The following is a 115343-nucleotide window of genomic DNA, read 5'->3' on the forward strand; positions in this document are numbered from 1 at the left end:
AAAGGGTAAAAACCCAACCCGTCATTACCTCTTTAAACCCTAAAACGAAAAAAGGGAGCCAAGCTCCCTTTTTACTTAAACATAACTAACTAGGTTTAAAACCTAATTGCTATTACTCTGCGTCGTCAGACTTAGGCGCAGGCTTTTCTAGAAGCTCTTTAATGCTTAAACGTACACGGTTTTGGCGATCGATTTCCATAACCTTAACGTCTACCATTTGGCCTTCTTCTAGGTAGTCAGTTACTTTGTTCACACGCTCGTGAGCGATTTGTGAAATGTGAACAAGACCTTCTTTACCTGGAAGTACTTCTACAAACGCACCGAAGTCTACAATACGTGTAATCTTACCGTTGTAAGTCTTACCAACTTCAATTTCAGCCGTTACTTGCTCAATCTTGCTAATAGCGATGTCTGCTTTCGCACGCTCTGTCGCGAAGATTTTGATAGTACCGTCGTCTTCAATTTCGATGTTAGTGTCAGACTCTTCAGTAATTTGACGGATCATTGCGCCGCCTTTACCGATAACGTCACGAATCTTGTCTTGGTCAATCTTCATTGTGTAAATGCGTGGAGCAAATTCACTTAGCTCTTCACGGTGACCGCCAATTGCTTCGTCCATTACGTTAAGAATGTGCAAACGTGCTTCTTTTGCTTGTTTAAGCGCAATTTGCATGATTTCTTTAGTAATACCTTCAATCTTAATGTCCATTTGAAGTGCAGTAATACCTTCGGTAGTACCCGCTACTTTAAAGTCCATGTCGCCAAGGTGATCTTCGTCACCAAGGATGTCTGAAAGTACAACAAAGTTGTCGTCGCTCTTAACTAGACCCATTGCAATACCCGCAACAGACGCTTTAATTGGTACACCTGCATCCATAAGCGCTAGTGAAGTACCACATACCGACGCCATTGAAGATGAACCGTTTGATTCTGTGATTTCAGAAACCACACGTACAACGTACGGGAATTCATCTTCACTTGGCATTACTGCTTGAATACCACGCTTCGCTAGACGACCGTGACCAATTTCACGACGCTTAGGCGAACCAATCATACCGGTTTCACCAACACAGTATGGAGGGAAGTTGTAGTGAAGCATGAAACGGCTGTCGCGCTTACCTTGAAGCTCGTCAATCATCTGTGCATCACGCTCTGTACCTAGCGTAGCAGCTACAAGTGCCTGCGTTTCACCACGAGTAAATAGTGCTGAACCGTGAGTACGTGGAAGAATACCTGTTGCTACGTCTAGTGCACGGATCATTGCTGGGTCACGACCGTCAATACGTGGCGCGCCAGATAGAATGCGTGAACGTACAACGTCAGACTCAAGGTCATGAAGAAGGTCTAGTACTTCTTTCTTGTCTTGTTCTTCGTCTTCAGCAAGGATAGCTTCTAGTGCTTTTTCAGTGGCTGCAGTTACCGCGTCTTTACGCTCTAACTTGTCAGAAATCTGATAAGCCGCTGTCATTTCAGCTTCAGCTAGTGCTTTAACTTTGTCTTTAAGCGCTGTGTTTTCTGCTTCTGGTGCCCAGTCCCACTTCTCAGTGCCAACTTCAGCAGCAAATTCGTTAACTGCGTTAACCACAGTTTGCATTTGCTCGTGACCGAACATAACCGCACCTAGCATGGTGTCTTCAGAAAGCACGCTTGCTTCTGATTCAACCATAAGTACTGCGCCTTCTGTACCCGCAACAACAAGGTCAAGCTCGCTTTCAGCTTGCTCTTCTGCGCGTGTATTTAGAATGTATTCACCGTTGCTAAAACCAACACGAGCCGCACCAATTGGGCCGTTGAAAGGAATACCTGAAATAGCAAGGGCAGCAGAAGTACCAATCATAGAGATGATGTCTGTAGGGATATCTGGGTTAGCAGACATTACAGTAACAACAACTTGTACTTCGTTTTTAAAACCTTCTGGGAATAGTGGACGGATTGGACGGTCGATAAGACGTGCAATCAGTGTTTCACCTTCAGATGGACGACCTTCACGCTTGAAGAAACCACCTGGAATTTTACCCGCAGCGTACGCTTTTTCTTGGTAGTTAACAGTAAGTGGGAAGAAGTCTTGATCTGCTTTGGCTTCTTTTTTACCAACTACTGTTACTAGTACAGACGTGTCGTCCATGCTTGCAAGAACCGCAGCTGTTGCCTGACGAGCAATTACACCCGTCTCTAGAGTTACAGTATGCTGTCCATACTGAAATGATTTAGTAATAGGAGTCACTATTTGTCCTTTAATTTCAATCTTTATTTTATCGCTTTTAAACGCGGCGCATAGTATAGCCATGAAGTGACGTTAATACCATGATCAAATGTAGCCCCGCGCGGAATTTGTCGTACAATTTTGTAATCAACTCGGTAATTTACCGCTACCACCTATAGCACCATGACTATATGAAATATCTGTGAAATTTCAATTATTGACTATATTTTCATCATAATGACATAAAACAGCGTATGCTAGAAGAAAATGCGGGCGAATTAAGAACATAACCAGGTAGTTCGAACGCAATAAAAAACGACAACGAATTATACAATAAGAACGTCTTATATTTGGGCCTGTTGAAATGCTATTTGTGTCAAAGAGCAGCAAGCCCCAGTGTGCTAAAGGAGATAACCATGTTGGTACTTCGACTTAACAAAGCAGGCATGCCGCAAGAGTGGATAGATGTTGAACAAGCCGCAAAGCTTTACAGTCAAGATAAGGTGCTTTTTGAATTGGGCAGCGATGCTATTACGCTTAGAGGAGGATGGAATCACGAGGGGCTACAAAGCGAACTTACCCTATCTAGCATTATTGCTTGCGATGGAAAAGTGACAGACTTATCTGGCAAGGTTGCACTAACTAATCGCTATTTGTTTCGGCGAGATAGTTACTTGTGTATGTATTGCGGCAACAAGTTTACGCCCAAACAATTGACCCGAGACCATATCATTCCCCGCTCTCGGGGCGGTAAAGACAGTTGGACAAACGTTGCTACTGCGTGCCAGCGCTGTAATCATGCAAAAGGCGCTAAAACGCCAGAAGAAGCAAATATGCCCCTACTTGCCGTACCCTTCAGACCAAACGTTTACGAGCGTTTTTATTTGATGAACAGGCGAATATTGGCCGATCAAATGGCTTTTCTGCAAAGCCATTTTACCAGCCATAGAGAATGGACATGCTTAGAGTAAAAGTTACATCGCGCCGTTGGACGTAGTTTGCGAATCACCTAGCGCTTTTGCTTGGTTTTGCGCTGAAGCCGATTCACTGTTTTGCACGTGAAGTTGACGTTGCTCCTCTTTTTGCGCCTTAAACCATAAGCTCAACCAATCTGAACACATTTTATGCTCTAATTCATGGGCTTCGGCTGTGGGGCAAAACAAGCTCACCTTTACTACTACTTTTGCAAGTTCATTGGTTTTAATTTCAACTTCCGGGTCTATGCGAATAAATTCTTGCTCTAAATGACGTTCAATTAACCCTTTGTAACGCTCTGCAACGTCACGAAAGTATTCACAATGTGCTTGCGCTCTGGCGTGAAAAGCAGATATCAGGCTGTAAGCGTTAACCGTCGGCTCGTTAACTATTTCAAAGGAATGTAAACGATAGCGGCGCATAAAGTTTAGATTACGTACAGTTTGGGTTACCAGTTGACTATTAGGTACGTAAACGTGTTTACCTGTGTAGTTGAAGCTTTCAGGGTCAACTTCTAGAAGCGCTGTTTTTGCCCAGTCCATTTCAACCACTTCACCTATAATGTTATTCATTTGGATCCAATCTCCTACCCTAAACGGCCTTGCGCCTAAGTAGTAGATAAAGCCCATAAAGCACTGAATAAACTCCCGTGTAGCAAGCACAATTGCAACCATAAAGGCGGCAATGGAAATGGCTAAGGTTTGAATTTCCGAGCTCCACACCATCATTAGCACAACGATAATAAAGGCGTTGCCTAGTTGCTCTAGAATATTTATCTGATTTCTTCTGTCCTCACCACGCTGAGAACTAATACGTCTTATAAGTAGCAACACACCTTTTTTAATGAAGTGCAATACAATTAAAAGTATTAGTGATGTAAGCAGTTTATACTCATTTGCAAAGGCAATAAGTTGATTCCATAACTGCGTTGGGTCTATCACAATCTCCATGTATGCTCCATCTATGCTGCTGGGGTAAATCTTTGAATAGTCATAAAAAAGCGCCGACGAATGTCAGCGCTTTTATTATGAAGCATGTAAACTTGTGGCACAATGCCGACCAGTTAAAACAGCCTTTTATTATTCACGAATTTGGCCTTCACCATTCACCAAGTATTTCTCTGAAGTCAATGACTCTAAGCCCATTGGCCCATAAGCATGTAACTTAGTCGTTGCAATACCAATTTCGGCACCTAGTCCAAGCTGACTACCGTCAGAAAAACGTGAAGACGCGTTTACCATTACCACACTTGCATCCACTGCACGTTGGAACAGCTTGCCTTTTTCTGCATCTTCTGTGCAGATTACTTCAGTGTGGTTACTACCAAACTGAGCGATATGATTTACCGCTGCCTCGAAGTCATCTACAACACGAATAGCAATTTCTAAGCCCAAGTACTCTTCACCGTATGCGTCTTCAGCGATAACGTCAGCGCCATCAAAATACTGGCTGCCTTTTTCGTTAACGTGAACTTTTACGCCTTTTTCTTTAAACGCGTCGGCCACTTTAGGTAAGAAATCACCCGCAACCGCTTGATGCACTACTAAGCCTTCTAAGGCATTACACACACCAGTACGCTGCGTTTTACCATTTAGAAGCAGCCCCATCGCTTTGTCTAAATCAGCGTCTTTATCTACGTAAAGATGACACACACCTTTGAAGTGCTGAATAACAGGCACCTTAGCGTTATCAGTCACGTAGTTGATAAGGCCCTCACCACCACGTGGAATAATTACGTCAATGTAGTCGCGCTGTTCCATTAGCTCTTGCATTAGAGCACGGTCTGGATTTGGTACTACTGTTACCAGCGCTTTCGGCAAGTTGTGCTTTTCAAGTACTTCTTGCATCAGCTCGGCAATGGCTAAACTTGTGTCTAGTGCTTCTTTACCACCACGTAATATTACTGCGTTGCCCGATTTGAAGCACAGCGCGCCTGCGTCGGCAGTAACATTAGGTCGTGCTTCGTATATCATGCACACAACACCAAGCGGTATACGCATTTTCTTAATTTCGATACCGTTTGGACGTGTACCGATAACGCGCTCTTTACCTACCGGATCATCAAGTTCAACAATAACTTCGATGCCCTCGGCCATGGATTCAATGCGCTCATCGTTAAGGATTAAGCGGTCAACCATTGCTGCGTCTAAGCTATTTTCTTTAGCGCGGGCTACTTCCTTTTCGTTTACTTCAATAATTTTGCTTTTGTTTGCACGAATTGCCGCGGCCATATCAGTTAACACCGCGTTTTTCTGGCTTTCACTTAAAATTGCCAGTGTACGTGCAGCTTTTTTTGCCTGTTGTGCTAACTCTGTAATAATGCTCATTCTTTCTCCAGATTTGCTATGTGCTGATCAGAAATAATTGGCCCCGTTTTTTCTTCAAACTCGGTGGCAAATTCTTCGTTTTCCTGATTCGCAATAAAATTCAATAAACAGCTACTGTAATTCGACTTCGCTTTGACCAATTTAGTGCCATCTTCTTTACGCACTAAAATTGTGTCGCCCACCGAGAACTCACCTTTCACGTCTACAATTTCGCTACTGGTTAGTTGCTCTGCGTCGCCGGCTAAAGAGGCATCAAAATCCCCTTCTACTATTACCTCGCCTTGCGCGTTTGACGTATGGCGCATCCAATGCACATTTTCTTGCATTGGCTTGGCGTGCGGTTTGAAATGCGTGCCCGGGTTTTCACCTGCTAGCAGCATATTAAACGACAATTCAGTAAAGCCATTAATAATATATGTATCTATACCATGCGAAACAGCTTTCTCGGCCGCTTCAATTTTGGTGCGCATTCCACCGGTGCCTACACCGCCTTTAACCGCACCACCAGCCATGTCATAAATGCTTTGATCAATGGTATTAACTGATTTAAGCAATTTTGCGTCGTCATGTTCATGCGGGTTTTTATCGTACAACCCATCAATGTCAGAGCAGATAATTAGTGCATCTGCTTCAGCTGCCGACGCTACCATGGCCGATAAATTATCGTTATCACCTACTTTCAATTTGTCGGTGGTAACCGTGTCGTTTTCGTTTACGATAGGCAGAACATTGTTGTCCAATAAACTGAATATCGTTTCACGGATACTTACGTAACGCTCTCTGTCTCGCAAGTCAGCATGCGTTAGCAGCATCTGGGCAGACGGAAAATCAAACAGTCTATCCCACGTGGCAATCATTTCGGTTTGACCCGCGGCTGCCATTGCTTTTTTAACCGCAATATCTGACTTTTCTTGCTCTGGAAACAGGTGCGCGCCCGCTGCGACAGAACCAGAAGACACTAGTACAACTTGTGTACCGTTGGCTCTGCATCGCACGATAAATTGCGCAATGCTCAAGAGATAGTGACTGCTACAACCTTGTTGGTTGGGCGATATCAATGCACTACCCACTTTAATGACTACGCGTTTCCAATTTGGATGACTCATAATAAACTTTTAAACCTTAAGATTGTTGATTCGCTAATTCTTCGCTGGCTTGCGCAAATGTTGCCTGTACGTTCGACGATGGGTTTTCGCTAAAGCGACTCACCATGTATAGCGTTAACGTACTTACCGCAAACCCTGGAATAATTTCATAAATAACGCTGCTTAACGTTTTACCGTCAGCTAAAACGGGCGCGTGAATCCAAAACAGTACGGTTACCGCACCGCTAATCATGCCCGCCATTGCCGCTTTCGCTGTGAGGTCCTTTTTATACAGACAAAACAGTACTAACGGACCAAATGCTGCACCAAAACCTGCCCAAGCATTACTTACTAAAGATAAAATTGTGTTCGACGCGTCCATGGCTAGTAGCAACGCAACAATTGCAACTCTTGCTACACCATAGCGACCTATTGTTACCGTTTGCTTCTCGCTTAACGATTTGTTTGAAGATTTCTTGTTTACCATTACACGGTAAATATCTTCTGTTAGCGAGCTTGCACTTACTAGTAATTGCGACGAAATTGTACTCATAATAGCGGCCAAAATGGCTGCCATTAAAAATCCACTTATTAGTGGGTGAAACAGCAACTGAGAGAAAATAATAAATATCGTCTCAGGGTCGTCGACAGCAAGACCAAACTGGTTAGCATAGGCAATGCCTACAAAACCTGTTGCTAATGCGCCAATAATAGTCACTGTCATCCAAGACATGCCAATGTTTCGAGCTGTGCCAATGGCTTTAACAGAACGAATTGCCATAAAGCGAACAATAATGTGAGGCTGTCCAAAATAGCCTAAGCCCCAACCTAAACTTGATAGCAACCCTACAATCGTTAGCGTTTCTAACGATTCAGAAAAACTAGGTACAGACTGATAAGCAGCGCTTGTCATTTGCCGCACGCTATCAAATTCAGTAAAGGCAACAATGGGCACTAATACCAGCGCTACAAACATAATGCAGCCTTGCACGAAATCTGTAAGGCTTACTGCTAAAAAACCGCCAAGTAGTGTATAAGACACCACAACGCCCAACGTAATAAATAAGCCTAACTGGTAATCTACTGAAAAGGCGCTTTCAAAAAGCTTCCCCCCTGCTACTAATCCAGCAGACGTATACAGTGTGAAAAACAACACAATAATTACTGCCGAAACAATTCGAATACTCGAATTCGGGGTATTAAAACGCTTTGCAAAAAACTCTGGCACTGTTAGCGAATCGTTCGCTACTTCAGTGTAAACGCGAAGTTTAGGTGCCACGAGCAGATAGTTAGCTAACGCGCCGGCAACTAGTCCAATTGCAATGTAAACTGCATCAAACCCAGTTAAATACATTGCGCCAGGCAAGCCCATTAGCATCCAGCCTGACATGTCAGACGCACCTGCAGAAAGAGCGGTAACTTGAGGACTTACTTGACGCCCTCCCAAAATGTAACCAGAAATATCACTAGTAGATTGTCGGTAAGCAAACAACCCTATCCCTAACATCGCTATAAAATAAACGGCTAATGATAGGTAACTTTCCATTGGCATAACTGTCGTTATTTCCTCTCTTGCTCATAAAAAATTTTGTAATGATTTTGCCCGCTTCTAAAACGTTTTTAGAAGCTTCAATATCTATTCGAACTTAAACATCTATAAGAACATCAGATTTGACTAATCGAACTCGCTAAAGCCGATATTTAGATCGAACAATAATCATTAGAGCTCTAACAATATAAAGATTTTTAAATTTATTTCAAGCTCGATTTTTAAACGACAAGATTTAATAGACACTTATAGCAACTTTTAAAACAACCACGTTCCACAAGAAGTTAACAAGAGGAAAAGATTTTTATAATTTAAATATCATGACCTTAACTATAATAAAAATTTCATGAAACATATTAACTTACCTACAAATAAGCGCTTTTAGACAAACTTTACTATCAACTAAAACATTTTGATGAAAAAAACATTACTAAGCACACTCAGGTGAAATAACATCCAAAAGAAGCCTTTCCACGGGCAGTAAATGCGTTAATTGGGTGAACTCTTCATTTTGAAGAGACCGAAGACGCTCAATCACTTTCAGACACGTATTGTCGTCGTTTTTGACACTGAATAGCTTCGGGTGAATATAATATTTCCTACAAACAGTTGGCGTATTCCCAAGTTGCGCCGAAACTACCTTACTTAACGTACTTTCCCATTTTTTTGTGCGTGAATTGGCTACTTGGTCGTACACATCAGGTAAGTTTGTGAGCGCGAAGCGGCTAGAAGCCCACGTTCTAAAATCTTTGCAGCTAAATTGTTTACCTAACTCTTTATGAATGAATTCATTTACGTCTTCGCTGGTTACATCGTGCCAGCGACCATTACTGTCTTGATATCTAAACAAGCAGTAACCTTGTTGTTGAGCGCAATCACAAATTAATGACGCCAGCTCGGGGTCATTTACTTTAAGCGACCGCGGTTTACCGTGCTTACCCACATAGGCTAGTTCAACACTGTCATCGCATTGAGCTTGAACATGTTTGCGACGCAATGTGGTTAAACCGTAAGTGTTATTTTCTTTACTGTATTGCGCGTTTCCCACCCTTGCGCCTGTGTAGTCAAGCAAGAGGCAAACTAATGCGCAGGCCCTTTGTAAGGTCCAAGTATCTTGTGATATTAACGACAAACAGCGCTCTCTAAAGTCTGGCAGCGCATTACCAAACGCTACTAACCGTTCAAACTTTTCAACTTGTTGCTGCTCATGCCATTTATCGTGATAAATGTATTGTTTACGACCTTTTTCATCATAGCCGATAGCCTGAATGCTGGCCTTGGTGTCTCGGCTTATGTAGGTATCTCGCCAGTTTGGTGGAATAACAAGCTTTTTGATTCGCTTAAGTACGCGCTCGCCTGTCACTTTATTTCCGCTCGCATAGCGATAATAAAAGCGGTTTTTTCCGCATGAGATACGTTTAATTGATAAGTGGCTATCGTCTGAATAAACATTGCAATAGCCCTTAATTCGTTTCACTTCCCTTTCTCCCTACGTTACTTGAAAGTTCAATTGCGAAGACACGTCCGTTTGTAAGAGGTTTCGACGACTAAAAAGAAGTTACAGAGTAAAGAGGAGAAATGATCACAACTTCTCATATTCTCACAACAGCATTAATAGCTTTAACAGTGAAAAAGCGCCTAGGCGTCAAGTAACTTGGGCTTGTAACGTTTTTTCACTCACTTTGTAAAAAAATCACAGTGTTATAAATTTCTCTCGACATTCCACTTGAAATCCACACAGTTTTTAAAAGAAACTTACAGCCGAAGTTACACCGCCCCTACGTTAAGCGATTTTTAGAGTCATCAATAAGTGTTTAACTATTAAACACTTACCGCTAGGAAGTAACGACAAAAGCCAACGTACAAAAAGCGTCGCTTGTTTATCGGAATACTATTTGAATACGCAATACATAACTTAAGTGAAATATGTCCGTTAGTAGAAGGAAACACGGCTTTTGCTGTAGAAAAATGGCCGGAACTGACGGACCGAAAAAGTCATTGAGGAATTAATAATGAGTATTCAAAACACTAAGAAGTCAGAAGTGTCGAGCGCCAAAGACAACGAGCATGAAAGTCTGAGAGCAAAAGTGATTACCAACGGTGAGCTTCAAGTAGCTGCAGTTTTTCCCTCTAAGCAAAAGCTTCAAGAGGCGGTGAACATCGTTCAAGAAGAAGCGTCTGTTGAGCCATCACAAATAGAAGTGATTGAAGCAGGCGATCCGAAAATGAGTGAAAAGTTAGAGCGAAATAGCGATTCTATCGGGAAAAGCATGTGGTCCTTTCACCTATTTCTTGGCTCATTTGGTTTAGGAGTAGGTCTGATTGCAGCGTTTTTGCTTACGCAATTTGGTCCAGCGCTCACGCAGCAAAACCCATTGTTTACGTATATCGCGCTAATTAGCCCGGGTTTATTCATTGGGCTGTTTGTCGCAGGTTTATTAGGCTTGCGCCCCGACAGAAATGAATTAATCCAAACAGTTAGGCACGCAGTTCGCTATGGGAAGGTCGCATTAGTGATTAACCTAGATAAATCTCAATCTTCTTCGAAGGTATCAAGATTACTAAAACAACATACCGACAACGTCGTTGAATCTATTCGCTAGCGTACTTAAGTGCACTTTTCGACACTGTGCATCGTAGGAGTATGTTATTGTATTTACAATTTCGCAGTTAACACAATTTGACATCTACAAAGGCGATACACCTAATTTTGCGTGTATTGCTTTCGTATTTTGTTAGCGGTAATCATTGAAAAGAAACTGAGCGTCAATTGTATGGATTTACTATTTTTTGATCTAGACGGGACTTTGCTAAACAAATCTTCCAAAATTTCTTCGTTCACCAGAGAAACGTTAGGTTTACTAAGCGAAAAAAATATCGCATTTACCGTGGCAACCGGGCGCACAATGCATTCAGCACAGTTTGTGTTACAGGACCAGTCGTTTGTATTGCCACACATCTATAACAATGGCGTTGCAATTTGGGATCCAACTGGTAATGCACTTACCTTGGAAAATTTGCTCGCCCCCACCGAAGTAAATCTCATCATTGAGCATGCTGTTAAAAACAACATTACGCCATTTGTTAATACAGTAGATATGGATAGCCCAAATCATGAGCACGTTATTTATCACTCAATGCCTAAGCACAAAGTAGAACACGATTTAATTGAAAAATATTTCTCTCGGACAAAAGCTAGACTTGCTCCAATCGAAAAGTTACCAGCAAATGCGCATATCACCAACATAAGCATGATTGGCGATTCTCCCGTTGTATATGACATGTACAAGCAATTGAACATGCACGACGAACTCATTGCTTACTCGGGCCCTGCCATTGAAGGCGATGAGTATCGTTGGATGGATGTTCATCATAATTTAGCGAACAAAGGTAGCGCTGTAGAACTATTGCGTAGTCAATTGGGCGCGAGCAACGTTATTTGCTTTGGAGATAGCGATAACGACTTAAGCATGTTTAAGCTCGCTGACGAAGCTTACGCGCCCGCAAATGCAAAGCCTTACATCAAAGATGTTGCCACCTCTGTTATAGGTCATCACGACGAAGATGGCATCGCCCATTTTTTGCGAGAGCGATTTTCTCTCTAAGGCTTAGTGCGACCTAAGGCTTGGTGTGACAAGATTTGAATACCAATATTTGATTACCAGTTAATGGGCTCTCTGTCTTCAAAGAATTGACCGTGTGGGCCCCCCTCTTCCATAGTCGCAAGCCAAATCGCCGTATCTGCACCTTCTTCTGGAGTCCTCGGCGCATTACTTCCTCCCATTCGGGTGTGCACCCAGCCCGGGTTCATACTGTTAACAGTAACATCAAGAGCCTCGCCATCTGAAGCTTCGTCAACTACAGCAGCCATTTTAACCGTCAGTGCATTCAATGCCGCTTTTGATATCGCATAACAAAGTGGGCCTTTAAGTTCTTGCGCAAAACTGCCGTAGCTCGAACTAACATTAACAACGCGACCAAAGCCTCGTTCAATCATTTGTGGCAGCGCTTGCTGTATTAACGTTAAAGGTGCGTTTACATTAACCTGCATAGACTTATTAAGGATCTCAGAATTCACTTCTTTCCACGGTGTATTGTCCAACACACCTGCATTGTTAATTAAAATATCGATAGGCCCGTAGACGGCTTCTGCACGCACAAAGGCATCAACAATTGCGGTCTCATTATCCAAGGGCATTTCTATAATGTGTAAATCGCCTCCCACAATGTCTTTTTTAGCTTCAAGGCCCGACTCTTCGTCTCTGCACCCCATAAGCACTTTATAGCCTTTAGACAGCATTCCTTTTACTATCTCAAGGCCAATGCCACGGTTACCACCGGTTACTAATACGTTCTTCGTCATTGCCAATACACTCCTTGCGTTTACGCTTGGGCCTGATTCGCCTCAAAACGATTGGATAGGTAGAAACAAAGTGGGAAAACAAAGCTCCACACTAATGCGATGAAAATATAAGAAAGCACAAAACTTGCCCCAAGCTCGACTGCCCCAAATTTAGCGCCTGCGATGTAGCTTAAAGGCGCAAATACTGCACCAGCGATTGATGCAAGTACCACACGCCCTTTGAATGCCGTTAAACTGTGATAAACGGTGCCCGCAAACGCAGCCCATAGCAGGCTTAACCAAATAGGTATTGGCCAGAAACCAAGCAATGCTTCTGATTTTTCAAATATAAATAATCCACTAATAGTCAGTACCGCATCTACGATTGTGCCTAAAAGAAAAACTGCACTCATTAGTTTAATGTCTTCAACACGCTTCGGCGAAAAAATAATCCACAAAATAATTAAGCTAACCACAGGGATAACGGCCTTGTTTTGAAACAAGATCACCAGCCACCAAATGGCCTGAAACCAGGCAAAGTTAACAACTTTCAGTACCACACTATTTTTCATTTAGCACTCTCGTATTGTCATTATGAGAGCATACGTTTACACCTTCGCGTTAGTTCAAATCGCTAGCGACAAAAGTAAACGAAAACGTACCAACGTAAGTATAGATGCATAGACTGAACGCTTTTTCTATTACAAAGGACGTGTTAATCGTGAAAATGGTCAAGTATTACGTGTTAGGTGCAATTGTCTCGTTACTGTTAACGCTGGTAGTACCGATTATACTATTGAAGGTGGTTTTTGGTTGGATAGCGTTTTCGCTAATAGCAGTAAGTAGCGCATATTTATTAAACTACCCTAGTCTTTTCAGAAAACGTGAAGATGGCTCAATTCCTTTCTATATTCGCTGGATTTTTGTTCCTTTCTTACTCGGCTCTTGGCTATATAACGAGTACGCACGAAGAACCGATAAGGTGCCGCCACTACAAAAGATTGAGCCGTATTTGTTTTTAGCCTGTCGAATGTCAGGCCAACACGTGAACTTGTTAAATGAAAACAACGTTGATGCAATTTTAGACGTAACCGCTGAATTTGACGGTTTAGACTGGACTGCATATCAAGAAGATTACCGTTATCTCAACGTTCCCGTGCTCGACCATACTAGCCCCACGCCTGAACAGTTGGTGTTAGCCATTAATTGGTTGAATCAACAAATATCTGAAAAGAAAAACGTTGTAGTGCACTGCGCACTCGGCCGTGGCCGTTCTGTACTTGTGGTTGCCGCTTACCTGCTTGCCAAAAACCCTTCTCTTAGTGTCGAGGACGCCCTTTCCTCAATTAATCAGATTCGCCAGACTGCTAGGCTGAATAAAAGACAATTAGCGTCGCTACAAAAAATAAAAGATGGTGGGCTGCTGTCTTTGCAAAGAAACCTAACGCTCATTGTTAACCCCGTAGCAGGTGGAGGAAAATGGGGTGAGTATAAAGATGATGTGTTATCGCGGTTGAATGAAAAATTTAAGGTTACGGTAAAAGAAACAACCCCGGATGTTGGCGGCAAAGCACTTGCAGAGGAAGCGAAGAAAAACGGCGCAGACATCATTGTCGCTTGTGGGGGAGATGGCACGCTAACGGAAGTTGCTTCTGCACTTGTTAATACCTCTGTGACAATGGGAGTTATTCCTTTTGGTACTGCTAATGCCCTTAGCCAAGTTTTACATGGGTATATCAGCAAAGTTATGCCAATAAGCACAGCATGCGACATCATCATTAACGGAAAAACATTGGCTATCGATACAGCTACGTGTAATGAACATGTGATGCTCTTGGTAGCTGCAGTGGGCTTTGAAGAACAAATGATTTCGGCCGCCGATAGAGAAGAGAAAGACATAGGCGGTCAATTTGCCTATTTGAAAGGGCTTTGGAACGCCATTTCTAACAATGAAAATATGAAATTTGACGTAACAATTGACAACAAAGAGTCAGAAACTCTGGAAACCCCAAGCTTCGTTATAGCCAATGCAGCGCCCATGACGACAGCTTTAGCGCAAGGTGCCGAACCACCAGACATTACCGATGGCAAATTGGATTTAACATGGCTAGTGCCTCAACCGTCTTCAGACAAGCAGTTTCTTTCTTTGGCCGAGTTGGTTTTAAGCCCAGCAGACGCAAAAAAGCAATCGCAGTCAATAAAGCACGAACGCGTTGCAAATATAACGTTAACGTTTGATAAACCTACGGCCTACGCGGTTGATGGAGAGATTTACAAAGACAATTCGTTAACGGTAAAAACTTGCCCTCAGAGTCTAACTGTACTTACCAATTTTGAAGATAAGGAATAAAAATTCTATGGCACAACAAAGTAATTTCGATGAAATTTATACATTTCTTACCGAGAGATTTAATGGCGAACCAGAATATCTTCAAGCGGTTCATGAAGTGCTTCAAGACATAGTTCCTATCTATAATGCTAACGAAGACTACAAATCATTCGATATCGTTAAACGAATTTGTTTTCCTGAACGCATTATTTACTTTACCGTCACGTGGATGAATGGCGATGGTGAGGTAGAAATCAACCAAGCTTGGCGAGTACAGCATAACTCTGCCATGGGACCGTACAAGGGCGGTTTGCGATTTCACCCTACTGTTAATCTGTCAGTTTTGAAATTTCTTGCTTTCGAGCAATGCTTTAAAAATGCGCTAACTGGATTACCTATGGGCGGAGGAAAAGGCGGCTCAGACTTTAATCCAAAAGGCCGAAACGATCGAGACATCATGTTATTTTGCCAGGCCTTTATGAGCGAATTACAGCGCCATATTGGCGCTAATACCGATGTACCCGCGGGAGATATCAATGTAGGCGCAAGGGAAATCGGTTACTTATATGGCGAATATCGTAGACTAAATAATAAATTTGAAGGTGTACTTACTGGAAAAGGCTTAGAGTTTGGGGGCAGTTACGTGCGAACCGAAGCTACAGGCTTTGGGCTTATCTATTTTCTAGAAGCAGTCTGCCAGCATAAAGGGACGCAAATAGAAGGAAAAACCATAGTCGTTTCTGGTGCAGGCAACGTAGCACTTCATGCTGCACTTAAAGCCGTAGAAAAAGGTGGAAAGGTTATTTCACTGTCTAATAGCCGTGGGCTGTTGCATAACGAGCAAGGTTTTGACGAAGGAACAATTAAGTGGGCAATTGATAATCATACAGCAAGCAATAATATACTTGCTGACATGGCCGAAAATGACATGGGAAAATGGCAGAAAAATAAGAAGCCTTGGCACCTAAAGTGTGACATTGCGTTGCCTTGTGCTACACAAAATGAATTAGAGGAAGCTGATGCTAAGTCGCTTCTAGAAAACGGTTGTGAAATGGTATTAGAAGGGGCCAACATGCCCTGCACTAACAAAGCTCAAAGCCGTTTTCTTGGCGCAAAAATTGCCTATGTGCCTGGAAAAGCCTCTAACGCTGGCGGCGTCGCGCTATCAGGGCTTGAAATGGGTCAAAACGCCATGTTCAATCAAAGAGAAGCTAGTTTACTCGACGAACAGCTTTACACAATAATGGAGAGCATCCATCAACGATGTGTGAACGAAGGGAAAGAGGAAAGCGGCTATGTTGACTATATGAGAGGCGCAAACATTGCTGCTTTCAGGCGACTTGCAGACGCTATGGTTGCTCAAGGCGTGTAATGGTCTAGTGTTGCCGATTCATTCTCTAGCGTGAATATATCGGCAACCCAAATGTAAAATTTGCTTTATTTATTAAAGCACCAATCAAACATCTTCTCTCAAAAAAGTAAAAAATGTTATAAAACAATAACTAATCACCCCATCATTCATGGAATAAAAATAGCATTAAGTAAGTTGGCATTACTATTTTATCGCTATTAAATGAGGGAACTCACATGAAAATTTTTGAAGCTTTACGCCAAGATCACGAAAAGCAGCGCTTACTTTTAAAGATACTTGCAGAAACTAGCGGCAACACTGCTGCTCGTCGCGAATATTATCAGGAGTTGAAAGCACAACTTGAAAGCCACGCCGTTGCCGAAGAACGCCATTTTTATACTCATCTTTTGGAAAAAGACGCTACGGTAGATTTGACGCGTCATGGTATCGCAGAACATCACGAGATTGATGAGCTAATAGAGAAGCTCGATGAAACAGATATGAGCTCTCCTGCTTGGCTACGTCATCTGAAAACACTGCAAGACAAAGTAGAGCATCATCTTGCGGATGAAGAACAAGAGTTCTTTCAAGTAGCTGGAAACGTACTTAATGATCGTCAAAAAACAAAGTTGGCAGACGAGTATAGAGAAGAAATGAAACGAGAGTTAAATGAAGAAAAGCTTTCTGCGTAGCTTTGAACACAACTCGTTGATTGAACGAGGCTGCGAATTCTGCAGCCATGATTAAAAAGCCAGCTTCAATAGCTGGCTTTTTTTGGTTTGATGTTAGTGTTCGGCGTAATTTCAAACGTCCTCACCAAGTAACATTCGCTTACTTTTTAGCAATAATATAAATCGCGTGAATGACGCCAGGAAAATAACCCAAGATCGTGAGAATGATATTAATCCAGAAGTGAGTTCCAAGACCCACTTGCAGAAATACGCCCAGAGGTGGAAGTAAAATTGATAATAGTATCCGAATGATATCCATAAAATATTCCTTATTTTTGAAGTAATTTCACAACTCAATGGGCAAAATACTCACACTTTTGCGAATTATTAAGGCCCGCAGAGCGGTATTAACGTTTCGACAATACTGTTTGCATTTACAATGCCATGTCACAGTCATCGCCAACATCTGAGTCGTGTTTACTCCGAAAACCTCAACTTTAATGGTTAAAAATAGCTTTTAATTGTAAGACGTATTTTGCAACCATTCCTCTAGGTCTTCCCTAACGAGCGGTCGACTAATGAAATAACCTTGCGCTATGTCACATCCCCAACTCTTCAATATTTCAAAAGACGCACCGTCCTCTACACCTTCCGCAACGACTTTCAGGTTGAACACGTTTGCCAAACTCAAAACCGTATGTACTATCTGTTGATCATTCTCGTCACTGGCGAGTGAAAGAATGAAACTCTTATCAATTTTTATTGTTTTGACAGGCAAGTTTTTTAAGTAAGCTAGGGAAGAATAGCCTGTCCCAAAATCGTCGATGGCAAAGTGAAAACCACGAGCTGTTAGTTCATTTAAGTTTTCTATTGCCAAATTGGCGTCAGCAACCAAGTCACTTTCTGTAATTTCAAGTTCAAGGGCCTCAGGCGACAACCCTTCTTGTGTAAGTAACGACACAAGCTTACTGAGCAACACCTTGTTCTGAATATCTTGTGTAGACAAATTCATTGCAATGGTAAAATCGTACCCCTTTTCTCGAAAGTACGCCAAATCTGAAATAGTTTGCTTCATTACCCAAGAGGTAACTTGCTCAATGAGACCAGCCTGTTCAGCGATGGTGATAAATTCATCGGGTGGTACAAAACCTAAAACACTGTTATTCCAACGAATCAATGCCTCCATGCTACATACTTTCATTGTTTGTAAATCAACTTTAGGTTGATATACCATCGAGAGCTCATCCTGATGTCCAGACAAAATTCGCTTCAACTCAGTGGTTATTGTTAGCCGCCTTGTATATTTGTCTTCTAGTTCAGCTCTGTAACGAACACACCAATTTTCGCCATGAATGGCTTCATCGGTTACGATGTTCATTTTTTTAAATAGATCTTCAGATGATGCGGCATCTTGTGGGCAATCGAGTACCGCCATCGCTACCTTTACCGGAATGGCTATTAAATTGCTCTCTACAGGTTGTTCTAATATATGCTTGAGCGTTTCTAATTGAGTGTCATTAAGCGATTGGTGTGTGATGTAAAGAATTTCCCCGCCAGCTAAACGTGCAGAGGTGCCCGGCCATCGCTGTAAACGCTCAGCCAGTGCTTTTAATGTATTATCTCCGTTTGAATAACCATAGAGATCATTAATTGTTCTAAAACCAATCACCGTGATAGCTACAACTTGAACTGCTCGGCCTTCTTGCAGCTCAGCCTCGAAATAGCCTTCTACGAAATTCCGATTGAACAGCCCAGTGAGTACGTCGTGCTCGGCTTGATACCGAATGTGCTTTTCACGACTTTTAATGCTTGCCTGCATACCATCAACAGCATTGGCGAGCTCTGTAATTTCTTTGAGTTTTGAGGGAGCCTCAAGCGTAGCGCCGTATTTACCTGATGCTACTTTATTTACCGCTTCAACTAGCATTGATACAGGCTTACTGACATTGCGAGCGAGCAACATCGATAGGCCAAGGGCTGTAAATATCGCGATTAAAGAAAACGCTAATATAGTTAGTTGAATTCGGGTAAATGCATTAAAAGATAGCGTTGTATCGACGGCCAGCGTTATGTTAACCGGCAACTCATTAGCCTCACCAATGCTTACGTCCCGCGCAAAGTACGTTAATTGATCTTTAAAGGTAACGTCAATCCATGAAGGGTCTCTATCTGACGCCAAAATACGATGAGCATTTTCTTCGCTAAGCGTGCTAATAAGTATGTCGTTGGAGTTCAATCTCGATATGATGATATCGGCGTCAACCAACTGCTTCAATTCTTCAAGCAGCATACTATCGAATTCGATACCAATTAGCATGTAATACCGCAGTGTAGGTATTTCCACGCGAATGACATTAAGCTGAACCAAGTTGTCATTAACCACAAAAAAGCCGCTGTCTCGGCCTTTAGCAACTAAGGCTAAGCTGCTATCGATATTCTGGCCAACTTGGAACAAGGGGGTATTCGATGCTACAACCTGATGATCTAAGCTTACCAATGCAATGATGTCGGTATTTAGCCTTTCTGCATAACTGGTAAACGCCGCTTCAATTGAGGGTATGTTTCCCGTGCCAACTGCTCGCCTAAAATCAAATGAACGAGAAAGAACTTTGGACACACTTCGAATAACGGCCTGCCGATCCGCAACGACTTTATCAAACACTTTCTCAGCGAGCAGGATATCGTGGTCAATATTCTCAACGACAAGCGTATTAGCAGAGCGCCATACTGACCCAACAATCAGAAGTGATGCTATAACAATACCTATAAAAAGGGTTTGAAATAAACTCTGACTTAGTGTTTTTTGCACTCTGGTGCCTCGTGAAATTTGAATTAACTGTGCAGCGAACCAGATTGGCCAGCAGCTAAAAGAATAGCTGAATAACGCGGCTAGGAACAGGGATAACACCCTGTTAATTTTGAATTTTAATGCTTTGTTACATTTAAGCGTTCAAACAAAACAGCCATTTTAAAATTGGCTTTTTGTTAAAAATAACCCTGTGTTTTTAAACAAAAAAGGCCAGCAAAATTGCTGACCTTTTTTAAATTGGTGCGGAAAGCGGGACTTGAACCCGCACGAGCTATGCTCACCACCCCCTCAAGATGGCGTGTCTACCAATTCCACCACTTCCGCGTAAACTTTATTAATTAGAGCCGTCAGACTCTTCAGATTTTGGTACGTCTGTAACATCACTTTCAATTACAGGTACGTCGTTCTGAGTTGCGTCTTCAATAACTGGTACGTCTTGGTCAGCTGGTAGCGCTGGCTCTGCTTCAATAGACGCTGGAACTTCTAAGTTGTTCCACTCGTCTTCTGCGCTCTCACGATTCGCTGTCATTGCACCTAATGAAAGGCTAATGAAGAAAAACAAACCTGCAAGAATTGCAGTTGTACGCGTCATGAAATTACCAGAACCTGATGAACCAAATACTGTGTTTGAACCACCAGAGCCAAATGAAGCGCCCATATCTGCACCTTTACCTTGTTGGATTAAAACAAACCCAATAAGCAATAGCGCTACAATAAGGTATGCTACTAAAAGCACTTCGTAAATCATAAATACCTCGTCAGTTTGCCGATTGGCAAATTGAAATAAAATCGTCAGCTTTCAAGCTGGCACCGCCAATTAAACCACCGTCTACATCATGTTGAGCAAACAGGGTTTCAGCATTTTCTGGCTTTACGCTACCGCCGTACAAAATACGTAGGCCTTCAGCCAACTGTGCGTCTATCTTATAAAAGTAGCCGCGAATAAATTCGTGTACTTCTTGTGCTTGTTCTGGGCTAGCTGTCTTACCAGTACCAATTGCCCAAATAGGCTCGTAAGCTATAACTGTTTTGCTAAGCTCATCTACAGACATTGCATCAACAAGTGCTTGCAACTGCTCGCCAACAAAGGCTCCAACGTTACCCGCTTCTCTCACTTCTAGTGGTTCACCTACACAAATAATAGGAACAACCCCTGAACCAACACAATGCTTAGCCTTTAATGCAACAAGAGCGCTCGATTCGCCTTGATCTTCTCGTCTCTCAGAGTGCCCAACAATAGCGTAGCCACAGCCCGCTTCTTTAAGCATTTCAACAGACAGCTCACCTGTATGAGCACCGTTGTCTAAATGACTTACGTTCTGAGCACCTTTGGCAAATGACGTGGTTTCGAACGCGTGCAAAAGAAGAGATGGGGCACAAATAACAATTTCTGCATTCGCTTTTACATCTGCTAACTTTTGATTAAATTCAGCAACTAATGCCAAATTTCCGTTCATTTTCCAGTTGCCAGCCACGAATGGCTTTCTAAGATTTTTAGTCACAACGCAGACCTTAGCCCTGTCTTCAAAGCGGGCGTGATATTAACTATTTAATTGAAAAGTTACAAGCACAAAAACTAAAATTTCTAGCTACGCCAACTAATTGGCGAGATTACGAACAGTTCCAGCAATGTACTCAGCCCATTTCTTCGACTGACTCTCATCATTCGACTCTACCATAACGCGAATCAGTGGCTCAGTACCACTTTTACGAAGCAATACCCTGCCCGTCTTACCTAGACCTGTTTCAGCTTCTTTCTTCGCATCTTGCACGTCGTTGTGCGCCAAGTAGTCCACATCTTGATTGGCATATCTTACATTGACTAGCGTTTGGGGGTACATTTCAAAGCCACTTGCCAAATCGTGTAAGTCCATGTGAGAACGAAGCATAGCCGCCAATACTTGAAGCCCTGCTACAATACCATCACCAGTAGAGCTCATGTTGAGATTGAGCACATGCCCTGAATTTTCGCCACCTATCGACCAGCCTTTTTGTTGAAGAAGTTCCATCACGTAGCGATCGCCCACATTACTTCTGGCGAATGGCACCCCTAACTTCGATAGCGCATTTTCAAGGCCAAGGTTACTCATCAGGGTACCGACAACACCTCCCTGCATTTTGCCATTTTTAAGTGCGTCACGGGCAATTATATAAACAATTTGATCGCCATCTAAAATATTACCTAGGTGATCAACCATCATAATACGGTCGCCATCGCCATCTAACGCGAAACCTAGGTCAGCCCCTGTCTCTTTTACTTTTTCAACAATGGCGTTCATCGACGTTGCACCAACACTATCATTGATGTTTAGGCCGTTTGGCGCTGTGCCCAATTCAATGACCGTCGCACCTAGTTCTCGTAGTACGTTAGGTGCAATGTGATACGTTGCGCCGTGTGCACAGTCTACAACAATCTTAAGGCCGGTAAGTGAAAGCTCAGACGGGAACGTGCCTTTACAAAATTCGATGTAACGGCCTGCAGCATCATTTATGCGCGTAGCTTTACCTAACTTATCAGACGCCACACATGTCATGGGTTGCTCAAGCATATCTTCGATAGCAAGCTCAATATCATCATCTAGCTTAAAACCTTGAGCAGAGAAGAATTTGATACCGTTGTCATAGAAAGGATTATGAGAAGCACTTATCACAATACCCGCTTCAGAACGAAACGTTTTGGTTAAGTATGCAATTGCAGGAGTAGGCATTGGGCCAAGCAAGCCAATGTCGATTCCTGCTGCAGACAAACCTGCTTCTAATGAAGATTCCAGCATGTAACCAGAAATACGCGTGTCTTTACCAATAAGCACCTTATTCGTGCCGCGACCCGCTAAAACTTTACCCGCTGCCCATCCCAACTTGGTCACGAATTCAGGGTTTATATTGCTCTCGCCTACTTTCCCGCGAATTCCATCGGTGCCGAAATATTTGCGCTGTGTCATTATTATTCCTTATTTGATTGTATTCAGCATTTTCACAATATTGACAGCATCGGCTGTTTCTTTCACATCGTGAACGCGAATAATCTGTGCGCCCATTTGGGCCACAATTGTAGCGAGGCTTATGCTTCCCGCCAAGCGCTCGTCTACATTTCTGTTAAGCAAATTGCCAATCATTGATTTTCGAGACATACCAACTAACACCGGATACCCTAAAGCCATAAGTGAGGGTAAGTGTTTAACTAACGCATAGTTGTGTTCCAGCGACTTACCGAAACCGTAGCCAGGGTCGAATAAAATCATTTCTTTAGGTATACCTGCCTCTTCGCATGCATTAGCGCGATCTAACAGAAAATGCCCCACCTCTTTCACAACATCGCTGTATTGAGGGTTTTGTTGCATGGTTCGGGGTTGCCCTTGCATGTGCATTAAGCAAACGGGTACTTTAGCGTCAGCAGCCGCTTGCAGCGCGCCTTGCTCTTGCAAAGCGCGTACATCATTGATTAGACCCGCTCCCGCTCTTGCAGCCTCGCGCATAACGTCAGCTTTGCTGGTATCAATAGAGATAACACATTCGGTGTTTTTTGCTATTGCCTCAATAACAGGTATTGTGCGGTCAAGCTCTTCTTGAAGCGATACATCGGGTGCGCCTGGCCTCGTCGATTCACCACCAACGTCAATAAAGGTTGCGCCTTCTTCAATCATGCGAAGCGCGTGTTCGACGGCTTGGGGAACGTTAGCGTGCTGGCCGCCGTCAGAGAATGAATCGGGTGTGACATTTAAAATGCCCATCACGTGTGGGTGTGATAGGCCAATAAAGTGGTTACCAAACTGCATGAGTTACCTGCATTATCATGTTTTAGAAGTGGAGCTATAGCGCACACTGATTTTTCCCTGAGATGTTAGCAACATTCATTACTTGAGAATGTACGTACATTACAGGCTGCTACTTAACTAATAACAAAATTTATATCGTCGTAAGTTTTGATTAAAACCGAGAGCAAAACCAATACGCGGTAATAAAAAACGCCAGATAAACTGGCGTTTTTGGCTATCATTTTGAAGACTTAGCTAGGAATGTCACCCGGCTTGCCTACCGACGGTTTGTCTACACCGTCATTCTTAATTTCACCTTCACGTACTGGCGCACCACCACTAGGCTTGTCACCACCTGATGGCTTGCTGTCGTCCCAATCTGCTGGCGGACGAACGTCAGTGCGGTTCATAAGATCATCAATTTGCTTAGCATCAATGGTTTCGTACTTCATCAGTGCGTCTTTCATTGTATGCAAGATATCAATATTTTCTTCAAGGATCTTCTGGGCACGGTCGTAGTTGCGGTCAATCAGTGATTTAATTTCCGCATCAATGGCACGTGCTGTGTCGTCAGACATGTTTGTTGCCTTAGACATAGACTTGCCCAGAAACACTTCGCCTTCGTCTTCAGCATAAAGCATTGGGCCCATTTTGTTCGACAAGCCCCACTGGGTCACCATCTTGCGTGCAATTTCAGTAGCGCGTTCGATGTCGTTAGATGCACCCGTGGTCACTTTGTCGTCACCATAAATAATGGCTTCAGCAATACGACCACCGAACAGACTAGAAATCATACTTTCTAAGTGCTGTTTAGAGTGGCTTACACGGTCTTGTTCAGGCAAGTACATAGTTACACCCAACGCTCGACCGCGTGGAATGATTGACACTTTGTATACCGGATCGTGCTCTGGTACCAATCGACCTACGATAGCGTGACCCGCTTCGTGATACGCTGTCATTTCCTTTTCAGGCTCTGACATCACCATAGACTTACGCTCAGAGCCCATCATGATTTTGTCTTTCGCTTTCTCAAACTCTTCCATTGAAACAAGGCGCTTGTTGCCGCGAGCAGCGAACAATGCAGCTTCGTTTACTAGGTTAGCAAGGTCAGCACCTGAGAAACCTGGTGTACCACGAGCAATAACCGACGGTTCTACGTTATCAGCCACTGGCACCTTGCGAATGTGAACTTTAAGAATTTGTTCACGACCGCGAATGTCTGGAAGACCAACTACTACCTGACGGTCGAAACGACCAGGACGAAGTAACGCAGGGTCTAGTACGTCAGGGCGGTTAGTTGCCGCGATAACGATGATACCTTCGTGACCTTCAAAGCCGTCCATTTCAACAAGCATCTGGTTAAGGGTTTGCTCACGCTCATCGTGACCACCACCTAGACCTGCGCCACGTTGACGACCTACCGCATCGATTTCATCGATAAAGATAATACAAGGCGCTGCTTTTTTCGCTTGTTCGAACATGTCACGCACACGAGATGCACCTACACCCACAAACATTTCAACGAAATCAGAACCCGAGATAGTGAAGAAAGGTACTTTCGCTTCGCCGGCAATCGCTTTAGCAAGCAACGTTTTACCTGTACCCGGAGGACCTACCATTAATACGCCCTTCGGAATTTTACCGCCTAGCTTTTGGAACTTAGATGGATCACGTAAGAAGTCTACCAGCTCAGATACATCTTCTTTCGCTTCATCGCAGCCCGCTACGTCAGCAAATGTAGTTTTAATTTGGTCTTCACCAAGCAAGCGCGCTTTGCTCTTACCGAACGACATAGCGCCACGGCCGCCGCCACCTTGCATTTGACGCATGAAGAAAATCCATACACCAATAAGCAATAACATGGGGAACCATGAGATGAAAATAGACGTTAGAAGAGACTGCTCTTCTGGTGGTTCACCGTATACTCTTACGTCGTTTTTAACTAAGTCAGATACCAACTTGTCGTCGAAGTAAGGGACGAATGTTTGGAAAGTTTCGCCTGAACGCTTAGTACCGCGAATTTCGCCATTATTATTGATGCGAACTTCACGAATATTTCCCTGTTCTGCTTCTCTCAAAAACGTTGTGTAGTCAGTTTGCGAACGAGACGATTCACTCGGTGAAAAGCTCTGGAAAACCGACATTAAAACAACGGCGATGACTAACCATAAGATTAAATTTTTTGCCATATCGCTCAATGCTACTAACCTCTATAAACCCGAATTGCTTGTATATTCAACAAGTTGATTATTGAATAAACGACACAACTCGCAACGAAAACCGCTTAACCCAAAGCGTACTACACTTTATACCCACAAGCCACCAAATACACCTCACGAGAACGTGATCTGGACGAGTCTGGCTTACGCGTCTTTATGGTGGTGAAAGATTGTTTAAGTGCGTTCATGAACTCAACAAAACCTTCACCTTGGAACACCTTTATGACAAATGAACCACCAGGCTTTAGAACTTGGTGACACATATCAAGCGCTAGTTCGCAAAGATACATAGAGCGAGATTGGTCAACCGAAGCATTACCTGCAAGGTTCGGTGCCATATCAGACAACACAATATCTACGGTGTTCCCACCGATTCTGTTCAATAGTGCGTCGAGAACAGCGTCCTCTCTGAAATCACCTTGTAAAAAGTCTACGCCTACTATTGGATCCATGGGCAAAATATCGCACGCGATAACTTGGCCATTGTCGCCAACAAGCTGTGCAGCTAGCTGTGACCAACCGCCTGGAGCCGCACCAAGGTCTACAAGTGTCATTCCTGGTTTAATGAGCTTATCTTTTTTCTGGATTTCTTCCAGTTTGTAGATAGCTCTCGAACGCCAACCTTCCTTATTTGCTTTTTGCACATAATGGTCGTTAACGTGTTCTTGTAACCAGCGTTTACTGCTGGCGGAGTGTTTCTTTTTTGTCATTCCAACACAATGTCATTAGGATTGTAGAGAAGATGGCGTTAGAATACGTTATTTCAAGCATAAACTAACAGATTAATTGTAAGAAATATTACTTCATGAAACTTTCAAATAAACAGAAACAATTTCTAAAGGGCCTTGCACACCCTCTTAAACCTGTTGTGCAACTAGGCGGAAACGGCCTCACAGAAGGCGTAGTTGCCGAAATCGATAATGCACTAAGTCATCACGAATTAATTAAAGTTAAGGTACCTACCGATGATCGCGAAGAAAAAGCGCTTATCATGGATGCCATCGTTCGTGAAACAAACTCAGTTAAGCTTCAGGTAATTGGTCACACGCTAATTATCTACCGCCAAAGCGAAGACTGTAAAATTCAGTTGCCAAAATAGCGGCAAAATAACTGAATGAAAGGTGCCGGTTCCTATCGGCACCATAGTTTTTCTTCTTACTTCCCGTTAACATCACGTTAATAATAGTGAATAACTAGGGTTTAAGGGAAAACTATGACGCTAAACAACCTCACCGCCATTGTTACTGGTGGCTGTTCAGGCCTAGGCCACGCTACTGCTATCGCCCTTCGCGATGCAGGTGCCAATGTAAGCATTTTCGATTTAAACGAAGAGATAGGCGCACTACGCGTAGAAGAGCTCGGTAAAGACAACACGCTTTTCACCAAAGTCGACGTTCGTGATGAAGCATCTGTTCAAGCGGCTATCGATGCCACAACTGATAAGTTTGGCGCTATTGCATTGGTGGTAAACTGCGCAGGTATTGCGCCCGCTAAACGATTACTTGATAGAGAAGGAAACCCAGCACCTCTTGGTGATTTCCAAAAAACTATCGACATTAACCTTGTAGGAAGCTTCAACGTATCGCGTTTAGTAGCGGCTACAATGGCAAAACAGTCGCCCATTAACGACGAGGGCGAGCGCGGTCTAATTGTAAATACCGCTTCAGTTGCCGGCTATGAAGGTCAGATAGGCCAAACTGCTTATGCCGCGAGTAAAGGCGGCATTATCGGCCTTACTTTACCCATGGCACGAGATTTAGCCCCATTGGGAATACGCGTAAACACCATCGCGCCTGGTGTAATGGGCACACCAATGCTTCTTGCTATGCCAGAAAAAGTGCAAGATGCCCTCTCTGCGAACGTACAGTTTCCAAAACGCCTTGGCCTACCAGAAGAATTTGCGAAGCTGGTTATTCATATGGCAAACAATAGCTATTTGAATGGAGAAACGATCCGTTTAGATGGCGGTTTGCGCATGCCGCCCAAATAACGGGTAAAAATGTGCCTACAGACTGCACGTTAATTAAAGTTACAAAAAACCCGCCTGTTGGCGGGTTTGTTTATTCAAGAAACAAGCCGTGACATTAACTTTTCATTTTCATTAACGTGTCTGCTTCAACGGTAAACCGATTGAAGAAATCATCTTCTAATTCGCCACTAATTCTAACGCGTTCACCTTTTACTAAAGTTAAATAACCATTTTCATCAACTGGGGCATCTTCTAGCTCGTCTAGCTCAACAGTTAATGTTGCTTCGCCTACCTCAATTTGCAATGCCTCTTTACCAATTGATCTAATCGTACCTACTACCACCATTCCTTCGTCATCAAAATCAATATTGTTTGCGGTGCTAAGGTAGAGGTCTGCTGACGCTTGATCAACCGAATCGGCCAAATAAACCGTGTCCATATCTTCTACGATGACACTTTGAGCTACCAGCCTTTCGTTCGAAAACATGCCTTCATCAAGATGCGCAGTTACCATAACTTCTTCACCGTCGATTTCCGCGTAAGCCTTGGTGTCTAAGTCAGTGTCTTTTAACTCTACAAAAATTTCACCATCACCGTAATCAAGTGTAAAGAACTGTGAATCGACAGCCGTTACTTCACCCGTTAATGTTATCCACGTATTATCCGATACTGAAGTTCGAGACATGGGTTGCATTGACGTCGTTGATGCTCTCATTTCTGCTTTTTTCTGCTCATCAACAGTAGTATGCGCCATGACTGATGAACTCATCATCGCCGCCGAAACAAGCGTTGCTGCAATCGTACGTTTGGTGTTAAACATAGTGACCTCCTTAAAGGCATATTTGTTATCCATTCAAATTCCTTAAAGCAAAGCAAATGCCACCCATATAAATCAATAACTTACACCAAATTAAAATTAGCTCGATATTGTTTAATATGGAAAATTATTCCGACTTTTGAAGACATTACACTGTATCTACCATGCGTATCTGTCTGGCCCTAACGCAACAGTCAAAAAAATTTTAAAAAAACATGCCTTGTTGTGTAAAGTAGCGTTATGGAATTGTATTAAGCACAGTGGACGTCGTATGTCGCACACACATCAACACGTTGAAGCCCAGCCTATTAGCCGTGAAGTCGAAAACAATACTGCAGATAAAGCAGATACCGTCGAAACGAAGGATATCGTCACGCCTTACGCGTTTGGTGTGGCTGAATCACTTTTAGGAAAGCGCTTGGCTACACCTTTTCAACGAGGTTTAGCTCAGTGTATCGACCTTTTATTCGTCGCCATTCTAAGCTCGCTTGACGCATTGTTTTTAGCAATCATTGCCACGGCGACCTTTTATAAAGCCAGTCACAATCTCGCCCACAATAGCGATAGAAAAACTACGCGCTCCTTTCTGCGAATAGGTGGTGCGTTCATGCTCTTTTGGACGGTATTGCTAACGTTAGACGTTGCGAACGAGGCTAATTATTTCCGTGACGATACTATCGCCAATAACTCAAGTGATACCGGTAACAGCTCAGGTAAAAAGAATGTAGCGATTGAAAGTGTGGGTGTAAGCGGCCCATTTCGAAATAAAAATTCGTCTGTAGAAGCCTCTCAGAAAATTGCAGATATTGATAAAGAAATCGCCGATTTCGATGAACCACCATCAGAGACTCTCACTGCTACTTATAGCATCGTCAAATGGATTAAAGGATTAATAACAGACCTTGGCTTGGGCTTTGGCTGGGCAGCACTTTATTACAGCGTGTTTACCGCTTGGTTCAGTGGAAAAACATCAGGCAAACGGTTGCTTAATATACAAGTACTCAAACTCGATGGCTCTGGTCTTTCGCTATGGGAAAGCTTCGGTCGTTACGGTGGTTATGGTGCGGGTTTAGCAACGGGGTTGCTTGGATTTATGCAAATTTATTGGGACCCTAACCGGCAAGCCATTCAAGATAAAATATCGGAAACTCTGGTCATCAGCTACCGTAATTAATTTGCTCCAATATCTACTTTTGACGTTGGGTTATTTCGAGCGCCCGCGCTTTTCTGAAAAACACGTTGTCCGATTGCGGCAGCAATAAATTAGTGCTTAGAGATATTTTGCATAAGCAATCAAAAAGCGCGAGTCGACATTACGAGTACGCGCTTCGGTTTCTATCTATTCGCCTTCTCCGCCGTTTACAATTAACGCTATATTGTATAAACGGTTCACCGCATGATAATTAATAGAATTTTTAGGGTAGCGACCTTTGCTGCTGATTTTACCCGCCTCCTGTTCCATTAAAATGGTTAACGCATCATCAACGGTCTCAACAGTGTAAATATGGAATAGCCCTTTCTTTACTGCATCTATTACCGTTGCATCCAATACCAAATTAATGGCATTTGATTTAGGAATAATGACGCCTTGCGTTCCCGTTAATCCGCGGTGCTGACACAAATCGAAGAAGCCTTCTATCTTCTCATTCACGCCCCCTACAGCTTGTACTTCACCATATTGGTTGATAGACCCAGTGATCGCCAAAGTTTGTAAACAAGGAATTTCAGTGAGTGCTGAAATAAGAGCCACTAATTCACCCAGCGATGCACTGTCGCCGTCAATGTGTCCGTATGACTGTTCCAACGCAATATTCGCAGAGAGTGTTAACGGAAAGTGTTGAGCATACTTATTACCTAAGTACCCGTTAAGCAACATTACGCCTTTCGAATGGATAGGCTGACCTAACTCTACTTCTCTTTCGATGTCGACAACGCCGCTCGCCCCAGCAAACACAGTAGAGGTAATACGCGCAGGGGTACCAAATGCTGTGTCGCCAATATCAAGAACAGTCAATCCATTCACTTTTCCCACGGCTTTACCTTCAGTGGCAATGAGTACATGCCCTTCTTTAATGTCGTTAAGCAGGGTTTGGCTAACGCGTCCGGTGCGACGTTTTTTCGCGCTAAGCGCTGTTTTTAAGTGGTCAAGCTCTAGCGTATCGGCATTGGTCTTTTTGCAAAAGTAGTAGGCTTCATTAACTAACTCTATCACTTCAGCGAAATGCGCAGAGAGTTTCTCTTTATGTTCAGCCATTCTTAACGAATATTCTACAAGTCGGCACATTGCATTGGCTGTGATACCGTTTAGCCCCAACTGGGATAAATGCGCCCTTACTTTGCCCACAAAGTCGAAAAGCGCTTGGCGTGTAACAGGGATTTCTAAATCGAAATCGACCAACACCCTAAACAATTCATCGAATTCATCGTCGTAATCTTGCAGCGTGTAATAAAGGTCGCGCGAGCCCAACAAAACAATTTTCACACTTAAGTCAATTGGCTGAGGGTTAAGCGTAATATTATTCACCATACCTACGTCTTGCTGCGGTAAGTCCATACGCAGGCGCTGAGACTTAATAGCAAGCTTAAGGGTATCCCACACGAAAGGTTGTTCTATAAGTTGGTCTACGTCTAATAGAAGGTAACCACCGTTCGCGCGGTGAAGTGCCCCTGGCTGAATCATTCTGTAATTGGTGAACACACTGCCGTGAATATTCGTGTACTCAATTTTACCAAACAAATTTTGATAAGTGGGGTTTGGCTCGTAAATAACAGGCGCAGCATCATCAAGCTTATTCGATACCAGCACATTAGGAAGAAATTGCTCTTCTAAAAATACCTTCTTGTCGAAGTCGTCGCTTTTTTCTTCTTTTTGTTCTTCACTGTGAATAACCAAGATGGCGTTGACCAAAGCAGTTTTAAGCTGCTTAAGATACTTCATTACTCCAAGTTCAGATGCGTACTTATGTTCAAGTACTTTTAGTAACGGCTTTATTCCCTGCTCTGCGGTTTTTTTATCAAGCTCACGAAGTCGCTCTGAATTTTCGCGCTTCCATGTAGGTAGGCTTAATAAATTTTCACTTAGTCGGTTTTCAAGTTCATCAATTAGCGAATAAAAGCTCTCTCTTTGAGCATCACTAAGCGATGCAAACTCTGTATCATTTAAGGGTTTACCATTCACAATGGGCGAGAACGTGATTGCCCCACCTTCTTCATACAGCGCAACATCGTTGGCTTGTGCATAGCGCTCAACCGCATCAATTGCTGCATCGTATTTTTGTTCAAATTCTCGTGAAATGGACGCGCGGCGACGCTGATAGCCTGGGTTATCAAACGCAATTGGCAAAGAGTCCAGCACATCGTCGATAAGTGCGGCCATGTCTTTATGAAAGGCTTTTCCACCGCCCGGTGAAAACTTAAGTGCGACCGGTTCGCGCTCTTCATCAAAATTGTTGATGTAACAACAATCGTCAGGCGCGGGAAGTTGAGCTACTTGGCGCTCAATGTAGTCCTTTACTAAGGTAAAGCGCCCGGTAGCAGGTTCACCCATAACATAAAGGTTGTACCCTTTTGTGTTAATTCCTAAACCAAACGTTAGCGCTTCGCGAGCGCGCTCTTGCCCGATAAAGGTTGCATTGAGTGCTTCATCATCTTTTAACGCGCTATTAATTGCACGGCGATTGATGGTGGGCGATAAGGCGTCTACATCTAACGCATATAATTTACTGTCTACAGACATGTCTGTTCTATGTTTGTTTCTTTAGTTAAGTGAAACCCTAATTAGCATTAGTGTCAAATGCTTATCGGTAATAAGGTGCCTTTGCGCTATTAACTGACCAACAAACAACCACCTCTTTCAAAATATGATGATTTAAGGTGCGATGAATAGGAGGAATGAGTCGGGTGTTAGTAAGAAGCAAATTAATATGAATGTTTGCCGTGCCCCTTCACTTGCAAACTAATGTGCAAGTAAATGCGGTCGTATAATAGAGGCTTCGCATGTGCACTTTGGCAGTGGCAACATTTTGGTTCATACTGCCAAAAGCGTTTAACAAACAACAACAAAAATGAAAACAGGCTAATAAATGATGACAGGTACAAACTCTCGAGCTGCATGTTTACTCTTAACATTATTGGGCGCAGCCTATTCCTCGGCTACTATGGCCAAAGTCAATTACGCTGACAATTCGGGGTTTTCCATATCGAACGTTAGCGAAAGTCAGATGCCAGTAGAAGTCGTTTATTCGAATTTTATTCAACATGTTGATATGTGGTGGCCAAAAGATCATACGTGGTGGAAGGGTACACTTAGAATCGATGAGCAGGCTGGCGGCTGCTTTTGCGAAACCACAGACGTCGCAAGTGCGGTACACATGCAAGTAAGTTTAATTGAACCAAACAAAAAAGTAGTGATGACCGGGGGGCTTGGACCACTTCAAGAAATGGGACTAACAGGCGCGCTCATTTGGGAGTTCAGTACCATTGAAGATAGCGCTGCAACTAAAACCGGCGATGACCGCGTAATGTCATCGAAAACACGAGTAACACTTACTTATAATGCATCGGGAAATATCCACTTTAATGGTAAAAAGGCATCTATTGATGACGCAACCAAATTGGTTAATGTGGTTGATAAAGTGCAAAGCCAACAACTTAAATCACTGACCGCGTTTAGCGATAAAAATTAAATCTGTTCTAAATGTAGAAATGTTAGGACTATAAATTGCCAAGATCACGTTATTTAGCTCCAGTTTACTTACTAAGCGCTCACTTTTCGCGCAAGCAACAATAAAATTCGACTTGTTCAGTATTAAGCTATTGAGGCATTGCTTAGCGCTGGGTTATTCTAGTGGGCTATATGTATGTTGGGTGGGGGAAAACCCGCGCGCGGCAAACACGCAAATATGCAAAAAAATGTGCGTCGTACCAACCCATAAACGTTTTAACTATTAATGCGGAAGCCTAAGTTTCATGGCCGATAATCAGTACAACCCGAAAGAAATTGAACAACGCGTTCAGCAATACTGGGAAGACAATCAATCTTTCAAAGCTAATGACGACGTAGAAAAAGAAAAATTCTACTGCCTGTCAATGTTCCCTTATCCGAGTGGCCGACTTCACATGGGTCATGTGCGCAACTACACAATTGGCGATGTAATCAGTCGCTTTCAGCGCATGCAGGGTAAAAACGTATTGCAGCCTATGGGTTGGGATGCTTTCGGCTTACCAGCAGAAAACGCAGCCATTAACAACAACACTGCGCCTGCGAAATGGACATATTCGAATATCGATTACATGAAAAACCAACTTCGCTCTTTAGGCTTCGGTTACGACTGGGACCGCGAAGTTACAACGTGTAAATCAGATTACTACCGTTGGGAACAATGGTTCTTCACTCGCCTTTATGAAAAAGGTTTAGTGTATAAGAAAAACTCTACCGTTAACTGGGATCCTGTCGACCAAACCGTTTTGGCTAATGAGCAGGTTATTGACGGTCGCGGTTGGCGCTCTGGTGCTCTAGTTGAGCAAAAAGAAATTCCTCAGTGGTTTATCAAGATTACCGACTATGCTGAAGAGCTATTGCAAGATCTTGAACAGCTTGAAGAATGGCCTGATCAAGTACGCGCCATGCAAGCAAACTGGATTGGCCGTTCAGAAGGTGTAGAAATTACCTTCGATTTAGCGTCAGCGGTTAACGACATTTCCGATTTAACCGTTTACACAACCCGTCCAGATACTTTTTACGGTGTAACTTACGTAGCAGTAGCGGCGCAGCATCCACTTGCGGAGTTTGCTGCACAGTCGAACCCTGATTTAGCGGCGTTTGTTGAAGAATGTAAAAATACCAAAGTAGCTGAAGCAGAATTGGCGACAATGGAGAAAAAAGGTTGTGCAACAGGCTTAGAAGTCATTCATCCACTTACTGGTGAAAAGCTTCCAATCTGGGTCGCCAACTTTGTACTAATGGACTACGGCTCAGGTGCGGTAATGGCAGTTCCGGGCCACGACCAGCGCGACTGGGAGTTTGCGACAAAGTACGATCTACCCATTAAGCAAGTGATTGCGCCAAATGCTGGTGATGAAGAGAACTGTGATTTGTCGGCTTCTGCTTATACAGAAAAAGGCAGCTTAATTAATTCTGACAAGTTCGACGGGCATGATTTTGATGCCGCTTTTAACGGTATTGCGGATGAACTAGAAAGCAAAGGCTGCGGTAAACGTAAAGTAAACTACCGCCTACGCGATTGGGGTGTTAGCCGTCAGCGTTACTGGGGCGCGCCTATTCCAATGTTGAATTTGGAAAACGGTGAGTCAGTTCCTGTTCCTGCTGACCAACTACCTGTAGTTCTGCCTGAAGACGTAGAAATGAATGGCGTAACATCGCCGATTAAAGCTGACCCTGAGTGGGCTAAAACCATGTTTAACGGCGAGCCTGCTTTACGAGAAACCGACACCTTCGATACGTTTATGGAGTCTTCGTGGTACTACGCCCGCTACTCAAGCGCTACAAACCAAGACGCCATGCTAGACCCTACTTCAGCAAACTACTGGCTGCCAGTAGACCAGTATATCGGTGGTATAGAGCACGCTATTTTGCACCTGCTTTATTCTCGTTTCTTCCACAAGCTGCTTCGCGACGAAGGCTTAGTGAATTCTGATGAGCCGTTTAAGCGCTTGCTATGTCAAGGTATGGTATTAGCAGACTCATACTACCGTGAAGACGCGTCTGGAAAGAAAACATGGTTCTCGCCAACCGAAGTTAGTACTGAAAAAGATGACAAAGGCCGTATTGTAAAGGCGTGGTTAACTGCCGATGGTGAAGAAGTGATTCACGGCGGTATGACGAAAATGTCCAAGTCGAAAAATAACGGTATCGACCCACAAGAAGTTATCGACCAATACGGCGCTGACACTGTGCGTCTATTTACCATGTTCGCAGCGCCACCAGAGCAAACGCTTGAGTGGGTAGATTCTGGCGTTGAGGGTGCAAACCGCTTCTTACGCCGAATTTGGAAGCTGGTAACCGAACACGTTGAAAAAGGTACACCTGAAGCGATTGACGTTAAGGCACTATCTAAAGATCAACAGGCTCTTCGCCGTGAAGTACACAAAACCATTGAAAAAGTGTCTGACGACTTAGGTCGTCGTCAAACCTTTAATACGGCTGTAGCTGCGGTGATGGAACTATTGAACCATCTGCAAAAAGCACCACAAGAAAACGCACAAGACATCGCCATTATGCGCGAAGCGTGCGAGTCTATCTTGTTGCTTCTTAACCCTATCACGCCGCACATTGCACATGAGCTTTGGAAGGTATTAGGTCACAGCGAAGATATCGATTTGGCGCCGTGGCCGCAGGCTGATAAAGACGCGTTAGTGGAAGATGAAAAGCTGATCATTGTTCAGGTTAATGGAAAAGTTCGCGCTAAAATGACGATTGCTGCAGATGCAAGCAAAGAGGCCATTGAAGCGTCAGCGAAAGAGCAACCCAACGTACAACAATTTACAGAAGGTAAAACCATTCGCAAAGTAATTGTTGTTCCTGGCAAGCTTGTAAACATTGTCGCTAACTAGGTCAGAACGTTATGAAAAAGCACTTACAATTTGCAGTTGCTGTGTTCGCAACCGTTTTGGTTACTGGCTGTGGTTTTCATTTAAGAAGCAGCCCTAGCCTGCCAGACAATATAAATACAGTTGCCATTGAAAGTGCTAGAGCCCACGCGCCTTTGGCGCGTGCACTCGATAAACGCCTAAATGTTTACGGCCTAAACAGTGTTAGCGCAGATAAAAGCAAGACATCAAAACAACACATAAACATTTACCTGCTTCCTGAGAAAATGGAACGTCAGCTATTGTCTGTTTATCCTTCAGGTCAGGTAGCAGAATATGAGCTTATTTATGTAGTGCGTTATCGTGTTCAGTTCCCCGATAAAGAAGCGCAAATGGTACAGTTTGAAGTAGTACGCGATTATCAGGACGACCCTGACCAAGTACTGGCAAAGTCTCGTGAGCTTGACCTTATGTTAAGCGAAATGCGAGATGAAGCTGCCGATATCATGGTTAGGCGTCTCTCTAGTCAGTCGGTTGCAGCGCAGAATGCGCCTGTTTCTACCGTACAATGACGAAAACAGTGCATGCAAATTTATCCTAACCAGTTTAACCAAGACATAGCAAAGGCGCTTCGTCCCTGCTATTTGGTATTTGGAGATGAACCTCAACAGAAGTTCGAGGTTATTGAGCAAATTCGCGCAAAAGCTAAAGCCAATGGGTTTGAAGAGCGCACTGTGTTGGTCGCTGAAACTGGGTTTAACTGGAACCAACTCATTGAAGCGACCCAAAGCATGTCGCTGTTTTCTAGCCAACAGTTTATTGAACTAGAATTACCTACCGGAAAGCCGGGTGCCGAAGGCAGCAAGATGCTTCAAGAAGTTGCCGCGTCACTTAATCCAGACATTCTATTGCTTGTGCATGGTCCTAAAATTGGCAAAGACGTTCAGCGTGGAAAGTGGTTTAAAGTGCTCGATGATATCGGCGCGTCGGTGCTGTGCTATCCACTAGAAGGCAAGCAGCTTAGCGCATGGTTAAACCAACAACTGAAAGCGCATCAACTTTCAGTTTCTACATCTGGTGCAAAAATGATTGCCGATTTTTGTGAAGGCAACATGCTCGCTGCAAAACAAGAAATTGATAAGCTTGCTTTGCTTTACCCTCAACAGTCGGTTTCAGATGAGCAAATAGAGCAAGCCATGGTCGATCAGTCGCGTTTTAACGTGTTTCAACTGGTTGATGTAATGCTAAGCGGAGATAGCACTCGCTGTATAAAGATGCTTTACCGTTTAGAAAGTGAAGGTCTAGAACCCAACATTATCATTTGGGCGCTAATCCGCGAGTGGGAACAGCTTTGGAAGCTTAAGCTTGCACAGCAAAGCGGTACGCCTATTCAATGGCAGAAGTTTGGTATATGGCGAAACAGACAAGGCTTTTATCAAAGTGCTTTGAACCGCCTTAGTCTTACTCAATTAGAAGATATTCAAAAGGCGCTAACCCAGTCAGACCATGCCTTTAAGCAAAATGTAATTGCTCGCCCCTATGTTGAAGTGTGTCATCTTTGCATGATGTTTATGGGGATAGATCTACGCGAAATTCCGTTGTTGCAAGCGTAAAGGGCTACATTCAATGGGCCAAACAACTCCTTCTCAATTCTCCTCTTCTTGTTCGCAGATTACTACGCAGGACAATAGGTCTAACGGGAAAATTCGAGCAATTTTAGGCGGCACATTCAACCCGCCTCATAATGGGCATATTGGTGCTGCCCTGCATGCTGCTGATGAGATTGGCGTACGGGAAGTGCATTTAATGCCTTGCAAACTGGCACCGCACAAATCCGTCGGCGTATCTGAGGTGCACCGCGTTAAAATGATTGAACTTTGCGCCCAATCGAATGACAGACTTATTCCAGAGTTGGTTGAATTAGCATTACCATCTCCTTCTTATACAGTGAAAACGTTGCGCGCACTGAAAGAAAAAAGTGATGACACAATCTGTTTTTTCATTGGGGCAGATTCGCTGTATAATCTAGATAAATGGTACGAGTGGGACAGACTACTCGATTATTGTCACTTAGTGGTTATGCGCAGAGACGATGAAAAATTTTCGCCGCCTCCCGCGATACAAGCTTGGCTAGATAGTCATATGGCTAACGATAAAAGCGTTATTCACAAAGAGCCTGCAGGGCATGTAGTGTTAACCAACACGCCACTCTATAGTGTTTCATCTACTGAAATTCGTAATGTAATTTCAAGTGAACAACCCGCTGGATGTAGCGGTAAACAAAACAGTTCAGGCACTCCCATCGCCAAAACGTGGTTGGATGAGAGTGTGCTGAGATACATAAACGAACATCAGTTATATAAAAGTTAAGTAAGTGAGGAAAACTCTTGGAGAGTCAACAGCTCAAACAGTTTGTTAAAGACAAAATAGACGATATGAAAGGCCGCGATGTAGTAGAACTAGACGTTCGCGGCAAATCAAGTATTACCGATACTATGATTATCTGCTCAGGTAACTCAAAACGTCACGTATCTTCTATTGCTGAAAATGTAATGGTTGAAGCAAAAAAAGCGGGACACGCACCTGGAAGTGTTGAAGGTAAGGAAACTGGCGAGTGGGTACTTGTAGATTTTGGCGATGTCATTTTGCACGTTATGCAAGATGAAACTCGTGATTTCTATCAATTAGAAAAACTGTGGTCGTAGTTTCTTCTAAAATAGGTAAGTGAGAAGCTGTATCACGGTCAATAAAGGCCATACCCTAGTGTGTATGGCCTTTATTGTAAGAATAAAATAAGAAATCCTGCGGTAAGGGAAAGAAAAGTGCGTATACAAATCGTCGCAGTTGGAACAAAAATGCCAAACTGGGTCAATACGGGTGTAGAAGAGTTTATTCGCCGATTTCCGAGCGACATGCCTGTCTCATTTACGGAAATTCCTGCTGGAAAACGTGGTAAGAATGCCGACATTAAACGCATTTTAGAGAAGGAAGGTGAGCAAATGCTTGCTGCTATTCCTAAAGGCAATCGAATTGTGACGCTAGAAGTTACTGGCAAACCTTGGGACACGCCCACGCTTGCAAAGCAACTAGATAATTGGAAAATGGACGGGCGTGACGTTAGCCTCCTTATTGGCGGTCCAGAAGGGCTAGCTCCTGAATGTATCGCAGCTTCAGAACAAAAATGGTCGCTATCAGCACTTACACTTCCCCACCCCCTAGTCAGAATTATTCTTACTGAAAGCCTTTACCGCGCTTGGTCTGTTACCCAAAACCACCCTTATCATCGTGAGTAAGGTGAAGCTAAGCTAATGCAAAGGACGTCAGTGCAACGAAAACGACAGGCAATACGCGATCATTCCGCAGAGGCAAATTTATTTGCCCGCCGCGCAACCATTGCTTTTATCATTGTTGTATTCATGCTAGGTATTGTGCTGAATAATCTTTACTCCTTGCAGGTCACACAGTTCGATGATTATCAAACGAGGTCTAACGGAAACCGCATCAAGGTGCTACCTATTGCGCCTAACCGAGGCCTCATCTACGACCGAAATGGAGTGTTGCTGGCCGAAAACCGCCCAGTTTTTAGCTTGGAAGTTATTCCAGAGCAAGTAGATGATATCTCTCAAACCCTAACAGATTTGACCGAGTTAATGGGGATCACCTCTGATGAGCTTGAGCGATTTCAGTCTACGTTAAAAGGTACGCGCCGATTCAAACCTGTGGCCCTTCGCACTCAATTAAGTGAAGAAGAAGTCGCGCTGTTTTCTGCAAGTAAGCACAAATTCCCTGGCGTTCAAATTGAAGCACGTCTTGCTCGGCACTACCCTTACAAAGACACCCTAACCCATGCACTTGGCTACGTAGCACGCATAAACAAACGGGATTTGCAGAAACTGGTAGAAGCGGGTCAAGAGGACAACTACGCAGCAACCCATGATATCGGTAAACTGGGTATTGAAAAATATCACGAAGAATTACTGCACGGAAAGGTGGGGTATCAGCAAGTAGAGGTAAACAACCAAGGACGCATCATTCGCGTGTTAAGTGTTGAGCCCCCTACGCCTGGCAAAGACATTGTGCTCAATTTAGATTTAGAACTTCAGTTAGAAGCACAACGCATCATTGAAGGTATGCGAGGGGCTATTGTCGTAACCGATGTTAAAACAGGCGGTGTACTAGCCTTGTACTCTAATCCTGGGTACGACCCTAATTTATTTGTTCATGGTATCAGCAGCAAAAACTATTCTGCACTGTTGAATTCTCCCGACCGCCCTCTCATTAACCGGGCTACACAAGGCCAATACCCGCCCGCCTCTACCGTTAAGCCGCATTTAGGCTTAGTTGGGTTAGAAGAAGGTATTATTACTGAAGACTACACGATTACCGACAATGGGCGCTACAAACTACCCAACGTTTCACACGTTTGGCGAGACTGGCGACGCTGGGGCCATGGCAAGGTTGACGTGTCAAAGGCCATAGAGGTTTCCTGCGATACTTACTATTACGATTTAGCTTACAAGCTTGGCATTGATAAAATTAGTGAGTCAATGTATGAGTTTGGGTTCGGTGATTTTACTGGTATCGATTTGTATGAAGAGTCAGACGCGAATATGCCCAGTAGAGGGTGGAAGCGCGCCCGATTTAATCAGCCTTGGTACATTGGCGACACTATTCCCGTTGGCATTGGCCAAAGCTATTGGACGACTACGCCAGTTCAGCTTAATACATCAGTAAATACGTTGATTAACGCAGGTGAGCGATATATCCCACAAATTATTCGCGGTTACATGAATACAGACAGCACAGTTGATCTCATTGCGCTTAAGTCACTTCGCCCCGTTGATATAAAGAATAAGAAAAATCTCGACGTCATTTTAAATGCTATGCGCGATGTGGTGAGTGGTGAAGAAGGTGGAGCACGACACGCTTTTGCCGACACCCCCTACGACTCAGCGGGTAAAACAGGAACAGCACAGCTGTTTACCGTTGGTCAGAATGAAAAGTACGATGCCGACAAAATTGATGAGCGCCTTCGTGACAACGCCATGTACGTGGGTTTCGCCCCTTTCAACAACCCTGAAATATCAGTAACAGTAGTGCTAGAAAACGTGGGAGGTGGCAGTAAAAACGCTGCGCCCGTTGCACGTCAAATAATGGACTTCTATTTCAGAGATCGCGTTTTCGAAACTGTAAACACAGAAACGTCACAAGATGATATTAAGTTAGGGGTCGCGCAGTGAAAAGAACCACCTTAAACCCTAATAAAATAAGCTTTTTACAGCGCATTCATATTGATGGTTGGTTGCTAATAGGTCTTCTTGCGCTTAGCTGCGTGGGATTATTCACACTTTATTCGGCGTCTGGTCAAGATATGGAACAAATGGAACGCCAGTTTATTCGACTGGGTTTCAGCTTTGTCGTAATGTTTGGGCTAGCGCAGTTGCCTCTTGGCATATTCAGGTTCTTCTCAACCTATGCTTACGTGGGAGGACTGCTTATGCTCATCGCCGTTCTGTTATTTGGTGACATGGGCAAAGGCGCACAGCGCTGGCTTGATTTGGGCTTTATCCGCTTCCAGCCGTCTGAGCTAATGAAGCTTGCGGTTCCAATGATGGTCGCCTGGTATATTAGCAAATTTACCATGCCCCCTCGCACCAACCATATTGTCTTCGGATTTGCGTTGGTGGTAGTACCGACCATTTTAATAGCCAAACAACCAGATTTGGGCACGTCTTTACTTATCGCCAGCTCAGGTATTTTCGCCATATTTCTTGCGGGCATGAGCTGGCGCTTGATTTCAATCGTGGGGGCGCTTGTGGGGGCATTTGCTCCTGTAATGTGGTTTTTCTTAATGAAAGATTACCAAAAGCAGCGTGTTCTTACTTTCTTAAACCCAGAGAGCGACCCGTTAGGCTCTGGTTATCATATTATTCAATCTAAAATTGCCATTGGCTCGGGCGGCGTAGAAGGCAAGGGCTGGCTACAAGGTACACAGTCTCAACTGGAGTTCTTGCCAGAACGTCACACCGACTTTATTTTCTCAGTTTTTAGTGAGGAATTCGGTCTTACTGGTGTCATTTGTTTAATGGCAATTTACATCTTCATTATTTTACGTGGCCTTATCATTTCAAGCCGCGCTCAAGATGCCTATGCGAAACTGCTCGGAGGCAGTATCACCCTAACCTTCTTTGTTTATGTATTTGTAAATATGGGCATGGTTTCCGGTTTACTGCCCGTAGTTGGAGTTCCGCTGCCCTTGGTAAGTTTTGGTGGAACTTCTATGGTGACTTTAATGGCAGGTTTTGGCATTCTTATGGCCATTGCCACTCAAAAACGTTTAATGTCTAGATAACTTGTATGTTGCAGCGCCTTCTTTCGGTACTTGGTTTACAAAACGCGAATTATTCAAATAGACAATGCTATCACTTAGGGTCTATCGCTTTTATTATATTGACAATAGCGGGTTGCCAAAGTGCACCATCGCCATCAGGCCGCTATACCCAACATAAAGACTCTGCTCCAAAACACATTGCGAAAAAGCCTGAGACATTAGACGCTGTGCCAAAGTACGAAGCGTACCGCATGTTTAATAGCCGCCCCTACACAGTATTGGGCAAACACTACACGCCAATCGACAGCGGCAAGGGATTTGAGGAAGTGGGTTACGCCAGCTGGTATGGTCAGAAGTTTCATGGTCATTTGACCTCCAACGGCGAAACTTACAATATGTTCGCTATGAGCGCCGCACATAAAACATTACCTCTGCCTTCTTATGTGCGAGTTACAAATTTGGAAAACAACAAGCAAGCAATTGTTCGTGTAAACGACCGTGGCCCTTTTCACGATGATCGGATTATAGACCTTTCTTATGCAGCAGCGGTAAAGCTAGGTTATCACAGCAAAGGCACGACAAAAGTAAAGCTAGAAGTCATTCATTTTGACGAACAAAACAACGTCACAGTAGGTAACGACCCTACTGTGACTTACGACGAATATTTAGGTATTGCAGTTGTGCCGCCTACCGAGATGACCGCTTCGACGCGAGCACCTCAGATAGAAAAAAGTGGCAACGCTACTGCGAGCAAAAATACAGCAAGCGATGCAATCTACATTCAAGTTGCAGCGCTTTCGAATGCAGAAAAAGCAAAATCTATTTCCAATGTTTTATCTGCGTTGTATCAAATCCCGGCTCACTTACCGGTTACTGATGATGTTTACAAGCTTCAGTTAGGTCCCATCCATGACGAGGCCGTAGTAACAGAAGTACTTGAACAACTTAAACAGAATGGTTATCCGAACGCGTACGCCATCACCCAAACCATGTAATCGTGCCTTAGTTTTCAATCTTGAAACATGCCGATTATCAACCTTTGTGCATAATCACGCCCCCAAAAACAAATTTAATCATTTGCATTAACTTACGTGTAAGTAAAAGCAAACGGCTGATACATTGTGTAGATTGATACGTTGCGCTTGCTCATAAAATCAACGGGATTGTGGCGGTAATGTGTCATTCAGCAGGCAATATCACGGTTTCTTCGCCTAATGCCTACTATCGCGTAAACTTTTTTGATAAAACCTAGTCATATACGCAGCCTTTCGTTAGGATCTCTGGTCAGCCATACGATAATATGGGTTGTTAAAAACAGGATTCGGTCAGAAACCGAACAGAAGCTAAAATTGGGTAGCCATGTTTTGCGGTATTCGCTTCGCGGTATTTGCAACAATAAGGTAAGCTTTAACTCACACGGAAAAACGGTCAAAGAAATTAGAACCATGCTCAGAATAATTCAACGCGCTAAACCGTCAATACTCTCATTTGCATTCTTAGTAATGGGTACGTTGCTAACTACAGCGAATGCTGCGGTAGTTACGCCACCTGCCCCAACTGTTGCTGCAGAAGGCTTTTTACTTACCGACTTTGAAACGGGTCACGTCATTGCATCAAAAAATGCAGATATGCAACTTGCACCTGCCAGCTTAACCAAAATCATGACTATTTATGTTATCGGTAAAGAACTGCAGGCGGGTAACATCAGCTTGGATGACGAAGTTACCATTTCTGAAAACGCGTGGGCGAAAAAATTCCCTGACTCTTCAAAAATGTTTATCGAAGTAGGCACACAGGTGTCAGTACGTGACTTACTACGTGGCATTGTTGTGCAATCTGGTAACGACGCTTGTGTAGCAATGGCTGAACATGTCGCAGGTTCAGAGTCAGCGTTTGCAAGTATGATGAATGCACATACGGCATCGCTTGGTATGACAGGCTCAAACTGGGTGAATGCACACGGTTTACACGACCCTGACCATTACACAACACCTCGTGATATGGCTATTCTATCGCGCGCGCTTATTTCACAAACGCCAGAGATGTATAAAATTTACAGCGAAAAAGAATTTACCTATAACGGCATAAAGCAATACAACCGCAACAGCCTACTGTGGGACAAAAGCTTAAACGTCGATGGCATCAAAACTGGCCACACCTCGGATGCAGGCTACAGCTTAATTACCTCGGCCGAACAAGGTGGCATGCGCTTAATCTCGGTTGTGATGGGAACTGACAGCGAGCGTGCACGTAAGGTAGAAAACAAAAAGCTACTTAAATACGGGTTCCGCTTCTATGAGACGTTAACGCCATACGAAGCAGGCCACAGTTTTGTTGCTCACCGCATTTATATGGGCGACAGAGAAACGGTAGACCTTGGAATTAATCAATCTACCCCCATTACTATCCCACGCGGTCAGGCAGCGAACTTAGAAGCGAATTTCGAGTTAGACGACAAGCTTGAGGCGCCACTAGCGAAAGGTCAGGTAGTTGGTAAACTTTATCTTCAGCTAGAAGGCGAAGATGTAGCTAGTTATCCGCTGGTAACGCTTCAAGAAGTGAAAGAAGGAAGCTTCTTTAATCGCATGAAAGACTACATTATGCTTCAGCTAGGATTTGACGACGAGTAAGACTTGATGACAAGTCGTCATGTATAAATGAATACGTGAAAATGCTAGTTGTGAAGCGGCCAGATTTGTTACAATCTGGCCGTTTTTTTATATGATATTTAAAGTACCAAGGATATCGCATGGATACCCGTTTCGACGAATTATTAGATTTTCCAACGAACCAAACGTTTAAAGTTATGGGCGTAGCACATGAAGACCTCCCTGAACAGGTTGTAAGCTGTCTTCAGCAGCACGCGCCAGGCGACTACTCCCCTAATGTAAAACCAAGTAGTAAAGGTACTTACCACTCGGTTTCTGTCAGTGTACGTGTGACAAGCAAAGAGCACATGGAAACAATTTACACTGAACTTGCTAAATTAGAGTTAGTCAGGGTTGTACTATAAGTGAAAGAGCAGTCTATGCCGCCTGAGGGAAACAGCGTTGTCGTGCGCCAATTGGGCCGTCAACCGTACGAGCCTATCTTCGAGGCAATGAAACGTTTCACTGATGAACGCGACCAAGATACTCAAGATGAGATTTGGCTTGTTGAGCATGATGCTGTCTTTACACAAGGGCAAGCGGGCAAAGCTGAGCACATTCTCATGCCAGGCGATATTCCCGTAGTACAAGTTGACCGTGGTGGCCAAGTTACCTACCACGGGCCCGGTCAACAAGTTATTTATCTAATGCTGAACATCAAGCGCAGAAAGCTGGGTGTACGGCATTTAGTCACCGCAATGGAAGAAGCGGTGGTCGGATTACTTGGAAAATACGGCGTAACCGCGTATCCAAAGCCCGACGCACCTGGCGTGTACGTCGATGAGAAGAAAGTATGCTCTCTAGGCTTAAGAATACGTAATGGCTGCTCGTTTCACGGTTTGGCTTTAAATGTTAATATGGACTTATCGCCTTTTCAGCGCATCAACCCATGTGGTTACGCCGGTATGGAAATGATTGATACCGCTCGTTTGCAAGGACCAAATACGCTTGAAATTGCTGGCCAAGAATTAACTCAATTGTTATTAGACGCGCTGTCCATTGCACAACCAACATACAAAGAAGGTTTTGATGAGTAACGCACGACCTCAAGCGGGGGTGAAACTCCGCGATGATGAAAAAGTAAAACACATACCAGTCACCATTATTCCTACAGAAAAGGAAGAAATGCTGCGCAAGCCTGAGTGGATAAAAATCAAGCTTCCTCGTACTACGGAGAAGATTGATCACATTAAACAAACGCTTCGCAAAAACAATCTTCACTCTGTTTGCGAAGAAGCCAGCTGCCCTAACCTAGCAGAATGCTTCAACCACGGCACTGCCACCTTTATGATTTTGGGTGATATTTGCACTCGTCGCTGTCCTTTTTGTGACGTTGCGCACGGTAAACCACTGCCTCCAAGTGCAGAAGAACCAGAGAAGCTTGCAAAAACCATCGCTGAAATGAATTTGCGTTACGTGGTAATTACATCGGTTGACCGTGACGATTTGCGCGATGGCGGTGCACAACACTTTGTAGATTGTATTAACGCCATACGCGAACATAGCCCAACCACAACAATTGAGGTGTTGGTGCCTGACTTCCGTGGTCGTATGGACCGTGCACTGGAAATCTTCAAAAACGGGGTACCAGACGTATTCAACCACAATCTTGAGACCATTCCTCGCCTATACCGTGAGTGCCGCCCAGGTGCGAACTATCAGTGGTCACTAGACTTGCTTAAAAAGTTCAAGGCTCAGCACCCAGATGTTATGACTAAATCAGGTCTTATGATGGGTATGGGTGAAGAAAACGAAGAGATTCAAGGCGTACTTGATGACCTGCGCGCTCACGACGTGGACATGCTAACGCTTGGCCAATATCTGCAGCCTAGCCGACACCACTACCCTGTTAAACGTTATGTTCACCCAAAGGAGTTTGATGCCCTAGGTGACTACGCTAAAGAAATTGGTTTTACTCACGCAGCGTGTGGCCCAATGGTACGTTCTAGCTATCATGCCGATCAGCAAGCGGCAGGTAAAGAAGTTAAGTAAGTACAATATTGTTTTTGCCGTTCACCGCCGCAATGGGGTCACAGCAAACAATGAAGACTTCGTGCAAAAAAAGCGGTGAATTTCACCGCTTTTTTGTATCTGGCATTTCAGGGTGACAAACCCGTGGGTATTGTTAGAATGCCCGTCACAAAAGATATCCCTTTTTAAAGGCATCTCCCACATAGGGTAAGGTCATTTCATGCGTAAACATATTTACATTGCTTATACAGGTGGAACCATCGGTATGAAGCCATCTAAACAAGGCTATGTACCCGCTGCAGGCTTCTTGGCTGACACTTTGAAAAAGATGCCTGAATTTCACCGTTCTGAAATGCCTCTTTTTACCTTGCATGAATATGACAACCTCATCGACTCGTCAGATATGGACCCGTCAGACTGGCAGCGTATCGCCGATGATATATCAGATAACTACGACAAATATGACGGGTTTATCATTTTACATGGTACCGACACTATGGCGTACACCGCGTCAGCGCTTAGTTTTATGTTAGAAGATTTGTCAAAGCCTGTCATTGTAACTGGCTCACAAATTCCTCTAGCCGAACTTCGTTCTGACGGTCAGGTTAACCTGTTAAATGCTTTGTATGTAGCTGCAAATTACCCCATTGCTGAGGTGGGACTTTTCTTTAATAATCGCCTTTTACGTGGCAACCGCAGTCGCAAAGTTGATGCTGATGGTTTTAGCGCTTTTGATTCGCCTAACTTCCCTCCTCTTTTAGAAGCAGGGATCAACATTCGCGTTAAAGCGGGGTCGCTTGCCAAAGCCCCCAATAACACAATAAAGGTATCAAACGTAAAGGCCCAGCCAATAGGCATGGTTAGCTTGTACCCTGGTATTGCGCCAGAGGTAATAAAAAATACGCTTCAGCAACCCGTCAATGCCCTTATTTTATTAAGCTACGGTGTGGGTAACGCCCCGCAAAACCCAGAGCTTATAGCGCAACTTAAATATGCCAAGTCTAGACAAATTCCTGTTCTTAACTGTACGCAATGTATGCGCGGCCGAGTTAATATGGGGGGATATGCTACAGGACACGGTTTACGAGAGGTAGGCGTTCTTTCAGGTAGCGACATGACGCCTGAAGCTGCCCTTGCCAAACTTCATTACTTACTTAGCAAAGACTTACCCTTCGAAGAAATAAGTCAATTACTTACTCAGAATTTACGCGGTGAGTTAAGTGACTAAAAGCAAAATGCTTAATGTTGAATAGCGAAGATTCTAAAGATTTAAGGTTATAAAAGTGACAACAACATATTCAGGTATGCTAAAAAAAATGCGTACCACAGCCGACGAAAACAACACCGTACACTATTCACTACCTATTGGTGATGAGTTAGTTGACGTGAACGGGCTAATTGGCAAAGAAGTGACGCTCACCTACACGGGTGAGATTAACTGTGTCCATTGTAATCGCAAGACTAAGAAAAGCTTTAACCAAGGCTATTGCTACCCTTGCCTTATTTCACTGGCGCAATGTGACAGCTGCATAATTAAGCCAGAAAAGTGTCATTATCACGAAGGGACTTGCCGAGAGCCAGAATGGGGAGAAGAACACTGCTTTAACGAGCATTTTGTATACCTCGCAAATACTGGCACAGTGAAGGTGGGTATCACGCGGCAAATTACCGATGGCGTATCTCCCCGCTGGATGGACCAAGGTGCTACGCAAGCCACCGTCATGTTGCGTGTGCCTGACAGACTAACCAGTGGATTGGTTGAAACATTGTGTAAAGATCATATTGCTGATAAAACGAATTGGCGAACCATGCTAAAAGGTAAGCCGGACGAGGTTGATTTAGACCAAGTCAAAGCGGAACTGATGAGTAAGATTGAGAGTGATTTAGAGGCGTTAAAACAAGAGAAAGGGCTTCAAGCGGTTTCAGAAGTCACTACACCTATTCACGATATTCATTACCCAGTTGAAGACTATCCAGTAAAAATTAAGTCACTTAATTTGGACAAGACACCCTCTTTTACCGGCGTACTACAGGGCGTTAAAGGGCAATACTGGATGCTAGATGGCGATCGCGTGATTAATATAAGAAAATTCGCGGGCTACAACGTCAATATCGAATTTTAAACACTGTTCTTTTCAAAGCGGTTAGTGAACCTTATAGCCCAGCTAACCGCTCTACACTTTATTTAGTTAGTGACGACACCGCTACTGCCAAAATTCAAAGTAATCGCTACTGTTTCTTTGTGGTTTCGGCGCGGGTTCAAATGTTGGTGTACCAAGGTATAAAAAGCCAACTAGCTCGTCCTCTTCACTAAGACCTAAGCCGTTTCTTACGGTTTCACAACTGGCATAACTGCCTGTGCGCCACATGCCGTTAAACCCTTGTGCAACAGCTGCCATTTGCATAGCCATTACTCCACAACTAGCAGAAGCAATTTGTTCAACCCTAGGTACTTTTTCATGCTCGATGTGTTTCGCAATGGCAACAATTACCATTGGCGCGCGATGCGGAAGCTGAACTGCCCTTTCAATTTCCTTTTGTGACTTTTCGTTCTCAATAGCAGATTGCTCGTAAAGCGCACCAAGTTTATCTAGCCCCTTACCTGTACAAACAATAAAGCGCCATGGCGTCAAACACGCGTGATCAGGCGCTCTCAGTGCTGCTTGCATAATGTTCTCTAACGCGTCACCACTTGGTGCTGGTGCTTCTAGTCTAGGTTGAGAGCTTCTGTTAAGTAACAAAGTTAATGCGTCCATTTACATCCCTACTTTATAAATTCACATAGCTGCCAGAGCACCTGTTATCTCTGACAAATGAAAAGTATGCTCACAGTAGCGGCACACCTGTATTTTGTGATAGATCCTACGACCCATAAACAAAAAAGACCAGAAAAATCCAGTCTTTTGGCTCCGTGAATAACGCTTAACGTTTATGACTGCACATTTTGTTTTGTGTTAAAAAATTTGGCAGAATAGTAATCCACGCTTACAAAGCGGCCACCGCCATAAATAAATAATACTAGCAACATAATAAAATACGTGGCGGCAAATTCTATCCCATTGTTGAGTATTACAAAATTACCGCTAGATGTTAGCCACTCGTAATGACCATGCTCCTGCAAAATCGATTTAGCTGCCGATAGTTTTTGCGGCGCATCCATTATGCTTTCATTATACAAAATAGTCCCGTCAGCCAGCCACGACGACGCATCAGCTATTGCTAACCAACCGTTTTTTGCATGAACACTTACCATCGCAACAATCATCGTTACCATTAAGGGTATTGTAACTAAACGGGTTAACGCACCAAACAATAATAAAATGCCACCAACGAGTTCTGCCGCTGTGGCGAGAAAAGCCATGACAAATGGTAGAGGCAGACCCAGACCATAATCTTCATTACCAAACCAATCTACAATACTGTCAAAACTTGATGCTTTATTCCACCCAGCCTGTATCATCACAGGTGCTAGGTATAAACGCATTAAGAATAATGGGATGCCGTCAGCCACTTGCAGTCGCGCTACGGCCTGTTGATAAAGGTTTATCATTGTTTTGCCTATTTTTTGTTGTTAAAACATTAGAACGGCGCACCATGAAAAAAATTTCATCTCTTGAAAATAAGTCTTCACCCTTTTTGCGAATAATGCAAAAAGGTCATAAGAAAACAGGCTTTAATACTCGTAAAGGAGAGCTTTTAATGGTGATGAGTGAAGAAGACCACAAAAGAATAGCTTCTCTAATCAAAACGTGGTTAGAAAAAGACGAGAAAGCTCGATAACCCTTTTAAAAAATCATTTACGTTTCAACAACTCCCCCTGTTCGTTGGTCCTTTGTACGATACACTCACAAAAAATTACAATTAAGTTAGCGATCTTACTCGATTTAGGTAACATAATAAGAATGCAGTACATTGAGCTAGATTCGCCTGACTTTTCTCGCTCTGGTTGGTTAATTCAAAAAAAGGTAGTGATATATGGCAGCCAAAGGAAATTGGACCAAATCCTTGTTTATTGGCTTGTGGACGGTGCTTAACTTCACCCGCAAACTTTTCTTTAATTTGATATTTATTGTTATTTTTGTTGGATTGATTATTGCTATCTCGGGTCAGGATGACGAACGTCTCACCGTAAACAAAGACAGTGCTTTATTTCTTACGTTAAATGGCAAGCTAGTTATTGAGAAAGAGAGCATCGACCCCTTTGAACAGTTCCTCCAAGACTCTTTGGGCGGTGAATCTGAAAACCCTGAAGTGCTTGTTCGCGACGTGGTAAAAGTGCTTGAAAACGCGCAAAAAGACCGCCGAATCAAAGCGCTGGTTCTTGACTTACAGGGTTTGACAGGTGGAGGTTTAGATAAGCTTCGCGCGGTCGCAAACGCAATTGATGCTTTCAAAGAATCAGAAAAGCCTGTTTACGCAATCGGCGACTACTATTCACAAGACCAATATTATCTTGCTGCTCATGCAGATAATATTTACCTAAACCCAATGGGAAGCCTGATGTTTGAAGGCTATGGTCGCTTCGGCATGTACTTTAAAGAATTGCTAGATAAGCTTAAGGTAACGACGCATATCTTTCGTGTCGGCACTTACAAGTCGGCGGTAGAACCTTTGATGCGCAACGATATGTCTGAAGAAGCTAAAGAAGCTGAGAAACAATGGCTAAATGGTTATTGGGCTCAGTATAAAGCTGATGTTGCAAACGCTCGTGGAATCGATGAAGCCAACTTTGATGAGACGTTAGATGGTTTGCTTGCTAAATTCGAAGCTTCTGGTGGAGACTTTGCACAGTATGCGTTAGAAAATAAATGGGTAGATGCACTTAAAACGCGAGAAGAGGTTAGACTTGAGCTGATTGAATTAGTTGGCGAAGGTGATAACAACCACGGCGTTAACTTAACCTCATTTAACTCTTACTTAAGAGTGGTTAATCCTCCGTTGCCCGCCATTGAAACAAACATAGATAAAGTTGCTATCGTCGTTGCAAAGGGCACCATTTTAAATGGTAATCAAAAAGCGGGAACCATTGGCGGCGACAGTACCGCCCTGTTGCTGAGAAAAGCTCGCTTGGACGATAATGTAAAAGCTGTAGTTTTACAAATTGACTCTCCAGGGGGCAGTACATTTGCGTCTGAAGTTATACGCCAAGAAGTTTTACAGCTTCAACAGGCTGGTAAGCCTGTCATTGCTTCAATGAGCACGTATGCAGCGTCGGGCGGTTATTGGATTGCTGCAAATGCAGATAGAATTATCGCTAGCCCTAGTACTATTACCGGGTCTATTGGTGTGTTCGGCATGTTTATGACATACGAAAATTCACTAGACTATTTAGGAATTCATAGCGACGGTGTAGGTTCAACAGAGCTTGCTGGCTTTTCTACCGTACGCCCGCTAGCTCCTGAATTTGGCCAAATTCTTCAGCGTAACGTTGAAACTACCTATAGCAACTTTTTATCGCTTATATCGAATGCGCGTGGCATGTCTATCGAAGAAGTAGACAGTGTTGCACAAGGTCGTGTTTGGATTGGTGCTGATGCTATTGAGCTGGGTCTCGTCGATCAGCTAGGTACAATAGACGATGCTGTCTTTGCTGCTGCTGAAATTGCGCAATTAGATGAATTCGATACGTTTTATGTACAACGTACACTCAGTGCTCAAGAACTGTTTTGGAAAGAATTTTTTGGACAGGCCATGGGATTTGTTGGCAAATGGCAATTTGCCAATGCAGATTCATCGTTAGTTAATGAATTTAAGAGAGTGCTTAACGAATTTAGCCTTATTAATAAACTTAACGATCCTAAGGGCACCTACATTTTGTGTCTGCCTTGCGACGTGAAATAAGCAATTTCTTAAACAGTTTACACAAATAGAGGCAGCAACATCGCTTCAAATGATTTAACCCAAGAGCAGCGTCGTGTTATTACCGACGCTGTTTTTTATTGCTTTGAACAGGCTGAGCAATACTTTTGCCGTACCTTTGAGCGACCTGTTGTTACTTTTAGGCGTTCGGGTAAAAATGCTGGAACTGCGTTTTTGCAGCAAAATCGTGTTAACTTCCACCCCATGCTTTTCAAAGAAAATGCCGATGCATTTCTTAGCGATGTAATACCACATGAAGTCAGCCACTTACTCGTGTGGACACTGTTTGGAATGGTACAGCCTCACGGCAAAGAGTGGCAATCAGTGATGCGCACTGTCTTTAATTGCTCCCCCGATACAACGCATCAATTTGATGTAAAACGAGTTACACGCACGTTTCGCTATGTATGCGAATGTGATTCTTACGAGTTGAGCACACGCAGGCATAACAATATTAAAAGGGGAGCAAAGTATAAATGTAAGAAGTGTAATGCCCTTCTACGCGTTTTTTAACCATAAATGGCCAAATGACATGGCAAGAAACAGTTTAGTGAGCATGCCTAGTAAGCATCGGTCTAGTTAAACCAATGCTTAGTAAAGACGTTGTCTAAGTCGTTAAATGCCGTTTTTAAGAGCTGAGCTAGTTCTTTATATTTAGGCTTAGATTTGGCGCTTGCAATAGTGACACCCTGAGAACGCATTTTTGAGTGAATTTCTTGATACCAGCTATTAAGTTGAGGAGGTAGATACTGGTCTGAACGATGTCCTAACCATAGCAAGCCTTGCATAGGTAGGCTTAAGAAAAAGGCACCAATTGCTATCGTTTGCGGCAAGTACTCAAGGCCTAAGTTTTGAACCAACAGTAAACAAGAAACCATTGCTAAAGGCGGCATAGTTTTAATGGCGAATTTAGTCGCAGCAACAACTCGGCATTCTGGGAAAAAGCTGTAAAGCTCTTTTCGCATGGGCCATGTCTTCATATACTGCTGACCGTTTTTCAACATTGTCATTACTGATTGCGACATGGTTCACCTCTCATTTAAACCTTTACTACTAGGCGACGCCTCTGTAGTCTCCACATCATCGCGGCAAATCTTTCAGCCCGCTTTTTAAATAAATTTCGCGCTGTTTGAAGTGGTTTATACTTAAATGCGCATCTTAAAAACCACATTAAACAACACCAAAGCGTTTGTTGTTGCTTATACCTAAATTGTAATCAGCTTTTTGTCTAATACAAACCCACTTTGTTATTAATTTTTGGAAACTATCCCGAATCGACGCTTATCGGTTGCAAGAAAATTCCGGTTATTCAGCGATTTTAAAGCACGCTATCTGGTTTAGAATTAGCGATAAACATCTTATATTCTCGCGTTTATTTTTTATACGTGTGGAAAGTCTTTTGGGCTCTACAACTAAATATTCTTTTTGTTTCCATTAGCGCACTGAATTTCGCAAATCTACTTTGTTTTTCATTTGAGCTTGTCTTTAACGCCAGCCTTTCTTGGCCTTATCTCATGTCAGCTTTAATCCGTATCAGTCTAATTTCATATCGCAAGCAGTGCTTAACAATGACCCAAAGGTACTTAAACTATATTTTACTCATTTTAATAATAATTAAATGGTATAAGGTTGGTGCAACTTTGAGTGACATTTTTATCGCTTAAAGGCATCATATACGTATTGAGCCTGTACGCTGTACACCACAGGTTGGTAGATATTTCCACGAGTATTTATGACACAACGGTGCGCAGTAATTATTGTAATGGCCGATTATTATAATAATAGTATCTAGGTGTTGTGCTTGATTTACTAATTTTCGCCCCTACCTAGCTTTCTAAGAGAAAATTTGTAAGTAACCCTAGTGGGTGAATTATTTGGAGAGGAAAATGGCAGAAAGCAGACACGTCCGTCTACTTATTTTGGGTTCAGGCCCTGCAGGTTACTCAGCAGCAGTATATGCTGCACGTGCAAACCTTAAGCCTGTACTGTTAACTGGTATTCAACAAGGCGGACAGCTTACTACCACGACAGAAGTTGAAAACTGGCCAGGCGATCCTGAAGGGCTTACTGGTCCAGATCTAATGGTACGTATGCAAAAGCATGCTGAAAAATTCGATACTGAAATCATTTTTGACCACATCAACAAAACTGATTTCTCAAAGCGTCCGTTCACGCTTTACGGCGATAGCGGCACATACACTTGCGACGCTCTCATCATTGCAACGGGGGCTTCTGCGAAATACTTGGGTCTTGAGTCTGAGCAAGCATTCATGGGTAAGGGTGTATCTGCCTGTGCTACCTGTGACGGTTTCTTCTATCGAAACCAAAAAGTCGCCGTTATCGGTGGTGGTAACACCGCTGTTGAAGAAGCGCTTTATTTGTCAAACATTGCGTCAGAAGTACATGTAATTCACAGAAGAGAGACCTTTAGAAGCGAGAAAATTCTTGAGCAACGCCTTCGTGACAAAGCAGAAAATGGCAACGTTGTATTGCATCTAAATCGCACTCTCGACGAAGTACTTGGCGACGAAATGGGCGTAACCAAGATTCGCATTAAAGACACAAACAGTGACGCAACAGAAGAGCTAGACGTTATGGGTCTGTTCGTGGCCATTGGTCACAAACCCAATACTGATATCTTCGACGGTCAGCTTGAAATGAAAGATGGCTACATTGTTGTGAACAGCGGAACCAAAGGCAACGCTACACAAACCAGTGTTGAAGGCGTATTTGCTGCTGGAGACGTGAGTGACCATGTTTACCGTCAGGCAATTACGTCTGCAGGCACTGGCTGTATGGCTGCGCTAGATGCAGAAAAATACCTTGACGGCACTATGCCTGAACAAGGTTAATAGTATGTGTTTAAGCCCTACTCAACTGTAGGGCTTTCTAATTATGATTGCGTTACATTACATCGAAGAAGGCGCCCCCTTCCCTCCCGTAGACTCGGCATTAGAAGACCCAAATGGCTTACTCGCATTTGGTGCCGATCTAAGTCCAGCACGATTGTTTTCTGCTTATTCTCAAGGCATCTTCCCTTGGTTTAGTGATGAAGAACCATTGTTATGGTGGTCTCCAGACCCAAGAGCTATCATAGAGCTCAATGACTTTGTTGCTTCCAAAAGCTTAAAAAAGCTTGCCCGAAAACAGAAATACACAGTGACGCTAAACCACGCATTTGACCGCGTAATTGATGCGTGTTCGTCAATTCCGCGTAAAAGTCAAAATACCGGCGAGCTTTGCAACGACACGTGGATTACCGATGACATGATTGACGCTTATCGTAGCCTTAACGGTCTAGGACTCGCTCATTCCGTTGAAGTGTGGAAAGGTGATTCTCTTGTTGGCGGTTTGTACGGTGTTGGTATTGGCAAAGTGTATTGCGGCGAATCAATGTTTCACCGCGAAAGTAATACGTCTAAGCTAGCCATGTTAGCGCTAGTGGAGCACATGAAGTCTCACGATATGGCGTTTATCGATTGCCAGTTACCCACTGAGCATTTGTCCTCGTTGGGTGCAACAGTCGTATCGCGTGAAGTTTTTATTGAAAAACTTGAAAACAACAACCAAACTTTAACTGAAGAAGGTAGGCTTTCAGAAGACTATCTTAATCGTTGGAAGCCAAGAGTGATTACACCGTGAAGTTTGGTATAACCCAATCGTTTTCATGTAGCTATTTGCCTGATGAGCAAGAGCAGCTGTTAGTTTACGCTGAAAATAATGATTTTCAGGCGTGGCGATACTCGCAGCTTATTCAAGTTGGTTTTCGACGTAGCGGTGAACAAATTTACCGCCCTCACTGCCCCGCATGCAAAGCGTGTAAGTCTGTCAGAATTCCTGTTGAAAGCTTTATTCCCTCGCGCAGTCAAAAACGTCTGTTAAAAGCTAATAAACATTTTAGTGTCGCGCTTGTTGATAAAACTAAAACGTCTTATTACCCGCTTTACGAACGCTATATTATTGAGCGTCACGCAGATGGGAGTATGTACCCTCCGTCTAAAACACAGTTCGACAATTTCGTTCAGTGTGAGTGGATGACCACTCACTATTTAGAAGCGTATGATGGTGACAGACTTATCGCTGTTGCTGTTACTGATATCGTGGATGCAAATGAACAGATGGGCGCGCTCTCTGCGCTTTATACGTTTTTTGACCCCGAATATAGCGTCGCATCATTAGGTACATGGATGATATTGATGCAAATCGAACAAGCAAGACTTTTAGGTCACCAATACGTTTACTTGGGGTATCACGTAGACGGTTGTCAGAAAATGTCTTACAAACATAAATTTATGCCATTTGAGCAGTTTAGTGATAATGAATGGCATCTATTCAGCAAAAATAGTAAAATAGACACTTAATTGCTTTACAGCTTACCCAAGATTGGTTAAGGTCTGCGCGGCAAAAATTTTGAATTACTGAGGTAACTGCTTTACATGGCAAAAGAAGATTGTATTGAAATGGAAGGTACTGTGCTAGACACACTACCTAATACTATGTTCCGCGTTGAACTAGAAAACGGTCACGTAGTGACTGCACACATCTCTGGTAAAATGCGTAAGAACTATATCCGAATTCTTACTGGCGATAAGGTCACCGTTGAGATGACGCCTTACGATTTGACGAAAGGTCGTATCGTATACCGCGCCAGATAATGTGCCATTGAAGCGGTAACGCATAAGTTAAAAGCCCGATTAATATCGGGCTTTTTTGTGTCTGTGTTTTTTGTGTTCAAAACGCAATATAAAAAGGGCCAGCAATCGCTGACCCCTTTTAAATTAACAGTCTTTCTAAGTTAAGCGTCTAACTTGGTTCAGCTTCTTCAGAAGTTGCATTTACACCGGTAAATGAGAACGTAAGCTTATCATCAACACAATCTACTTTTACGTTACCGCCTTTTGACAACTCGCCAAACAGCAACTCATTCGCCAGCTCTTTCTTAAGCTCATCTTTGATAAGGCGCGCCATTGGGCGTGCCCCCATCGCTTTGTCGTAACCTTTCTCAGCAAGATAAGCACGAGCATCGCTGGTAACCTCAAGCGACACACCTTTCTGGTCGAGTTGTGCTTGAAGTTCGATAATGAACTTATCAACCACTTGTAGGATAATTTCTGGGTCTAAGTGATTAAACCAAATGATTCCATCAAGGCGGTTTCTAAATTCAGGGGTAAACACCTTATTGATTTCAGACATCGCATCGTGGCTGTGATCTTGCTGCTTAAAGCCAATCGACTTACGCACAGTCTCCTGCACACCAGCATTAGTAGTCATAACTAACACCACGTTTCTAAAGTCAACTTTGCGGCCGTTATTATCGGTTAGCGTTCCGTGATCCATGACTTGAAGAAGAATATTGTAGATATCGCTATGCGCTTTCTCAATTTCATCTAAAAGCACCACAGAATATGGGTTTTTGATGACGGCATCGGTTAATAGACCACCCTGATCAAACCCGACATAGCCAGGAGGTGCACCAATCAAACGGCTCACCGCATGACGCTCCATGTACTCAGACATATCAAAGCGAACCAGTTCAACACCCATGATTTTTGCTAGCTGTTGAGTCACTTCTGTTTTACCAACCCCTGTTGGGCCAGCAAACAAGAAACTACCAATAGGCTTAGTTTCTGCGCCTAGGCCTGAACGAGAAAGCAAAATAGCGTCGTTAAGCGTCTCTATCGCTTTGTCCTGACCGAAAACAACCATTTTAAGGTTACGACCTAGGTTTTTAAGCACTTCTTTGTCAGAGGCCGATACAGACTTCTCAGGTATACGCGCCATTTTTGCAATAATCTGCTCGATGTCGCCAACGCCAATGGTTTTCTTACGTTTTGAAGGCGGCAACAAGCGCTGACTTGCTCCTGCTTCGTCCATTACGTCAATGGCTTTGTCTGGCAAATGACGTTCGTTAATATATTTCGCTGATAATTCTGCAGCAGCTTGAATCGCCTTCTGCGTAAAGCGCACGTTGTGATGCTCTTCGTATCGACTTTTCAAACCCAATAGAATTTTAGTCGTGTCGCTTACACTTGGTTCAGTCACGTCAACTTTTTGGAAACGACGTGCTAGCGCGCGATCCTTCTCAAAAATACCTTGGTACTCTTGGTATGTTGTCGAACCAATACAGCGAAGCTCACCGCTCGATAATTTCGGTTTAAGCAGGTTAGATGCATCCATGACACCACCTGATGCAGCACCTGCGCCAATAATGGTATGGATTTCATCAATAAACAAAATGGCATTTTTGTCTTTGCCAAGCTCTTTCAAAATAGCTTTTAAACGTTTTTCGAAGTCACCGCGGTATTTGGTGCCAGCAAGTAACCCGCCCAAGTCCAATGAATACACGGTACTTTCAGCAATCACATCCGGCACATCATCATTAACTATTCGGTACGCAAGCCCTTCCGCAATTGCAGTTTTACCAACACCGGCCTCGCCCACAAGCAGCGGGTTGTTTTTACGGCGGCGACATAAAATTTGAATAGTGCGTTCAACTTCCGAGTCACGGCCAATTAGCGGGTCAATCTTACCGTCTTTTGCGTGGCGGTTGAGGTCCGTAGCATATTTGCTTAACGCTGAACCGCCCTCTTCACCAGCGTCCGCCTCTTCAGCAGCTTCTGGATTTACGGGTTCGTCGTCATCCGCTTTACTCACACCGTGGCTAATAAAGTTCACCACATCTAAGCGCGTTACGTCGGCTTTTTTAAGAATGTACACTGCCTGTGACTCTTGCTCACTAAATATAGCGACAAGTACATTCGCGCCCGTTACTTCGTCTTTGCCTGACGATTGAACGTGGAAAACAGCGCGTTGAAGCACACGCTGAAACCCAAGTGTTGGCTGGGTTTCTCTTTCGTTTAATTGGTCATCGAGTATCAGAGGCGTAGTGTCTTTAACGAAAGCTAACAGTTCGCTTTTAATTGCCTCAATGTCGGCACCACATGCCTTAAGCGCGTCGCGAGCAGCTGAGTTATCAAGCAATGCCAACAACAAGTGCTCCACCGTCATAAATTCATGACGATGCTCTCTGGCAAATACAAACGCATTGTTTAACGTTTGTTCTAATTCTTTATTTAACATATTGCTCGCCCTCTACAAAAAACCTTATGCCTGCTCCATCGTGCACATCAACGGATGCTGATGTTTGCGTGCGTACTGATTAACTTGCATTACTTTTGTCTCTGCTATCTCAGCAGTAAAAATGCCACACACGGCTTTTCCTTGATAATGAACGGTTAGCATAAGTTGGTTGGCTTTCTCAGCGTCCATATTGAAAAACTGCATGAGTACCTCAATGACAAAATCCATGGGTGTATAGTCGTCATTGTTCAACAACACTTTATACATGGGAGGCGGCTGCGGCTTTTGTCGCTGCGCGTCTTTTTGTTTTTCCTTTTCGATACTAATAGCGTTGTCTTTACTCATAACTTAATAATAGTGGTTTACTGGCACATATGTGTACAAACTTTTAAATAAATTTATTCACATTTGCCCTTGACATAATATGGTTAAAAAATCTACATTTTGTATAGTGGCATTGGGTGTTGCACGTTATCAACTTTCTGTTGACTACATTCAATACTCTTTCCACTGCGTCTCCGGATCTATAATGGGGGCATATACTCGTGAGTTCAAGGATTAAGAGGAAGTCGAAGTATGGCGGTTGGCAAAGTTAAATGGTTTAACAACGCAAAGGGTTTTGGATTTATCGTACCTGAGGACGGCGGGGAAGATATCTTCGCGCATTACTCAACGATTCAAATGGAAGGCTACCGTTCGCTAAAAGCGGGTCAAGAAGTGACGTTCGAAGTTCAGCAAGGGCCTAAAGGTCTACACGCTGAGAACATTGGCTTCAAAGAAGAACCAGAGCGTTAAGAAAAGAATTTAAAAAGCCTGGCTCAACACGTCGGGCTTTTGCTTTTTTTCGCCTTTCAAAAAGCCCAAAGACGCGGTTAGCGTCTGTGCGGATCAGTGCGTGTTCCTGTTAGTGAATGAAAAGTCAGTCTACCGAGTAATGCCTTCCTTGATTAGGTGTTCCTTTAACGGCCAATCCACCTCCTACCCCATCAACACGTTCGTTTCTACGTCATCACTTCAGCGATAAAAAATTAGCGTTGTAAAAGTCGTGACATAAATTAACCACATAAGCAATTTAAGCCTCACTCACCAACCTATTTATAATAAATATGATTAAAGCCGTTTGAAAATAGTCGCGAAAAAGTAAAAAAAAGCCCGCTCATAGCGAGCGGGCTTTCGTGTATCGTTATCTTTGCGTAGGTAGCGTCAATTTCTTAAAACCACCTACAGCGTTGAGCTCTACGCCCAACGTATTTTGCTTGGGTTTAAGCACCAAGAATTGCTTTAAGTGTTTCGCTTGGAGACATAGTGGCGAAAAGCTTGTCTTCATCTGGGTAGTAGTAACCGCCAATTTCTTGCGCACTACCTTGTGTTGCATCAATCTCAGCCAAGATGTCGTCAATTTTAGCAGAAAGCTCTTCAAACACTGGCTTAAACTGTGCAGCAAGGTCTGCATCTTCAGTTTGGTTTGCAACTTCTTCAGCCCAGTACAAACCAAGGTAAACGTGGCTACCACGGTTGTCTAGCTGACCGGCCTTACGCAGCGGAGACTTACCGTTGTTAAGCAGCTTCTCTGTTGCCTTGTCTAGCGCAGTCGCAATGACTTTCGCTTTTGTATTGCTATGCTTAATGGCAACGTCTTCTAGCGATACCGCTAGTGCTAAGAATTCACCTAGTGAATCCCAACGTAAGTGCCCTTCTTCAACAAATTGTTGTACGTGCTTAGGTGCACTGCCGCCTGCGCCTGTCTCGTATAGACCACCGCCCGACATCAATGGAACAATTGATAGCATTTTAGCACTGGTGCCAAGCTCTAAAATTGGGAACAGGTCAGTTAGGTAGTCACGAAGTACGTTACCTGTTACTGAAATAGTGTCTAGGCCGCGAATTGCACGTTCCATGCTGTAGCGAATAGCGCGTACAGGAGACATAATTTGAATGTCTAGACCATTTGTGTCGTGATCTTGAAGGTACTTTTCAACTTTCTTGATAAGTTGTGCATCGTGAGCACGCTCGTCGTCTAGCCAGAATACCGCAGGCATACCAGATTGACGTGAACGTGTTACCGCTAGCTTAACCCAATCTTGAATAGGCGCATCTTTCACCTGACACATGCGCCAGATATCACCTTCTTCAACATCGTGAGAAATAAGTACATTGCCGTCTTGATCAACAATAGACACTGTACCGTCAGCTTCTAGCTCAAACGTTTTGTCATGTGAACCGTACTCTTCAGCTTTTTGTGCCATTAGACCAACGTTAGGCACTGTGCCCATTGTGGTCGGGTCGAACGCGCCGTGCGTTTTACAGAAGTTGATAACTTCTTGGTAAATGGTTGCATATGTACTTTCAGGGATAACCGCTTTCGTATCGTGCGCTTTACCATCTGGTCCCCACATTTGACCTGAGTTGCGGATCATGGCCGGCATAGATGCGTCAACAATTACGTCACTTGGTACGTGAAGGTTCGAGATACCTTTGTCAGAGTTAACCATCGCAATTGGCGGACGGTCTGCATAGCATGCGTTAATGTCTTTTTGGATTTCAGAACGCTGACTTTCAGGTAGGCTGGCAATTTTGTCGTAAACACTGCCAAGACCATTATTCGGGTTAACGCCTAGTTCTTCAAATAGGTCACCCCATTTGTTGAATAGGTCTTTATAGAATACTTTTACACAGTGACCGAATACGATTGGATGAGACACCTTCATCATGGTCGCTTTTACGTGCAGCGAGAAAAGAATGCCTGTGTTTTTCGCGTCTTCAATTTGCTCTTCAAAGAACTCACACAGCGCTTTTTTACTCATAAACATGCCGTCGATAACTTCGCCAGCAAGCAGGTCAACACGTGGCTTAAGCGTTTTCTTGCTACCATCTTTGCCAGTAAACTCGATACTTACGTAGCCATCTTTCTCAACTGTTAACGATTTTTCACCAGAGTAGAAATCGCCGCCACGCATATGCGCTACGTGTGAGCGAGACGCTTGAGACCACTCACCCATTGAATGTGGGTGTTTGCGCGCGTAGTTTTTAACAGCAGTAGGTGCACGACGGTCAGAGTTACCTTCACGCAGTACTGGGTTTACCGCACTACCTAATACTTTTCCATAGCGCTCGCGAATATCTTCTTCTTCCGCGGTCTTCGGTGAATCTGGAAATGCAGGAACGTTAAAGCCTTTAGCGTTAAGCTCTTTAATGGTTGCACGAAGCTGAGGAATTGAGGCACTGATGTTTGGAAGCTTGATAATGTTGGCGTTCGGGTCTTGAGTCATCTCACCCAGTTCAGCTAACGCGTCTGGCACTCTTTGTTCTTCAGAAAGATACTCTGGGAAATTTGCCAAAACGCGCGCAGCTAATGAAATATCGCTTAGTTCCACATCGATATCTGCAGCTGCAGCAAACTTCTGGATAATTGGAAGAAGTGAATATGTCGCCAGCATTGGCGCTTCATCAGTCTTCGTATAGATGATCTTAGACTTGGTCATTGTATACCTCAATTTTTTCGACAGGGTACTGCCGTCTTTAGTCCATTAGGTCGCAACGACCCGCAACATGTTTCATATTGCGCCCATGGTCATTGCGAAACGTATTTGATGTTTCCACCTTTTACTTAGAAAAGCACAAGGTCACTTGCTGTTTTCTTCCCCACACATTATTCCGTTCCTTATATTGGCAATTTGCACCTCGATGATATGGGAACTCTAAGTATGAGTTTCCCCAAGCAATAAGATACGGTGTGTAAGCAATTCCGCCTATCACTGCCAAAAATGTCTAATAATTATGCAGATGCACTCTCTTGTAAAAATGGGAGCGTCCATTAGTATAGGGTCGAAAGTGTGAGTTACAAGTCATACCATTGTCTTAACACTTAAGATCATTGAATTTATCGACAAACTTCGCCTAGTGTGTAGATATTTGTTGCCAATTTTCTCAAGCGAAACAGCGCCATTTGTCGTAGAATTTCTCTGCTAATCAAATTAAATATCAAGTGAACGTTTCATGTCCTCAAATTCTAAAGTAGTGCTTTTCAACAAGCCCTTTCAGGTTTTATCTCAATTCACCGATGCCGACGGTAGAGAAACGCTTAAAGACTACATAAACATTCCAGACGTATATGCCGCAGGACGATTGGATAGAGATTCAGAGGGGTTATTGGTTCTTACCAATGACGGTAAACTTCAGCACAAACTGTCTAACCCTAAAGCCAAAACAAGTAAAACTTATTGGGTTCAGGTTGAAGGTATTATGGACGAAAAGGCCATGCAGGCTTTACGTGAAGGGGTTGAACTTAAAGATGGTATGACACGTCCAGCTAAAGTTAAAGCAATGCAAGAGCCTGAGGTTTGGGATAGAAATCCACCTGTTCGTTTTAGGCAATCCATTCCCACTAGCTGGGTAGCAATTACCATAACAGAAGGTCGAAACCGACAAGTTCGCCGCATGACAGCACATGTAGGCTACCCCACTCTTCGCCTTATCAGATACCGAGTAGGCAACTGGACCATCGATGGCATTGAAAACGGAAAGTACGTGTGCTTTTGATAGCGAGTGCGCTTAATACACTTGAATTCACCTTGCTTGACCACACTAATGAGCCACATGCGAGTCGCACATATTTAATTACTTAATCGGATAAGGATTAAATGTGAATTAGCTATCGGAATCTGATAAAATCCGCGACCTCGAAAACGAGCCTATTTATTCGTGCCTGATTAGCGGTATCGCCTACTAAGTGGGTTACTGACTTAGCAGTTTTATCAACATGTTAATTGGCAACTAATTTAACAAATACGGCTTCTTTTTTATTAATCAAATGAGTGTGCAGTTTATAGTGAGTGATATCGAATCTAACGCCAGCAAAAAAGTAATCGTCGGTATGTCCGGCGGTGTCGACTCGTCTGTTTCAGCTTACCTTCTTCAACAGCAAGGTTATCAAGTTGAAGGTCTTTTCATGAAGAACTGGGAAGAAGACGACAACGATGAATACTGTGCAGCAGCAGAAGATTTAAAAGATGCACAGGCGGTTGCCGACAAGCTTGGCATTGAACTGCACACAATTAATTTTGCTGCCGAATACTGGGACAATGTATTTGAGTACTTTTTGGAAGAGTACAAAGCAGGCCGTACGCCAAACCCAGATATTATGTGCAACAAAGAAATTAAGTTTAAAGCGTTTCTAGAGTTTGCAGCAGAAGATCTTGGCGCAGACTACATTGCAACAGGTCACTATGTGCGCCGTCGTGAAGTAGACGGCAAATGGCAAATGCTTCGTGGTCTTGATAACAACAAAGACCAAAGCTACTTTCTTTACACATTAGGTGAAGAACACGTTGCTAAAACGCTGTTCCCCGTCGGTGACATCGAAAAGCCACTTGTTCGCAAAATTGCAGAAGAGCAAGGCCTAATTACTCACGACAAAAAAGATTCCACGGGAATCTGTTTTATTGGTGAGCGTAAGTTTAAAGACTTCCTAGCGCGTTATCTTCCAGCTCAACCTGGCGTTATCGAAACCGCTGAAGGCGAAGAAATTGGCCAACACGAGGGGTTGATGTATCACACCTTAGGTCAACGTAAAGGCTTACACATTGGCGGTTTGGCGAAATACGGTGACGACCCTTGGTATGTGGTAGACAAAGACGTTGCGCGCAATGTGTTAATTGTAGGTCAAGGTGCAGACCACCCTCGCCTTTACTCGAAGGGCTTGGTGGCAAAACAACTACACTGGGTAGATAGAAAAACAATCACCGAGCCAATGCGCGCTGTTGTGAAAACTCGCTATCGCCAAGCAGACATTCCTTGCACGATAACGCCAACGCAAAACGATACGATTGAAGTAGTATTCGATGAGCCGCAAAAAGCCGTTACGCCAGGTCAGTCAGCGGTTTTCTATAGCGATGAAGTTTGCCTAGGTGGCGGTATTATTGAGAGTTATATTCGCTGATGTTAGATACCGACATAGAAAACAACTTAGCGCTTGCTGGGGTTTGTCAGGCTGCTGCCCTAGTACAGCAGCTTGCAAGACGAGGAACGGCTGAAAACGAAGCAATAGAAGCCAGTCTATCGAGTATTCTTGTTACCGATCCAGAAACCCCTCAACAAGTTTTTGGTCAGCTTAACAATTTAAAAACAGGATATACCGCGCTGGCTGCTCAGTTGTCAGACAAGCAAGCCACCAAAGACACGGAGCTAACCCGCTACATAGCAAGTATCTTAGGTTTAGAAAGAAAGTTAGCGAGAAAACCAAAAGCAATGCAAGAGTTAGGTGAGCGGATTTCTCACGTACAGCGACAACTCGCCCACGTCGACTTTCAAAACCCACAAATTGTTGCCTCTCTCGCCAGTATTTACAGCGATATCATCAGCCCTCTTGCTCCGCGCATTCAAGTGGCTGGAAACCCAGATTATTTAAGCCAACCTGTTACGCAACACAAAGTTCGCGCACTGTTACTTGCTGGAGTGCGCGCTGCGGTTATGTGGCGTCAGATGGGTGGCAAAAGAAGAAACATTTTATTTAAACGCAAACACATTCTTAACAGTGCTGTTAAAGCACTACGATTAATAAACTAGTGAGGAGCTTAAGGTGGAACTGAGTCAGTTAACTGCAATTTCCCCTGTCGATGGTCGATATGCTGGCAAGAGCGTAGAATTACGCAGTATTTTCAGTGAGTACGGCCTATTAAAATACCGAGTTGAAGTAGAAGTACGTTGGTTGCAAATGCTATCTACCAACTCTGAAATAACAGAAGTTCCTGCCTTCACAGACACATCAAATGCACTACTAGACAAAATAGTAGCTGAATTTAGTGTTGAAGATGCGATGCGCATTAAAGAAATTGAGCGCACAACAAATCACGACGTTAAAGCGGTTGAATATTTCCTTAAAGAGAAAGTGGCTGATAACAGCGAGCTTTCTGCGGTAAATGAATTTATTCACTTCGCTTGCACCTCAGAAGATATTAACAACCTTTCTCACGGTTTAATGCTTCGCGAAGCACGCGAGACCGTTATCCTTCCTTACTGCGATAAGTTAATCGATGCTCTAGTTGAACTTGCTAAGCGCTACCAAAACGTACCTATGATGGCGCGTACTCACGGTCAGCCTGCTTCACCTACCACCATGGGTAAAGAAATGGCTAACGTAGCAATTCGCTTAAAGCGTCAGCGTAGCCAAATTGCGAACGTTGAGTTGCTTGGAAAAATTAACGGCGCAGTGGGCAACTACAACGCGCACTTGTCTGCGTACAAAGATGTAGATTGGCATGATGTTTCAGAGAAGTTTGTAACCTCACTAGGTCTTACCTGGAACCCGTTCACCACACAAATCGAGCCACACGACTACATTGCTGAAATGTTTGACGCCATTGCACGCTTTAACACTATCCTTATCGATTTCGATCGTGATGTTTGGGGTTACATTGCACTTGGTCACTTTAAGCAAAAAACCGTTGCTGGTGAAATTGGCTCTTCAACCATGCCGCACAAAGTTAATCCTATCGATTTCGAAAACTCGGAAGGTAACTTAGGCCTAGCCAATGCTATTTTTGATCATCTAGCAGCAAAGCTTCCAATTTCTCGTTGGCAGCGTGACCTTACCGACTCTACCGTACTGCGTAATCTTGGTGTTGGCGTTGGTTATGCGGTAATCGCTTATCAAGCTACCCTTAAAGGTATTAGCAAGCTAGAAGTTAACGAGCAAAGTTTGCTTAACGAACTAGACAACAACTGGGAATTGCTTGCAGAGCCTATTCAAACCGTTATGCGTCGTTACGGTATTGAAAAGCCATACGAAAAGCTTAAAGAGCTTACCCGTGGTAAGAAGGTCAATGCTGAAGTTATCGCTGAGTTCATTGATAACTTAGATATGCCAGAAGCAGCCAAAGCAGAGTTAAAAGCCCTTACACCTGCAACTTACATTGGTGATGCAATCAGGCTTGTAGATCAGTTATAAGCCCTCACGCTTTCTACTACACTAAAAACGCGGTCATAGCACCGCGTTTTTTGTTTGTAGGCGTGCCTGAGTGAAGCCAAAATCAGCGTGCAGGAACACGTAGGATAAGCTCACAATACCGCCGCTTACCACGATGGAGTAGATAAATGGATTTACACAACTCGCATGAAAAAAGTAATCGAGCGCTTGAGAAAAGTCACTTATCTGCCCTTAGTCTCGATTCACCTCTTTTAACTCTCCAGCGTAATAACAAAGGAATACTTTCAAAGCAATACATTGAAAATGCGGTTGTTATATTTACCGACTTAACAGGGTTTCAAAACCTCTCTGAACAGTACGGTGACACCATGTGTATCAGCATTATCGAAGCGCTATTCAGTCAATTCGATGCAATAGCCACTCGCTTGGACCTCATGCCGTTGAAGACCAATGGTGATCAATACATTGTTGTTTCCTTATGTGATGGGTCACATTTAGAAAATGGTACAATTTCACGCAGCGTGAGCAAAGCCGTCAACTTTTCAATTAATGCACGCAACCTAGTCAGTACCAATACACTATTAGTGTCATCCCAGTGTTATCTTCGGGTAGGCATAGCCACGGGTCCCGTTCTTGCGGGGTTTTCCTCTCGCCTTTGTTCAAGCTTTGATATTTGGGGCAGCACAGTAAATCGCGCAGCAATGCTTGAGCAATTCACAGCCCCTAATACAATTGCTATATGTAAAAACTCATTTCAACACGTGCGTTACGAACGTCTTCGTACGAATGAATGCACTGTAGAGAATGCTGAAACCTCGGGCTCCCCTCTTAACAATATGCATTGCCAAACCTTTCACTCCACAGAAATTAAAACAAAAGCGAAATTTATTAAAGCGTATATTTGCTAGGCAGTTGCCCGTATTCAATCAAGGTTTTGCCAGTGCATGGTGGTAATACGCTTTGCAATATTTGATAATATTGGAAATTGATTGCCATATAATTGGCTTTAGAAATAGAGATGCTATGCGCACAAACGACGATACTTATTTTATTGATGCACAGACTGGCAAAGGTTTTGATGCAGAGACGTTTTTAAAACACTACTGGCAGCAAAAACCTGTTGTTATTAAGTGTTTTTTTAAAGAATTCAACGATCCAATAGACGAAAATGATCTTGCAGGGCTTGCACAAGAGTCGGAAGTCGACGCTCGAATTATAAGTAATGTTCAAGGTAATTGGCATGTTGAACAAGGGCCAATTGAAGACTTTGAAAACGCGTGCCAAGGCAAGTGGACGCTGCTGGTACAAGGTGTAGACAAGTACATTGCCGACGTTTCACCAATTTTAAGCCCATTTTCATTTATTCCTCATTGGCGTTTAGATGATTTAATGGTGAGTTTCGCTACAAAAGGTGCAGGCGTAGGGGCGCACATCGATCAATACGATGTGTTTTTAGTTCAGGGCAAAGGCAAGCGTCGTTGGCGCGTGGGTCAGCCGGCACAGTACAAGGAAATTTTCCCCCACCCTAAATTAAGGCAAATTGAAGGTTTTGAACCTGTTATAGACGTTGTCGTTGAACCCGGTGACGTCGTTTACGTGCCACCGGGCTGGCCTCACGACGGCGAAACCGTTGAAGACAGTTTGACCTACTCAGTGGGCTATCGCGCGCCTGATAACTTGCAGCTAGCAGAAAGCCTAGCGATGATGCTTGATAAAGGCTCACATAACTATCGCTTTACCGATTCACAGCGTAGTCTACAAAACAACCCTGCTCTGGTTAATGCTAGCGATGTCGCTGCTTTAAAACAACAACTCATCGATGCGATTAACGGTGAGGACTTCACGCTTGCGCTATTAGAAGCCATGAGCGAACAAGGTATTCCAGAGTATCCTCTTGATAACGAAATTACCTTAGAACAAATTTCAAATGAATTTGCCGCTGGAATAAGCTTTATTCCAGCACCAGGTGTTCGCGCGTTAATTTGCGACGGAAAACGAGGACTACCTCGAGCGCTATATGTAAACGGCAGTCAGTTTGCGTTTGGTAAAAATGACCAAGAGTGGTTTGAAGTGCTAGCTTCAGGAGAAGTTTTAAATGCTACGTGCTGCCAAGACGCCCCCTCTTTTACATTTTTAGAAACCTTAACTACACTAATAAATAATGGGTACTGGGAATGGTTCGAGGGCTAATAGCTAGGTATGGCGTTTACTATACAGAACGTCGATTGGGAAAAGGATAAACATCGACTAAAAGCACTTAGGGAACATGTATTTGTTTTGGAATGGCGCGTGCCAGAAGCGAGCGAGTTCGATGAACACGATAGCACGGCGTGCCACGTGCTGATTATTAACGATGATAACGAACCCATTGCGACAGGGCGCTTAACCAAAAGAGGAGAATTAGGCCGAATAGCCGTTAAGCGCTGCCACCGAACGCTACCTGTATACCGAGCCTTGTTTGAAGCGTTAATTAATGCTGCTAAGCAAAACAACGTCCCAAGTGTTAAAGTAATCTGTAACCTAGAGAGCGTTTCTTACCACAAATCAATTGGTTTTATACCCGATGGCCAAGTCTTTATGGATGCAGGCGTACCCAGACAACGTCTTAAATGTCCGGCAGAGCGTTTCCCCTTGCCGGACGTAACACAACTTCACTAAAGTTTGATCAATCTTTCGACTATTTCCATAGCTCATAAGCACTTTGCATAGCAAAAAGGCTCTCTGCGCGCTCTATTAGCAGTTCAGCAAAGGCTTTTTGGCTTTCATCTGCGCCCTCGGCATTCATTAGATTTTCCACATTTATCTGCCAGTTCATTGAAAAATAAAGCAATACTTCAATCACATCTTTGTACCTTATTTCTGGGCCGTTATCCTTCGCAATGAGCGACTTACGAACCCATTGTGTATTAAGTGTTCACTTATTCAACAAATCACAGGTAGCTTTTGAGAAATAGACGGAAAACAAAACAACGTACAAAGATTTACAAATTTTTCGTTGGCAAACGCGTTTTGATAAACCAAACTAAATACCTTATATGTTACACAATAGGCTGAACGGTATGCGCGCACTGAGACTAACACTTGGAGCATTGTTGTTTGCAGGTGGCATTATTTTGACCCTGCTACCTGGTTCTATTTTACTGGTGATTGGTGGTTTAGTACTTCTGAGCTACGACTGGCCAAAAGCGAGAGGCTGGCTTAAATACAGTCAAAAAACCATGACTGTTAGTGCAAGAAAAGTTGACCGCTTTCTTCTGATGAGAAAGCTTCGTTAGCCTGTACTTTTAAAGTTCTTTTTTTAAACTCATCAAATACATGAGCTATTACTCAGTTCCTCATTTAATTATCTAGTGATTTATCGCAGTCTGCTAGCATTTAAGCTTATGTAAATGCGCGTCACAGTAATGCATGTTAACGTATTCAAAAGTAAAAATTGCGAAGCCTTTAATAATAACAATAGTGGCATTTACCTAGGTGCGTAAGGCACTTAGGCAATTCGTATCATCAGGCAATGTAACCGCATAAATATGATTGGTGCAACGTGCTAACGGCGTATTGCATCGCTTGGGTAGGTCATGTTCTATGAACGTGGTCCAGTTCATGTTTATCGCTTACCTATGGAGACAAGACCATGATCACGTTTACCGTTAATGGTAACAAACACGAATTTTCTGGTGACCCATCTACGCCAGTGTTGTGGTACCTTCGTGATGAATTAAATCTTACAGGACCTAAGTTTGGCTGTGGTATGGCGCAATGTGGCGCATGTACTATTCACATCGATGGTATGGCACAACGCTCTTGTGTATTGCCGGTATCCGCCGTTCAAGGCAAAAAAATCACCACGATTGAAGGTCTTAGTGAAAATGGCGATCACCCTGTTCAAAAAGCGTGGGTAGAGCATAAGGTGCCACAGTGTGGTTTTTGTCAGTGTGGTCAAATCATGCAGGCGGCCAGCTTACTATCGACAAACCCAAACCCAAGCGATGAAGAAATTGTTCAAGACATGTCTGGCAACATTTGCCGTTGTGGTACCTACCCTCGCATTCACAAGGCTATAAAATCAGCGTCAAAAACCATGAGCGGAAATGCTGGCGTTAGCTACTTCGACCCAACCACAGTGGGAGAAGAAGTATGAGCGAGAACACATACTTTGACATGAATCGTCGCAGCTTTTTGAAATCGACTGCAGCAGCAGGCGCCTTAGTTCTAGGCACATATTTCATGGGTAGCGCACCTCGCGCTATGGCTGGTGTGCTGGCAAAGCCCGCAGAGAACGCCAAGCGTGCCAATTTATTTATTGCCCTTCGCCCTGACGGAATGGTTGAAATTACATGCCACCGCAGTGAAATGGGTCAACAAATTCGAACTGCTATCGCTCAAATTGTTGCTGACGAAATGGAAGCGGCATGGGATAAAGTGATTGTTATTCAGGGCAAAGGCGACCCGAAATACGGCGACCAAAACACTGATGGCTCTCGCAGCATTCGCTTTAACATGCAACGCCTACGTGAAATGGGCGCAAGTGTGCGCTACATGATGCAGCACGCAGCCGCTAAACGTTGGGGTGTTGAGCCAGGTACCTGTATTGCTGAACAACATGTGGTAACCCATAGCTCGGGCAAAACCCTTGCCTATAAAGACTTAATTGACGACGCCTTAACGGTTACACCGCCTGAAACAGATAAGCTTAAGTTAAAAGACAGAAAAGAATGGCGCTATATCAATACAGGTATGGCACATATTGACCTGCAAGATATTGTAACGGGTAAAGCAACGTTTGCGGCCGACGTTCGTGAACCGAAAGCCCTAGTTGCTATCATTGAGCGCCCGCCAGTAGTGGGCGGTAAAGTGAAAAGCTTTAACGCTGACAAAGCCAAAGCAGTAAATGGCGTGGTAGATATTGTTGAAATTCCTGCTCCAAAAGGCGCACCACAATTTCAGCCTAAAGGTGGTATTGCCATTATTGCTAACAATACATGGGCAGCGTGGCAAGGGCGTAAAGCGCTGGAAGTAACGTGGGATGATGGCGCAAACGGTGACTACAATTCAGCATTGTTTAAAGAAGAACTTCTTAACACAGTGAACACACCACAAGCGCTTGTTCGAGAAAAAGGCGATGCCTTGAGCGTGCTCGACAAAACCAGTGACAAGCTTGTAGCTGACTATTATTTGCCGCATCTTTCGCAAGCACCTATGGAGCCGCCGTGTGCAACTGCGATGTACTATAAAGACCGCGTAGACGTATGGGCAGCAACTCAAAATCCACAGGCAGACATGGAAACTGTGGGTGCCATGGTTGGCATGGATAAAGAAAAAGTTAACGTGCACGTAACCATGCTAGGTGGAGCATTCGGCCGTAAGTCTAAACCTGACTTCTCTGCCGAAGCAGCATTCCTATCAATGAAAACTGGTAAGCCAATTCGCGTTCAATGGACCCGTGAAGATGATATACAACACGGTTTCTATCACGCAGTATCTGCTCAGCACGTTGAAGCTGCACTGGATGAGAACGGCAAAATTGACGCCTATCTTCACAGAACGGCGTTTTCACCCATTGCATCTACCTTCCAAGAAGGTGCTAACGCGCCATTTAGTTTTGAATTAGATTTGGGCTTTACTGATAACCCAATTCTAACGCCAAATATGAAGTTAGAGCGCGGTGAAGCGCCTGCTAAAGCACGTATTGGTTGGATGCGTTCAGTTACAAATATCTTCCACGCCTTTGCTGTGCAGTCGTTTATTAACGAAGCAGCGCACAAAGCCGGTAAAGATTCGAAAGACTATCTGTTAGACGTTATTGGCCCCGACAGAATTTTAGATGTTACCGAGCAGAACGCTAAATACAACAATTATTGGGGCGATAAATCTGTGTATCCATTAGACACAGGACGTTTACGTAATGTTATTGAAAAAGTGTCTGCTATGGCGAACTGGGGCCGTGAAATGCCAAAAGGCCGTGGATTAGGCATTGCGGCGCACCGCAGTTTCTTAACCTACGTGGCGACCGTTGTTGAAGTTGAAGTGTCTGATACTGGCGATTTAAACGTTATTAAATCGTGGGTAGCTATTGATGCTGGTACTGTGGTTAATACTGATACCGTTAAAAACCAGACCCAAGGCGGCTCGGTGTACGGTATAACAACAGCCATAAGCGACGGCATTACTTTTGACAAAGGCCGAGTTCAACAGAGTAACTTTCATAACTATCGCGTACCTCGCATGAGCGACTCACCGCTAGAGGTAGAAGTAGAGGTTATTGAAAGTGATGCGCCGCCAGCGGGTGTAGGTGAGCCAGCAACACCTGTTTACGCGCCTGCACTGTGCAATGCTATTTTCGCTGCATGCGGTAAACGCATACGCCAGTTGCCTATCGGCAATCAGTTGAAAGCGTAAGGCTTTAAACAAAACCAGTAAATTGGTTCACTAGCTCGGTCCACTTTAGTGGTCGAGCTATTTCATAAAAAAAGGGTAAACACATGGTGTTTACCCTTTTTTTTCGGCATCAACATTTCGCTGTATCGCCGCTGACGGCTATTGTAAACATGACCACCAAACGTTCGCACAACTGAAAGTACAAATGTAAACTTTCAATAATATAGTGGTAACCGAGACTTTTTAGAGTCGGTGTTTAACCTAATTTGTTTAGTTAAATTAGGAAGTACCTATTACTCGTAGTTACGTTCCATCCACATTAATTGCATTTTAAGCTCGTTAATTTCTTTTTGCGCTTCCGCCAACTGCTCTGCCACAGAGCGTGATTGGATTACATTTTCTTCTGAGGTATTTACTGAAACCGCGCTGTCATTATGTGCCATAAGAATTCAACCAAGTTAATTATTAATCAAAGAATTAATGTGTAAGCCACTTTGTAATATTACATTTTTAATTACAGAATGTCATGCGATCAGCGCGCAAAAGTACATAGTTTCGCGAAATAACCATGGTTTATTTGAGGAATATAACTCTGGAGCGAACTCGTCCCGTAAGAACAGACAAACACTACTTTATTTAGCTACAAAAAAGAGACCCGAAGGTCTCTTTCTTAAACGCAATTGCGTTAAAAATGCCACAACCGCAGTTGTTAAGTTAGACTGGAAAGAACCTTTCTAACCTACACATTTAACAGGCGCTATTAACCGTGTTTCTCGGCAAGGTACAGCCACGTTTCAACCACGGTATCTGGGTTAAGTGATACCGAGTCGATACCTTCCGCAACAAGCCAAGCGGCAAAATCTTCATGATCTGATGGACCCTGACCACAAATACCTACGTATTTGCCACGCTCTTTCGCTGCGCGAATAGCCATTGAAAGTAATGCTTTCACTGCTTCATCACGCTCATCAAACAAGTGTGCAATAAGGCCACTGTCGCGGTCTAAGCCCAACGTCAACTGCGTTAAGTCGTTAGAACCAATTGAGAAACCATCAAAGATGTCTAGGAACTTATCTGCAAGCAGTGCGTTTGACGGTAGTTCACACATCATAATAACGCGAAGGCCATTTTCACCTTTCTTAAGCCCTTGCTCTTCAAGAAGTTCGATAACCTGACGGCCTTCTTCCAACGTACGAACAAATGGGATCATGATCTCAACATTGGTTAAGCCCATCTTATTGCGAACGCGCTTAATGGCTTCACATTCAAGGGCAAAACAATCACGGAAATCTTCAGATATGTAACGGCTTGCACCACGGAAGCCCAACATTGGGTTTTCTTCGTCTGGCTCGTACTGATAACCGCCAACCAGGTTAAAGTATTCATTCGATTTAAAGTCTGACATACGAACAATTACTTTTTCTGGCGAGAACGCTGCGCCAATAGTTGAAATACCCTCTACCAATTTCTCGATGTAGTATTCCGTTGGCGACTCGTAGCCTGCAATCATATCGCTAATTTCTTCTTTCAACTCTTCAGGTTGGCTGTCGAAATTAAGTAGCGCTTTAGGATGCACACCAATCATGCGGTTAATAATAAACTCAAGGCGGGCAAGACCCACGCCAGCGTTTGGCAAGCGGGCAAAGTCAAATGCACGATCTGGATTACCTACGTTCATCATCACTTTAAGCGGTAGATCAGGCATGGCGTCAATGCGTGAGGTCACAACATCAAACTCAAGCTCATCACCGTAGATAAAACCAGTGTCACCTTCAGCACATGATACGGTAATTTTGTCACCGTTTTGAATGCTTTCAGTAGCGTTACCACAGCCAACCACCGCAGGAATACCTAGCTCGCGTGCAATGATTGCCGCGTGACAAGTACGCCCGCCTCGGTTAGTTACAATGGCAGAGGCTTTCTTCATGATAGGTTCCCAGTCAGGGTCTGTCATGTCAGTAACCAGCACATCACCCGCTTGGATTTTGTCCATCTCTTCGATTGAATCGAGTACTTTCGCTACGCCGGCACCAATTTTGTGACCAATTGCACGGCCTTCACAAACAATGTTGCTTTGACCTTTTAGCTGGAAGCGCTCAATGCTTTGCGAGTCTTCACGGCTGCGTACTGTTTCAGGGCGAGCTTGAACAATGTAAAGCTTGCCATCGGCACCGTCTTTCGCCCACTCAATGTCCATAGGACGCTTGTAGTGGTTTTCAATAATTTGCGCTTGCTTCGCCAACTCCATCACTTCTTCGTCGGTCAACGAGAAGGTTTTGCTGTCAGCAGCATCAATATCAACAATAGACACCTGCTTACCATGCGCTTCATCATCTGAATACACCATTTTAGTAAGCTTGCTGCCGAGGTTACGACGAACAATAGCAGGTAGACCCTTATCAAGCGTTGGCTTATGCACGTAGAATTCATCAGGGTTAACCGCGCCCTGCACCACCATTTCGCCCAAACCAAATGAACTGGTGATAAATACAACGTCTTCAAAACCAGACTCAGTATCGATGGTGAACATAACACCTGAAGAAGCGATATCACTGCGTACCATGCGCTGGATACCGGCAGACAGCGCTACGCCTTTATGGTCGTAACCTTGGTGTACACGATAAGAGATAGCTCGATCGTTAAAGAGTGATGCAAACACGTGCTTGATTGCCACGAGCACGGCATCGTAACCTTTAACGTTTAGGAACGTTTCTTGTTGCCCTGCGAATGACGCATCAGGCATATCTTCGGCAGTAGCTGAAGAGCGCACTGCGAACGACGCCTCTTCCCCTGCGTCGCCCTGTAGTGTGACGAATGCCTTTTTAATTTCTTCTTCTAGTTTTCCTTGAAAAGGCGTATCGATGATCCACTGACGAATGTTCTTGCCTGCTTCGGTAAGAGCATTTACATCATCAACGTCTAGTGAATCTAAGACTTCATGGATCTTTGCTTCTAGGCCGCTTTGCTCTAGAAATTCATTAAATGCTTCGGCGGTGGTAGCAAAACCACCCGGCACCTGCACACCGGCGTTCGCCAGGTTTGAAATCATCTCGCCTAATGATGCATTTTTGCCGCCTACGCGACCCACATCATGCATGCCCAGTTCTTGATACCAAAGTACGTATTCTTGCACAGCCCAAGCCTCCAGCTTTTTTATGTGTAGGGTATGAGGTCAGTTTCAGGTTTGTGCTTGTTATGACCTGAAACAAATCAAATTGTAGTCGATAAATGGTAAAAACCACTGTTAACGCTGTCCATCACGTTTGACAGCAAAGTTGTTGATATTTGCAGTCATTCACAAGAACCGTGTAGCTTTTCGACGAAATCATCTTAGAATGGGGAAATTCAAAATGTAAACCCTTTATTACTTTTGTAATAAAATTACAACAATGTTAAGGATATGTTGTGCGCACAGCTTTTTATATTTCAGATGGTACAGCCATTACCGCAGAAGTCTTTGGCCACGCCCTGCTTTCTCTGTTTCCCGTTTCTTTTAATCACAACACCATTCCTTTCGTTGAAACTGAGGAACAAGCTCACAAAGTTTTACAGCAAATTTCTGAAAGTTTTCAAGACACCGGAGAAAGGCCGCTCGTTTTTTATACAATTGTGAATGTAGATATCCGCAAGATAATCTCTAAATCTGTGGGGATTAATTATAATTTTCTTGACCAATTCGTTGCACCGCTGGAAAAAGTATTAGGCGTACCCTCAAAACCAGAAAAACATCGCACACATAGCATTCATGAAACCACCTACGACATAAGAATTGAAGCCGTTAACTACGCCTTGGCCAACGACGATGGTTCTAATTTAAAAGACTACGACGAAGCAGATATTATTCTTACCGGCGTTTCACGCTCAGGCAAAACACCAACCAGCCTTTACTTAGCGCTTCAATACGGAATAAAAGCAGCGAACTACCCATTCACTGAAGAAGACATGGGCGACATGCTAAAGCTTCCCCCTGCTCTGCGCCGCTTCAAACATAAATTGTTTGGTTTAACCATTGCTGCCGACAGATTACATCAGATACGTTCAGAGCGCCGCGCAAACAGTAAGTACGCGTCGTTACCACAATGTAGGATGGAGCTTCGTGAAGTTGAGAACCTGTACAGAAAGGAAAAAATCCCTTTCCTTAACAGTACTAAGTACTCGATAGAAGAAATTTCAGCAAAGATTTTGGCCGAAACAGGGCTAAAACGTCGTAAGTACTAGGTAACTAGTAAAGTGAATACGCTGCTCTAACTTTCGTGGCGTATTCACGTAACGTAATAGAAAACTGCTATCACGGATAATCAGTTACATTTCATTTATTTAGCGATATTGTTAACCCACAAAAGTTACAGTATAACATTGCACTAAATAGCTAATAGGAGTAACAGTTATGTTTACAGAAGAAATGGTACACGAAGCATTGCAGACTTGGTGCGACAATGTAGTTGCAGTAGGTAAAGTTCATGCTGAAGGTGGCGACGTAAAAGCGTTTGCAACTGAGGTGTTAACGAACAACTACGACTACGATAACGGTAAAGTTCTGTTTAAGCCGACGTTGACGTTTGGCTCACAAACATTTCGTCCTACCAAAGAAGGTGCGTTGGCTTATTTTGTTGGCGGAAACAGCGACTACCCTAACGACAATGGTTTTAAGCTTAAGCCTTGGGTTAAGGTATGGTACAGCAAAGAAGACTTTATTTTAAACGGCGAATTGGCCATTGTGCAGTGCAACGTTCATTTCATTGGTGAAGACGATAGCCATATTTTCGTAAATAAAAGCTTCGTATTTAAGCAATGCGACGACGGAAAGATTAGAATTATCCTACATCAATCATCTCTGCCGTATCAGCCATAAACTGAATGACGCTAGCTAGTAGCCTTATACTGCTAGTCCTAGCGTAACTTTAAAACGCTACGTTATGCTGGTCACGACTTATAAAGTCGTGACCAGCACTTCAAAACATGCAAGCTTTATCGCTTCACCAATTCACTACGTGATGTTAAGCACGTCCTTCAGTTCTGTTAGATTCGATTCAAATGGCTTCCACTGTCCCATTCCCGTTTTGTATATTGGCTGGCGAACTTGTTCAGAGCTAGGTGTTTTAATAACACGTTTTGTTTTGTGAAAACTCAAACATGCCTCTTCGAACTCTAGGCCGCAAAACGCTAAGATGCGCTTAACTTCTCCTTCTAAATCGTCTAACACATCTTCGTGTTGCACAGTTAGAATTTCTCCTGGCAACACCGAGTGCCAATGAGACATAAGCTTTTCGTAAGCATTGTAGTATCGCCCAATATCGGAAAGTGAATAGCTGAATTCCTGACCATCACCGAAAAGCTGTTTAAACCCACTAAAACAACAGTCCAAAGGGTTTCGTCGCGCATCAATAATCTTTGCATTGGGTAGTATTTTTTTAATTAATCCAATGTGAATGAAATTGTTTGGCATTTTATCAATGAAAAACGGTGCACCTTGTCGGTACGCTTGAGTTTGTTCAATGTACTGCTTACCTAATTTCTCAAGTGTTTCATTTTGAAGCGCTGATACGTTTAGTGGGTACGGCGTCTTTTGATGGCTTAATGACGATGCTATGCCCAAAACGTTATGCAATTCCATTGTTCCATCTACTTTAGAGTGAGACGCCAGAATTTGCTCTAACAAGGTAGAACCCGCACGGGGCAAACCGACAATGAAGATTGGGTCTGGTGCTTGGCAGCCTTTGTTCTTTTCGAAGCTTTCTGAAGAAAATGATTTTTGCTGCGCTTTAAGCGCTTTTTCGGTTTTTGTAATGTCATATTGAAGCGTTCGTTTTTTAAGCGCGTTGCCCCGCGCGTAAAATTGGAAAGCCTCTTCAGCGTTGCCGCTATCTTCAAACGCTTTTCCTAATGCGAAACAAATGTGAATCTCATCATCAAGCTTAGTGGCATCAAGATTAACCACACTTTCCATTTGCGCTATCAATTCATCGCTAAATTTATAGGTTTTTGTATTGGCTAAACTCCAATATGCATCACCAAAGTCCTCGGCGAAGTGAATAGCTTTTTTGTAAGCATTCACAGCTTCTTCGGTGTCACCTTTAGCCTTTAACGCGTGGCCCAGCGCAACCCATACCGCAGGCCTGTCTTCTTTGTGGGCAAGTAGCGTACGATAAATATCAATCGCCCTGGCTAAATCGCCAATACCAACGAGCGCATGAGCCAATCCTATTTTTACATTGGTATTATCTGGTAATGCTAACAAACGTTTTTCAGCTACGGTGACAGCTTCTGGAAATTTGCCTAATTTCGCCAGTAAGCTCTGGTAGGCAGCAGCGGCTCTGTCGTTATCAGGGTAAAGCGTGACGCAACTTTCTAATAAAAACTCGGCGTCACTGTAAACTTTTAGCTGTATTCCAATTTCCGCTAAAAGCATCATGGCTTCAGGATGATGCTCATTACTAATTAAAAACTGCCTGCAAACCTGTTCGGCCTTATGTAACTGACCTTCGTACATTAAATCTGTTGCACCCAATATAGGCTTTGGCAAGGCCTTTAAAAAAGCAATATGCTGCTGACAAAGCGCAAGCGCCTGTAGTTGATTATCTTCTTTGTAAACCTTTTCAAGCTGTGCCCAAGCGGCAAGTAATGCAGGGTTGAAACACGTTGCTTGATAAAAACAGTGCGCTGCCTTTGGTCTATCAGAGCCTATGTAGCAATACCCGAGCTCTTGAAACGCTCGACCGTAATCAGGAAATATGGATAAAAGCTCATTCAGCGTCGCAATTGCATTGTCGAAGTCATTCGATAAGCGAAAGGAAACCGCTTTTAAATAAAATACTTCCTTCAACGTATTTTGGCTTACGCCTTCCCGCTCGGTCGCGCTGCGTAATATTTCATTACAACCTGAAATCACAGCTTGATGCTGCGATTGCATAAGCCACTGCTTTAACTGTTGTACTTTTTTTTGTTCTTCTAATGTCATTAACCACGCCTATTTCGTACCAGCGTAAACACAAAAACGGCGAGCCCGAAGAGCTTGCCGTTTTCTAAGAGAGCGCAACTAATCTCTCATATGCTTAAATCAAATTAAAGACAGCTACGCTTACAACGTTTTATTAAGCCTATAAGCTGTTAGCTTTACTTTAATAGTAATCGTAAGAGAAACGAAGCCCGATAGTGCGCGGTCTATTTGTCACCACTTTTGGCGTAAATTGCTGCGTATCTATATTCAAAATCGCTCTCTCGTCGAATACGTTGTCTATGTAAAGCTCAGCTTTCCACACGTCATTTGTAACACCGATAGCAAAATTAGTCAGTACGTAAGACTCTTGCACATATCGACCACCGCGGAAGGTTTCACCATTCGCATCAGCATAGGTTACACCTTCAAAAACGTCGGCTTCTTGTTGAATTTTAAGGCCAGATCCGGTGCCATAGATAAGTGACGTGGCATCTTCCATGACGTAAGCATCCATCACCATGCCCGCTAAACGGTCGCCAGTATAGCTTACTGAGCCATTAATATAACCGCGCTTGTCGCCCTCTAATTCAAAGAAGTAGCGCGCGTTTATGTTTCCTGAAAACTCAGCCGAATAAGGTAATTCCGAGCCAACACCTGCAGCAATGCCCTCTAACTCTGAATTCACTCGCGTTAGTTCAGTGTCAAGTAAGCTAAACGCAGCGTTTATAACAAGGTCGTCGGTAGCAAGCCACGTCATATCTGCGTCAAGGCCTTTAATTTCGGCGTCGCCCACGTTATCGGTGAACACTAAGAACGAGATATTTGTGGGGTCAAAGCGAGAGGTTTGAAGCTCTTCAATTTCAGAATAATAAGCCGTAGCGTTAACACGAACCAAGCCATCAAAGAAATCGCCCTTCATGCCAAGTTCGTAGTTATCCAGTGTATCTGTAGTTGAATAAACAGGAATACGGAAGTTTTCGAACTTTCCACTTTGATTATCAGCCAGTCCACCACCCACACGGTTAGTCACCGGTGGCCTAAAGCCTTCTGAATAGTTTGCAAAAAGCAACACGTCTTCATTCACTTTCCAGTCTAACGAGAACTTATAGATAGTGTCGTCGACGGTAAGTACACCGTTGTCGTCAAGTAAGTCTACTTCTAACTGTCCACTTGCAATGGCTGCATCAACAAGTTGCGGGTTAAGACCTACAGCGGCCAGTTCATCAGGGTCTTGCGTACCGAATGCGCGGATTCGACGAGTAACGTCTACCGTTGTGGTTGACCCCACGTATTTATCATCAATTTGATACCAACGGGCACCAATACTTGCCGTCAAGGCATCGGTAATGTCGTATTCAAATTGGCCGAATACCGCAATTTGCTCAATGGTGTGCGTAATGTCGTTAACGAAGCTCACTTCTGCAGGGAATGGCCCACCGTCACTATTTATGCCTTCGTTACCAAGAAGGGTTCTTTGCAAATTATCGAATAATTCCGTGTTCGCAATTTTAAACTGGCCAACGGTTGCTACTTCTTGATCATCGTAAAACAAACCTGCTGTAATTCGCCAAGGCGTATCCATCGTGGTATTGAAGCGAAGCTCGTGTGTTGTGCGTGTGCTTGTTGTATCTTCACTATAATATTTGGTTGGATCTAAACAGCGCTGGTCTTCTGCAACCGGGTTTGAGTAGTCACACACATAATAAGAAGAGAACAAACCACCGTTAGTGTAGCCAGTGTAATCTGCCAGTGTGTCTATTTCTCTGTCTAAATAGCCACCAGTATAAACAACATCAAGCTTTTCTAAACGGCCTTCCAATGTCCACGTTGTTAAGCCAAATTCATCTTTATTCTCTTCGGGTTGGAAACGTATTGCAGAACTCTCTCCCTCGAGCGTTGGGTCGTACGCAAACACACCTTCGGTATCCAACGTTTGTTGAGTGTGCTGAACAAGAACATCCCAGTTGTCGTTGAAGTGATAAGACAAGCCAAACCGCGCGCCGCTGTACGTAGCATCATTGAAGTCTTCCTCAACCAGCGCATCGTTTTGTGGCGACACCACTCTAGCTTCAGAATTTGAGTTTATACCTGGGCTGGTTACGCGATTCATATCCATTACTTCGGGCTCTGCCAACTTGCCGAAACCCGCTGAGATACGATCGATAACTACGGCGCTACCAATATAACCGCCTTCACCTGGCACATTTCGGACGTTATCAATCCATCCGCCCTGCTTGTCGTTGTAAGCCGCTACGCGTATAGCTAGATCGTCAGTAAGCGGCATATTAAAATACGCTTCTACCGCATTACTCATTTCACCGTCTTTGGTGAAACTGATGTTGGTATCGAAACCTGCGGCAAAGCTGGTGTGGTCAGGTTTATTGGTGATTAGGCGAATAGTACCAGCTTGCGAACTCGCGCCGAAAAGTGTGCCTTGTGGCCCTGGTAACACTTCTACGCGTTGAACGTCTGTTGCGTAAACGTCTAAATTACGCCCTGCCATTGAAACAGGCATTTCATCAAGATAAAACGCAACTGATGGTTGCAGCGCCTGAACAGATGAAAGCATGATGTTTGATTGAGTGGTGGCGGCACCTCGAATGTAAATTTCATTCTGGCCAGGACCCGTTCCTTGGAATACTACATTTGGCAAAAATTCAACGTAGTCTTGGAAGTTGTCTATACCAAGGTTTTCTAACGCTTTTCCGTTTAACGCAGTAACTGCAACAGGTACGTCCTGAATGGACTCACTTCGTTTTGTGGCGGTAACTTCAATGGTTTCTAGTTTAGCGGGCGCATCTGAATCTTGCGCAGCCAATGAGGTAGATGCCAGTGCAGCGACAATTGCACAGCTAAGCTGAGTTTTTCGCATTTGTGTGTGTTTCCTTTGATTGTTTTTTATTCTTCGGACAGTGTTTACTTCAAACACGTATCAAAAAGATCACATATAACGATACACAATCTATTAATTATTTCTACTCAAATGATTAATATTTATACAAAAGAATAAAAGCATTTATTAACTCACTATTTTATTGACACAAATCAACCATGAATTTCAACTACCAGCTTGTAGAATAGAAAAAAATACATACATATCTAATTATTTCATCTGATGTTTATAAAAATTGCTCCATGCGGTATATTTTTGCGTATAAAGTCAAATTTATAAAAAGTGAAAGGAATTTACTGCGTGATTGAAAACGAAAACAAATCTCCGCTAAATAAGCCGGTGTTTTTAACATCGTCGGCTTTAATTCTTTGTTTACTCATTTTTGCTGCTGGCACGCCCGAAACGGCCGACGCAATTTTTCAGAAATTACAAGGCGCAATTGTCGCCAACGGGAGTTGGTTCTACGTATTCACAGTTGCTGCCATTGTTGTTTTTGTAGTATTTCTTGGTATGTCGCGATATGGCGAAATAAAGCTAGGTCCGGACCATGCTACGCCGCAATTTAGTTTTGGAACGTGGCTAAGTATGTTGTTTGCGGCGGGTATGGGCATCGGCCTTATGTTTTTCGGCGTTGCCGAGCCGTTAATGCATTTTTTATCACCGCCCTCTGCACAAGCAGAAAGCATTGACGCTGTTCGCGAAGCAATGAAAACCACCTTTTTCCACTGGGGTATACACGCGTGGGCTATCTATGCTGTTGTTGCACTTATTCTTGGTTACTTTGCTTATCGTCAAAACTTACCACTTACGCTACGCTCCGCGCTTTATCCTTTAATTGGTGACCGTATCTACGGTTGGCCAGGCCATGTGGTTGATATTTTTGCCGTTACTTCAACCGTTTTTGGTGTGTCAACTTCACTTGGCTTTGGAGCTTCGCAGGTCAACGCTGGTTTCAATTATTTGTTTGGCTTGCCCTCGAATACCGGGGTTCAAATAGCGATTATGGCAGGTGTTGTGGGTTTAGCGGTTATTTCTGTAACAACCGGCCTTGAAAAAGGCATTCGCCGCCTTTCTGAAACCAATATGATCTTAGCCGTACTATTACTTCTTATCGTTTTAGTATTGGGCCCTACTGTTTTCTTACTCCAGGCGTTTATGCAAAATACTGGCGCCTATTTGTCTGATTTAGTTCGCAATACCTTCAATCTATTTGCCTATGAAAAAACTGACTGGATTGGCGGTTGGACTATTTTCTACTGGGGATGGTGGCTAGCGTGGGCCCCTTTTGTTGGTTTATTTATTGCGCGTATTTCTTACGGTAGGTCTATCCGCGAATTCGTTATGGGCGTACTTCTTATTCCATCAGCGTTTACCCTTTTTTGGATGACAGTATTTGGAAATGCTGCTATTGACCAAGTTTTAGTTCAGGGTAAAGACGTACTTGCTCAAATGGTAAATGAAGACACCTCGGTTGCACTTTTTGTTTTCTTGGAGCAGTTTCCATTTTCATCAGTACTTAGTTTCATTGCAGTACTAATGGTAATTGTATTCTTCGTTACTTCTTGCGATTCGGGCGCAATGGTAGTCGACATGCTGTGTTCGCATGGCGAAAACAATACGCCTTTATGGCAACGCATCTATTGGGCAGTAGGTGTTGGGGTGGTAAGTTCAATTCTACTTTATGCAGGAGGGTTGGGCGCACTTCAAACCATGACCATAGCTGCGGCTTTACCGTTTGCCATAGTGCTACTAATTGCAATTTTTGGTTTGCTAAAAGCGCTTCGAATTGAAGCTTACAAGCGTGAAAGCTTGCAAGTATTGGCTGGTACTCCACAGCATAGCGATGCAGACAAAAACTGGAAAGAGCGCCTTGAGAACATTGTGACCTTTCCCGACGAAACTGCGGTTCGTCGCTACATTAACAGAGTTGTTAAACCAGCCCTTACCGAAGTGAGCAACGAGTTTAAAGCGCAGCAGTTCGACATCAACATTGAAGACACCGAGGAAGCATTGGTATTAACTGTTGACATGGGAAATGACCCAGCCTTTATCTACGCGGTGAACCCTGTGCCAACACGGCAGCCTGAATTTGGCCCAAGTGATACACCAACACTGGACGAAAACAAAAAGGCCACGTACTATCGCGCCGAAGTGCACCTTAGTGAGGGTGGACAAAACTACGATATTATGGGGTGGTCAAAAATCTCAGTTATTAATGACGTGATTGACCACTATCATAAACACCAACATTTTATTCATTTACTAAAGTAACGACTACGTTGCGCATTTGTTGGAAATAACATGCGAAAAGAAGAAGAACTACTAGTGGCACTACGGCGCGTCATTCGCGCTGTAGACCTACGCAGCAAGCAGCTAAGTAAACACGTGGGGCTGACAGGCCCACAGCTTTTGGTGATGCAAAATATTGAAGAGCGCCCAGGCATAATGGTGCGTGAAATTGCAGAGAATATTAATTTAAGCCCTGCAACCATCACTAACATACTAGACCGGTTGGAGTCGCGAGACCTAGCCACGCGTATTAGAAGTACGCAAGATAAACGCAAAGTTGGCGTATTTCTCACTGAACGCGGGAAAGAAGCCGTGGTTGACGCGCCCCGCCCGCTTCAAGAGCACTTTGTTGAACGTTTTTCACAGCTAAAAGAGTGGGAACAAAGCCAAATGGTGGCTACCGTTCAACGCATTGCAAGTATGATGGACGCTGAAGATATTGATGCCTCTCCATTCTTGGAGCTGGGAAGCATTTCAGACAAAAGCTGATGGCTGTTGGCGCTTAAAAAAATGGCCTTCTATTGAAGGCCATTTTTATATGAATTAAACCGTTGATAAATAACCAGAGTTTATCGCTTCGCTTTAAGCGGGTTTACTTTTCCACCCGTTATTTTATCTGCCCTACCTTCCTCTTTTGCTTTTTCAGCACGGCGTTTACGAATCTCTTTAGGGTCGGCAATAAGTGGGCGGTAAATTTCAATGCGATCGCCATCAATAAGTGTATCGCACAATTTTACTACTCGGCTCCAAATGCCAACTTTCGTCGCTTTTAAATCAATTTCGGGAAACTGTTCAGTAATGTTAGATGCATTTATAGCTTCTTCTACCGTTGCATTTTCGTGAATAGCGATATCAACAATAGTTTGCTTAGTTGGCAATGCGTAAGCAACTTCAACATTGATAAGCTTATTACTCATGCGTAAACACTCCGCGCTCTGTCAGTAAACGCCGCCACCATACTGCTAGCAAGGCTATTAAATACTTTACCAAAGGCCATTTCAGCTAATTTATTGCTAAATTCAAACTCTAAATTTAACTCAATTTTGCACGCCTCTTCAGACAGTGCTGAAAATGTCCAGCCACCGGTAAGTGTGCGAAATGGCCCATCGACCAACTGCATCTGAATACTTTTTCCTGGCTCTAGTACATTATGCGTTGTAAACCACTGTTTAATACCCGCTTTTGCAACCAGTAGAGACGCTTTCATGCTTTGAGCTGATGTGTCGAGTATTTTGCTGTCAGTACAACCTGGCAAAAATTCAGGATAGGAGGCTACATCGTTGACTAAGTTAAACATGGCTTCTGCGCTATGAGCTACCAGCGCGCTTCTATGAATACTTGGCATTGATTCCACTACAATTAAAACTCTTGGCGACATTGTATCACAGAAAAATTGTATCGCTTGTATTCGGTTTTGAACCAAATGCCCCAATATAAGATAACAATGACAACTAAAGACATTCCTTCGAACAATCAGTATAATAGCCAGCATGAAAAAGAATAAAGCCAACAAAAACACCACAGGGAATATTGCGCTTAATAAAAAAGCGCGTCACGACTATTTCCTAGAAGACAAGTTCGAAGCTGGGCTTGAGCTTCAAGGGTGGGAAATTAAAAGTATTCGTGCCGGTAAAGTTAACATTACCGACGCGTACATTATTATCCAAAATGCCGAAGCATATTTAGTAGGTTGCAGAATTAGCCCGTTAAACCAAGCATCTACCCACGTCATTGCTGCACCAGAGCGTGCTAGAAAGCTGTTGTTGAATAAACGTGAAATAGACCGCTTAATGGGTGCTCGAGATCGCCAAGGCTACTCCATCGTTGCAACGTCTATGTACTGGAAAAAATGTTGGGTGAAACTAGAAATTCACCTAGCGAAAGGTAAACACGCTCACGATAAGCGTGATACGTTGAAAGACAAAGACTGGCAGCGCCAAAAAGAAAGAATGATGAAACACAGCGTTTAACGCTGTGTTTTTTTATCTGCCAGAGTAAAAAACACGCTTCAAGTTGATATTGTTGCAGGCTGCTCGGTCATATTAAAAACGATTTAACGTTGGTGACTTACTAACCTACATCGCGTTTAGTCATTTTTTTGCGGTGCATCATGTCCAATATAAGACTCCACAGCGGCGAAGGGTTTCGCAGTGTAGTTAAGTTATTTCCCAAGCGTCTTAGCTGTCTTCGCACCATAGCCATATTTGCAAGACTCGCTAACGATTTATCTTTCCACGTACAGTGCGGGATCATGCCCGAGTAAGTCCACTCTTGCTGCCATTTTTTGGCTAAGTCTGGCGTAATTGCAAGTGCACTTGCCAAACCAACTAATGCACAGCCCTGCTCAATTACCTTTTCTGCAACTTCAGCCCTTTTAATTCCGCCAGTAGTCATTAACGGGATATCTGTTTTGCTTTCTAGTACTTTTGCAAACTCAAGAAAATAAGCTTCTCTTGCAAGCGTTGTGTCGTCGCGAGTTTGCCCTTGCATGGCAGGCGCTTCATAACTACCACCCGATAGCTCAACCACGTCTACACCTAGCGCTTCTAGTCGGTTGACCACTTCACAGGAATCGTCGAACGAAAAACCGTTTTTCTGAAAATCAGCAGAATTTAGCTTAACCATTACAATGAAATCATTTGCGCAAACAGCCCTGATCTGACTAACGATATTAATAAGTAAGCGTGCTCTGTTAATGATAGAACCGCCCCACTCGTCTTGGCGTTGATTAGTTAAAGGGGATAAAAACTGAGTAAGCAAATAGCCGTGAGCAGCATGTATCTCCACACCATCAAACCCAGCTTTCTCTGCCTGTTTCGCCGTTTGAACAAAACGCTTGCACACATCGTGAATGTCTTGACAGGTCATTTCACGAGGCTGAGCAAACAGCTTGGAGTGTTTACCCATATCAAGTGGTACCGCAGAAGGCGCAATCGCTTTGCCCTGCATCGCTTTAAACACTTGTCGCCCAGGGTGATTAATTTGCATTACCGCTAAAGCGCCATTCGACTTTATAATTTTTGCCCACTTTTGAAAGGGTGCAAGGTCGGTGTCTTTTTGCAGTGCAACGCCACCTGGCCCTGTCATAGCGCCTTTATCCACCATGACATTACCAGTAATCACCATGCCTAAATTGCCGTGCGCCCAATATCTGTACAAAGAATAAAGAGACTCTCCGGGCACATTTCCCATACTCGACATATTTTCTTCCATTGCAGCTTTAACAAGACGGTTTCTCGCCGTTACGCCACATGGCAAAGTATACGGAGTATATAATATGGAATCTGAAGACATTTACACTACAAGCCTCTAATTAATGCAGTCGTACTTTAATGGTTCTTGGCACTAATTGCATCATTACTGGGCCGTTTTTCCCTTAAAATTAGCTAAATTCATTAAATTAAGAACTGGTAGCGACACTCGTTTTTTCTTTAGTTTGCAAACACTTTCGCTTCAAGCACTTGAATTTTCCGCTTACAGCCATATATCTTTATTAATTCAGTAATACACCTAACTAATCAGTTAGACGCTTTGATTAGACGAATTATTGTAAGCTTTTGAAAAGCTGAATTTTATTTTTGCTTGTTTTCTCGGCAAACCCTTAAAATTAATAGCGTTTTTTCAAAAGAATGTATTTAACAAGGTAGTATTTGTGCTATTATTGAAAATCACACTCGGGGCTGATTAGGATTCGACAGGATCTAGGAAGCCGGAGGTGCATGCAGAGGTGCGGTTTGCCTCTTTAAAAAGCCGCATTTAAATAGTCGCAAACGACGAAACTTACGCACTAGCCGCTTAATAACCGGTATAGGCCCTTCCACCCTAGTCTTTTCCTGCTAGCGGGGATTCGGAAGGTCATCCAAGTAGGATAGCGAGGGAACCTTGTCTGAGGGTGAACCGCGAAACAGTATCAGGCCAGCTGCAAGGAAATCCTGTTTGTCGGAGTTTCAAGCAGTTAAATAAATGACAAACTAAGCATGTAGTACCAAAGGTAGACATTTTCTGGACGCGGGTTCAAATCCCGCCAGCTCCACCAATTCAATAAATTAAGACGTCCTAAGACGTCTTTTTTTATGTCTAAAGTTTACTAATTTCATAAAGTTAGGATATTTCAGATAAACAAAAGGTTAATCAGCAAGCTTTAGCCTAGTTGCCTGTAAAAATGTTATTGGTGATCTGATTCAGTCAATACATTCATTTTTCATCTACCTCAAACTATTCACTCTAAAACCAAAATTCAGTGTTCACTGTTATCTTTCCTATTTTTCGCTGGTTGATTATCAATATTTTCAAGAAAGTCTTTTCGGTTCTTAGCCGTTTATTATCAATTCTTTAATGAATACACTCTAAAGCACATTTAAGAGCAACACCTCAATAGTTACTAGGGAGGTAACGATGACACGTAAATCAAACGCCAAAGTAGCGTTCACTACTCTCATGCTGGCATGCTCAAGCTGTTCAATGCATGCCAGTGCAGAAACCAAAGTCGTTGCTGTAGAGCAGGTGGATTGGGGCTATTTAAACCCAGCGCGTGGCGACAAAAGCCCGGGCGCAGCCGATTTATGGGGCGACAGAACCAAAAACACCGCTACGGGCATGCTGGTTCGCTTTAACAAAGGGTTTGAATCGCCTCCGCATATTCACAACATTACCTATCGAGGTATTGTGATAAAGGGAGAAATGCATAATGACGACCCACAGGCAACAAAAATGTGGATGCCTACAGGGTCTTTCTGGACTCAGCCAGCTGGCGAAGATCACATCACTGCAGCAAACGACAAGACTAACCTCATCTACTTAGAAATTGATGAAGGGCCGTACCTTGTAAAGCCATCAAGAGAGCAATTTGACAATGGCCAGCGTCCAATCAATTTGCACGTCGATAATATGGTGTGGCTTCAAAAAAGTGACCTTGTAAATATAACGGCGAAAAACGTTTCTACCACTTACCTTTGGGGCAATACCAACGGTGTTTACGGCACACTGATCAAGCTTCCCAAAGGGTTTAATGGTTCAATTAAATCTAGTGGCAACGAATTTAAGGCGGTGGTTATAAAAGGAGGTCTGCATTACACGCAAGACGCACACTCCCAGCCGTTTCAACTAAACGCCGGAAGCTATATTGAATCATCAGCTGCAGCGCACCACATAATTCGTAATGTAGATGAAAGTGAAGCCATTTTGTACATTAGAGCTTCATCAAAATATAGCGTGCAAAACTAACCAAGTCGTTCTCCGTCATAGCTACGCGAAGCGCTTAATTCAGTGCTGCGTTAAAAGAAGATTTCGTTACCTTTGTGTAAGCACAATTGGGTTTGGTGTTGTTACATGAGGCCAAACAGAAAGGTTAAGTATTCATAGATATAGCTATTTCAAAGGAAAGGCTAGATTAAAAAGGGAATCATTCTAGAGAATGTAAACGCACCGCACTTATACCCGCAAAATGTGTGCCCTCCTACTGCTATTTCGCTTTAGTCCTTAAAAACAACCTTAATTGTAATATTGAAGCGAAGGGAAGCAACACGCCTATTGAATTTGTGAAGCGCAATGGTTAGTGATAATTGAGGAAATTGTTGAGTTCCGACCCACGATATAATTGAGCCACTTGCCCAAAGTAAATGAAATACACTTGTAGAGTTTGCTTTTCTTATTAGGCACCGCGAGATTAATAGTTTTATTTAGCATGTTGTGATGACTTTTTTAAAAATTTGCACAGCCGAGCTTTCACGTTATATTTCCCTAAGATATCAATAGCTTTCATTGCTACCTCACGCTATGATGGTTATTCACTTTTATAGTATAACGAGATAGTTGAATGGACATGCCCGTGGCTGAACAGTCTTTTTTCTGGGTTGGCGTTGGTGCGTCTGCTGGTGGCCTTGATGCAATTCAGGCATTGTGTAAAGAGCTGCCCACCGACGCGAATATGGTTTACATAATAGCGTTACACCTGTCGCCAAAGCATGAAAGTAAACTAACAGAGTTGATTCAGCGCGTAACGCCCCTACGAGTGCAAACCATTGTAGATGGGGTAGAAGCACAACCCAATGTGGTCTATATCACACCGCCCAAATACGACGTCTTCGTTGTCAATAATACCATTCACCTTGCGAAACCTGACGCTAAAGCCTTAGCCAAACCTTCTGTAAATACATTATTTAAATCGTTGGCTGAACAAAAAGGTGAACGGAGCATTGGCGTTGTGCTGTCAGGTACTGGCTCAGACGGAGCGCATGGCGTGAAAGTTATTCGAGCATCTGGTGGCTGCACTTATGCTCAAGAGCCTAAATCGGCGGGTTACGATGGAATGCCAAATGCTTCAATTGACAGCGAATGCGTTGATTTTATTCTGGACCCAGATGACATAGGTAAGCATTTAAGCGATTTAAGCTCTAAATTACCAAAGGCTATACGTGCAAAACTAGACGCGAGTGAATCAAAGGATAGATTTGCTGAGCTGATCCAAATTGTTCGTAAACAATGTGGCGTTTCCTTTAAGCAATATAAGAAAGCCACGCTGCAACGTCGAATTGAAAGGCGTATGCTGGCTAAACGCCTCAACGATTTTAATTCATATGTTGACTTACTGCGTCGAGAACCAGATGAAGTCGAGCTTTTATATAAAGACATATTGATATCTGTAACAAATTTCTTCAGAGACCCAGCCACATTCAAGCAACTTTCTCCCATACTTAGCGATATAGTTTCTCAAAAAAGCGAGGGGGAGCCACTGCGATTGTGGGTGGTAGGTTGCGCAACTGGTGAGGAAGCATATAGCCTCGCGATAATGTTGACAGAGGCCTTGGGAGGATTAGATGAACTCGCCACTGGCGATCATCAAATATTCGCCACTGACGTTGATACTAACGCACTCGCAGTGGCGCGACGCGGCGTGTACAGCGAAGCATCTATGGCAGATGTACCACCTATTTTTAGAGAAAAGTATTTCAAGAAAAAAAATAATGGTTTTGAAGTTATTGACGAACTAAAACGCGTTATTTTGTTTTCTGGCCACAATATTGTCGACGATCCACCTTTCTTACGCATTGATCTCGTTACATGTCGTAATCTGCTTATTTACTTTGAACAGGAATTGCAGAAAAAAGTCTATCGCATTTTCCATTATTCGCTACGAGATCGTGGTTACATGTTTTTGGGAAAATCAGAGAGTACATCTCAAGTCACAGATATCTTTAGAACTATACACTCTCAAGAGCGTATTTTTCAGAAACGTAGCGTGACTTCTTTTAACCCACAGAGGTTCTATTTAAGCGGTAAAACATCAGGAAGTTTTACCACTAATAACCGCTCGACAGTAGAAGATTCTTCGGCTCCAAATTTGCCCGAGACGCTTATTGAACAGCTCGGCGATGCTTGTATATTAATAAATGATAATCTTGATATAGAGCATAGTTACGGAAGAAGTTCGAGCTATTTGAAATTTTCAAAAGGCAAGCCTTCACTCAATTTAAGTGAGATTATAATTGAAATCTTCAAGCATGAAATTCGACCGCTTGTTTACAAGGCAGTGAGAACCAAAGCAGCTTCCGAAGGGCAACCACGCAGGCTTTCGATTGAAGGTAAAGCTTATCAAGTTAAGATGTCGGTACTTCCTGTTTCTCTGGATGAGTCTTCAGAAACATACTTGTTAGTTTGCTTTAGTCGCGTGGGTGAGCTTAAAGAGCCAGGTGAGCAAACCCTTGCAGATAACAATTCCCAACGTGTCAAGGAGCTGGAAGATGAATTATCAATGGCAAGGGAACATATTCAAACGGTTATAGAAGAGCTCGAAACGTCTAATGAAGAGCTTCAATCTATGAACGAGGAGCTTCAGTCTTCTAATGAAGAGTTACAGTCGTCTAACGAAGAGCTAGAAACCACTAACGAAGAATTGCAGTCGACAAACGAAGAGTTGGTCACGATGAACGATCAGCTTAACGAAAAAACGACAGCACTCGAGCATGTTTCAAACCAGCTGGTCAATCTTAAAAATTCACTTCAATTTCCATTGGTGTATGTCGACAAAAACCTTAACGCTTTAAGAGCCAATGTTGCGGCGAAAAACTTTTTTTCCTTACAAGAGAACTTGTCGAATTTTAGCACTCGATTAGAGAGTATTTTTAAGTCAGACGAAATCGTACAGTTAGTTAACAATGTTATAAGGGCGGAACAAGAGGAAGTCGCTCAAGTTATTAGTGATGGTAGGCATTTTGATGTTCACGTTATGCCTTTCGTTTCCACTAATAATAACGTTGATGGTGCAATTTTAAGTTTTATAGATAATACATCAAATAAGCTTCAACAGAACGAGCTTGAAGAAAAACGCCTAATAGCCCACCGCGCAAGCCAAGCGAAGACTGAGTTTTTAGCAAACGTGAGTCATGAAATTAGAACGCCACTTAACGCTATTGTGGGTGTTAACGAAGTTTTTCGATTAAATGTATCAGATGAAAACAAGCGAGAGCGCTTGCTCAACATTTTGAATAACGCCACAGGCAAGTTAAAAGCGTTATTAAACGACCTTTTAGATTTTGCAAAACTTGAAACCGGTCAACTCGTTCTTGAATACACAGAGTTTTCAATTCAAGAGATTATTCGAGACTTAATCGACCTTTATTCTGTTGACAAGAAAAAGAAGGACGTGGCAATTTCTGCAACGCTTGATAAAAACTTGCCAGAGCAATTCGTCGGCGATCCTCTACGTATTCAACAGATTATTACGAACCTTTTGTCTAATGCGATAAAATTTACTAACGCTGGTTCAGTCAAAGTCAAAGCATACGGTAGTTGGAAGCAGACTATATATTTCCTAGTGATTGAAGTGGTAGACACTGGAATCGGGATGTCTGAAGAAAGCGTTAAACAAATATTCGATAAATTTACCCAAGCAAACTCCAGTATCGCGAGAAGATTCGGTGGTTCAGGCCTAGGCTTGTCAATTATTAAAGAGCTTATTAACCTTATCGGTGGAACAATAGAAGTAAGCAGCGAGGAAGGTAAAGGTTCATCGTTTAAAGTTACACTGCCACTTCGCACTCCCTCTTACATAAGAGGGCCTTTAAAAAGCGAAAGTAACGAGTCGTATCAACTTGAAAGGCTTGATAACGAAAAAGTTCTCATCATAGAAGATAATGAAACGAACGTATTCATACTATCTTCATATTTAGATGAATTTGGTGTGCCGTATGATGTGTCGGAAAACGGAAGATACGCATTAGAGCGCCTTAAAGACACAACCTATTCTGTGATTCTTTTAGACCTTCAAATGGATGACATCGACGGATTCGAGTTTTATGAAAGGTTCAAGTTACTTCAATCAAATGGTAAGCATAGCGGTACAAAAGTTATTGCCGTGTCTGCTCACGTTCACAACGATATCATTCAACGATGCCAAGATGTTGGAATAATCGAATTTGTTCCCAAGCCCGTAGAAATTAAGTCATTGTTTAGTCTTTTAAAAAAATATTTAGGAAAATAAAGTGGCTTCAAAGCTCATACGCTACCCTGCAGTAAACCCCGTTTTTTTCGTAGGTGCATCAGCAGGTGGTGTAAGGGCTTTTATTTCCTTAGCTTCTAAATTGCCCGAAGATTTTCCTGCTCCCGTTTTTTTTCTACTTCACAGATTAAGGGAAAGCACCGTTAAGCCAATTGGTTTACTTACTGCGCTACAATCGAAGTCGAATTTACCTGTCAAGATAGCAAAAGACGGTGAGTTGGTTCGTTCCGGCTGTATTTACCTACCTGCTGATAATTTGAATATTGGAGTAGACGATAACCATATCTTCCATTCTGAACTACCTAATAACGAAACGTGGCGCCCGTCAATTAATTTCCTTTTCAAATCAGGTGCGCGCGAGTACAAGGACCGCGCAATCTCTATTCTTCTTACCGGAAAATTAGATGATGGTATAGAGGGTATGATTGAAACCAGCATTCAGGGCGGAATTACCGTTGCTCAATCTCCAGACGATGCGTATGAGCCCCATTTACCTTTAATGGCACTGATGAAAGATCACCCCTGCTATGTATTGCCTTTAGATGATATTCCAAAGCTAATGTGTGAGTTAACGCATTTCTCTCACTTTCATGATCAACAAGCAGTACTTACTGAATCGGCTTCTGCAGCAAAGAAGTTAAAGAAAGCGGTTAAGTAGCAATTTAGTTATTTTGAACTAGCAGCCCAATTAGGGCTCTTTTTCTTGTTAGATGTATATCGCAACTTCGCGCTTTGCGACATACGATACAACAGTAGTTTTTAACTAAACACGTTCTTTTACCAGCAAGGACTAGAACATAGCTCTGCAAGCCAAACCTATTGTGATAGTGATGGTTACGCTGGTAAACGTACCCAACAAGACATATTCCGTTAATTTTCTGTCCTGGTGCTTGGTTAAATCGCCAAAGCGAAAAATAGATTTCGCTGCGATAAGAAATCCGATGGCAGAAAACTGATTAAGCAGCACAAATGTCAGTATAAGCACACGCTCTAAATAACCAATGCGTTGCCCCGCTAGCGATAAGGTTTGCTGTGCTTCTGTGCTAATTGTTGGAGGGTCGTTAGGATGTTTAGGCTGCGCGCTTGAAGTCAGCACTTCGCCGCTCCACGGCGACAACAATTGTTTAATAACAATCGAGCTAGGCTTTAATACAGCCAAGTAAGCAAGAACTACTGCTAGGTGTTTTAAATCTATCTGTTGCAACACTTGCTGTGCGCTTTGCCATTGATTAGTTGCATATAGGAATACGCCCAGAATCATAATAATATGTGCTATTTGGTCAGCCATAAATGTAGTGGTATTTTGGGCACAGTAAGACTTTATAACATCAATTTTAAAATGAGAAACCGCTATTATGGCTGTGCTGATAACTAATGTGGTTTTGCTGACATTGCCAGAAAAGAGTAAAAGCACAATGAATGCAAACAAACCATGTAGTAACGCGTGCAAGTACAAAGGTAAAGCCAGTGCGTGACGCTCGTTTCTTTGTTTCACCCATGAGTAAGGTTGAAAGTAAAAGTCAGCAAGTAAATGCGCTAGCAGCAAACCCACCAGCAACTCTGGGTTCACTATATTTAAAGCCATATCCACATTTGGTGTTTCAGCTGGCATAGTGCGCCCCTGCCGTGAACGGAGCGTTTTTTGTTTCGCTTAATAACACGTTACCCTTCCTTGTTAAATTTATCTGTGCCAACTTGCTCGTATTCTTGCTGCCATAAAACGAGTTCTTGTTCCATGTAACGAAGATATTCGGCCACCAGCTTATAGTTGCTGGCGTTTAAAATTCGACTCACATTGCTTCTATTTTTATCGAGAATATCCGCTACACTTTCGTGGCTTTTATCTTCTGCCTCAATATACGCAAGTAAAGTCTGCGATTGCGTTTGTGTTAATCCGCTTATATGAGCATCGGCAAAACGAGTAAGCAATTGCGTTTGGTTTTCTAGCGTCTTATCACTGCTATAAAAAGCGATGTAATGAGGTTTTATAGAATCGAGCCCTCGCCCAGACAATACAAAAGCTTCACCTGTGCCAGTTTTAACTTCTGATGGGCGAAACTGCGCTTCTCCTACCGCAACACTTATTCGCACATCTACGCTTGGGGAATAAGCCTTTAATGCTAGTCGTAGCCGTATCGCAATTTGCATGCAGTGCTGTGGCTGTCTAACAACTAGCTGAAATGCATCGCCTCGATAAACATCAAAATCGCCACTGTAGCGTGTAGCATAGTTTGATAGCTGCTCTCTTAATGCAGCGAGAATATTATCGAAGTCACCATTACCAAACGATTGAGAATTGGTGATGTCGCCTGTCAGCACGCCGACTAAGCTTTTTGACTCACTTTTTAAAGTACTATTTTTTTTCATTTCACTTTGCGCCGATTTTGCGTTCGTGCACGTAAAATACGCTTCTTTCAGTTTTCAACATCACTATGACATGTCAACACTTCAAATACAAAAACAATCACACTCCCATTTGTGATTATTTTCAATCACAAATTAAAATGTGATTAATTTGAGTAACATTAACGTATAGGTAGGGGATAAAAGAATGGTAAAAACCAGAAGAATATGAAGTAAATTAGGGTAAATCAGCGATTGAATATTGGAGCAAGTATTGCTACTTGAGCTGGACTAGCTCAGCCTTTACTTTGCACGCTGGTGAATCTAGATACCTTTAGAACATATTGAAAAATCAAACAAAGTCTCGCTTAAGAATATTATCTGTAGCTAGAATTTAGCGCAATTTCTTCCCGAATTTTTTGCACGATAAAGTGCTTCATCGGCTTGCTCTACAAGCCAAGATGCACTTTGCTTTCCATGTTTCAAATGCTCACTTTCCAACTCAGTATCATTGAAGTTGACCATTCCAATACTCACGGTTAGCGAACAATCGTGATCAGACGCTTCGTGATAAATGTCTAAGAACAAGACATTGCGTAAAATACGCGCTGCAATCGCTTTTAATGTGTCGCGGTCTGTGTCAGGCAAAATTACAACGAATTCTTCGCCACCATAGCGGGCTACCAAATCATCACTACCCACACAGCTATTAGTCAGCGTTTCAGCAATTTTCTGAAGTACTGCATCTCCAGCAACATGACCGTAAGTGTCGTTATATTGTTTGAAGTAATCCACATCAATAAGCAACAGGCTCAAAGAGAGTCGTTGTTCAATACATCTCGCCACGTCCAGCTCTAATGTAATATCAAATAACCTTCTATTGGCAATGCCTGTTAAACCATCAATATTGGCTAAACGCTCTAATTGCTTGTTGGCTTCTAACAGTTCAGCTTGCGCTTTTTGAAGCGCCTTTTTGTTGTGCAGATTTTGTAATGTGTTCCCCAGCATTTCTCCTATTCGGCGCAAATACTCAATATCATGAGGCTTCCACGAATAGGGGCTCCCAATAATGTCACAACCAATAAATCCGTACACCTTTCCACCAACCATTATACCTACGCAGAGTATTGAGAAAATACGCTGTTCTTGAAACATCTCTCTTTCAGATGCAGCAGAGTCAGGAATTGATGAAACATCTTCTACTTTAAATATACCGTTTGAGATATGGCTCATAAAAAATGGCATTGTGTCGGTTGGGATATTCTGTAACTCATCGATAAACGGCGTTACACCTGCTGCTACCCATTCGTGCGTATTCGACATACACTCTTCTTGTTCGTCAAATTCAAATAAATAACACCTGTCGACATCGCAAAACTCCCCAAAAGCGGCAAGCGCCTGGTCAATAATGCTATCGAGTTCATGTGCACCCGCCGTTATAAGCTTCGACGAAAAATCTGTGAGAAGTTGATTGAAAACAATATGTTTGCTCACTGCTGAATGTTTACTATTGTCGGCAAAAAGCTCCGTTGAATTCGGCTTTACTCGCAATACCACCCAATCGCCAAGTGGCGTATTAAGAATGTCGCTTTTTACAAAGCAGTTCATTGTTCGTGAATCAGTTTGAAGCCTAAGCTGTTGAGATACCGATTTGCCGGAATTTACCATAGAAAAAGGGTTGGCATTTTCGGGAATTTGCGTTTTGGTTTGAGGATCGAAGAACACGATAGACTGCCCTTGCGAAGCACCCATTTCACTTATCCCGAAATCTCTTTCAAAGCCCTTGCTAGCATATACGTGGCCTCTTTCTGGGCATTTAAATAATATGCTAGACGGCATTTGACGAAGAATTAAAAGTATATCTTGCGTATTCAATGTAGTTCTCACCAACAACTATCCATTAAATGTAGCAGTACATTTTCGACAGTTGAAAAAACTTTTTCCCATTCAATAAGCAGCTTATTACGTGATTAAACTTAATTGAGGTCAATTCGTACTGATTGAAGGAACAACTGTAAAATGGAATTATATTTTTATAATGAACAACTCAATTGTAGAACTGTTGGATGAAATGCAAGATGAGCAAGAACAAGATAACAAAACTTGTTTGGGTGACATTATCGAGCGTTTTGAGGACAGAGGGTTCGGCCCTTTACTATTAGTACCAGCGCTAATTGCCCTGCTCCCCACCGGCGCTATTCCGGGTGTACCTACATTGTGCGGAATAATGTTGTTTTTTATCTGTATTCAAGTTGCCATAGGTAATTCAAGCCCATGGATTCCTAAATGGATAAGTGAAAAAGAAATCACTACTGACAAACTTGATAGTGCAATTCAACGTGCCAAGCCTTACGCTCGAAAGACAGAGAAACTCCTTAAGCCTCGACTCACTTTTTTATCAAAAACACCAGGGAAAAACTTCATTGCGGGTTACTGTGCCATTGCATCCCTTTGCATGATTCCTTTAGAGGTGATTCCTTTCGCAGTAGCGCTCCCTGCACTAGCACTTTGCATTACCGCCCTTGGCATGACCAACCGCGATGGCGTGTTTCTTATTGTCGGAATGCTACTTCAATTAGGTACGGGTTATCTTGTACTAAAAGCGTTAGGGGTTCTCGGCATTATTTAGATTTAAACGGCTGAAGAAGCAAAGCAAGTATTGATGCATTTTCTTTTACTGCTGGCACATCTTTTTGACCGATCGGCAGCGTTTCATCGCTGTGTTCGGCCCGTGGCGTAAAACTATTAAACAGCCTATCCCACCACGACACGCTAAACCCATAATTAGAATTAGACTCTTTTTTCGCTTGGCTATGATGAATACGATGCAAACGCTGGGTGATAAGCACCAGCCCTACTCTGTCGTCCCACTTTTGCGGCAAACGAATATTGGCGTGATTAAAAAGCGAAAAGCCATTAAGCGCCACTTCAAAAATAACAACGGCCACAGCCGGAACACCTAATAAGACTACCGCTACTGCTTTCACACCTAAGCTTATCGCTATTTCAATAGGATGAAAGCGCAGGCCCGTGGTGGTGTCGACATGGCTGTCGGCATGATGCATTTTGTGAACCCGCCACAACAAAGGCACAGTGTGAAAAAGTCGGTGCTGCCAATAAATAATCATATCAAGCAGTAAAATGCTTATTGCCACAATAGAAATGAAAATGATGTTTGAAGAAAGTGCGCCATCGTTAGGCGTGATGGAATCTGGCTTAGCAGCCATAACAGCGTTAAAAAGCCCTACACCCTCTTGTTGCGCCCATAAAGACACACCCACTAACGTCGCTGGCAGAATTATTCGCGACACTACCGCGCCCAAAACCACCATGGATAAATTGCCAACCCAGCGGGATTTTCTATCAAGTACGGCTTTTCTTGCTGGCTTAACTGTTTCAAGTAAAGCCATAACAGCAAATACGCCTAAAAATATGCTTAGGCGAATAACAGACGCGTTATCCAACGTGTATCACCTTTAATATGTTTGTTTTGGCCCTTGTTCTTAAAATACGGTTGTTTATTTACCGTCATATATACCGTTTTATCACTGCCTTACTTTTTACGCTCTATCTTTTGCGCCCATGTCCCGCGCTCTACTTTTTGCGTTCTATCTTTTGCGTTCTACATTATCAAGCGTGGTGAAACCACCAGCTATACGCGTAATAACCGTAACGGCACACGCTGCAGCAAACACATAGGCAATTGGCGCGAAATAGTCAGGCCATATACAAAACGCCAAAAACACTAATATGGTTTCAGTGCCTTCAGTTAATCCCTGCATGTAGTAAAAGCTTTTATTAGCAAACTGAGGCCTGTCTATTTGAAATTTCTCTGCCGCAATAGCGAACGCCAAAAAGCTGCTGCCCGTTCCAATAAAGGTGGCTAACAACACCATGGCTGGTATGCCCCACTCCTCAGGGTTTGCAATACCAAACGCCAACGGAATAGAAGCATAAAAAAGGAAATCTAAACAAATATCTAAATAGCCCCCGGCACTACTGCTACTTTTTTGGTAGCGCGCTAGCTCACCGTCTATGCCATCAAACACTCTATTTAATATGATGCAACCAAGCGCCACATTCCACCAGTTAAGAATTATAAAGGGTGCCGCCAATATACCGGTAAAAAAGCCAGCAAGAGTAACCTGATTAGGAGAGATACCTCTGCTATCCAGCGCTTTAATAAGCGGTTTTAGTAGCGGTTTAATGAAAGGAGTCACTTTTGCATCTAACATGGTGATAACTCGATAATGTCGCCGCCTGCCGCCATCGCGTCGTCTTTGTCGTGGGTCACTAATACGGCGGGTATATTTCGCGTTTGAAGCTGCTTAAATGTCCAGCTTCGAATTTGTCCGCGCAAGGTAAGATCTAACTTACTAAAAGGCTCGTCTAACAGCACAACGTCGGGTTGTGAAGCTAAGGTTCGCAATAAACTTATTCGCGCCTGTTGACCACCAGAAAGTGTGTTTACCGCGCGATGCGCAATACCCTCTAACTCTACAGCCCCTAACAGTTCTTCAATAGCATTGTTTCTAGCTTGTTTGCCTTTCGGCGCATCTTCAGGCATTGCAAAGGCAATGTTTTCTCCCACCGTCATGTGTTCAAACAACAGTGCGTCTTGAAACATCATGCCTACTTTGCGCAAATGCGCGTCTTTGTCGTTAATCACAACATTGTTTATCTTAATGCTTCCACTACAACGAAACGGCGCATGAAGCTGACCCGCTATGGCTTGAAGTAAGGTAGATTTACCCGAGCCGCTTGGGCCCATTACCGTTAACACTTGTCCATTTTCCACGCAGGCATTAACGTTAAGTAGCTCCACATTGTCGCGATAAATAACAATATTCTCTAAACTAAGCACTGTGCAGTACGCCCTTTTTCTTTTCGTTTTTCACTATTGGTACTGAGTTACCGCGTTTTTCACCCAAAAAAGCATCAGAAGACCACGCTAGAGCAAACCCAACAAGCGGCATAACAGCTTGAACAATCACAAACACCGCCGTTAACCTTGTGCTACTTCCCGATACTGATGCTACGGCCTCGGTGGTAACGGTGGGTATAGTACCGCCAGACGCAAGTAATGTAGGTAAATACTGGCTAAAACTGATCGCAAGCCCCAGTGCCCAGGCCACTAAAATGGCGCCAATCATAGAGGGAAGTTTGACGTAATAAAACACCTGCCACGGCGTTTTGCCTAAGCTTTGGGCTACCCAAGCATAGCGATTGTCGAACTTCCGGTACGCCACCGCCATAGATAAAAACACATACGGCAACACATACACCATGTGCGCAATAAACGTGTGAAACCATACTGCATTTTGTAAAACAATTTGCTGGAACCAAACCAAACCATACAAAAATGCGACGCCAGGCACCAAAAGCGGCAGAAATATCGAGATAGAAAAAGCGTTGGCCGTAAATGCATTGGCAGGTTTGAGTTGCTCGCTTTCAAGGGCAAACAACACAAGAATAAGAGACGTTGTGCTTACTAACATACCAAGTATCAATGAATTAATTAGCGGCGCAGCTATTGCGCTTAATGCTGTAGACCAGTGAAGTAAGGTAACCCCTTCTGGCAGCAGCGTGGGATAATGCCAGTGCTTAGCAAAAGAATACGTAACTACGGTATACACCACCGCACAAATCAATACGACATAAAGTACCAATATGCCAAAGCCTAACCCTTGAATGAGGGAGTCAGCCATGGGGCGTTTACCTTTTACAATGCTGTACTTTCCAATGCGCTTAACCATAAGCTCAATACCAAAGAACATGAGCAATGCAATGGCAGATATCGCCACTTGTACCACTGCTGCGCTGCTTGCTAATAATCGCATAGACAAATCAATATGGTTGAACCAGTGCATAATTGCTACGGCCAACGTACTGGGGTTGTTAGGCCCTAAAATAAGCGGTATTTCTACATTTGAAGTAGCAAACACCAATACTGCCAATATGGGCAGCCTTATTTGGGCAAAAATGGGGGGAATGACCAGTTTAAAGAAGCTCGCGATGTGAGAATAGCCAAGCGTATTACCTACTTGCACGTAACCGTTTAACTTTTTTTGTACCAACGGCTGAGACATCACGCTAAGTGTCATTAAAATAATAAAGGGTAACTCTTTTAAGCTAAGCGCGAAGAGTACGCTTAAGCCAAACTCATCATAAGGGAAAATGCTGCTACTTGATGCCGGTAAGGCAACGTCATTACCGAAGGTGGTAAGGCGTGCAAATAACCCCGAGGGGCTTAATGCAAACAATAACGCAATAGCTGCTGCCGCATGGGGAAAAACCAAAAACGGGCTAAGTAGCCCCTGAATTTTACCAAGCAGGGCTGTACGGTAAAACGCCGCGAGCAGCAAAAATGCGCCTGCAATCGCCAATAGCGTTGAGCCAAGGCCCGTAAACAGCGACAGCCACATCATTTGCCACACACCATCTAAAGCAAAGAACCGTGTAAAAACCTCAAATGAAATAGCGTTGGCGCCAATAGCAGGAAAGTAACCTAGTGCAGGAAACACTACACCAACAAGTCCTGCCAACACTGGAATGCACAGTATGAGCAGCAGGCACCAACGTGTAAATAGCGTGAAATGAACGAACATTAGTATCGCGCTCCGTAGCGCTGGTACCAGGCTTCGCGCAGCGCGTCAGTCCAACTTGCATGAGGCTCAGCAAAAAGTACCGTTGACTTAGATTTATCAAGAGCAGAAGGATGCGTATTTTCATCGTCAAATAACGCCTGCTGAGCTTTAGAAAGCTGCGTCAGATCTAAAACCGTATCGTCGCCCCACACCGCCAATGCCTGTTTCTTCGCCTGCGCTTCAGGTGAGAGTAAAAAGTTAACCACCGTTTTTGCTGCGGCCTTATTACTTGAATTATAAGTCAGCCCAACAAAATGCACATTGGCTAAACTTCCATCTTGCATTGCATAAGTGCGCACATCTTCAGGTAGATCAAAGCGCGTCACGGCAGAGGGAATTTCAGATGCAGTGAAAGAAAACGCCAGCGTTAGCTCACCTGTACCGACTAAACGCTGTAGTTGCGAGGCTTGGCGCAGCATGTAACCTCCCTCTTGCCACATGGTAGGGTGCAGCGCATCTAAAAACGCCCACAGCGCAGGCAGCACAGTTTTAAGCGCTTTATCCGTAACGGGCTGATAAAACAATGTTTGTTTGTCGCCGTTAAGTGCAATAGCAGCGTATTTTATAAAGCTAATTCCTAAATAGTCGTTAGGTACAGGATAAGTAAATCGGCCTGATGCTTTTTCGCTAAACCGAAGAAGTTCGTGAATATTTTTTGGGGCTGTGATGCCAAGCGATGCCATGTGCACACTACGATAGTAAAATACCATCGACGCTTTACCCCAAGGAGCTTCCATTCCTTGGGTAGGTTCACCAAAATCCGTTGTCATTGCAGGGTTAGCAGCCGGATTAGTGAGTGCAAAGTTTTCAAGTTCGGCAACCCAATCACTACTGAGAAGCTGGTGTTTTTTCATGGCAGCAAAGTTTTCGCCATTAATCCAAATTAAATCTACACTGCCATTGTCATGATTACCCGCTGCCTTTTCAGCAAGCACGCGAGACACGGCATCGCTGGTGTCGGCAAGCTTTACGTGTTGCAGCTCAATGTTAAAGCGCTGGCGTACTTGAGTGGCTACCCACTGCAGGTATCCATTAACCTGAGCGCTACCTCCCCATGCATGAAATCGCACAATGCCATTTTTTTGTGGTTCATTTTTTTGTGGTTGGGAGAACGTTTTTGAACTGGGCTGCTTTTGCAAATTGCTCTGTTTTGGGGAAGAAGTCGCTAGAGCCATACTCACCGAAGTCGATAGCACCAAAACTGTAAGCAACGCCATTTGTAAGATTAACACGCATAACACTGAAAGCGATTTAGCCCTAAACCGCCCGTACACCGCACTACTGGGCATCATTAAGAGCCCAGTCGTAATCAAGAAATTCGATATCAGCATTACCTTGTTTCAACAAAGAAACTTGCTCGGATGAGAGTGCAAGCGCATCTTTATACAGCAAAATAAATTGGGAAAGGTTTGATGTGCCGCGCCAGTTCTTTTCGTTTTTGCCCGCGCTTTCAAAATCTTCGCGATACCAATCGAAAATTTTGGAGATTTTTAATGTATTGCCGTCCATCCTATTTCGCGATGTATCTGCTAAAAAGCGCATAGTTTGCGCTTCTAGCTGAGTATCTAACGTTGCACCTTCGTAGGCCTCTTCGCGAAGTGCGGGGCAGCCTATACTCGCGCAATTGACTGCAAAATGTATACGAGGCTCATCATACCTTTGGTTGCTTTCATTCGGGCCCCGAATCAGTTCATGTTCAATTTCGTCTAAGGTGCGGGTTTTACCCAGCAAAGGCGCGATGTTCTTTTTCCAAGGCGAAGAGAAAAAGCTTCCTAAGTCGCGAATAGATTCTAAATCCGGATACTCGGTAAGGATCAAATCAATGGTGTAGGCATTGTAAGCGTTAATAAGAAACGCCAGCTGTACGTCTTTATCCCAGCTATCGAAAGCGGTTTTCTTTACGCTTGCCAAGCTATTCAAATACTGAGTTAATTGGGCGCTGTCTTGCTTAAACCCAGCATAATCAACTTGCGTGCTTGCACCATTGGCAATTGGCCTTACATGCTTACCCAATAACTTATTGAACGGGCTATGTAAGTCGCCTTCAGACTGTGCCTGAACTGAAAAGCTCAGGCAAAGGGTAAGCAGAATAAGTCTACTTAGTGCTAAACACCCTGTATTGAGTACTCGCGTTTTCGTTGAACACCATACTGCTGGGTTAAAAGACGCTGAGTTATAGGACGCCGCTTTAGCGAAACGCCCCATCATTTCTATCACGCCCATCAAACTAGCCATTACACTTAGCCTCTGCGCCATGTGTGGAACTTTTCTACATAGCTAAGCAGCTTTTCTGGTGCGTTAGCGCGCTTCCAATTACCTGCCGTATACTTTGCGCCTTCAGCCCAAGTGGGATAGGCGTGAATGGTCCCCAGAATCTTGTTTAGTCCTAAATCGTGCTTCATAGCGATGACGAACTCGGCTAATAAATCTCCCGCGTGCTCTGACACTATCGTCACACCCAGTATTTTATCTTTCCCTGGTGGTGTAAGCACTTTGATAAAGCCTTTTCGTGCACTCTCGGCAACAGCGCGATCTAACTCTGCAAATTCATAGCGTGTTACTTCCACGTCTATGTCTTGCTCTGCAGCGTCACGTTCGTTAATGCCTACTCTTGCAACTTCAGGGTCGATAAAGGTTGTCCACGGAATAACGCTATAGTCCACTTTGAATTTTTTAAATGTACCAAATAACGCGTTTACCGCGGCATACCAGGCTTGATGTGCTGCCACATGAGTGAACTGATAAGGGCCAACAACATCGCCCGCTGCAAAGATATTAGGCATGAGGGTTTGCAGGTATTCGTCAGTCTCAATTGTTCTATCAAATTGAATACCTAAGTCTTCAAGCCCAAACCCTTTTAAGCGTGCTTTACGCCCTACCGCCACAATCACCTCATCAAAGGCAACGGTAGATTCTACGCCCTCTTTAGACACTACTAACACTTTCTCACCGTCTTGCTGTTCAAAACGAAGTGCATCGTGAGACGTTAATACATTTACACCGCTTTCTCTTAGTACCGATTCAGCGTACTCGGCGACATCGGCATCCTCTCGCCCCATCAAGCGAGATTCGCGCTCTACTTGCGTCACCTCGCTTCCGAGTCTGGAGAATGCTTGCGCTAGCTCACAGCCGATGGGGCCGCCACCTAAAACAATCAGGCGCTTGGGCGCGTCGTCAAGTTCAGCAAACTTCGCCCACATAGTGTCAGAAGTGACATAGCCACTTTCCTTAATACCCGGCAAGTCAGGCACAAATGGTGCTGCACCTGTCGCTACCACAATGTTTTTGGTGGTTAAAGTTTGCGTACCACCGTCGTTCATTTTAATTTCAACGGTCCATGGACTGATAATTTTCGCGTAGCCTTTAACAACATCAACACCCAGATTGGTGTAACGCTCAACACTATCGTTCGGTGCAATGGCTGCTATAACCTCATGCACTCGGCTCATTACTTTTTTAAAGGGCACAGTAGGCGTAACAGGCTCAATACCGTAATTTTCGGCATGACGCATTTGATTAGCCACTTTTGCCGATTTGATAATGGCTTTACTCGGCACACATCCATAATTCAAGCAGTCGCCGCCCATTTCCCCGGCTTCCACCAAGGTTACTTTGGCTTTTACCGCTGCTGCGATATAACTTGTTACCAAGCCACCAGCGCCCGCGCCAATAACCACTAAGTTGCGGTCGAATTTTTTTGGTTTACTGTAGCCTTTGTACACGCGACGACGATTTACAACGGCAACGATGCCTTTGGCAATCCAAGGGAATATGCCAAGCAATACAAACGAAAAAATAAGGCCAGGTGAAACAATGCCAGATAAACTTTCTATCTGTGCAAGCTGGGTACCTGCATTCACGTATACCGCTGTGCCCGCCAACATGCCAACTTGGCTAACCCAATAAAACGTCCACGTTTTAAGTGAAGTAAGGCCCATTAACAAATTAATGAGAAAGAACGGAAAAACAGGCACTAATCGCAGGGTAAACAAGTAAAACGCGCCTTGCTTCTCTACGCCTTCATCAATTTTCTTAAGCTTTTCCTTGAATTTATTACGCACTGTGTCGCGCAAAATAAATCGAGAAACAAGAAACGCCAGCGTGGCACCAACGCTTGAAGCAAAGGAAACAATGATTAAGCCTTGCAACAGGCCGAACAACGCCCCCGCAGCTAAGGTCAGAATTGCAGCGCCAGGCAAAGACAATGCGGTCACAGCAACATAAACAGCGAAAAAGACGCCTATGCTCAACACCGGGTTTTCTGCTATTTGCGCTTGAAAAGTATCAAGGGAGTCTTTCATCCCCTGAAGCGTTAAGTAACTATTTAAATCGAAATAAAAGAAGCTAAATATAGCGGCAGCAATAACCCCTAGTAGCGCTATTTTCTTAAACATATTCATCCTTAGCGCTTAAAACGCATATTGCACGGTAACTTGAGCATGACGTGGCATATTCGGCATAACAAGGGTTGCGCCAAAGAAACCGCCTTCAAACAACGGCTGCCAGTTCTCTTCATCGGTCACGTTAATGACATCTAATCGCACGCGTAAGTCGTCGCTCACTTGATAGTCGGCATTCAAATCAAGCGTATATTGGTCACGTATGTGCACGGTCTGCAAAAAATCTAATGGAAATGACTTGGTGTAAAGCGCGCTTGCACCTAGTTGAACATCATCAGTAATCTGCCAGCCAGCATTAATGGACGCAATTTGCGGCGGAATCCCCTGAACACGGCTATCGGACGCAGGAAAGGCAGCGAAAGACGGCGAACCCACGCCAGTGCCCTGAATAATGTCAGGACGACTATTATCGAATGCATCAATCACTTGTGCCGTTTCTTGGAAAGCCGCTGAATTATCAAAGCGTGCATCTAGGTAGCTGTATGCAGCGTTTATCCAGATATCATCTGCTTGATAAAACATTTGCAGTTCAAAACCTTGGGTTTTAACACCGCTGTTGCTTCCATCGCGATTACGCAGGCTTCGGGTTTGATCAAACACCGCCGCTTCTGCATACCAGCGGCTATTTGGCGCGTATTTTACGCCTACTTCATACAAGGTATTTTCGGTGGCAAAGTTAAGCGGGTTAATCTCATTATTGCCTCCTAAAACTGTACCGCCCGCCATACTATTTGAAGTGGCATCGTTTTCTGAAAACGCAGCATATAAATTAACATCGCTGGTTAACTTATATACGGCGCTTAACTGATAACTGGTAAGCGTATCGCTATGGGTATCAGACGCGGCTTCTACTGAGGTTGGCGCAAGCGGGTCTCGCGCTTCAACATCATAGTAGTCAACACGCACACCTGCGATAGTTGAAAGCTTATCTGTCCAGGTTGAACGCTGCTGTAAAGCAAGCCCAGTCTGCCAAGTGGTAGAGTCTGTGGTGTCAGACAAATTAAAGTCGCCGCTTCCATCGCCATTCAAATCGTATTGTGCCCCGGGAGAAACAAATACACCCGGGCGAAGCTCAACCAAACGCGCTTTTTGTGCATCGGTAAGTGGAATAACGCGATTTGAAATAGGCCCGGTTAAATCAATGGGGTTATCTGCCTCAGTGGTAAATTGGCTATACCCCAATACATCGTTGTAACGAATCGCTAACCCAACAGTAGTAAGTTGGTTGTCGTTCCATTGATAGTCTAATTCGGTGCGGTTTTCAAACGTGTCAGCACCGTCAATAATCTCTACAAAGCTGTTTTGCGCAATTTCTTCACGCTCTAGATATTGATAGTAGGTAATATTGCGAAGTGCTGCGTTATCCGCCAGTTTATATTCAATATTACTACGAATGACGGTAGTTTCTGCGCCGTTGACATCATCAGGGTTAGTGAACACTCGGTTTCGCGGAATCACCACTTCACCCGTGGGCGAAATAATAGCGCCTGCGCCAGGCACCGTGCTACCATTTGGTTGTACGCCCTGCCCTGTTATGTAAATCCCGTTGTCGATAAGGTCTTGGGTTGGACGGTTAATACCTGCATTATCTGGATAGTCGGTATCGTAATATTCTGCGCTAACGTCCCACGTAAGTATGTCGCTTGGTGTATAGCGATAGGCAACGAATAAGTTCGTGCTGTCGCGCTCTGCAAAATCATAAAAACTATCGTGATCTAAATATTCGGCGCTCACGCGAATACCGCTTTTACCCTCTTCAATTGCCGTACCGTAGTCAACTTGCGCGGAATACTGGTCCCAGCGACCCGCTCGAAGGGTAACTTTACCCTTACTTTGCGTGGTTGGCGCAACTTTCGTTTGCAGGTTTACAAAACCGCCGTTGCGCTGCGTGCTACCGAAAAGTACTGGCGACGGGCCTTTTACCACGTCAATTTGCTCAACACTGTTAAACGATAACGGCAAACCAAAACCGTTATTACCGGCCTGTCTGCGTACTCCGTCTTGAAACAGTTCACCTAGTTGGCCACGAATGCTCGGCAAGCTTGGTGTACCAAAGCCACTTGAGGCATAAGCATTGGGTGCGGCTTTAACAATATCGTGCAAATCATCAATGTTAAGGGCTTCTATGGCTTCTGCTGAGAGTGAGGTTACAGCTCGTGGGGTCTCGGCCGCGGTTAATCCACTTCCAAATATTCCTTTTAGCGTGTTGTCACCTGGGTTTAGGGTATCAACGCTTTGTTGATTGCCTTTTACTTCAACCACTTCGATGTCAGCCAATTGCTGAGCTGACAGTGATTGGCTTATGGCAAGTGCAAGTGTGCTAACGGCAAGGCCGATTGTTTTTTTCATTAACGAGTCCGTATTTTTATTTCTTGTTCGACAAGACCGATACGCATCACAAAAAATTTCAGTACATTTAATTTTTAAAATTTATTAAAAATTACAGAATTAATTGAAATTTTTATTTTGAACAGTCGTTCTAGTATATTCACAACATTATACTTTTGGAGCATTTATGCAAAATACCAATGATATTCAAAAACGTCTGGAATGGTCTCTGTTATCTCTTCGCGTAACCATCTTTATTGTTATGTTCGTATGGACCTTAGATAAATTTGTTAACCCTGCTCACGGCATGGCTATCTTCGAAAAGTTCTATGGTATTGGCGGTGTGCCAGAAACAGCCGTTTACATTATGGGCGCGTTTCAGCTAGCGCTAGTGCTGGCGTTCCTAGCAGGCCTTGTTAAAAAATACACGTACGGCCTTATTTTTTTGCTTCACGGTGGCTCTACGCTTTCGTCTTTCCCACAATATTTAGACGCATTTAATCACTTACTGTTCTTTGCTGCATGGCCAATGTGGGGCGCGTGTTTTGCTCTATTCCTTCTACGTGATGCTGATACCAAATTTACGCTAGGCAACTAGCATTTTTTTACTTCCGCATTTTCCACATTTTGCGATTTAAACGCTTTTGGCAGCTGCGTAAAGTTGCTGCCATTCACTCTCTTCAACAGGCATTATTGATAATCTTCCGCCTTTTTTTACAAGAGGTAGTTCACGAATACTTTCCATCCCTTTTATCACCGATAGCGGAAGGACCTGTGGAAACTTTTCAACAAACTTTACGTCGACTCTATACCAACGCGGGTTATCTTCACTCGATTTGGGGTCGAAATAGCGTGATTCAGGATTAAATTGCGTGGTGTCGGGATACCCAGCTTTTACTACTTCAGCAACACCTGCGATACCCACTATTTTGCAGCTAGAGTGGTAGATAAACACCTTGTCTCCCAACTTAACGCCATCTCGCAGAAAGTTTCGTGCTTGATAGTTGCGCACGCCATCCCACGGTTCGGTCTGATCGGGACGATTTGAAAGATCATCAATAGAAAATGCATCAGGTTCTGTTTTAAAAAGCCAATATGCCATAGTGTCGAGTGTTTTCCGTTATTCAGTGTAAAAGGCTTACTTATATTCTGCCCTGCTACCATCGCATTTATACGTTAACTAATAAATGTGTACATGCAGTGCCAAGCCACGTTAAGTAAACTCGTATCTTATCTGCATTGAGCTATCTAGCGTGTAGAAGATATCATGAGTATACAAAGCACCGTTATTTAATGACAGTGCTATACCTAACCATGACCAAGACTGTTATAATTACATCATAATTCTGAACTTTGTCTTATATAAAGTTTAGCAACTCCCTGATTTATCTAGATGTGATTACTATGCAAGCCACCATTAAGGCCGATCGCGGCCTGTTTTCTTATCCTAAATACTGGCCACACTGTTTAGGCACAGCGCCGTTTCTACCTATGTCGAAAGAAGAAATGGATGCCCTTGGCTGGGACAGTTGTGACGTTATTTTGGTTACTGGCGATGCTTATGTAGATCATCCTAGCTTTGGAATGGCGGTAATTGGCCGCGTGCTTGAAGCGCATGGCTTTCGTGTAGGTATTATTTCTCAGCCAGACTGGACCAGTAAAGACGACTTCATGAAGCTGGGCAAGCCCAACCTGTATTTCGGCGTCACAGCCGGTAATATGGACTCGATGATTAATCGTTATACGTCTGATAAAAAGCTACGTCACGACGATGCTTATACGCCTGGCAACGTGGGCGGCAAGCGCCCAGACCGCGCGGTTACCGTATACTCGCAACGTTGCCGTGAAGCCTTTAAAGGTGTACCTGTTATTGTTGGCGGCATTGAAGCCAGTTTACGACGCATTGCGCATTACGATTACTGGAGTGAAAAAGTACGTCGTTCGGTATTGTTCGACTCGAAAGCCGACATGCTGTTTTTTGGTAACGCCGAACGTCCTCTTGTCGAAGTAACTCATCGCTTAGCGGCAGGTGAAGATATTGCTGATTTGCGAGACATTCGCGGTACCGCGATTATCGTAAAAGAAGCCTTACCAGAATGGCAAGGCGTAGACTCTACCTCTCTAGACAGACCAGGCAAAATTGACGCTATTCCGAGCCCATACCAAATGGAGCCCGAGTGCGATTCGCAAGATAAAGACACGAAAAGCAGCGAAGCGCCCGAAGCCGCGCCTATTGTTATTCAGCCGCCTCAAAAAGAAAAAGAAAAGCGTAAACCATGGGAAAATGTTTACGTTAAGCTGCCAGCCTATGAAACGGTAAAAGACAACAAAGTGCTTTATGCACACACGTCGCGTATTTTGCACCAAGAAACCAATCCAGGTTGTGCTCGCGCGCTCATGCAGCGCCATGGTGATAGGCACATATGGATAAACCCACCGGCTATGCCTCTTGAAACCGAAGAAATGGATGCGGTATTTGATTTGCCTTATCAGCGTGTGCCCCACCCTGTATATGGCGATGCAAAAATACCGGCGTACGATATGATTCGTTTCAGCATTAATATTATGCGTGGCTGTTACGGTGGCTGTACCTTCTGTTCTATTACCGAACACGAAGGTCGTATTATTCAAAGTCGTTCTGAAGACTCAATTATTCGAGAAATTGAGCAAATTCGCGACACAGTACCAGGCTTCACTGGCGTTATTTCAGACCTTGGTGGCCCAACGGCCAACATGTATCGTTTGCGCTGTAAAAGTCCAAAAGCTGAAGCAACCTGTCGTCGCCCTTCTTGTGTGTACCCTAGTATTTGTGCGCACATGGACACCGACCACAAGCCAACTATCGACTTATACCGTCGCGCTCGTAATTTACCGGGTATTAAGAAAATCTTAATAGCGTCGGGTGTGCGTTACGATTTAGCAGTGGAAGACCCAGAGTATGTAAAAGAGCTTGCACTTCATCACGTGGGCGGATATTTGAAAATAGCGCCTGAACATACTGAAGATGGTCCGTTGTCTAAAATGATGAAACCGGGCATGGGCAGCTACTACCGCTTTAAAGAACTGTTCGATAAGTACTCTCAAGAGGCAGGTAAAAAGCAGTATCTCATTCCGTATTTCATTGCGTCGCACCCGGGTACGACAGATGAAGATATGTTAAGCCTAGCAATTTGGCTTAAAGAGAATAAATTCAAGCTGGATCAGGTACAAAACTTCTATCCGTCGCCTATGGCAACGGCTACAACCATGTACCATACCGAGGTAAATTCCCTTCGCAAAGTCACTAAAGACAGTGAAGAGGTACCTTCTGCAAAAGGCGAAATTCACCGCAGGCTTCACAAGGCGATGCTGCGCTATCACGATCCGAAGAACTTTGCGCAAATTCGTGAAGCACTTAAACGTATGGGTCGCGAAGACTTAATTGGCCGAGGGCCGCAGCACTTGGTTCCGCCAGAAACCGCTGATGAGAAGCGCCAGAAAGCACAAAAAGGTCGTCGTGGAGAGCGCGCATTAACTAAACACACCGGCCTACCACCTTCGTTCCAAGGCAAAAACGGGAAAGGCAGAGGAGCTGGCGGTAATTCTAGTACTAAAAATAGACGCAATACCGGCGACGCTAGCACCGTTAACGCAAACGACGGCGCTAATGGCAACAAGTCTGGTAGAAACGGCGGCAGTTCTGGAAAAGTGAATAATGCAAGTGGCACTAAGCGTCACCGTTCACAAAAACAGCCAAGTACACAAAAACGCTAGAAGCGCTTACGTTAAAAAACAAAACGCCCAATGCTAAAAAACATTGGGCGTTTTACGTTTACGCGTAAGAAAAAGCGGTTGGCATTGGCTATACCCAATAAACCTTTAGTTATGCGTCGC

General features: G+C 43.6%; 98 protein-coding genes, 1 tRNA gene, 1 other RNA gene and 1 pseudogene (1 of these 101 cut by a window edge). 55 read left to right on the plus strand and 46 right to left on the minus strand.

Annotated features, from left to right (window positions below; genetic code table 11):
- Positions 1–112: 112 nt before the first annotated feature.
- Entirely contained in the window at positions 113–2224 is a 2112-nt protein-coding gene (gene pnp / locus ACHUFN_RS00980) for a polyribonucleotide nucleotidyltransferase (protein ID WP_394220414.1), read from the minus strand.
- Positions 2225–2619: 395 nt separating this feature from the next.
- On the opposite strand from pnp, the gene ACHUFN_RS00985 reads away from it, so the two are divergent.
- Positions 2620–3174: an HNH endonuclease gene (locus ACHUFN_RS00985; protein WP_394220415.1), complete on the plus strand. Its 555-nt coding sequence runs from the start codon at positions 2620–2622 to the stop codon at positions 3172–3174.
- A 3-nt stretch (positions 3175–3177) separates the two neighbouring features.
- Here ACHUFN_RS00985 and ACHUFN_RS00990 read toward each other — a convergent pair whose 3' ends face one another.
- From ACHUFN_RS00990 to ACHUFN_RS01010, 5 genes are all read right to left on the minus strand, one after another.
- Positions 3178–4128 carry a mechanosensitive ion channel family protein gene (locus ACHUFN_RS00990; protein WP_394220416.1) on the minus strand — a complete coding sequence of 317 codons (951 nt, stop codon included), beginning with the start codon at positions 4126–4128 and terminating at the stop codon, positions 3178–3180.
- Between the two features lie 129 nt (positions 4129–4257).
- Positions 4258–5505, minus strand: coding sequence for a glutamate-5-semialdehyde dehydrogenase (locus ACHUFN_RS00995; RefSeq protein WP_394220418.1), 1248 nt, complete (start codon positions 5503–5505; stop codon positions 4258–4260).
- On the minus strand, positions 5502–6611 hold the full coding sequence (proB, locus tag ACHUFN_RS01000; protein WP_394220419.1) for a glutamate 5-kinase: 1110 nt from the start codon (positions 6609–6611) through the stop codon (positions 5502–5504). The genes ACHUFN_RS00995 and proB overlap by 4 nt, the downstream gene beginning before the upstream one ends.
- A 16-nt stretch (positions 6612–6627) precedes the next feature.
- A complete protein-coding gene (gene putP / locus ACHUFN_RS01005; RefSeq protein WP_394220421.1) occupies positions 6628–8142 on the minus strand; it encodes a sodium/proline symporter PutP in 1515 nt (504 codons plus the stop codon).
- Positions 8143–8569: 427 nt separating this feature from the next.
- The gene (locus tag ACHUFN_RS01010) at positions 8570–9616 is read right to left on the minus strand and encodes a DNA topoisomerase IB (protein WP_394220422.1); all 1047 of its coding nucleotides are present in this window, start codon (positions 9614–9616) and stop codon (positions 8570–8572) included.
- Positions 9617–10151: 535 nt separating this feature from the next.
- On the opposite strand from ACHUFN_RS01010, the gene ACHUFN_RS01015 reads away from it, so the two are divergent.
- A complete protein-coding gene (locus tag ACHUFN_RS01015; protein ID WP_394220424.1) occupies positions 10152–10742 on the plus strand; it encodes a hypothetical protein in 591 nt (196 codons plus the stop codon).
- A 171-nt stretch (positions 10743–10913) separates the two neighbouring features.
- On the plus strand, positions 10914–11744 hold the full coding sequence (locus ACHUFN_RS01020; protein ID WP_394220426.1) for an HAD family hydrolase: 831 nt from the start codon (positions 10914–10916) through the stop codon (positions 11742–11744).
- Positions 11745–11797: 53 nt separating this feature from the next.
- On the opposite strand, the gene ACHUFN_RS01025 is transcribed toward ACHUFN_RS01020, so the two are convergent.
- Complete coding sequence (locus ACHUFN_RS01025) at positions 11798–12502, minus strand: SDR family NAD(P)-dependent oxidoreductase (RefSeq protein WP_394220427.1); 705 nt, start codon at positions 12500–12502, stop codon at positions 11798–11800.
- A 20-nt stretch (positions 12503–12522) separates the two neighbouring features.
- On the minus strand, positions 12523–13053 hold the full coding sequence (locus tag ACHUFN_RS01030) for a DUF2878 domain-containing protein (RefSeq protein ID WP_394220429.1): 531 nt from the start codon (positions 13051–13053) through the stop codon (positions 12523–12525).
- Between the two features lie 149 nt (positions 13054–13202).
- Here ACHUFN_RS01030 and ACHUFN_RS01035 point away from each other — a divergent pair, with 149 nt between their 5' ends.
- The 3 genes from ACHUFN_RS01035 (at position 13203) to ACHUFN_RS01045 (ending at position 16853) form a co-directional block, all read left to right on the plus strand.
- Positions 13203–14831, plus strand: coding sequence for a diacylglycerol kinase family protein (locus ACHUFN_RS01035; RefSeq protein WP_394220431.1), 1629 nt, complete (start codon positions 13203–13205; stop codon positions 14829–14831).
- Between the two features lie 7 nt (positions 14832–14838).
- On the plus strand, positions 14839–16182 hold the full coding sequence (gene gdhA, locus ACHUFN_RS01040) for an NADP-specific glutamate dehydrogenase (RefSeq protein ID WP_394220432.1): 1344 nt from the start codon (positions 14839–14841) through the stop codon (positions 16180–16182).
- Between the two features lie 215 nt (positions 16183–16397).
- Positions 16398–16853 (plus strand): hemerythrin domain-containing protein, encoded by a 456-nt coding sequence (locus tag ACHUFN_RS01045; RefSeq protein ID WP_394220433.1) that lies wholly within the window; start codon positions 16398–16400, stop codon positions 16851–16853.
- A 139-nt stretch (positions 16854–16992) separates the two neighbouring features.
- Here ACHUFN_RS01045 and ACHUFN_RS01050 read toward each other — a convergent pair whose 3' ends face one another.
- The 9 genes from ACHUFN_RS01050 to rlmE all read right to left on the minus strand — a co-directional run bounded on the left by ACHUFN_RS01050 (position 16993) and on the right by rlmE (position 26325).
- Positions 16993–17151, minus strand: coding sequence for a YqaE/Pmp3 family membrane protein (locus ACHUFN_RS01050; RefSeq protein WP_394220434.1), 159 nt, complete (start codon positions 17149–17151; stop codon positions 16993–16995).
- 198 nt (positions 17152–17349) lie between these two features.
- Positions 17350–19641 (minus strand): putative bifunctional diguanylate cyclase/phosphodiesterase, encoded by a 2292-nt coding sequence (locus tag ACHUFN_RS01055; protein ID WP_394220435.1) that lies wholly within the window; start codon positions 19639–19641, stop codon positions 17350–17352.
- 238 nt (positions 19642–19879) lie between these two features.
- A tRNA-Leu gene (locus tag ACHUFN_RS01060) sits at positions 19880–19965 on the minus strand.
- Between the two features lie 10 nt (positions 19966–19975).
- Complete coding sequence (gene secG / locus ACHUFN_RS01065) at positions 19976–20389, minus strand: preprotein translocase subunit SecG (RefSeq protein WP_394220436.1); 414 nt, start codon at positions 20387–20389, stop codon at positions 19976–19978.
- A 10-nt stretch (positions 20390–20399) separates the two neighbouring features.
- Entirely contained in the window at positions 20400–21143 is a 744-nt protein-coding gene (tpiA, locus tag ACHUFN_RS01070; protein ID WP_394220438.1) for a triose-phosphate isomerase, read from the minus strand.
- A gap of 96 nt (positions 21144–21239) precedes the next feature.
- Complete coding sequence (glmM, locus tag ACHUFN_RS01075; protein ID WP_394220439.1) at positions 21240–22583, minus strand: phosphoglucosamine mutase; 1344 nt, start codon at positions 22581–22583, stop codon at positions 21240–21242.
- Between the two features lie 9 nt (positions 22584–22592).
- A complete protein-coding gene (gene folP, locus ACHUFN_RS01080; RefSeq protein WP_394220441.1) occupies positions 22593–23417 on the minus strand; it encodes a dihydropteroate synthase in 825 nt (274 codons plus the stop codon).
- 230 nt (positions 23418–23647) lie between these two features.
- Positions 23648–25594 (minus strand): ATP-dependent zinc metalloprotease FtsH, encoded by a 1947-nt coding sequence (gene ftsH, locus ACHUFN_RS01085; RefSeq protein WP_394220442.1) that lies wholly within the window; start codon positions 25592–25594, stop codon positions 23648–23650.
- 101 nt (positions 25595–25695) lie between these two features.
- Positions 25696–26325: a 23S rRNA (uridine(2552)-2'-O)-methyltransferase RlmE gene (rlmE, locus tag ACHUFN_RS01090; RefSeq protein ID WP_014949364.1), complete on the minus strand. Its 630-nt coding sequence runs from the start codon at positions 26323–26325 to the stop codon at positions 25696–25698.
- A 95-nt stretch (positions 26326–26420) separates the two neighbouring features.
- On the opposite strand from rlmE, the gene yhbY reads away from it, so the two are divergent.
- Both yhbY and ACHUFN_RS01100 read left to right on the plus strand, forming a co-directional pair.
- Positions 26421–26714 carry a ribosome assembly RNA-binding protein YhbY gene (yhbY, locus tag ACHUFN_RS01095; RefSeq protein WP_014949363.1) on the plus strand — a complete coding sequence of 98 codons (294 nt, stop codon included), beginning with the start codon at positions 26421–26423 and terminating at the stop codon, positions 26712–26714.
- A gap of 114 nt (positions 26715–26828) precedes the next feature.
- Positions 26829–27605 (plus strand): 3-hydroxyacyl-CoA dehydrogenase, encoded by a 777-nt coding sequence (locus ACHUFN_RS01100; protein WP_394220443.1) that lies wholly within the window; start codon positions 26829–26831, stop codon positions 27603–27605.
- A 94-nt stretch (positions 27606–27699) separates the two neighbouring features.
- Here ACHUFN_RS01100 and ACHUFN_RS01105 read toward each other — a convergent pair whose 3' ends face one another.
- The gene (locus tag ACHUFN_RS01105) at positions 27700–28404 is read right to left on the minus strand and encodes a hypothetical protein (protein ID WP_394220444.1); all 705 of its coding nucleotides are present in this window, start codon (positions 28402–28404) and stop codon (positions 27700–27702) included.
- Positions 28405–28672: 268 nt separating this feature from the next.
- Here ACHUFN_RS01105 and ACHUFN_RS01110 point away from each other — a divergent pair, with 268 nt between their 5' ends.
- On the plus strand, positions 28673–29575 hold the full coding sequence (locus ACHUFN_RS01110; RefSeq protein WP_394220445.1) for an RDD family protein: 903 nt from the start codon (positions 28673–28675) through the stop codon (positions 29573–29575).
- 165 nt (positions 29576–29740) lie between these two features.
- Here the strand turns inward: ACHUFN_RS01110 and ACHUFN_RS01115 are convergent, their stop codons facing one another.
- Positions 29741–32137: a Lon protease family protein gene (locus ACHUFN_RS01115; RefSeq protein ID WP_394220446.1), complete on the minus strand. Its 2397-nt coding sequence runs from the start codon at positions 32135–32137 to the stop codon at positions 29741–29743.
- Positions 32138–32483: 346 nt separating this feature from the next.
- On the opposite strand from ACHUFN_RS01115, the gene ACHUFN_RS01120 reads away from it, so the two are divergent.
- The 16 genes from ACHUFN_RS01120 to ACHUFN_RS01195 all read left to right on the plus strand — a co-directional run bounded on the left by ACHUFN_RS01120 (position 32484) and on the right by ACHUFN_RS01195 (position 49022).
- The gene (locus ACHUFN_RS01120; protein WP_394220447.1) at positions 32484–33086 is read left to right on the plus strand and encodes a hypothetical protein; all 603 of its coding nucleotides are present in this window, start codon (positions 32484–32486) and stop codon (positions 33084–33086) included.
- Between the two features lie 283 nt (positions 33087–33369).
- Entirely contained in the window at positions 33370–35973 is a 2604-nt protein-coding gene (gene leuS, locus ACHUFN_RS01125; protein WP_394220448.1) for a leucine--tRNA ligase, read from the plus strand.
- Between the two features lie 11 nt (positions 35974–35984).
- Positions 35985–36521 carry an LPS-assembly lipoprotein LptE gene (locus ACHUFN_RS01130; RefSeq protein ID WP_394220449.1) on the plus strand — a complete coding sequence of 179 codons (537 nt, stop codon included), beginning with the start codon at positions 35985–35987 and terminating at the stop codon, positions 36519–36521.
- A 12-nt stretch (positions 36522–36533) separates the two neighbouring features.
- A complete protein-coding gene (gene holA, locus ACHUFN_RS01135; protein WP_394220450.1) occupies positions 36534–37562 on the plus strand; it encodes a DNA polymerase III subunit delta in 1029 nt (342 codons plus the stop codon).
- A 13-nt stretch (positions 37563–37575) separates the two neighbouring features.
- Positions 37576–38319: a nicotinate (nicotinamide) nucleotide adenylyltransferase gene (gene nadD, locus ACHUFN_RS01140; protein WP_394220451.1), complete on the plus strand. Its 744-nt coding sequence runs from the start codon at positions 37576–37578 to the stop codon at positions 38317–38319.
- A gap of 17 nt (positions 38320–38336) precedes the next feature.
- The gene (rsfS, locus tag ACHUFN_RS01145) at positions 38337–38654 is read left to right on the plus strand and encodes a ribosome silencing factor (protein ID WP_014998244.1); all 318 of its coding nucleotides are present in this window, start codon (positions 38337–38339) and stop codon (positions 38652–38654) included.
- 117 nt (positions 38655–38771) lie between these two features.
- A complete protein-coding gene (gene rlmH / locus ACHUFN_RS01150; RefSeq protein ID WP_394220452.1) occupies positions 38772–39242 on the plus strand; it encodes a 23S rRNA (pseudouridine(1915)-N(3))-methyltransferase RlmH in 471 nt (156 codons plus the stop codon).
- Positions 39243–39272: 30 nt separating this feature from the next.
- The gene (gene mrdA, locus ACHUFN_RS01155; protein WP_394220454.1) at positions 39273–41189 is read left to right on the plus strand and encodes a penicillin-binding protein 2; all 1917 of its coding nucleotides are present in this window, start codon (positions 39273–39275) and stop codon (positions 41187–41189) included.
- Positions 41186–42301 (plus strand): rod shape-determining protein RodA, encoded by a 1116-nt coding sequence (gene rodA / locus ACHUFN_RS01160; RefSeq protein ID WP_394220455.1) that lies wholly within the window; start codon positions 41186–41188, stop codon positions 42299–42301. The genes mrdA and rodA overlap by 4 nt, the downstream gene beginning before the upstream one ends.
- A gap of 5 nt (positions 42302–42306) precedes the next feature.
- The gene (locus tag ACHUFN_RS01165; RefSeq protein WP_394220456.1) at positions 42307–43275 is read left to right on the plus strand and encodes a septal ring lytic transglycosylase RlpA family protein; all 969 of its coding nucleotides are present in this window, start codon (positions 42307–42309) and stop codon (positions 43273–43275) included.
- A 450-nt stretch (positions 43276–43725) separates the two neighbouring features.
- Complete coding sequence (locus ACHUFN_RS01170; RefSeq protein WP_394220458.1) at positions 43726–44910, plus strand: serine hydrolase; 1185 nt, start codon at positions 43726–43728, stop codon at positions 44908–44910.
- A 119-nt stretch (positions 44911–45029) separates the two neighbouring features.
- Positions 45030–45293, plus strand: a complete 264-nt coding sequence (gene ybeD, locus ACHUFN_RS01175) for a DUF493 family protein YbeD (RefSeq protein WP_202942667.1) — start codon at positions 45030–45032, stop codon at positions 45291–45293.
- Positions 45294–45308: 15 nt separating this feature from the next.
- Positions 45309–45965, plus strand: coding sequence for a lipoyl(octanoyl) transferase LipB (lipB, locus tag ACHUFN_RS01180; protein ID WP_394221024.1), 657 nt, complete (start codon positions 45309–45311; stop codon positions 45963–45965).
- Positions 45958–46920, plus strand: coding sequence for a lipoyl synthase (lipA, locus tag ACHUFN_RS01185; protein WP_136781386.1), 963 nt, complete (start codon positions 45958–45960; stop codon positions 46918–46920). The genes lipB and lipA overlap by 8 nt, the downstream gene beginning before the upstream one ends.
- 199 nt (positions 46921–47119) lie before the next feature.
- Positions 47120–48127 (plus strand): asparaginase, encoded by a 1008-nt coding sequence (gene ansA, locus ACHUFN_RS01190; protein ID WP_394220461.1) that lies wholly within the window; start codon positions 47120–47122, stop codon positions 48125–48127.
- A gap of 55 nt (positions 48128–48182) precedes the next feature.
- Entirely contained in the window at positions 48183–49022 is an 840-nt protein-coding gene (locus ACHUFN_RS01195) for a DUF2797 domain-containing protein (RefSeq protein ID WP_394220463.1), read from the plus strand.
- Positions 49023–49103: 81 nt separating this feature from the next.
- Here ACHUFN_RS01195 and ACHUFN_RS01200 read toward each other — a convergent pair whose 3' ends face one another.
- Both ACHUFN_RS01200 and ACHUFN_RS01205 read right to left on the minus strand, forming a co-directional pair.
- Positions 49104–49655, minus strand: coding sequence for an NAD(P)H nitroreductase (locus tag ACHUFN_RS01200; protein WP_394220465.1), 552 nt, complete (start codon positions 49653–49655; stop codon positions 49104–49106).
- Between the two features lie 173 nt (positions 49656–49828).
- On the minus strand, positions 49829–50449 hold the full coding sequence (locus ACHUFN_RS01205) for an HvfX family Cu-binding RiPP maturation protein (RefSeq protein WP_394220467.1): 621 nt from the start codon (positions 50447–50449) through the stop codon (positions 49829–49831).
- Positions 50450–50493: 44 nt separating this feature from the next.
- On the opposite strand from ACHUFN_RS01205, the gene ACHUFN_RS01210 reads away from it, so the two are divergent.
- The 3 genes from ACHUFN_RS01210 to ACHUFN_RS01220 all read left to right on the plus strand — a co-directional run bounded on the left by ACHUFN_RS01210 (position 50494) and on the right by ACHUFN_RS01220 (position 53271).
- Entirely contained in the window at positions 50494–50679 is a 186-nt protein-coding gene (locus ACHUFN_RS01210; protein ID WP_394220469.1) for a hypothetical protein, read from the plus strand.
- Positions 50680–50874: 195 nt separating this feature from the next.
- Positions 50875–52740: a signal peptide peptidase SppA gene (gene sppA / locus ACHUFN_RS01215; RefSeq protein WP_394220470.1), complete on the plus strand. Its 1866-nt coding sequence runs from the start codon at positions 50875–50877 to the stop codon at positions 52738–52740.
- Positions 52741–52818: 78 nt separating this feature from the next.
- On the plus strand, positions 52819–53271 hold the full coding sequence (locus ACHUFN_RS01220; protein WP_394221025.1) for a SprT family zinc-dependent metalloprotease: 453 nt from the start codon (positions 52819–52821) through the stop codon (positions 53269–53271).
- Between the two features lie 62 nt (positions 53272–53333).
- On the opposite strand, the gene yfbV is transcribed toward ACHUFN_RS01220, so the two are convergent.
- Complete coding sequence (yfbV, locus tag ACHUFN_RS01225; protein WP_394220472.1) at positions 53334–53783, minus strand: terminus macrodomain insulation protein YfbV; 450 nt, start codon at positions 53781–53783, stop codon at positions 53334–53336.
- Positions 53784–54644: 861 nt separating this feature from the next.
- Here yfbV and trxB point away from each other — a divergent pair.
- The 4 genes from trxB to infA all read left to right on the plus strand — a co-directional run bounded on the left by trxB (position 54645) and on the right by infA (position 57413).
- A complete protein-coding gene (gene trxB, locus ACHUFN_RS01230) occupies positions 54645–55610 on the plus strand; it encodes a thioredoxin-disulfide reductase (protein ID WP_394220473.1) in 966 nt (321 codons plus the stop codon).
- A 43-nt stretch (positions 55611–55653) separates the two neighbouring features.
- Entirely contained in the window at positions 55654–56400 is a 747-nt protein-coding gene (aat, locus tag ACHUFN_RS01235) for a leucyl/phenylalanyl-tRNA--protein transferase (protein WP_394220475.1), read from the plus strand.
- On the plus strand, positions 56397–57119 hold the full coding sequence (locus ACHUFN_RS01240) for an arginyltransferase (protein ID WP_394220477.1): 723 nt from the start codon (positions 56397–56399) through the stop codon (positions 57117–57119). The genes aat and ACHUFN_RS01240 overlap by 4 nt, the downstream gene beginning before the upstream one ends.
- A 75-nt stretch (positions 57120–57194) precedes the next feature.
- Complete coding sequence (gene infA / locus ACHUFN_RS01245) at positions 57195–57413, plus strand: translation initiation factor IF-1 (protein ID WP_014949333.1); 219 nt, start codon at positions 57195–57197, stop codon at positions 57411–57413.
- Positions 57414–57561: 148 nt separating this feature from the next.
- Here infA and clpA read toward each other — a convergent pair whose 3' ends face one another.
- Both clpA and clpS read right to left on the minus strand, forming a co-directional pair.
- Positions 57562–59838, minus strand: a complete 2277-nt coding sequence (gene clpA, locus ACHUFN_RS01250) for an ATP-dependent Clp protease ATP-binding subunit ClpA (RefSeq protein WP_394220479.1) — start codon at positions 59836–59838, stop codon at positions 57562–57564.
- 24 nt (positions 59839–59862) lie between these two features.
- Positions 59863–60183, minus strand: a complete 321-nt coding sequence (clpS, locus tag ACHUFN_RS01255; protein ID WP_014949331.1) for an ATP-dependent Clp protease adapter ClpS — start codon at positions 60181–60183, stop codon at positions 59863–59865.
- A gap of 231 nt (positions 60184–60414) precedes the next feature.
- Here clpS and cspD point away from each other — a divergent pair, with 231 nt between their 5' ends.
- Complete coding sequence (gene cspD, locus ACHUFN_RS01260; RefSeq protein WP_014949330.1) at positions 60415–60633, plus strand: cold shock domain-containing protein CspD; 219 nt, start codon at positions 60415–60417, stop codon at positions 60631–60633.
- 467 nt (positions 60634–61100) lie between these two features.
- Here cspD and ACHUFN_RS01265 read toward each other — a convergent pair whose 3' ends face one another.
- On the minus strand, positions 61101–63320 hold the full coding sequence (locus ACHUFN_RS01265; protein WP_394220482.1) for an NADP-dependent isocitrate dehydrogenase: 2220 nt from the start codon (positions 63318–63320) through the stop codon (positions 61101–61103).
- A 514-nt stretch (positions 63321–63834) separates the two neighbouring features.
- Here ACHUFN_RS01265 and ACHUFN_RS01270 point away from each other — a divergent pair.
- From ACHUFN_RS01270 to ACHUFN_RS01300, 7 genes are all read left to right on the plus strand, one after another.
- Complete coding sequence (locus ACHUFN_RS01270) at positions 63835–64377, plus strand: rRNA large subunit pseudouridine synthase E (protein ID WP_394220484.1); 543 nt, start codon at positions 63835–63837, stop codon at positions 64375–64377.
- Between the two features lie 271 nt (positions 64378–64648).
- Positions 64649–65776: a tRNA 2-thiouridine(34) synthase MnmA gene (gene mnmA / locus ACHUFN_RS01275; protein WP_394220486.1), complete on the plus strand. Its 1128-nt coding sequence runs from the start codon at positions 64649–64651 to the stop codon at positions 65774–65776.
- The gene (hflD, locus tag ACHUFN_RS01280; protein WP_394220487.1) at positions 65776–66402 is read left to right on the plus strand and encodes a high frequency lysogenization protein HflD; all 627 of its coding nucleotides are present in this window, start codon (positions 65776–65778) and stop codon (positions 66400–66402) included. The genes mnmA and hflD overlap by 1 nt, the downstream gene beginning before the upstream one ends.
- 13 nt (positions 66403–66415) lie before the next feature.
- Positions 66416–67783 carry an adenylosuccinate lyase gene (purB, locus tag ACHUFN_RS01285; protein ID WP_394220489.1) on the plus strand — a complete coding sequence of 456 codons (1368 nt, stop codon included), beginning with the start codon at positions 66416–66418 and terminating at the stop codon, positions 67781–67783.
- Between the two features lie 146 nt (positions 67784–67929).
- Complete coding sequence (locus ACHUFN_RS01290) at positions 67930–68670, plus strand: adenylate/guanylate cyclase domain-containing protein (RefSeq protein WP_394220491.1); 741 nt, start codon at positions 67930–67932, stop codon at positions 68668–68670.
- A 115-nt stretch (positions 68671–68785) separates the two neighbouring features.
- On the plus strand, positions 68786–69952 hold the full coding sequence (locus tag ACHUFN_RS01295) for a cupin domain-containing protein (protein ID WP_394220493.1): 1167 nt from the start codon (positions 68786–68788) through the stop codon (positions 69950–69952).
- A gap of 9 nt (positions 69953–69961) precedes the next feature.
- Positions 69962–70420, plus strand: a complete 459-nt coding sequence (locus tag ACHUFN_RS01300) for a GNAT family N-acetyltransferase (protein ID WP_394220495.1) — start codon at positions 69962–69964, stop codon at positions 70418–70420.
- Between the two features lie 19 nt (positions 70421–70439).
- Here ACHUFN_RS01300 and ACHUFN_RS01305 read toward each other — a convergent pair.
- Positions 70440–70655: pseudogene (locus tag ACHUFN_RS01305) on the minus strand (DUF4826 family protein); the annotation flags it as partial.
- 166 nt (positions 70656–70821) lie between these two features.
- Here ACHUFN_RS01305 and ACHUFN_RS01310 point away from each other — a divergent pair.
- From ACHUFN_RS01310 to ACHUFN_RS01320, 3 genes are all read left to right on the plus strand, one after another.
- Positions 70822–71037, plus strand: coding sequence for a PGPGW domain-containing protein (locus tag ACHUFN_RS01310; RefSeq protein ID WP_394220497.1), 216 nt, complete (start codon positions 70822–70824; stop codon positions 71035–71037).
- 356 nt (positions 71038–71393) lie between these two features.
- Entirely contained in the window at positions 71394–71900 is a 507-nt protein-coding gene (locus ACHUFN_RS01315) for a (2Fe-2S)-binding protein (protein WP_394220498.1), read from the plus strand.
- A complete protein-coding gene (locus ACHUFN_RS01320; protein WP_394220500.1) occupies positions 71897–74158 on the plus strand; it encodes a molybdopterin cofactor-binding domain-containing protein in 2262 nt (753 codons plus the stop codon). Before ACHUFN_RS01315 ends, ACHUFN_RS01320 begins: the two co-directional genes overlap by 4 nt.
- Before the next feature lie 272 nt (positions 74159–74430).
- Here ACHUFN_RS01320 and ACHUFN_RS01325 read toward each other — a convergent pair whose 3' ends face one another.
- Complete coding sequence (locus ACHUFN_RS01325) at positions 74431–74580, minus strand: hypothetical protein (protein ID WP_394220501.1); 150 nt, start codon at positions 74578–74580, stop codon at positions 74431–74433.
- A 317-nt stretch (positions 74581–74897) separates the two neighbouring features.
- Positions 74898–77270 carry a phosphoenolpyruvate synthase gene (gene ppsA / locus ACHUFN_RS01330; RefSeq protein WP_394220502.1) on the minus strand — a complete coding sequence of 791 codons (2373 nt, stop codon included), beginning with the start codon at positions 77268–77270 and terminating at the stop codon, positions 74898–74900.
- A gap of 272 nt (positions 77271–77542) precedes the next feature.
- Here ppsA and ppsR point away from each other — a divergent pair, with 272 nt between their 5' ends.
- Complete coding sequence (ppsR, locus tag ACHUFN_RS01335) at positions 77543–78355, plus strand: posphoenolpyruvate synthetase regulatory kinase/phosphorylase PpsR (RefSeq protein ID WP_049586695.1); 813 nt, start codon at positions 77543–77545, stop codon at positions 78353–78355.
- Positions 78356–78524: 169 nt separating this feature from the next.
- Complete coding sequence (locus ACHUFN_RS01340) at positions 78525–78989, plus strand: hypothetical protein (protein ID WP_394220504.1); 465 nt, start codon at positions 78525–78527, stop codon at positions 78987–78989.
- Between the two features lie 135 nt (positions 78990–79124).
- Here ACHUFN_RS01340 and ACHUFN_RS01345 read toward each other — a convergent pair whose 3' ends face one another.
- The gene (locus ACHUFN_RS01345) at positions 79125–81095 is read right to left on the minus strand and encodes a tetratricopeptide repeat-containing sulfotransferase family protein (protein ID WP_394220506.1); all 1971 of its coding nucleotides are present in this window, start codon (positions 81093–81095) and stop codon (positions 79125–79127) included.
- Between the two features lie 160 nt (positions 81096–81255).
- The gene (locus tag ACHUFN_RS01350; RefSeq protein WP_394220508.1) at positions 81256–83946 is read right to left on the minus strand and encodes a TonB-dependent receptor; all 2691 of its coding nucleotides are present in this window, start codon (positions 83944–83946) and stop codon (positions 81256–81258) included.
- Positions 83947–84267: 321 nt separating this feature from the next.
- Between ACHUFN_RS01350 and ACHUFN_RS01355 the strand changes: the two genes are divergently transcribed.
- Positions 84268–86238 (plus strand): BCCT family transporter, encoded by a 1971-nt coding sequence (locus tag ACHUFN_RS01355; protein WP_394220510.1) that lies wholly within the window; start codon positions 84268–84270, stop codon positions 86236–86238.
- Between the two features lie 30 nt (positions 86239–86268).
- Positions 86269–86745: a MarR family winged helix-turn-helix transcriptional regulator gene (locus ACHUFN_RS01360; RefSeq protein ID WP_014998206.1), complete on the plus strand. Its 477-nt coding sequence runs from the start codon at positions 86269–86271 to the stop codon at positions 86743–86745.
- Positions 86746–86825: 80 nt separating this feature from the next.
- Here the strand turns inward: ACHUFN_RS01360 and ACHUFN_RS01365 are convergent, their stop codons facing one another.
- Together ACHUFN_RS01365 and ACHUFN_RS01370 are read right to left on the minus strand one after the other, a co-directional pair.
- Positions 86826–87173, minus strand: coding sequence for an RnfH family protein (locus ACHUFN_RS01365; protein WP_394220512.1), 348 nt, complete (start codon positions 87171–87173; stop codon positions 86826–86828).
- A complete protein-coding gene (locus ACHUFN_RS01370) occupies positions 87170–87601 on the minus strand; it encodes a type II toxin-antitoxin system RatA family toxin (RefSeq protein WP_394221026.1) in 432 nt (143 codons plus the stop codon). Before ACHUFN_RS01370 ends, ACHUFN_RS01365 begins: the two co-directional genes overlap by 4 nt.
- 145 nt (positions 87602–87746) lie before the next feature.
- On the opposite strand from ACHUFN_RS01370, the gene smpB reads away from it, so the two are divergent.
- Positions 87747–88226: an SsrA-binding protein SmpB gene (gene smpB / locus ACHUFN_RS01375; protein ID WP_394220514.1), complete on the plus strand. Its 480-nt coding sequence runs from the start codon at positions 87747–87749 to the stop codon at positions 88224–88226.
- A gap of 100 nt (positions 88227–88326) precedes the next feature.
- Here the strand turns inward: smpB and ACHUFN_RS01380 are convergent, their stop codons facing one another.
- Positions 88327–89550 carry an NADH:flavin oxidoreductase/NADH oxidase family protein gene (locus tag ACHUFN_RS01380; RefSeq protein ID WP_394220516.1) on the minus strand — a complete coding sequence of 408 codons (1224 nt, stop codon included), beginning with the start codon at positions 89548–89550 and terminating at the stop codon, positions 88327–88329.
- A gap of 382 nt (positions 89551–89932) precedes the next feature.
- Here ACHUFN_RS01380 and ssrA point away from each other — a divergent pair.
- The 4 genes from ssrA to ACHUFN_RS01400 all read left to right on the plus strand — a co-directional run bounded on the left by ssrA (position 89933) and on the right by ACHUFN_RS01400 (position 96410).
- Positions 89933–90292, plus strand: a transfer-messenger RNA (tmRNA) gene (gene ssrA / locus ACHUFN_RS01385).
- A 359-nt stretch (positions 90293–90651) separates the two neighbouring features.
- Positions 90652–91479, plus strand: a complete 828-nt coding sequence (locus ACHUFN_RS01390; RefSeq protein WP_394220517.1) for a DUF4437 domain-containing protein — start codon at positions 90652–90654, stop codon at positions 91477–91479.
- 604 nt (positions 91480–92083) lie between these two features.
- On the plus strand, positions 92084–95734 hold the full coding sequence (locus tag ACHUFN_RS01395; RefSeq protein ID WP_394220519.1) for a CheR family methyltransferase: 3651 nt from the start codon (positions 92084–92086) through the stop codon (positions 95732–95734).
- 1 nt (position 95735) lies between these two features.
- Entirely contained in the window at positions 95736–96410 is a 675-nt protein-coding gene (locus tag ACHUFN_RS01400; RefSeq protein WP_394220520.1) for a chemotaxis protein CheB, read from the plus strand.
- Positions 96411–96542: 132 nt separating this feature from the next.
- On the opposite strand, the gene ACHUFN_RS01405 is transcribed toward ACHUFN_RS01400, so the two are convergent.
- The 3 genes from ACHUFN_RS01405 to ACHUFN_RS01415 all read right to left on the minus strand — a co-directional run bounded on the left by ACHUFN_RS01405 (position 96543) and on the right by ACHUFN_RS01415 (position 99982).
- The gene (locus ACHUFN_RS01405; protein ID WP_394220522.1) at positions 96543–97364 is read right to left on the minus strand and encodes a DUF3307 domain-containing protein; all 822 of its coding nucleotides are present in this window, start codon (positions 97362–97364) and stop codon (positions 96543–96545) included.
- Positions 97365–97414: 50 nt separating this feature from the next.
- Positions 97415–98119, minus strand: a complete 705-nt coding sequence (locus tag ACHUFN_RS01410; RefSeq protein WP_394220524.1) for a hypothetical protein — start codon at positions 98117–98119, stop codon at positions 97415–97417.
- A 363-nt stretch (positions 98120–98482) separates the two neighbouring features.
- Entirely contained in the window at positions 98483–99982 is a 1500-nt protein-coding gene (locus ACHUFN_RS01415) for a sensor domain-containing diguanylate cyclase (RefSeq protein ID WP_394220526.1), read from the minus strand.
- A gap of 151 nt (positions 99983–100133) precedes the next feature.
- Here ACHUFN_RS01415 and ACHUFN_RS01420 point away from each other — a divergent pair, with 151 nt between their 5' ends.
- Positions 100134–100724: an exopolysaccharide biosynthesis protein gene (locus ACHUFN_RS01420; RefSeq protein WP_394220527.1), complete on the plus strand. Its 591-nt coding sequence runs from the start codon at positions 100134–100136 to the stop codon at positions 100722–100724.
- Here the strand turns inward: ACHUFN_RS01420 and ACHUFN_RS01425 are convergent.
- From ACHUFN_RS01425 to ACHUFN_RS01460, 8 genes are all read right to left on the minus strand, one after another.
- A complete protein-coding gene (locus ACHUFN_RS01425; RefSeq protein WP_394220529.1) occupies positions 100717–101559 on the minus strand; it encodes a sterol desaturase family protein in 843 nt (280 codons plus the stop codon). The two genes, ACHUFN_RS01420 and ACHUFN_RS01425, sit on opposite strands and share 8 nt — an antisense overlap.
- 144 nt (positions 101560–101703) lie before the next feature.
- On the minus strand, positions 101704–102330 hold the full coding sequence (locus tag ACHUFN_RS01430; protein WP_394220531.1) for a CDP-alcohol phosphatidyltransferase family protein: 627 nt from the start codon (positions 102328–102330) through the stop codon (positions 101704–101706).
- A complete protein-coding gene (locus ACHUFN_RS01435; protein ID WP_394220532.1) occupies positions 102324–102959 on the minus strand; it encodes an ATP-binding cassette domain-containing protein in 636 nt (211 codons plus the stop codon). The genes ACHUFN_RS01430 and ACHUFN_RS01435 overlap by 7 nt, the downstream gene beginning before the upstream one ends.
- On the minus strand, positions 102952–104703 hold the full coding sequence (locus tag ACHUFN_RS01440; RefSeq protein ID WP_394220534.1) for an ABC transporter permease: 1752 nt from the start codon (positions 104701–104703) through the stop codon (positions 102952–102954). Before ACHUFN_RS01440 ends, ACHUFN_RS01435 begins: the two co-directional genes overlap by 8 nt.
- Positions 104703–105974, minus strand: a complete 1272-nt coding sequence (locus tag ACHUFN_RS01445) for an ABC transporter substrate-binding protein (RefSeq protein ID WP_394220536.1) — start codon at positions 105972–105974, stop codon at positions 104703–104705. Before ACHUFN_RS01445 ends, ACHUFN_RS01440 begins: the two co-directional genes overlap by 1 nt.
- Before the next feature lie 46 nt (positions 105975–106020).
- The gene (locus ACHUFN_RS01450; RefSeq protein WP_394220538.1) at positions 106021–106977 is read right to left on the minus strand and encodes a DUF547 domain-containing protein; all 957 of its coding nucleotides are present in this window, start codon (positions 106975–106977) and stop codon (positions 106021–106023) included.
- 5 nt (positions 106978–106982) lie between these two features.
- Complete coding sequence (locus ACHUFN_RS01455) at positions 106983–109136, minus strand: FAD-dependent oxidoreductase (RefSeq protein WP_394220540.1); 2154 nt, start codon at positions 109134–109136, stop codon at positions 106983–106985.
- Positions 109137–109151: 15 nt separating this feature from the next.
- Positions 109152–111491 carry a TonB-dependent receptor gene (locus ACHUFN_RS01460; RefSeq protein WP_394220542.1) on the minus strand — a complete coding sequence of 780 codons (2340 nt, stop codon included), beginning with the start codon at positions 111489–111491 and terminating at the stop codon, positions 109152–109154.
- A 166-nt stretch (positions 111492–111657) separates the two neighbouring features.
- Here ACHUFN_RS01460 and ACHUFN_RS01465 point away from each other — a divergent pair, with 166 nt between their 5' ends.
- A complete protein-coding gene (locus ACHUFN_RS01465) occupies positions 111658–112068 on the plus strand; it encodes a hypothetical protein (protein WP_394220544.1) in 411 nt (136 codons plus the stop codon).
- Positions 112069–112104: 36 nt separating this feature from the next.
- Here the strand turns inward: ACHUFN_RS01465 and ACHUFN_RS01470 are convergent, their stop codons facing one another.
- Entirely contained in the window at positions 112105–112572 is a 468-nt protein-coding gene (locus ACHUFN_RS01470; RefSeq protein WP_394220546.1) for an EVE domain-containing protein, read from the minus strand.
- A 302-nt stretch (positions 112573–112874) separates the two neighbouring features.
- Here ACHUFN_RS01470 and ACHUFN_RS01475 point away from each other — a divergent pair, with 302 nt between their 5' ends.
- Complete coding sequence (locus ACHUFN_RS01475) at positions 112875–115223, plus strand: YgiQ family radical SAM protein (RefSeq protein ID WP_394220547.1); 2349 nt, start codon at positions 112875–112877, stop codon at positions 115221–115223.
- Between the two features lie 109 nt (positions 115224–115332).
- Here the strand turns inward: ACHUFN_RS01475 and ACHUFN_RS01480 are convergent, their stop codons facing one another.
- Positions 115333–115343, minus strand: the end of a protein-coding gene (locus ACHUFN_RS01480; protein WP_394221027.1) for an eS24 family ribosomal protein. 391 nt of this gene lie beyond the right edge of the window; only the last 11 of its 402 coding nucleotides appear in the window; its start codon lies off the right edge, out of view; the stop codon is at positions 115333–115335.

The sequence above is a fragment of the Alteromonas gracilis genome (assembly GCF_043642145.1).
GTDB classification, from domain to species: domain Bacteria; phylum Pseudomonadota; class Gammaproteobacteria; order Enterobacterales; family Alteromonadaceae; genus Alteromonas; species Alteromonas gracilis_B.

Excerpts from the sequence above, each read along its gene's own strand:
- ACHUFN_RS00985 (WP_394220415.1), top strand. The coding sequence starts at position 2,620 with ATGTTGGTACTTCGACTTAACAAAGCAGGCATGCCGCAAGAGTGGATA.
- ACHUFN_RS00990 (WP_394220416.1), bottom strand. The coding sequence starts at position 4,128 with ATGGAGATTGTGATAGACCCAACGCAGTTATGGAATCAACTTATTGCC.
- ACHUFN_RS00995 (WP_394220418.1), bottom strand. The coding sequence starts at position 5,505 with ATGAGCATTATTACAGAGTTAGCACAACAGGCAAAAAAAGCTGCACGT.
- proB (WP_394220419.1), bottom strand. The coding sequence starts at position 6,611 with ATGAGTCATCCAAATTGGAAACGCGTAGTCATTAAAGTGGGTAGTGCA.
- putP (WP_394220421.1), bottom strand. The coding sequence starts at position 8,142 with ATGCCAATGGAAAGTTACCTATCATTAGCCGTTTATTTTATAGCGATG.
- ACHUFN_RS01015 (WP_394220424.1), top strand. The coding sequence starts at position 10,152 with ATGAGTATTCAAAACACTAAGAAGTCAGAAGTGTCGAGCGCCAAAGAC.
- ACHUFN_RS01020 (WP_394220426.1), top strand. The coding sequence starts at position 10,914 with ATGGATTTACTATTTTTTGATCTAGACGGGACTTTGCTAAACAAATCT.
- ACHUFN_RS01025 (WP_394220427.1), bottom strand. The coding sequence starts at position 12,502 with ATGACGAAGAACGTATTAGTAACCGGTGGTAACCGTGGCATTGGCCTT.
- ACHUFN_RS01030 (WP_394220429.1), bottom strand. The coding sequence starts at position 13,053 with ATGAAAAATAGTGTGGTACTGAAAGTTGTTAACTTTGCCTGGTTTCAG.
- gdhA (WP_394220432.1), top strand. The coding sequence starts at position 14,839 with ATGGCACAACAAAGTAATTTCGATGAAATTTATACATTTCTTACCGAG.
- ACHUFN_RS01045 (WP_394220433.1), top strand. The coding sequence starts at position 16,398 with ATGAAAATTTTTGAAGCTTTACGCCAAGATCACGAAAAGCAGCGCTTA.
- ACHUFN_RS01050 (WP_394220434.1), bottom strand. The coding sequence starts at position 17,151 with ATGGATATCATTCGGATACTATTATCAATTTTACTTCCACCTCTGGGC.
- secG (WP_394220436.1), bottom strand. The coding sequence starts at position 20,389 with ATGATTTACGAAGTGCTTTTAGTAGCATACCTTATTGTAGCGCTATTG.
- glmM (WP_394220439.1), bottom strand. The coding sequence starts at position 22,583 with ATGACACAGCGCAAATATTTCGGCACCGATGGAATTCGCGGGAAAGTA.
- folP (WP_394220441.1), bottom strand. The coding sequence starts at position 23,417 with ATGCAGTTTGGTAACCACTTTATTGGCCTATCACACCCACACGTGATG.
- rlmE (WP_014949364.1), bottom strand. The coding sequence starts at position 26,325 with ATGACAAAAAAGAAACACTCCGCCAGCAGTAAACGCTGGTTACAAGAA.
- yhbY (WP_014949363.1), top strand. The coding sequence starts at position 26,421 with ATGAAACTTTCAAATAAACAGAAACAATTTCTAAAGGGCCTTGCACAC.
- ACHUFN_RS01100 (WP_394220443.1), top strand. The coding sequence starts at position 26,829 with ATGACGCTAAACAACCTCACCGCCATTGTTACTGGTGGCTGTTCAGGC.
- ACHUFN_RS01105 (WP_394220444.1), bottom strand. The coding sequence starts at position 28,404 with ATGTTTAACACCAAACGTACGATTGCAGCAACGCTTGTTTCGGCGGCG.
- ACHUFN_RS01110 (WP_394220445.1), top strand. The coding sequence starts at position 28,673 with ATGTCGCACACACATCAACACGTTGAAGCCCAGCCTATTAGCCGTGAA.
- ACHUFN_RS01115 (WP_394220446.1), bottom strand. The coding sequence starts at position 32,137 with ATGTCTGTAGACAGTAAATTATATGCGTTAGATGTAGACGCCTTATCG.
- ACHUFN_RS01120 (WP_394220447.1), top strand. The coding sequence starts at position 32,484 with ATGATGACAGGTACAAACTCTCGAGCTGCATGTTTACTCTTAACATTA.
- leuS (WP_394220448.1), top strand. The coding sequence starts at position 33,370 with ATGGCCGATAATCAGTACAACCCGAAAGAAATTGAACAACGCGTTCAG.
- ACHUFN_RS01130 (WP_394220449.1), top strand. The coding sequence starts at position 35,985 with ATGAAAAAGCACTTACAATTTGCAGTTGCTGTGTTCGCAACCGTTTTG.
- holA (WP_394220450.1), top strand. The coding sequence starts at position 36,534 with ATGCAAATTTATCCTAACCAGTTTAACCAAGACATAGCAAAGGCGCTT.
- nadD (WP_394220451.1), top strand. The coding sequence starts at position 37,576 with ATGGGCCAAACAACTCCTTCTCAATTCTCCTCTTCTTGTTCGCAGATT.
- ACHUFN_RS01165 (WP_394220456.1), top strand. The coding sequence starts at position 42,307 with ATGTTGCAGCGCCTTCTTTCGGTACTTGGTTTACAAAACGCGAATTAT.
- ACHUFN_RS01170 (WP_394220458.1), top strand. The coding sequence starts at position 43,726 with ATGCTCAGAATAATTCAACGCGCTAAACCGTCAATACTCTCATTTGCA.
- ybeD (WP_202942667.1), top strand. The coding sequence starts at position 45,030 with ATGGATACCCGTTTCGACGAATTATTAGATTTTCCAACGAACCAAACG.
- lipB (WP_394221024.1), top strand. The coding sequence starts at position 45,309 with ATGCCGCCTGAGGGAAACAGCGTTGTCGTGCGCCAATTGGGCCGTCAA.
- lipA (WP_136781386.1), top strand. The coding sequence starts at position 45,958 with ATGAGTAACGCACGACCTCAAGCGGGGGTGAAACTCCGCGATGATGAA.
- ansA (WP_394220461.1), top strand. The coding sequence starts at position 47,120 with ATGCGTAAACATATTTACATTGCTTATACAGGTGGAACCATCGGTATG.
- ACHUFN_RS01200 (WP_394220465.1), bottom strand. The coding sequence starts at position 49,655 with ATGGACGCATTAACTTTGTTACTTAACAGAAGCTCTCAACCTAGACTA.
- ACHUFN_RS01205 (WP_394220467.1), bottom strand. The coding sequence starts at position 50,449 with ATGATAAACCTTTATCAACAGGCCGTAGCGCGACTGCAAGTGGCTGAC.
- ACHUFN_RS01210 (WP_394220469.1), top strand. The coding sequence starts at position 50,494 with ATGAAAAAAATTTCATCTCTTGAAAATAAGTCTTCACCCTTTTTGCGA.
- sppA (WP_394220470.1), top strand. The coding sequence starts at position 50,875 with ATGGCAGCCAAAGGAAATTGGACCAAATCCTTGTTTATTGGCTTGTGG.
- yfbV (WP_394220472.1), bottom strand. The coding sequence starts at position 53,783 with ATGTCGCAATCAGTAATGACAATGTTGAAAAACGGTCAGCAGTATATG.
- trxB (WP_394220473.1), top strand. The coding sequence starts at position 54,645 with ATGGCAGAAAGCAGACACGTCCGTCTACTTATTTTGGGTTCAGGCCCT.
- aat (WP_394220475.1), top strand. The coding sequence starts at position 55,654 with ATGATTGCGTTACATTACATCGAAGAAGGCGCCCCCTTCCCTCCCGTA.
- infA (WP_014949333.1), top strand. The coding sequence starts at position 57,195 with ATGGCAAAAGAAGATTGTATTGAAATGGAAGGTACTGTGCTAGACACA.
- clpA (WP_394220479.1), bottom strand. The coding sequence starts at position 59,838 with ATGTTAAATAAAGAATTAGAACAAACGTTAAACAATGCGTTTGTATTT.
- clpS (WP_014949331.1), bottom strand. The coding sequence starts at position 60,183 with ATGAGTAAAGACAACGCTATTAGTATCGAAAAGGAAAAACAAAAAGAC.
- cspD (WP_014949330.1), top strand. The coding sequence starts at position 60,415 with ATGGCGGTTGGCAAAGTTAAATGGTTTAACAACGCAAAGGGTTTTGGA.
- ACHUFN_RS01265 (WP_394220482.1), bottom strand. The coding sequence starts at position 63,320 with ATGACCAAGTCTAAGATCATCTATACGAAGACTGATGAAGCGCCAATG.
- ACHUFN_RS01270 (WP_394220484.1), top strand. The coding sequence starts at position 63,835 with ATGTCCTCAAATTCTAAAGTAGTGCTTTTCAACAAGCCCTTTCAGGTT.
- mnmA (WP_394220486.1), top strand. The coding sequence starts at position 64,649 with ATGAGTGTGCAGTTTATAGTGAGTGATATCGAATCTAACGCCAGCAAA.
- hflD (WP_394220487.1), top strand. The coding sequence starts at position 65,776 with ATGTTAGATACCGACATAGAAAACAACTTAGCGCTTGCTGGGGTTTGT.
- ACHUFN_RS01290 (WP_394220491.1), top strand. The coding sequence starts at position 67,930 with ATGGATTTACACAACTCGCATGAAAAAAGTAATCGAGCGCTTGAGAAA.
- ACHUFN_RS01295 (WP_394220493.1), top strand. The coding sequence starts at position 68,786 with ATGCGCACAAACGACGATACTTATTTTATTGATGCACAGACTGGCAAA.
- ACHUFN_RS01300 (WP_394220495.1), top strand. The coding sequence starts at position 69,962 with ATGGCGTTTACTATACAGAACGTCGATTGGGAAAAGGATAAACATCGA.
- ACHUFN_RS01310 (WP_394220497.1), top strand. The coding sequence starts at position 70,822 with ATGCGCGCACTGAGACTAACACTTGGAGCATTGTTGTTTGCAGGTGGC.
- ACHUFN_RS01315 (WP_394220498.1), top strand. The coding sequence starts at position 71,394 with ATGATCACGTTTACCGTTAATGGTAACAAACACGAATTTTCTGGTGAC.
- ACHUFN_RS01320 (WP_394220500.1), top strand. The coding sequence starts at position 71,897 with ATGAGCGAGAACACATACTTTGACATGAATCGTCGCAGCTTTTTGAAA.
- ACHUFN_RS01325 (WP_394220501.1), bottom strand. The coding sequence starts at position 74,580 with ATGGCACATAATGACAGCGCGGTTTCAGTAAATACCTCAGAAGAAAAT.
- ACHUFN_RS01340 (WP_394220504.1), top strand. The coding sequence starts at position 78,525 with ATGTTTACAGAAGAAATGGTACACGAAGCATTGCAGACTTGGTGCGAC.
- ACHUFN_RS01345 (WP_394220506.1), bottom strand. The coding sequence starts at position 81,095 with ATGACATTAGAAGAACAAAAAAAAGTACAACAGTTAAAGCAGTGGCTT.
- ACHUFN_RS01350 (WP_394220508.1), bottom strand. The coding sequence starts at position 83,946 with ATGCGAAAAACTCAGCTTAGCTGTGCAATTGTCGCTGCACTGGCATCT.
- ACHUFN_RS01360 (WP_014998206.1), top strand. The coding sequence starts at position 86,269 with ATGCGAAAAGAAGAAGAACTACTAGTGGCACTACGGCGCGTCATTCGC.
- ACHUFN_RS01365 (WP_394220512.1), bottom strand. The coding sequence starts at position 87,173 with ATGAGTAATAAGCTTATCAATGTTGAAGTTGCTTACGCATTGCCAACT.
- ACHUFN_RS01370 (WP_394221026.1), bottom strand. The coding sequence starts at position 87,601 with ATGCCAAGTATTCATAGAAGCGCGCTGGTAGCTCATAGCGCAGAAGCC.
- smpB (WP_394220514.1), top strand. The coding sequence starts at position 87,747 with ATGAAAAAGAATAAAGCCAACAAAAACACCACAGGGAATATTGCGCTT.
- ACHUFN_RS01380 (WP_394220516.1), bottom strand. The coding sequence starts at position 89,550 with ATGTCTTCAGATTCCATATTATATACTCCGTATACTTTGCCATGTGGC.
- ACHUFN_RS01390 (WP_394220517.1), top strand. The coding sequence starts at position 90,652 with ATGACACGTAAATCAAACGCCAAAGTAGCGTTCACTACTCTCATGCTG.
- ACHUFN_RS01405 (WP_394220522.1), bottom strand. The coding sequence starts at position 97,364 with ATGCCAGCTGAAACACCAAATGTGGATATGGCTTTAAATATAGTGAAC.
- ACHUFN_RS01410 (WP_394220524.1), bottom strand. The coding sequence starts at position 98,119 with ATGAAAAAAAATAGTACTTTAAAAAGTGAGTCAAAAAGCTTAGTCGGC.
- ACHUFN_RS01420 (WP_394220527.1), top strand. The coding sequence starts at position 100,134 with ATGAACAACTCAATTGTAGAACTGTTGGATGAAATGCAAGATGAGCAA.
- ACHUFN_RS01430 (WP_394220531.1), bottom strand. The coding sequence starts at position 102,330 with ATGTTAGATGCAAAAGTGACTCCTTTCATTAAACCGCTACTAAAACCG.
- ACHUFN_RS01440 (WP_394220534.1), bottom strand. The coding sequence starts at position 104,703 with ATGTTCGTTCATTTCACGCTATTTACACGTTGGTGCCTGCTGCTCATA.
- ACHUFN_RS01450 (WP_394220538.1), bottom strand. The coding sequence starts at position 106,977 with ATGGCTAGTTTGATGGGCGTGATAGAAATGATGGGGCGTTTCGCTAAA.
- ACHUFN_RS01455 (WP_394220540.1), bottom strand. The coding sequence starts at position 109,136 with ATGTTTAAGAAAATAGCGCTACTAGGGGTTATTGCTGCCGCTATATTT.
- ACHUFN_RS01460 (WP_394220542.1), bottom strand. The coding sequence starts at position 111,491 with ATGAAAAAAACAATCGGCCTTGCCGTTAGCACACTTGCACTTGCCATA.
- ACHUFN_RS01465 (WP_394220544.1), top strand. The coding sequence starts at position 111,658 with ATGCAAAATACCAATGATATTCAAAAACGTCTGGAATGGTCTCTGTTA.
- ACHUFN_RS01470 (WP_394220546.1), bottom strand. The coding sequence starts at position 112,572 with ATGGCATATTGGCTTTTTAAAACAGAACCTGATGCATTTTCTATTGAT.
- ACHUFN_RS01475 (WP_394220547.1), top strand. The coding sequence starts at position 112,875 with ATGCAAGCCACCATTAAGGCCGATCGCGGCCTGTTTTCTTATCCTAAA.